This is a genomic window from Nonomuraea sp. NPDC050540, from assembly GCF_044457485.1.
GTDB lineage: Bacteria > Actinomycetota > Actinomycetes > Streptosporangiales > Streptosporangiaceae > Nonomuraea.
The window spans coordinates 1-93,181 of the sequence record NZ_JBITHA010000027.1 but is presented as its reverse complement, the minus strand read 5'-3'; the positions used below and the strand labels follow the sequence as shown (position 1 = coordinate 93,181).

The 93,181-nt window shown below is 69.1% G+C and carries 96 protein-coding genes, 2 tRNA genes and 2 pseudogenes; 72 read left to right on the top strand and 28 right to left on the bottom strand.

Annotation, left to right across the window (positions count from 1 at the left end):
- Positions 1-176: 176 nt before the first annotated feature.
- Positions 177-749, bottom strand: a complete 573-nt coding sequence (locus tag ACIBI5_RS50390; protein WP_397258321.1) for a copper chaperone PCu(A)C — start codon at positions 747-749, stop codon at positions 177-179.
- Between the two features lie 242 nt (positions 750-991).
- Between ACIBI5_RS50390 and ACIBI5_RS50385 the strand changes: the two genes are divergently transcribed.
- The 4 genes from ACIBI5_RS50385 (at position 992) to ACIBI5_RS50370 (ending at position 2,770) form a co-directional block, all read left to right on the top strand.
- Complete coding sequence (locus tag ACIBI5_RS50385; protein ID WP_030451583.1) at positions 992-1,474, top strand: CarD family transcriptional regulator; 483 nt, start codon at positions 992-994, stop codon at positions 1,472-1,474.
- Positions 1,475-1,491: 17 nt separating this feature from the next.
- Complete coding sequence (gene ispF, locus ACIBI5_RS50380; RefSeq protein WP_397258319.1) at positions 1,492-1,953, top strand: 2-C-methyl-D-erythritol 2,4-cyclodiphosphate synthase; 462 nt, start codon at positions 1,492-1,494, stop codon at positions 1,951-1,953.
- 186 nt (positions 1,954-2,139) lie between these two features.
- Entirely contained in the window at positions 2,140-2,427 is a 288-nt protein-coding gene (locus tag ACIBI5_RS50375; RefSeq protein ID WP_379622670.1) for a GlsB/YeaQ/YmgE family stress response membrane protein, read from the top strand.
- A gap of 73 nt (positions 2,428-2,500) precedes the next feature.
- Positions 2,501-2,770, top strand: coding sequence for a GlsB/YeaQ/YmgE family stress response membrane protein (locus ACIBI5_RS50370; protein ID WP_397258317.1), 270 nt, complete (start codon positions 2,501-2,503; stop codon positions 2,768-2,770).
- Here ACIBI5_RS50370 and ACIBI5_RS50365 read toward each other — a convergent pair.
- Together ACIBI5_RS50365 and ACIBI5_RS50360 are read right to left on the bottom strand one after the other, a co-directional pair.
- Positions 2,767-3,945, bottom strand: coding sequence for a fumarylacetoacetate hydrolase family protein (locus tag ACIBI5_RS50365; protein ID WP_397258323.1), 1,179 nt, complete (start codon positions 3,943-3,945; stop codon positions 2,767-2,769). The two genes, ACIBI5_RS50370 and ACIBI5_RS50365, sit on opposite strands and share 4 nt — an antisense overlap.
- A 63-nt stretch (positions 3,946-4,008) precedes the next feature.
- A complete protein-coding gene (locus ACIBI5_RS50360) occupies positions 4,009-4,860 on the bottom strand; it encodes a DUF2637 domain-containing protein (RefSeq protein WP_397258315.1) in 852 nt (283 codons plus the stop codon).
- A 55-nt stretch (positions 4,861-4,915) separates the two neighbouring features.
- On the opposite strand from ACIBI5_RS50360, the gene ACIBI5_RS50355 reads away from it, so the two are divergent.
- From ACIBI5_RS50355 to ACIBI5_RS50340, 4 genes are all read left to right on the top strand, one after another.
- Positions 4,916-5,302, top strand: coding sequence for a PPOX class F420-dependent oxidoreductase (locus ACIBI5_RS50355; RefSeq protein WP_397258313.1), 387 nt, complete (start codon positions 4,916-4,918; stop codon positions 5,300-5,302).
- A 42-nt stretch (positions 5,303-5,344) separates the two neighbouring features.
- Positions 5,345-6,736 carry a cysteine--tRNA ligase gene (gene cysS, locus ACIBI5_RS50350; protein ID WP_397258311.1) on the top strand — a complete coding sequence of 464 codons (1,392 nt, stop codon included), beginning with the start codon at positions 5,345-5,347 and terminating at the stop codon, positions 6,734-6,736.
- 23 nt (positions 6,737-6,759) lie between these two features.
- Complete coding sequence (gene rlmB / locus ACIBI5_RS50345) at positions 6,760-7,719, top strand: 23S rRNA (guanosine(2251)-2'-O)-methyltransferase RlmB (RefSeq protein ID WP_397258309.1); 960 nt, start codon at positions 6,760-6,762, stop codon at positions 7,717-7,719.
- Positions 7,720-7,740: 21 nt separating this feature from the next.
- A tRNA-Thr gene (locus ACIBI5_RS50340) sits at positions 7,741-7,813 on the top strand.
- A 64-nt stretch (positions 7,814-7,877) separates the two neighbouring features.
- Here the strand turns inward: ACIBI5_RS50340 and ACIBI5_RS50335 are convergent.
- Positions 7,878-8,093 (bottom strand): annotated as a pseudogene (locus tag ACIBI5_RS50335) (tyrosine-type recombinase/integrase); the annotation flags it as partial.
- A gap of 211 nt (positions 8,094-8,304) precedes the next feature.
- Between ACIBI5_RS50335 and ACIBI5_RS50330 the strand changes: the two are divergent.
- The 4 genes from ACIBI5_RS50330 to ACIBI5_RS50315 all read left to right on the top strand — a co-directional run bounded on the left by ACIBI5_RS50330 (position 8,305) and on the right by ACIBI5_RS50315 (position 14,287).
- Complete coding sequence (locus ACIBI5_RS50330; RefSeq protein ID WP_397258307.1) at positions 8,305-9,090, top strand: GntR family transcriptional regulator; 786 nt, start codon at positions 8,305-8,307, stop codon at positions 9,088-9,090.
- A gap of 9 nt (positions 9,091-9,099) precedes the next feature.
- The gene (locus tag ACIBI5_RS50325) at positions 9,100-9,756 is read left to right on the top strand and encodes a 2'-5' RNA ligase family protein (RefSeq protein WP_397258306.1); all 657 of its coding nucleotides are present in this window, start codon (positions 9,100-9,102) and stop codon (positions 9,754-9,756) included.
- A gap of 786 nt (positions 9,757-10,542) precedes the next feature.
- The gene (locus ACIBI5_RS50320; protein ID WP_397258305.1) at positions 10,543-11,346 is read left to right on the top strand and encodes an HNH endonuclease; all 804 of its coding nucleotides are present in this window, start codon (positions 10,543-10,545) and stop codon (positions 11,344-11,346) included.
- Positions 11,347-12,616: 1,270 nt separating this feature from the next.
- On the top strand, positions 12,617-14,287 hold the full coding sequence (locus tag ACIBI5_RS50315) for a TROVE domain-containing protein (protein WP_397258303.1): 1,671 nt from the start codon (positions 12,617-12,619) through the stop codon (positions 14,285-14,287).
- A 149-nt stretch (positions 14,288-14,436) separates the two neighbouring features.
- Here the strand turns inward: ACIBI5_RS50315 and ACIBI5_RS50310 are convergent, their stop codons facing one another.
- Positions 14,437-15,387, bottom strand: coding sequence for a zinc-binding dehydrogenase (locus tag ACIBI5_RS50310; protein ID WP_397258301.1), 951 nt, complete (start codon positions 15,385-15,387; stop codon positions 14,437-14,439).
- Between the two features lie 211 nt (positions 15,388-15,598).
- Here ACIBI5_RS50310 and ACIBI5_RS50305 point away from each other — a divergent pair, with 211 nt between their 5' ends.
- Positions 15,599-16,243, top strand: coding sequence for a TetR/AcrR family transcriptional regulator (locus ACIBI5_RS50305; protein ID WP_397258299.1), 645 nt, complete (start codon positions 15,599-15,601; stop codon positions 16,241-16,243).
- A gap of 568 nt (positions 16,244-16,811) precedes the next feature.
- Here ACIBI5_RS50305 and ACIBI5_RS50300 read toward each other — a convergent pair.
- From ACIBI5_RS50300 to ACIBI5_RS50290, 3 genes are all read right to left on the bottom strand, one after another.
- Positions 16,812-18,407: a GMC oxidoreductase gene (locus tag ACIBI5_RS50300; protein ID WP_397258297.1), complete on the bottom strand. Its 1,596-nt coding sequence runs from the start codon at positions 18,405-18,407 to the stop codon at positions 16,812-16,814.
- Positions 18,408-18,645: 238 nt separating this feature from the next.
- The gene (locus ACIBI5_RS50295) at positions 18,646-19,143 is read right to left on the bottom strand and encodes a carboxymuconolactone decarboxylase family protein (RefSeq protein WP_397258295.1); all 498 of its coding nucleotides are present in this window, start codon (positions 19,141-19,143) and stop codon (positions 18,646-18,648) included.
- A gap of 60 nt (positions 19,144-19,203) precedes the next feature.
- Positions 19,204-20,265 (bottom strand): dihydrodipicolinate reductase, encoded by a 1,062-nt coding sequence (locus ACIBI5_RS50290; RefSeq protein ID WP_397258293.1) that lies wholly within the window; start codon positions 20,263-20,265, stop codon positions 19,204-19,206.
- Positions 20,266-20,332: 67 nt separating this feature from the next.
- On the opposite strand from ACIBI5_RS50290, the gene ACIBI5_RS50285 reads away from it, so the two are divergent.
- The gene (locus ACIBI5_RS50285; protein WP_397258291.1) at positions 20,333-20,695 is read left to right on the top strand and encodes a MerR family transcriptional regulator; all 363 of its coding nucleotides are present in this window, start codon (positions 20,333-20,335) and stop codon (positions 20,693-20,695) included.
- A 254-nt stretch (positions 20,696-20,949) separates the two neighbouring features.
- Here the strand turns inward: ACIBI5_RS50285 and ACIBI5_RS50280 are convergent, their stop codons facing one another.
- Positions 20,950-21,270, bottom strand: coding sequence for a hypothetical protein (locus ACIBI5_RS50280; protein WP_397258289.1), 321 nt, complete (start codon positions 21,268-21,270; stop codon positions 20,950-20,952).
- Positions 21,271-21,310: 40 nt separating this feature from the next.
- Here ACIBI5_RS50280 and ACIBI5_RS50275 point away from each other — a divergent pair.
- Positions 21,311-21,664 (top strand): annotated as a pseudogene (locus tag ACIBI5_RS50275) (CHRD domain-containing protein); the annotation flags it as partial.
- 232 nt (positions 21,665-21,896) lie between these two features.
- Here ACIBI5_RS50275 and ACIBI5_RS50270 read toward each other — a convergent pair.
- Positions 21,897-22,265, bottom strand: coding sequence for a ClpX C4-type zinc finger protein (locus tag ACIBI5_RS50270; protein WP_397258287.1), 369 nt, complete (start codon positions 22,263-22,265; stop codon positions 21,897-21,899).
- Between the two features lie 17 nt (positions 22,266-22,282).
- Positions 22,283-22,621 carry a hypothetical protein gene (locus ACIBI5_RS50265; protein ID WP_397258285.1) on the bottom strand — a complete coding sequence of 113 codons (339 nt, stop codon included), beginning with the start codon at positions 22,619-22,621 and terminating at the stop codon, positions 22,283-22,285.
- 311 nt (positions 22,622-22,932) lie between these two features.
- Between ACIBI5_RS50265 and ACIBI5_RS50260 the strand changes: the two genes are divergently transcribed.
- The 4 genes from ACIBI5_RS50260 to ACIBI5_RS50245 all read left to right on the top strand — a co-directional run bounded on the left by ACIBI5_RS50260 (position 22,933) and on the right by ACIBI5_RS50245 (position 27,341).
- Positions 22,933-24,753 (top strand): glycosyltransferase family 2 protein, encoded by a 1,821-nt coding sequence (locus ACIBI5_RS50260; RefSeq protein WP_397258283.1) that lies wholly within the window; start codon positions 22,933-22,935, stop codon positions 24,751-24,753.
- Between the two features lie 75 nt (positions 24,754-24,828).
- A complete protein-coding gene (locus tag ACIBI5_RS50255; protein ID WP_397258281.1) occupies positions 24,829-25,839 on the top strand; it encodes an energy-coupling factor ABC transporter permease in 1,011 nt (336 codons plus the stop codon).
- A gap of 3 nt (positions 25,840-25,842) precedes the next feature.
- The gene (gene cbiQ / locus ACIBI5_RS50250; protein WP_397258279.1) at positions 25,843-26,601 is read left to right on the top strand and encodes a cobalt ECF transporter T component CbiQ; all 759 of its coding nucleotides are present in this window, start codon (positions 25,843-25,845) and stop codon (positions 26,599-26,601) included.
- Positions 26,598-27,341: an energy-coupling factor ABC transporter ATP-binding protein gene (locus ACIBI5_RS50245; protein WP_397258277.1), complete on the top strand. Its 744-nt coding sequence runs from the start codon at positions 26,598-26,600 to the stop codon at positions 27,339-27,341. Before cbiQ ends, ACIBI5_RS50245 begins: the two co-directional genes overlap by 4 nt.
- Here the strand turns inward: ACIBI5_RS50245 and ACIBI5_RS50240 are convergent.
- On the bottom strand, positions 27,319-28,335 hold the full coding sequence (locus tag ACIBI5_RS50240; RefSeq protein ID WP_397258275.1) for a potassium channel family protein: 1,017 nt from the start codon (positions 28,333-28,335) through the stop codon (positions 27,319-27,321). The genes ACIBI5_RS50245 and ACIBI5_RS50240 overlap by 23 nt on opposite strands.
- A 77-nt stretch (positions 28,336-28,412) precedes the next feature.
- Between ACIBI5_RS50240 and ACIBI5_RS50235 the strand changes: the two genes are divergently transcribed.
- The 4 genes from ACIBI5_RS50235 (at position 28,413) to ACIBI5_RS50220 (ending at position 31,066) form a co-directional block, all read left to right on the top strand.
- Entirely contained in the window at positions 28,413-28,751 is a 339-nt protein-coding gene (locus tag ACIBI5_RS50235; protein ID WP_184958158.1) for an STAS domain-containing protein, read from the top strand.
- A gap of 59 nt (positions 28,752-28,810) precedes the next feature.
- Entirely contained in the window at positions 28,811-29,584 is a 774-nt protein-coding gene (locus ACIBI5_RS50230) for an SDR family NAD(P)-dependent oxidoreductase (RefSeq protein ID WP_379614671.1), read from the top strand.
- Positions 29,585-29,590: 6 nt separating this feature from the next.
- Positions 29,591-30,358: a crotonase/enoyl-CoA hydratase family protein gene (locus tag ACIBI5_RS50225; RefSeq protein ID WP_397258273.1), complete on the top strand. Its 768-nt coding sequence runs from the start codon at positions 29,591-29,593 to the stop codon at positions 30,356-30,358.
- Positions 30,359-30,457: 99 nt separating this feature from the next.
- Positions 30,458-31,066, top strand: coding sequence for a rhomboid family intramembrane serine protease (locus tag ACIBI5_RS50220; RefSeq protein ID WP_397258271.1), 609 nt, complete (start codon positions 30,458-30,460; stop codon positions 31,064-31,066).
- On the opposite strand, the gene ACIBI5_RS50215 is transcribed toward ACIBI5_RS50220, so the two are convergent.
- Complete coding sequence (locus tag ACIBI5_RS50215) at positions 31,063-31,623, bottom strand: TIGR00645 family protein (RefSeq protein WP_397258269.1); 561 nt, start codon at positions 31,621-31,623, stop codon at positions 31,063-31,065. The two genes, ACIBI5_RS50220 and ACIBI5_RS50215, sit on opposite strands and share 4 nt — an antisense overlap.
- A gap of 140 nt (positions 31,624-31,763) precedes the next feature.
- Between ACIBI5_RS50215 and ACIBI5_RS50210 the strand changes: the two genes are divergently transcribed.
- On the top strand, positions 31,764-32,138 hold the full coding sequence (locus ACIBI5_RS50210) for a BlaI/MecI/CopY family transcriptional regulator (RefSeq protein WP_379614663.1): 375 nt from the start codon (positions 31,764-31,766) through the stop codon (positions 32,136-32,138).
- Here the strand turns inward: ACIBI5_RS50210 and serC are convergent.
- Positions 32,117-33,232 carry a phosphoserine transaminase gene (serC, locus tag ACIBI5_RS50205; protein WP_397258266.1) on the bottom strand — a complete coding sequence of 372 codons (1,116 nt, stop codon included), beginning with the start codon at positions 33,230-33,232 and terminating at the stop codon, positions 32,117-32,119. The two genes, ACIBI5_RS50210 and serC, sit on opposite strands and share 22 nt — an antisense overlap.
- Before the next feature lie 201 nt (positions 33,233-33,433).
- Here serC and ACIBI5_RS50200 point away from each other — a divergent pair, with 201 nt between their 5' ends.
- Positions 33,434-33,871, top strand: coding sequence for a hypothetical protein (locus ACIBI5_RS50200; protein WP_397258264.1), 438 nt, complete (start codon positions 33,434-33,436; stop codon positions 33,869-33,871).
- A 116-nt stretch (positions 33,872-33,987) separates the two neighbouring features.
- Here the strand turns inward: ACIBI5_RS50200 and ACIBI5_RS50195 are convergent, their stop codons facing one another.
- Positions 33,988-35,094, bottom strand: a complete 1,107-nt coding sequence (locus ACIBI5_RS50195; RefSeq protein ID WP_379614659.1) for a citrate synthase 2 — start codon at positions 35,092-35,094, stop codon at positions 33,988-33,990.
- Positions 35,095-35,248: 154 nt separating this feature from the next.
- On the opposite strand from ACIBI5_RS50195, the gene pdxH reads away from it, so the two are divergent.
- The 7 genes from pdxH (at position 35,249) to ACIBI5_RS50160 (ending at position 44,477) form a co-directional block, all read left to right on the top strand.
- Positions 35,249-35,890, top strand: coding sequence for a pyridoxamine 5'-phosphate oxidase (gene pdxH / locus ACIBI5_RS50190; RefSeq protein ID WP_397258262.1), 642 nt, complete (start codon positions 35,249-35,251; stop codon positions 35,888-35,890).
- Positions 35,891-35,900: 10 nt separating this feature from the next.
- The gene (locus tag ACIBI5_RS50185) at positions 35,901-37,142 is read left to right on the top strand and encodes an MFS transporter (protein WP_397258260.1); all 1,242 of its coding nucleotides are present in this window, start codon (positions 35,901-35,903) and stop codon (positions 37,140-37,142) included.
- Positions 37,143-37,286: 144 nt separating this feature from the next.
- A complete protein-coding gene (locus ACIBI5_RS50180; RefSeq protein WP_184958140.1) occupies positions 37,287-37,991 on the top strand; it encodes a metal-dependent transcriptional regulator in 705 nt (234 codons plus the stop codon).
- A 123-nt stretch (positions 37,992-38,114) separates the two neighbouring features.
- The gene (locus ACIBI5_RS50175; RefSeq protein WP_397258258.1) at positions 38,115-40,334 is read left to right on the top strand and encodes a SpoIIE family protein phosphatase; all 2,220 of its coding nucleotides are present in this window, start codon (positions 38,115-38,117) and stop codon (positions 40,332-40,334) included.
- 17 nt (positions 40,335-40,351) lie between these two features.
- Positions 40,352-41,122: an alpha/beta fold hydrolase gene (locus tag ACIBI5_RS50170; RefSeq protein WP_397258256.1), complete on the top strand. Its 771-nt coding sequence runs from the start codon at positions 40,352-40,354 to the stop codon at positions 41,120-41,122.
- 93 nt (positions 41,123-41,215) lie between these two features.
- Positions 41,216-43,057 carry a hypothetical protein gene (locus tag ACIBI5_RS50165; RefSeq protein WP_397258254.1) on the top strand — a complete coding sequence of 614 codons (1,842 nt, stop codon included), beginning with the start codon at positions 41,216-41,218 and terminating at the stop codon, positions 43,055-43,057.
- Positions 43,044-44,477, top strand: a complete 1,434-nt coding sequence (locus tag ACIBI5_RS50160) for a hypothetical protein (RefSeq protein WP_397258252.1) — start codon at positions 43,044-43,046, stop codon at positions 44,475-44,477. The genes ACIBI5_RS50165 and ACIBI5_RS50160 overlap by 14 nt, the downstream gene beginning before the upstream one ends.
- On the opposite strand, the gene ACIBI5_RS50155 is transcribed toward ACIBI5_RS50160, so the two are convergent.
- Entirely contained in the window at positions 44,443-44,604 is a 162-nt protein-coding gene (locus ACIBI5_RS50155; RefSeq protein WP_379614647.1) for a hypothetical protein, read from the bottom strand. The genes ACIBI5_RS50160 and ACIBI5_RS50155 overlap by 35 nt on opposite strands.
- Positions 44,605-44,630: 26 nt before the next feature.
- Entirely contained in the window at positions 44,631-45,776 is a 1,146-nt protein-coding gene (locus ACIBI5_RS50150; RefSeq protein ID WP_379614645.1) for an acyl-CoA dehydrogenase family protein, read from the bottom strand.
- 114 nt (positions 45,777-45,890) lie between these two features.
- Here ACIBI5_RS50150 and ACIBI5_RS50145 point away from each other — a divergent pair, with 114 nt between their 5' ends.
- Positions 45,891-48,503, top strand: a complete 2,613-nt coding sequence (locus tag ACIBI5_RS50145) for an AAA family ATPase (RefSeq protein WP_397258250.1) — start codon at positions 45,891-45,893, stop codon at positions 48,501-48,503.
- Here the strand turns inward: ACIBI5_RS50145 and ACIBI5_RS50140 are convergent.
- On the bottom strand, positions 48,493-49,467 hold the full coding sequence (locus tag ACIBI5_RS50140; RefSeq protein WP_397258248.1) for a nuclear transport factor 2 family protein: 975 nt from the start codon (positions 49,465-49,467) through the stop codon (positions 48,493-48,495). The genes ACIBI5_RS50145 and ACIBI5_RS50140 overlap by 11 nt on opposite strands.
- A gap of 223 nt (positions 49,468-49,690) precedes the next feature.
- On the opposite strand from ACIBI5_RS50140, the gene ACIBI5_RS50135 reads away from it, so the two are divergent.
- The 9 genes from ACIBI5_RS50135 to ACIBI5_RS50095 all read left to right on the top strand — a co-directional run bounded on the left by ACIBI5_RS50135 (position 49,691) and on the right by ACIBI5_RS50095 (position 57,930).
- Positions 49,691-51,007, top strand: a complete 1,317-nt coding sequence (locus ACIBI5_RS50135) for a hypothetical protein (RefSeq protein ID WP_397258246.1) — start codon at positions 49,691-49,693, stop codon at positions 51,005-51,007.
- Positions 51,007-51,810: a class F sortase gene (locus ACIBI5_RS50130; protein ID WP_397258244.1), complete on the top strand. Its 804-nt coding sequence runs from the start codon at positions 51,007-51,009 to the stop codon at positions 51,808-51,810. The genes ACIBI5_RS50135 and ACIBI5_RS50130 overlap by 1 nt, the downstream gene beginning before the upstream one ends.
- Before the next feature lie 131 nt (positions 51,811-51,941).
- Positions 51,942-53,234 carry a hypothetical protein gene (locus tag ACIBI5_RS50125; RefSeq protein WP_397258242.1) on the top strand — a complete coding sequence of 431 codons (1,293 nt, stop codon included), beginning with the start codon at positions 51,942-51,944 and terminating at the stop codon, positions 53,232-53,234.
- 2 nt (positions 53,235-53,236) lie between these two features.
- On the top strand, positions 53,237-53,962 hold the full coding sequence (locus ACIBI5_RS50120) for a class F sortase (RefSeq protein ID WP_397258240.1): 726 nt from the start codon (positions 53,237-53,239) through the stop codon (positions 53,960-53,962).
- Between the two features lie 10 nt (positions 53,963-53,972).
- Positions 53,973-54,641, top strand: a complete 669-nt coding sequence (locus ACIBI5_RS50115) for a hypothetical protein (protein ID WP_397258238.1) — start codon at positions 53,973-53,975, stop codon at positions 54,639-54,641.
- A gap of 33 nt (positions 54,642-54,674) precedes the next feature.
- Entirely contained in the window at positions 54,675-54,938 is a 264-nt protein-coding gene (locus ACIBI5_RS50110) for a hypothetical protein (RefSeq protein ID WP_397258236.1), read from the top strand.
- A 1-nt stretch (position 54,939) separates the two neighbouring features.
- Positions 54,940-55,389, top strand: coding sequence for a hypothetical protein (locus ACIBI5_RS50105; RefSeq protein ID WP_397258234.1), 450 nt, complete (start codon positions 54,940-54,942; stop codon positions 55,387-55,389).
- A 92-nt stretch (positions 55,390-55,481) separates the two neighbouring features.
- Positions 55,482-56,627: an acetyl-CoA C-acetyltransferase gene (locus tag ACIBI5_RS50100; protein WP_397258232.1), complete on the top strand. Its 1,146-nt coding sequence runs from the start codon at positions 55,482-55,484 to the stop codon at positions 56,625-56,627.
- A 124-nt stretch (positions 56,628-56,751) separates the two neighbouring features.
- The gene (locus ACIBI5_RS50095; protein ID WP_397258230.1) at positions 56,752-57,930 is read left to right on the top strand and encodes a tyrosinase family protein; all 1,179 of its coding nucleotides are present in this window, start codon (positions 56,752-56,754) and stop codon (positions 57,928-57,930) included.
- A 103-nt stretch (positions 57,931-58,033) separates the two neighbouring features.
- Here the strand turns inward: ACIBI5_RS50095 and ACIBI5_RS50090 are convergent, their stop codons facing one another.
- Positions 58,034-58,987 (bottom strand): helix-turn-helix transcriptional regulator, encoded by a 954-nt coding sequence (locus ACIBI5_RS50090; RefSeq protein WP_397258228.1) that lies wholly within the window; start codon positions 58,985-58,987, stop codon positions 58,034-58,036.
- A 45-nt stretch (positions 58,988-59,032) separates the two neighbouring features.
- Between ACIBI5_RS50090 and ACIBI5_RS50085 the strand changes: the two genes are divergently transcribed.
- Entirely contained in the window at positions 59,033-60,100 is a 1,068-nt protein-coding gene (locus ACIBI5_RS50085; RefSeq protein ID WP_397258226.1) for an epoxide hydrolase family protein, read from the top strand.
- Between the two features lie 76 nt (positions 60,101-60,176).
- On the opposite strand, the gene ACIBI5_RS50080 is transcribed toward ACIBI5_RS50085, so the two are convergent.
- The 5 genes from ACIBI5_RS50080 to ACIBI5_RS50060 all read right to left on the bottom strand — a co-directional run bounded on the left by ACIBI5_RS50080 (position 60,177) and on the right by ACIBI5_RS50060 (position 65,832).
- On the bottom strand, positions 60,177-61,064 hold the full coding sequence (locus ACIBI5_RS50080; protein WP_397258225.1) for a carbohydrate ABC transporter permease: 888 nt from the start codon (positions 61,062-61,064) through the stop codon (positions 60,177-60,179).
- Positions 61,065-61,985 (bottom strand): carbohydrate ABC transporter permease, encoded by a 921-nt coding sequence (locus ACIBI5_RS50075; RefSeq protein ID WP_397258223.1) that lies wholly within the window; start codon positions 61,983-61,985, stop codon positions 61,065-61,067. It abuts the gene before it with no gap.
- A gap of 67 nt (positions 61,986-62,052) precedes the next feature.
- Positions 62,053-63,330 (bottom strand): extracellular solute-binding protein, encoded by a 1,278-nt coding sequence (locus ACIBI5_RS50070; protein ID WP_397258221.1) that lies wholly within the window; start codon positions 63,328-63,330, stop codon positions 62,053-62,055.
- A gap of 206 nt (positions 63,331-63,536) precedes the next feature.
- Complete coding sequence (locus tag ACIBI5_RS50065) at positions 63,537-65,399, bottom strand: acyl-CoA dehydrogenase family protein (RefSeq protein WP_397258219.1); 1,863 nt, start codon at positions 65,397-65,399, stop codon at positions 63,537-63,539.
- Between the two features lie 52 nt (positions 65,400-65,451).
- Positions 65,452-65,832, bottom strand: coding sequence for a VOC family protein (locus ACIBI5_RS50060; RefSeq protein ID WP_397258218.1), 381 nt, complete (start codon positions 65,830-65,832; stop codon positions 65,452-65,454).
- A 66-nt stretch (positions 65,833-65,898) separates the two neighbouring features.
- On the opposite strand from ACIBI5_RS50060, the gene ACIBI5_RS50055 reads away from it, so the two are divergent.
- Positions 65,899-66,450, top strand: coding sequence for a cysteine hydrolase family protein (locus ACIBI5_RS50055; RefSeq protein ID WP_397258216.1), 552 nt, complete (start codon positions 65,899-65,901; stop codon positions 66,448-66,450).
- On the opposite strand, the gene ACIBI5_RS50050 is transcribed toward ACIBI5_RS50055, so the two are convergent.
- A complete protein-coding gene (locus ACIBI5_RS50050; protein WP_397258215.1) occupies positions 66,451-67,188 on the bottom strand; it encodes a class I SAM-dependent methyltransferase in 738 nt (245 codons plus the stop codon).
- A gap of 113 nt (positions 67,189-67,301) precedes the next feature.
- Between ACIBI5_RS50050 and ACIBI5_RS50045 the strand changes: the two genes are divergently transcribed.
- Both ACIBI5_RS50045 and ACIBI5_RS50040 read left to right on the top strand, forming a co-directional pair.
- Positions 67,302-67,841, top strand: coding sequence for an RNA polymerase sigma factor (locus ACIBI5_RS50045; RefSeq protein ID WP_379614605.1), 540 nt, complete (start codon positions 67,302-67,304; stop codon positions 67,839-67,841).
- Positions 67,828-68,718, top strand: coding sequence for a hypothetical protein (locus ACIBI5_RS50040; RefSeq protein ID WP_397258213.1), 891 nt, complete (start codon positions 67,828-67,830; stop codon positions 68,716-68,718). Before ACIBI5_RS50045 ends, ACIBI5_RS50040 begins: the two co-directional genes overlap by 14 nt.
- Here the strand turns inward: ACIBI5_RS50040 and ACIBI5_RS50035 are convergent.
- On the bottom strand, positions 68,707-69,732 hold the full coding sequence (locus tag ACIBI5_RS50035; RefSeq protein WP_397258212.1) for an adenosine deaminase: 1,026 nt from the start codon (positions 69,730-69,732) through the stop codon (positions 68,707-68,709). The two genes, ACIBI5_RS50040 and ACIBI5_RS50035, sit on opposite strands and share 12 nt — an antisense overlap.
- Before the next feature lie 68 nt (positions 69,733-69,800).
- On the opposite strand from ACIBI5_RS50035, the gene ACIBI5_RS50030 reads away from it, so the two are divergent.
- Genes ACIBI5_RS50030 through ACIBI5_RS50015 form a run of 4 tightly spaced genes read left to right on the top strand, consistent with a single transcriptional unit; the run spans position 69,801 to position 72,258 of the window.
- Complete coding sequence (locus ACIBI5_RS50030; protein ID WP_397258210.1) at positions 69,801-70,295, top strand: SigE family RNA polymerase sigma factor; 495 nt, start codon at positions 69,801-69,803, stop codon at positions 70,293-70,295.
- Positions 70,292-71,188 carry a PASTA domain-containing protein gene (locus ACIBI5_RS50025; RefSeq protein WP_397258208.1) on the top strand — a complete coding sequence of 299 codons (897 nt, stop codon included), beginning with the start codon at positions 70,292-70,294 and terminating at the stop codon, positions 71,186-71,188. Before ACIBI5_RS50030 ends, ACIBI5_RS50025 begins: the two co-directional genes overlap by 4 nt.
- A 30-nt stretch (positions 71,189-71,218) precedes the next feature.
- A complete protein-coding gene (locus ACIBI5_RS50020) occupies positions 71,219-71,755 on the top strand; it encodes a hypothetical protein (protein ID WP_397258206.1) in 537 nt (178 codons plus the stop codon).
- Between the two features lie 32 nt (positions 71,756-71,787).
- On the top strand, positions 71,788-72,258 hold the full coding sequence (locus ACIBI5_RS50015) for a hypothetical protein (RefSeq protein ID WP_397258205.1): 471 nt from the start codon (positions 71,788-71,790) through the stop codon (positions 72,256-72,258).
- A gap of 30 nt (positions 72,259-72,288) precedes the next feature.
- On the opposite strand, the gene ACIBI5_RS50010 is transcribed toward ACIBI5_RS50015, so the two are convergent.
- On the bottom strand, positions 72,289-73,491 hold the full coding sequence (locus ACIBI5_RS50010; RefSeq protein WP_397258203.1) for a pyridoxal phosphate-dependent aminotransferase: 1,203 nt from the start codon (positions 73,489-73,491) through the stop codon (positions 72,289-72,291).
- A gap of 171 nt (positions 73,492-73,662) precedes the next feature.
- On the opposite strand from ACIBI5_RS50010, the gene ACIBI5_RS50005 reads away from it, so the two are divergent.
- The 6 genes from ACIBI5_RS50005 to ACIBI5_RS49980 all read left to right on the top strand — a co-directional run bounded on the left by ACIBI5_RS50005 (position 73,663) and on the right by ACIBI5_RS49980 (position 77,031).
- A tRNA-Trp gene (locus tag ACIBI5_RS50005) sits at positions 73,663-73,735 on the top strand.
- A 74-nt stretch (positions 73,736-73,809) separates the two neighbouring features.
- Positions 73,810-74,055, top strand: a complete 246-nt coding sequence (secE, locus tag ACIBI5_RS50000) for a preprotein translocase subunit SecE (protein ID WP_397258202.1) — start codon at positions 73,810-73,812, stop codon at positions 74,053-74,055.
- Between the two features lie 39 nt (positions 74,056-74,094).
- Positions 74,095-74,928: a transcription termination/antitermination protein NusG gene (nusG, locus tag ACIBI5_RS49995; RefSeq protein ID WP_397258200.1), complete on the top strand. Its 834-nt coding sequence runs from the start codon at positions 74,095-74,097 to the stop codon at positions 74,926-74,928.
- 109 nt (positions 74,929-75,037) lie between these two features.
- On the top strand, positions 75,038-75,469 hold the full coding sequence (gene rplK, locus ACIBI5_RS49990) for a 50S ribosomal protein L11 (protein WP_184958104.1): 432 nt from the start codon (positions 75,038-75,040) through the stop codon (positions 75,467-75,469).
- 64 nt (positions 75,470-75,533) lie between these two features.
- A complete protein-coding gene (gene rplA, locus ACIBI5_RS49985) occupies positions 75,534-76,253 on the top strand; it encodes a 50S ribosomal protein L1 (RefSeq protein ID WP_184958103.1) in 720 nt (239 codons plus the stop codon).
- Positions 76,254-76,626: 373 nt separating this feature from the next.
- A complete protein-coding gene (locus ACIBI5_RS49980) occupies positions 76,627-77,031 on the top strand; it encodes a DUF2690 domain-containing protein (RefSeq protein WP_397258198.1) in 405 nt (134 codons plus the stop codon).
- Positions 77,032-77,238: 207 nt separating this feature from the next.
- On the opposite strand, the gene ACIBI5_RS49975 is transcribed toward ACIBI5_RS49980, so the two are convergent.
- Complete coding sequence (locus tag ACIBI5_RS49975) at positions 77,239-77,568, bottom strand: cupin domain-containing protein (RefSeq protein WP_379630511.1); 330 nt, start codon at positions 77,566-77,568, stop codon at positions 77,239-77,241.
- A gap of 70 nt (positions 77,569-77,638) precedes the next feature.
- Here ACIBI5_RS49975 and ACIBI5_RS49970 point away from each other — a divergent pair, with 70 nt between their 5' ends.
- The 16 genes from ACIBI5_RS49970 to ACIBI5_RS49895 all read left to right on the top strand — a co-directional run.
- Entirely contained in the window at positions 77,639-78,574 is a 936-nt protein-coding gene (locus ACIBI5_RS49970) for a helix-turn-helix domain-containing protein (RefSeq protein ID WP_397258196.1), read from the top strand.
- Between the two features lie 41 nt (positions 78,575-78,615).
- Positions 78,616-79,389, top strand: a complete 774-nt coding sequence (locus ACIBI5_RS49965; RefSeq protein ID WP_397258194.1) for a maleylpyruvate isomerase family mycothiol-dependent enzyme — start codon at positions 78,616-78,618, stop codon at positions 79,387-79,389.
- 110 nt (positions 79,390-79,499) lie between these two features.
- Positions 79,500-80,345: a DUF1396 domain-containing protein gene (locus ACIBI5_RS49960; protein ID WP_397258193.1), complete on the top strand. Its 846-nt coding sequence runs from the start codon at positions 79,500-79,502 to the stop codon at positions 80,343-80,345.
- Between the two features lie 249 nt (positions 80,346-80,594).
- Positions 80,595-81,119, top strand: a complete 525-nt coding sequence (gene rplJ / locus ACIBI5_RS49955) for a 50S ribosomal protein L10 (RefSeq protein ID WP_379614574.1) — start codon at positions 80,595-80,597, stop codon at positions 81,117-81,119.
- A 67-nt stretch (positions 81,120-81,186) separates the two neighbouring features.
- Positions 81,187-81,579, top strand: coding sequence for a 50S ribosomal protein L7/L12 (gene rplL, locus ACIBI5_RS49950; RefSeq protein WP_379614572.1), 393 nt, complete (start codon positions 81,187-81,189; stop codon positions 81,577-81,579).
- Between the two features lie 370 nt (positions 81,580-81,949).
- Complete coding sequence (locus ACIBI5_RS49945; protein ID WP_397258191.1) at positions 81,950-82,951, top strand: ABC transporter ATP-binding protein; 1,002 nt, start codon at positions 81,950-81,952, stop codon at positions 82,949-82,951.
- 74 nt (positions 82,952-83,025) lie between these two features.
- Complete coding sequence (locus tag ACIBI5_RS49940) at positions 83,026-83,754, top strand: MlaE family ABC transporter permease (RefSeq protein WP_397258189.1); 729 nt, start codon at positions 83,026-83,028, stop codon at positions 83,752-83,754.
- A complete protein-coding gene (locus ACIBI5_RS49935) occupies positions 83,754-84,533 on the top strand; it encodes an ABC transporter permease (protein WP_397258188.1) in 780 nt (259 codons plus the stop codon). The genes ACIBI5_RS49940 and ACIBI5_RS49935 overlap by 1 nt, the downstream gene beginning before the upstream one ends.
- Complete coding sequence (locus ACIBI5_RS49930) at positions 84,530-85,588, top strand: MCE family protein (protein ID WP_397258186.1); 1,059 nt, start codon at positions 84,530-84,532, stop codon at positions 85,586-85,588. The genes ACIBI5_RS49935 and ACIBI5_RS49930 overlap by 4 nt, the downstream gene beginning before the upstream one ends.
- Positions 85,585-86,577 carry an MlaD family protein gene (locus tag ACIBI5_RS49925; RefSeq protein ID WP_397258184.1) on the top strand — a complete coding sequence of 331 codons (993 nt, stop codon included), beginning with the start codon at positions 85,585-85,587 and terminating at the stop codon, positions 86,575-86,577. The genes ACIBI5_RS49930 and ACIBI5_RS49925 overlap by 4 nt, the downstream gene beginning before the upstream one ends.
- Positions 86,568-87,557: an MCE family protein gene (locus ACIBI5_RS49920; protein WP_397258183.1), complete on the top strand. Its 990-nt coding sequence runs from the start codon at positions 86,568-86,570 to the stop codon at positions 87,555-87,557. Before ACIBI5_RS49925 ends, ACIBI5_RS49920 begins: the two co-directional genes overlap by 10 nt.
- The gene (locus ACIBI5_RS49915) at positions 87,554-88,534 is read left to right on the top strand and encodes an MCE family protein (protein WP_397258181.1); all 981 of its coding nucleotides are present in this window, start codon (positions 87,554-87,556) and stop codon (positions 88,532-88,534) included. Before ACIBI5_RS49920 ends, ACIBI5_RS49915 begins: the two co-directional genes overlap by 4 nt.
- Complete coding sequence (locus ACIBI5_RS49910; protein WP_397258179.1) at positions 88,531-89,700, top strand: MCE family protein; 1,170 nt, start codon at positions 88,531-88,533, stop codon at positions 89,698-89,700. The genes ACIBI5_RS49915 and ACIBI5_RS49910 overlap by 4 nt, the downstream gene beginning before the upstream one ends.
- Entirely contained in the window at positions 89,697-90,200 is a 504-nt protein-coding gene (locus tag ACIBI5_RS49905) for a hypothetical protein (protein WP_397258178.1), read from the top strand. The genes ACIBI5_RS49910 and ACIBI5_RS49905 overlap by 4 nt, the downstream gene beginning before the upstream one ends.
- Positions 90,197-90,694: a hypothetical protein gene (locus ACIBI5_RS49900; RefSeq protein ID WP_397258177.1), complete on the top strand. Its 498-nt coding sequence runs from the start codon at positions 90,197-90,199 to the stop codon at positions 90,692-90,694. Before ACIBI5_RS49905 ends, ACIBI5_RS49900 begins: the two co-directional genes overlap by 4 nt.
- Before the next feature lie 436 nt (positions 90,695-91,130).
- Positions 91,131-93,181 (top strand): DNA-directed RNA polymerase subunit beta (locus ACIBI5_RS49895; protein ID WP_397258175.1); only part of this gene is annotated, 2,051 nt, incomplete at its 3' end.

Here is a 93,181-nt window from a genome sequence, read left to right as displayed (position 1 = left end):
CCACCGGGCTTCGACCCCGTCCTCTACCGGCTGCGCCACGCTGTGGAATGTGGCATCAACCAGCTTAAGCACAACCGTGGCATGGCTACCCGCTACGACAAACTCGCCGTCCGCTTCGAGGCCACCGTCACCATCGCCGCCATCAACCAATGGCTCCGCGACTTATGAAACACGCCTTAGTGCCCGCCCGTCGTGGCCGTGTGGCTGGCGGAGGGCGTGGGGGACGGCGCGGGGGTGGCGCCGGGGGCCGCGGGGTAGGCGGCGAACTCGCGGCTGCGGGTGACCACCGGCACGTGCAGGTCGACCTGGCCCGCCTTGGCGAACTGGACGGACAGGCGCACGCTCTCGCCGCCGTGCAGCGGCTTGGACAGGCCCTGGATGATGATCTGGGGCGTCGGCTTGCCGGTGCTGGTGAGCACGCCCGCCGGGATCGTGATGGGCGTCGCCAGCTTGGCCGCGCCGACGTCGGAGCTGACGGCCTGGATGGCGTCGCCCGCGGGGCTGATCACGTTGAGGTAGACGGGGGCCTGGCCGCCCTGGGCGAGCTGTGCGCCCGCGTCGGGGCCGAGGATGAACGCCTGGGGGATCTGGACGCCGCGGGCGCCGTACGCGCCGTTCTGGATGAGTGCACCGGCTTCGACGGGTGCGTACGGCTTGTTGGTGTTGGCGTCGAACCCAGCGGCACAGCCGGCCAGCACGGGGGCCGCGAGGAACGCGGCGGCGGCGACAATCCAGCGACGGCTGGTCACGGGGGTAACTCCTAGGTCTCGCGCGTGCGTGTGAGTGGGCAGCGCCCACCATATCCGGCCTATTCCATGGTCATATCCGCGCCCCTGCAGGTCATTCGGTATGTCAGCATTTGTGATTCACAGAGTTGAAGGGATGTCAACCCCTAATATGCGGCTTTGACCTGCAGTTATGGTGATTTCACTGTTCCGGGAGGCTGTGGATGCGTGGTACCCTGGAGTACAGCGGAAGGGGTACTTGTCACATGACTTTCCAGGTCGGCGACACTGTCGTCTACCCCCACCATGGGGCTGCTCGGATCGAAGCAATCACGACCCGAACCATCAAGGGTGAGGAAAAGACCTACCTGGTGCTCAAGGTCGACAAGGGCGACCTAACCGTCCAGGTGCCAGCAGAAAACGCAGAACTTGTCGGCGTACGTGATGTTGTCGGCCAGGAAGGCCTCGAGCGGGTTTTCGACGTTCTCAGGATGCCGCACACCGAGGAGCCGACCAACTGGTCTCGCCGTTACAAGGCCAATCTCGAGAAGCTCGCTTCCGGCGATGTCAACAAGGTCGCCGAGGTGGTTCGGGACCTGTGGCGGAGGGACCGCGAGCGCGGCCTTTCCGCGGGTGAGAAGCGCATGCTCGCCAAGGCCAGGCAGATTCTCGTGAGCGAGCTCGCACTCGCCGAGAAGACCAATGAGGACAAGGCCGAGGCCCTGCTTGACGAGGTTCTCAACTCCTGAACGCGCAACTTCCCCGGGTGGGCGTCGGTATCGACGTCCACCCGTTCGCATCTGGGCGCGAACTTCATCTCGCCGGCCTGCACTGGCCGGGCGAGACCGGGCTCGACGGCCATTCCGACGCGGACGCGGTCGCCCACGCGGCCTGCAACGCGCTGCTGTCGGCGGCCGGCATGGGCGACCTCGGCGCCGTCTTCGGCACCTCCGACCCCCGCTGGGCGGGCGCGTCCGGCGCGGTGCTGCTGGAGGAGACCGTACGCCTCGTGCGCGAGGCCGGATTCCAGATCGGCAACGTGGCCGTCCAGGTGGTAGGAAACCGGCCCAAGCTGGCTCCGCGGCGCGCTGAGGCCGAGAAGGTCCTGAGCGCGATCGTGGGCGCTCCGGTGAGCGTGTCCGCGGCGACGACCGACGGGCTCGGCTTCACCGGCAGGGGCGAGGGAATCGGCGCCATCGCCACGGCTCTCGTGGTGAACCTCGCGTAGCCGTAAGGCGTCTTATGTCGGGATGCGTTGAGGTATCCCGGCGGGTGGTGCCCTTAGCCCGTCGACTCAGGGGAGCGGCGGTCCGTCACTGGCGCGGTACGGACCGCCGCTCTTCCCATGCGTAGCTCTCCGTAATGTCGGGTAAACCCTTTGTGAAGCGACAAGTGGATCTGGGGGGACCTTGTCATGATCGGAGCCATCGTCTCGGCGATCGTCATCGGTGCCATCGTCGGCGCGCTCGGCCGGCTGCTGGTGCCGGGCAAGCAGAACATGTCCATCGGCCTGACCCTCATCGTCGGCATCGTCGCCGCCCTGCTCGGCACGCTGATCGCCCAGGTGTTCGGCTGGGCGGACACCCGCGGCATCGACTGGCTGGAACACATCCTCCAGCTCGCGCTCGCCGTGGTCGGCGTCTGGCTGGTCGCCCGCATGCAGGCCACGCGAGGCTCGGGGACGTCGGGTCCCGCCGCGTAGGAATATTCACGAACGACGGGGTAGACCTCAGTCTGTGGGTGTGAAGGTCTCACACTTACCGGGAGGTGCCCACATGACCATCCAGTCCATCCTCGGCGCCATCGTGATCGGCGCGGTGATCGGTGCGATCGGCCGGCTGCTGATTCCCGGCAAGCAGGCCATCGGGTGGATCCTCACCATCGTCGTCGGCATCGTCGCGGCTCTGGTCGGCACGTTCATCGCCCAGGCGATCGGCGTGGAGAACACCTCGGGCCCCGACTGGATCGAACTCGTGATGCAGGTCGTCCTGGCCGTCGTCGGCGTCGGCCTCGTCGCGGGGCTGCGCCGGGGCGGCAGGACCTAGACGGCGGGATAGACGGTCCCCGCGACCCCGCCGAACCCCAGGCGCGAACCATCGGCCGCGGGGACGGAGGCGGTGACGCGCACCATGTCGCCGTCGCGCAAGAAGACCCGCTCGGAGCCGTCAGGCATCCCGAGCGGGTCTCTGCCGTTCCAGGTGAGGTCCAGGAGCGTGCCTGAGCCCCCGACGGGACCGGTGGCCAGGAGATCGCCCGTGCGCACCGGAGAGCCCGTCACAGAGGCGTGCGCGAGCATCTGCGCGCCGGTCCAGTACTGCCCCTGGTACTCGGGCTTGGCGACCGTCAGGCCGTTCAGGCGGACGTCCAGCTCGGCCCGGATGGCCACGTCGTCCTTGATCGTCAGGTAGTCCGCCGGTTCGGGGTCCTGGACGGGCTGGGCCGTACGCGCGTGGTTGAGCGCCGACAGCGGCACCACCCACGGCGAGATCGACACCATGAACGCCTGCCCCAGGAACGGCCCCATCGGCCGCGCCTCCCACGCCATCAGGTCCCAGGCCCGCCAGGCGTTCACCAGCACGGCGCCGAAGACGTGGGCGGGGAAGTCGGAGGTGCTCAGCGGGTACGGCGGCGCCGACGGCACCCCGACCACGTATCCGAGCTCGGCCGACAGGTCCAGCTTGGCCGTCGGGCCCACGTGGCCGCGTCTCAGCTGGCCGCTCGGGCGTACGACCGGCGCCCCCGACACGGTGACGGCGGCGGCTCTGCCGTACTGGCCGACGGGCATGTGGCGCCACGTGCGGGGCAGCGGATCGCGCTCGGGCGGCAGGAACATGCGGCCCACGTTCGTGGCGTGCTCCAGCGACGTCTGGAACAGCAGCAGGTCCGCCACGTTGAACGGCAGGTGCAGCCGCACCTCCTTGAGCGGCGTCAGCGCGGGAAGGACGTGCGGCCTGCGGCTCTCGTCGGTGAGCAGCTCCAGCAGGTCGGCGCGGACGTTGTGCCACACCCTCGGACCCGCGGCCAGGAAGGAGTTGAGCGTGCCGCTGGCGAACCAGTACGCGGGCGGCAGCGCGCCCTGCGTCGTGAGCAGGTGCATGTCGAGGACGTATTCGCCGATCGCCACCCCCACCCGCGGCAGCTCCCCGCGGCGCGAGAACACGCCGAAGGGGAGGTTGAGCAGAGGGAAGTCGCTTCCCTCGGGGACCGGCACCCACGACATGATCGCCACGGCTGGCTGATTCCCTCACCCGGGTCAGGGGGCCGTGGGCGTACGGTCAAACTTTCATTCCTCAGGGGGTAACGGGGTGCTGCGCAGGCGTCCCGAGGGCGCGGGGGCTTCGTCCCGCTCGCCGTCGTCGGCCTGCTCGGGGCCGTGGCCGGGGTCGGCGACCTGTTCCCGTTCCTCTTCCGCGAACACCCGTACCGGCTGGGTGTCGGCGTCCCGGTCGGTGACCTCCGGCGTCCTGGGGTGGACGAGCACGTCAGTCGGCTTGACGCGGTCACCCCAGCGCACAGGCTCGGGCTCTTCTTCCGGCTCCGGCTCTTTCTCCGGCTCTGGTTCTGGTTCCGGTGCCGGTTCCGGTTCCGGTTCTGGGGCCGACCAGCGGGTGACCCGCTCCGACAGTGGCGGCTGTTCCTCCGTCTTGGGTGGCTCGGGCCGGTGGAAGGGCACGATGTCCGGTTCGGGCTCCGCCTCCTCCGGTACGGCCGCGCGTCCCGCCTGCACGTGCTTGATCAGGAGCAGCCACAACCACAGCGCCACGGCCAGCATGATCCATGGGGCGAGGGCCACGCCCAGGGCGGCCTGCCGTACATCGAAGGAGAAGCGCAGCGCCGTCGCCACGTTGACCGCCGCGGCCGCGACGATCAGCAGCACGAGCGCCGTCGCGGCCTGGGCGCGCACCAGCGGCCGGGCCGCGCGCAGCAGCAGGACACCGGTCAGGGCGACCACGAGCACCGCGTCGAACGCGGCCGGATAGAGGAACGCGAGGTCGGGCCGGGCCTCACCGAGGATGGCCAGCTCGCGCAGATCGTCGAAGGACAGGGCGCAGGCGGCGCCGGTCAGGGCGGCCACCGCGAGTCCGGCAAGGGCGAGGCCCAGGCGGCGCAACGTGGAGGGGGGAGTCACTTCCATGGCGAATTCGAGACTACAGAAGAATGGGTGACAGCAAGCGATCAAGGGAGATTCCATGGCAGAGCTCTCCGACGAGGTGCGGAGGCTGTTCGACGGCCCCAACTACGCGACGGTGACCAGCATCAATCCGGACGGCGGACCGCAGGCGTCGGTGATCTGGGTGCGCACGGACGGCGACGACATCCTGTTCTCGACCGTCAAGGGCCGGCGCAAGCCGCGCAACTACGAGCGCGACCCGCGCACCAGCATCGTCGTCATCGACCCGGACAACCCGTTCAGGTACGCCGAGGTACGCGGCGTGGTCACCCTGGAAGAGGACCCCGCGGGCGACCTCATCCAGGAGCTGTCGCGCAAGTACACCGGCGGGGCCTGGCAGGAGCATGCGGGCGCGGAAAGGCTGATCGTCCGGGTACGTCCGGAGAAGGTCTTTCTCAAGGGGTGATTGTCGGCATGCGACGCCACCCGAGGCGTTAGCCTTTCTTTCGTGAGCCTGCACCTTTACGACACCAGCACGCGCGCCATCCGTGAATTCGTTCCGGTCGAAGCCGGCCGGGCGTCGATTTACCTGTGTGGGGCCACCGTGCAGGCGCCCCCGCACATCGGGCACATCCGCTCGGGCGTCAACTTCGACGTGCTCAGGCGCTGGCTGACGCGCTCCGGCTACGACGTGACCTTCTGCCGCAACGTCACCGACATCGACGACAAGATCATCAGGGTGTCGGCCGAGGAAGGCGTGCCCTGGTTCGTTGTGGCCGAGCGCAACCAGCGCGCCTTCACCTGGGCCTACGACACGCTGGGCTGCCTTCCGCCCACCGTCGAGCCGCGCGCCACCGGCCACGTGCCCGAGATGATCACGCTGATGGAGCGGCTGATCGAGCGCGGCCACGCCTACGCCTCGGGCGGCGACGTCTACTTCGACGTACGCTCCTACGCCGACCGCTACGGCTCGCTGTCGAACCAGCGGCTGGAGAACATGCGGCCCGCCTTCGACTGCGACGACGACTCCCACAAGCGCGACCCGCGCGACTTCGCCCTGTGGAAGGGCGAGAAGCCGGGCGAGCCGACCTGGCCGACGCCGTTCGGACCCGGACGGCCCGGCTGGCACCTGGAGTGCTCGGCCATGGTCACCAAATACCTGGGCCCCACCTTCGACATCCACGGCGGCGGGCTCGACCTGATCTTCCCGCACCACGAGAACGAGATCGCCCAGTCGCAGGCGGCCGGCGACGGCTTCGCCCGCTACTGGATGCACAACGGCATGCTCAAGATCGGCGCCGAGAAGATGAGCAAGTCGCTGGGCAACTCGCTGCTCATCCCCGACCTGGTGCAGAAGGTGCGGCCGGTCGAGCTGCGCTACTACCTGGCCGTGCCGCACTACCGCTCCTCCATCGACTACTCGGAGGAGGCGCTGCTGGAGGCGGCAGCGGCGTACCAGCGCATCGAGGGCTTCGTGACCAGGGCCGCCGAGGTCATCCACGACGTGGACGCCGACGCGCCCCTTCCCCAGGCCTTCGTCGACGCCCTCGACGACGACCTCGGCACCCCGCAGGCCGTGGCCGTCATCCACGAGGTCGTCAGGGAGGGCAACGTCGCGCTGTCCAAGGGCGACAAGGAGGCGGTGGCCCGCCTGCTGGCCGAGACCCAGAACATGCTTGACGTCCTGGGCCTCGACCCCCGCTCGCCCCAGTGGCGCACCGGCGGCTCCGACCTCAAGCCCGTCGTCGACGCGCTGGTGGCGGTGGCGCTGGAGCAGCGCAAGGCCGCCAGGGAGCGCAAGGACTACGCGGCCGCCGACGCCATCCGCGACCAGATGACCGCCCTCGGCATCGTCGTCGAGGACACCCCGCACGGTCCGCGCTGGGAACTGGCGCGCTGAATTTCGCCGGTACCCTTGGTCCCATGGCAGCAGGTGGTAGGGCGTCCGGTCGACCGGCGAAGAAGAAGGGCCCGGCCAAGGGCACCGGTGGGCAGAAGCGGCGCAGCCTTGAGGGCAAGGGCGCGACGCCGCCCGCCCACATGCGCCACTGGTTCAAGGACAAGTCCCGCGAGGAGCGCATCGCCCGCGAGGCCAAGGGCGGCGCCGGCCGGCAACCGGCCCGCCAGCGGCGTTCCGAGGACGCCCCCGAGTACATCGGCGGCCGCAACCCGGTCCTGGAGGCCATGCTGGCGGGCGTCCCCGCCAGCGCCCTCTACGTCGCCCAGCGCCTGGAGAACGACGACCGCGTCCGCGACTCCATCAAGATCGCGGCAGAGCAGGGCATCGCCCTGCTGGAGGTCAGCCGCGACAAACTCGACCGCCTGACCGAGGGCGCCGTCCACCAGGGCATCGCCCTGCAGATCCCCGCCTACGACTACGCCCACCCCACCGAACTGATCACCCTGGCCGAGGACGCCGCCGAGATCCCGCTGATCGTGGCCCTGGACGGCGTCACCGACCCCCGCAACCTCGGCGCCATCGCCCGCTCCGCCACCGCCTTCGGCGCCCACGGCATGCTCATCCCCTCCCGCCGCTCCGCCGGGGTGACCGGCGGCGCCTGGAAGACCTCCGCCGGCACCCTCGCCAACCTCCGCGTCGCCCGCGCGTCCAACCTCACCGCGGCACTGCGGGAGTACCGGGAGGCCGGCCTGTTCGTCGTCGGCCTCGACGGAGAGGGGACCGTGGAGATCGGCGACGTCTCCCTCTTCACCGAGCCGCTTGTCGTCGTGGTGGGGTCGGAAGGGAAGGGGTTGTCCCGGTTGGTACGGGAGCAGTGTGACGCGCTGGCCAGGATTCCCATGCAGGCCGCGGCCGAGTCGCTGAACGCTGGGGTGGCGGCTGGGGTTACCTTGTATGAGGTGGCTCGTCATCGGCGTGGGTGAGCGTCTACACTGATGGGCTGTGCCGACGTAGCTCAATCGGCAGAGCATCTGTCTTGTAAACAGAAGGTCAGGGGTTCGATTCCCCTCGTCGGCTCGCAGCTAGAAGGCCCCTTCCGCGTCTTGGAAGGGGCCTTTTTGATCTCTATACAGCAATCGCGCTAGCTTGCCTGGTCCTGGCCTTGATCGCCGTTAGCAAGCCGATCGTTGAGCCGGTCGAGTGCCTTACGGGTCTCAGGGCTTGGGATCTGGGTGTAGACGTTCATGGTCACGCTGATCTGTGAGTGGCGGAGGAACCGCATCGCCACGCGCGGGTGCACGTCGAGAGCGGCCAGGAGTGAGGCACAGGTGTGCCGGGTGTCGTGGAAGCGGATGCGTCCCGTCCTTCGGCGTCCCTCTTGACCTCGCCGGTGGCGCGGTCCACGATCTTCGGCTCAGAATCGCCAGCGACGATGAAGTCCAGGGCGGTGATGTCGACGGGGAGGTTACGTATGGTGGTCCTCCAGACCTCAGGTCCTCAACTCCTAATGAGGAGTAGAGTTCGTGGTGAGAGCAGTTTTACTGTTCGGACATCAGCGAGGCGGAACAGTGACATCAGGTCTGGGCGGATTCGCCCCGAAATACCAGCAAATCGCGGAGGCCCTGCGGCACGACATCCAGGAAGGCCGCTACCAACCCGGCGAACGGCTTCCTGCGGAAACGGCTCTGGCAGAACGCTTCAAAGTCAGCCTGCCGACCATCCGCCAGGCCGTAGGAGTCCTGCGATCACAAGGCGTCGTGGAGTCCAAGCACGGCATCGGCACCTTCGTACGGCAAGACCACCGGCTCGAACGCCGCTTCCGATGCCGCTACGGCCGGGCCCGCAGCGACGGCAAGCTCCTCACCTCGCACCTGCGCCACGACATCGTGTTCGCCGGACCGGAGAAAGTGTCGGCACCCATCGCCGAGGCCATGGGAGTGCCCGAAGACACCGTGGTCATCGCCCGCCGCCGCGTCCTGTACGACAAGAACACCGACACCCCGGAAGAGATCGGCGCGAGCTACATCCCGGCGGACATCGCCCGAGGCACCTTCCTGGAGAAGCGGGAGGTCGTCCCCAAGGCGCTGTTCCTCTGCGTGGAAGATCTCAGCGGCAAGCGCTACCACCATGCCCGCGACCAATGGATCGCCCGCAGCGCCACACCGGAGGAAACCGTCACTCTCGGCTTGACGCAGGGTGCGCAGGTCCTGCACGTTATCCACACCGCCCGGGCGGAAGATGACGCGATTCTGGAAGTCTCAGAGTCGATCTGGCCCGCGGACCGGGTAATCATCATCGATGAGTACTTGATCGAGCAGGAGACGAACGTCCCGGACACGCCCTCCCAGATCTGAGGCAGGCCGATGACCATCCGCAACGTGGACGAAGTGCGCTCTCACTGGTGGCCCCGAGAAGGCTGGCGGCCGGGCCGCCGGGTCTACACCTGGCACCTCACCTTCGAAGGCGCGCCACAGCTCCATCAGCTCGTTGAGCGCTACCAGACCGCCCTCGCGACAGTCGGAAGCCACAACCCGATCCCGGCGCAGTGGCTGCACCTCACCCTGCAAGTAGTGGGATGGGCCGATGAAGTGGACAACGAGCTGCTCGACCGCGTCACGGCCACGGTCGACGCACGTCTGGGAAAGCTCACACCGGTTGAGCTGACGTTCCACCGTCCGGCAGTCATGGGGGAGGGGGTAGCTCTTGCTCCCACTCCGGTCGGACCACTGCACGAGATCTGGGACGAGATCAGAAGCGGAATCGCCGAGGTGGCGGGCAAGGCTCCTACGGCGGCAGAGCAGGTCAGAGGATTCCGCCCGCACATAAGTCTGAGCTACATAAACACGTCAGGACCAGCGCGGCCCTACGTGGAGGCGCTGAGCGGTGTCGAAGCGGAGCCGGCCAAGGTGAATGTCGATCGCGTCGCGCTGATCGTCCAGAACCGAGTCCTAGAGCCGGAATGGGTGTACCGCTGGAACACTCACACGGTCGTGTCGCTGGGAGCCGAGAACGACGCCTGAGCGGCAGCAGAACAGGCGAGACGACCTGACAGCAGGCCAGTGGTTACAACCTTCTATACGGGTTCAAGCCGCCGCCCGATCGGCGGCGGGCGGCCGGGCAGTCCGGGCGGGCGTGCGGCCTCTCCGGGCCGGTCCCGCCCGGCCACCCCGCCGCACCATCGAACGCAGACAGAACCACGTGCAGGACATTCACCAGCACTATGCGAGACGTCGGCCACTCGACTGAGCCGATAAGGCCAAAGGATGTCTCCGGCGGGAGTATTCCGGCACCGAGGTGATCACCATACGGCCCTGGACGTTGATGGGTGGCTGAGGGCTGATCACTCGCACACCATCGACTCGGGCAAGCCCAGCAGAACGACTCCTCAGTATCAAGCCCGGCTGTGACCGCAGGACAACACATGATCGAGGAACTGCGACCGGCGAACGTACACGCGAAGCCGAGCTTGACACTCTGTCCCCGGCCCGCTGCCGCTTCGCGGTGGGTCGACGGCGTGCGAGGTGATCAGGAGTCGGGTGTTGGCGGCGGGTACCAATCAGGTCACGTGGCTCTAGCGATTGATCGTTTGTCCTGGTTCAAGATGTCGATTAGGCGGAATATCGCTTCTTCCAAAGTCTGTTGACGGTTGATCGAGCACCTGAATACCATCGTTAGGCATGCGGGCAAAACACGCAGAGTGGTTTCGCGTAGGGGCACAAACCTTACGTGCGGTCGCGCGTGAGACAGGGCGAGAAGGTGGGTTTCCTACCGAGGAGGACTGGTATCTCTGCCCGCTCTGTCTCAACATGGCGCTAACGATCGAAGAATTCGAAACCCGCGAACTTACTGTAGAGCACGTGCCGCCGAAGGCGCTCGGTGGCAAGGAGTTGGTGCTGACTTGCCGGAGATGCAATAACGATCAGGGTAGCAAGTTCGATGGTGCTGCCCATCGTGCGAGCCAAGTCAAGAGCTTTGTGGCAGGCGAGAGTAGCCAAGCTGTAGTTGCCAGATTTGGTATAGATGGTATCGAGTCCAACGTTTTTCTGCGGCGTACCGGCCTGAGCGGCTTTTACGCCTCAGGCGATCCAAGAATCTCCAACCCATCCGAGACGGAGCGTTTGGACAGCCATATGGAGGCGCTGAGTAAATCGGGCAAGACTGACTTCAAGGTCACGATCAGTGCTCGGATTAATTATGATCCTGCGCGGGCTCGCATCTCGTGGATGCGTACCGGCTATCTTGTTGCGTTCGCGCTGCTCGGGTGGAAATACATCCTCAGGTCGACACTGCAACCGATTCGCGACCACTTGGCAGGAGTGTCGACGAGCGAGCTTCCTATTCTGAGCGCCTACGATGCTGAACGCGACCCTCATGGTCGACAGATATGGATTGTTCAACAGGAGCATGGCCGTGAATGTCTATTGGTGGCAGCCGGTCAGCACATGGTTTTTCTACCCGGTCCAGAGGACTTCAGAACGCTTGAGGAGGTATCCGCAAGTATAGGAGCCCGTGCTAATGAAGAGCTTCGGTACTCGCTATCGGGAAAACTACTGCCGTGGCCATCTGGGCCGCTGCACTTGCTGGATCCTTCTCCGGTCTCCGGGGCATGAGATGCGGGTGGCTTAATCGGTGAGTGAGTGACTAACTGGGTGACGATCGAGGCACGCAAACACGGACGTCCAGGATCTCAGTGGATTACTTATGCAGGTCAGGCGGCAGGACGAGCCCTATCGGTTTCACGATCAAGTGGCTTCGCATCGAGGTGGTCGAGGCCGTGACGATCGCTCACTTCGGTACTCATCGTTGTTGCTGGGGCGATCGGCTGCCACGGACCGACTTCGTCGGCCCTTGCCACCGAGTCCGAGGGCTGAGGTCTGCTGTACAGCAACCAGTACAGCAACGCCGACTTGCACAACCGCACAGCGCCTGTCTATGCCAGCTGCTCAGGTCCATGCGAGAGCGATCGGCGTGCGGTCTGCCCTGCCCTTGTAAACAGAAGGTCAGGGGTTCGATTCCCCTCGTCGGCTCTGTGCTTGAACAAGGGAAACGCCGCTCCTGAGATCATCTCAGTAGCGGCGTTTCCGTTTTGCTAGACGGTTGCCAGATCAACTCACGCGGGCGGGCGAGGCGAGCCCTGCTGCGGGCGGGGGAGCGCTTTCGGACGTGTAGGTGTGTGCCCTGGTAGAGAGTTTCGGTGGCGGGATGATGGCCGTGGCCGATCCGTCGGATATTCAGGTGTGACGCGGCACGCTGATCGATACCGTAGGAGACAGTTCACGGGACCTGAAGGGCGCGGGTCGAAGAGCGTCGGTTGTCTTCAACGCATCTGCGCTTCTCCCGGGTCGTGTGGGCTGGTCAGGTCTGGTGCTGGCGCGGGTCGAAGTCTCGTCGGTTATCCACTGTTAATGGAGAGGTTGCGGGTTCGAGTCCCGTCGGAGGCCTGGGTCTCCGTAGCTCAATTGGCAGAGCTCTTAATGCCGGTGGGCGCACCTACATCCGTGTCAGTTCCAGACCTGATCGCTCGTCAGCTCTGCCAGCGGTACGGGTCGAATCTCTATCGGTTATCGCCTCTCATGCGGGTGACGCAGGTTCGAATCCTGCCGGGTCGGCCACGTCGGCCTGTCGTCTAGCGGCCAAGGACGCCTTAACACCGGTGAGTCCCCCACATCCGTTCCGCTGGCAGGGCTGACGAGCAGGGGAGCGGGTCGAAGGTCGTCGGTTATCGGGATCAGAAGGTCGCAGGTTCGATTCCTGCTCACCCGAAGTTTCGGGTGGTGGCGCAGTTTGGTAGCGCGTCTGATTTACTCGGCGGTCATCACCACATCCGCTCCCCTTCGTCATATCCGCCCCTTGGGCGGGTCGAATCGAAGGAGCGCATCCATGGCCGTACGTGATCCCCTCGCGAATGTCTCCGCGATCGTCACCCCGCAGACGCAGCCGATCCCCGGCCGCAACGACCAGGTCAAGAACGCCGCCGGCGGCTACGTCTTCGACAAGGACCTGTGGGCCAAGGTGGAGGACTTCCTCATCCTCGGCACCACGGGCGGCACCTACTACGTGAGCGAGCAGAAGCTCACCCGTGACAACGCCGGCGTGCTGTTCTCCGCCATCGCCGAGGACGGCCCGCGGGTTGTCCGGCTGCTCACCGAGATCTCGACGGCTCGCCCGCCGCGGGCTCCGAAGGCGCGTCCTGCTCTGTTCGCGCTGGCCGCGTGCTACGCCATGGGTGATCCGGACACCCGGCAGGCGGCGAAGGTCGCGCTGGCGAAGGTCGCCCGCACCACCGACCACCTGGCCCAGTTCTTCGGCTACTACAAGAACCTGGGTGGAAAGCGGACCGGCCGAGGCACGGCGCCCACGGTCGGCCGTTCGCTGCGTACGGCGCTCGGTTCCTGGTTCCTGACCGGCGACGCCGACAGCGTGGCGTTCAAGGCGTGCAAGGCTCGCCAGCGGAAGACGCCGCAGGGTGAGACGTTCGACCTGCGGGATGTGTTGCGCATCGCTCACCCGGCAGCCGATAACGGCCAGCGCAAGGTCCTGTTCGGCTGGATCGCCGGCAATGTCGCCGACGATGAGGCCCGCGCCGAGCTGCCCGCGGTGGACCGGTTCCTGACCGCGAAGGCGGCCACCACGCCGGCCGAGGCGGTACGGGTCGTCACGGAGGCGAACGTGCCGTGGGAGTTCCTGCCGGACGCGATGCTGCGCGAGAGCACGGTGTGGGAGGCGTTGATCGAGACGGTCGGCCTGACCGCCCTGATCCGCAACCTGGCCCGCATGACACGCATCGGCGCCCTCAAGCCGATGTCGGAGGCGACTTCGCGGGCGGTGCTGCGGCTTACGGACCGGGAGGCGATCTTGCGCGCCCGGATCCACCCGATGGACGCCTGGCTCGCCATGCGCGTCTACAGCTCCGGCCAGGCGCAGCCCAACCCGCGCGCCGACGTCCAGACCTGGAAGCCCGTACCTGCGATTCTGGACGCGCTGGAGGAGACGTACGAGCTGGCCTTCGGCACCGTCGAGCCGTCCGGCAAGCGGCTGCTGATCGCAGTGGACTCATCTGGATCCATGAGCAGCCAATGGAGCAGCGGCGTCGTCGTGGGCGGCTCCACAATCGGCTCCCCGTACGAGGTCGGCTGTGCCATGGCCGTCATGCTGTCCCGCATCGAGAAGGGCAACGTGCACGTCATCGACGTGGACACCAGCGTCCACGCCTCGAAGGTGACGCCGCGTACCAACCTGCGCGAGATCGCACGGTGGCGGCCCTCGGGCGGCGGCACCGACCTGTCGCTGCCGTTCACCTGGGCGAAGCGGGAGAGGCTCAACGTGGACGGCATCGTCGTGTTCACCGACAACGAGACCTGGGCCGGCCGCTCACACCCGGCGCAGGCTCTGGCCGCCTACCGCCGTTCCGTCAGCCCGGCCGCCCGTGTGGTCGTGGCCGCGATGACCGCGGCGGGCTACTCGATCGGCGATCCCAAGGACGACGGCGTCCTGAACGTCGCGGGGATGGACGCTTCACTGCCGCTCATCGTCAACGGCTTCGTGCGCTGACCTGGGCAACGCCAAATCGGACTTCAGCGTACGCATGCCCTTGGCCAGGAGAGATCCAGGTCAAGGGCTTTGCCGGTCGGGGGGTGAAGTCATACCTCGCGCCGCCAGGTCGAGACGGACGTGGTCGCCAACAAGGCGATGGCGGAGGCTCAGGGCGCTCGCTGGCAGAGGGGCGGCTCCAGGACTACCTTGATCGCTCCTGCGGATCTGTCGCGGGCGACTCGGAACGCTTCGGCGGCGGCGTTCAGCGGGAATCGGTGGGTGATGACGGTTTCTGCGATCTCGGGCCGGGTGGCGAGCATGTCCGCGGCCTGGCCGAACTCGCGCACGCCGCCGGGTCGGCCGTAGGCCATGGCGTTGGTGTAGGTCAGCTCCTTGATGAGGCTGTGTGCCGCCGGGATGCCGATGGTGTCGTTGTAGACGCCCAGCACGATGATCCGTGCGCCGGCCGCGGCCAGTTCGGCGCATCGGGCCAGGCCTGATGAGCTGCCGGCGGCGTCGATGACGACGTCGTACGCGCCCTGCGGGCGTCCTGCGCCGAGGCGCTTCGCGGCTGACGTCTGGTGCTCGTAGCGGGCTTCCAGATCTACGTCGAAGCCCAGGTGGCGCGCGACGGCGGCCGCGAGGAGTGCGATGGATCCTCCGCCGACGACGACCACTCTTTCGCCGGGCCGCAATCCGGACTTTCGCACGCCGTGCCATGCGACGGCGGCGGGTTCCACCAGGCAGGCATCGTGTACGGGCAGGCCGGCGGGCAGCGGCAGCAGCGTGTATTCCGGGACCACCACGGACTCGGCCATTCCGCCATCCCGGAAGATGCCCAGCGTGCCGTGCGCCGGGTCGGCGCAGCGCTGGGTATGGCCGGCCGTGCATTCCGGGCAACGGCCGCAGTAGATGGACGGCTCTACCACGAAGGCGGCACCGTCGACCGTACCGGCGAATTCATGGCCGTATGTGAAGCCTTGGTGGCCGTTCGCGACGAACGCGACATCCGTGCCGCAGATCCCCGTCGACGCGATGTCCAGCCGGACGCCCGGCCCCTCCGGGTCGACCACGTCCTGCACCTGGATCCCGTCGGCGGTGTTCCTGACAACCAGCACTCTGTTTTCCCCGTCTCTTAAGCGAACCTTGTTCGCTTAAGCTAAGCGATCTCGTTTTGCTTCTGCAAGGCATGGGAGGCTGAACTTCGACATGACACGAGAGAAGCCCAGCTCACCGACCCGCGCCCGCCTCTCATCGCCGGATCGGCCAGGCTCCGCGTCCTGGTGGCTCGCGCGCGGCGAGCCATCCACGCGCAGGCGGCGGAACCGGATGCTCTCCCTGGAGGCGATCGCCGACACCGCGCTACGACTGCTGGACGAGCACGGCATCGAGGCGATGACCATGCGGCGGCTCGCCGAGGATCTGGGTTGCAACCAGTCCTCCCTCTATCGGCATGTTCGCAGCCGGGACGAGCTGACGATCATCGTGGCCGACCGGGCCATCCGGCTGGGGCTGCGGCCGCCACCCCCGGGTCTGGACTGGCGGTCGGAGGCGGAGTGGCTGGCGCGCGCCTTCCGCGCTTTCCTCCTCGGTCATCCCTCCGTTGCCCTGCTTCTGCGTGGCACCGAGCGGCTCGGTCCGAATTCGCTTCATGGAGTGGAGTCCGCGGTCGATCGGTTCATCGGCGCGGGCCTGAGTCCGAGACACGCGGCGGCAGCCGCGGGCGCGCTGGCCACGTTGATCATCGGTTCTGTGCAGTTCAACCTCTACCTTGACGCCACCGATCCTGGGGAACGGCAGGCGCGTCAGACCCTGTATGAACGTCTCGATCCGCAGGCCTATCCCCGGATGGTGACGCATGCCACCGACATCGCGGGGGTGGGTAGCGATGAGGAGTTCGAGTTCGGGCTGAGGATGTTTCTGGACGGCGTCGCGGCCGCGATCCGCGGTACGGCCGGTCGGCCCGACCTGTGACGTCGGCCATGATTCCGCTGGTCAGAAGGACGACCAGTTGACCGTTCCCGCTGTCGGGGTGGTCGGCGTTGCGGATGGTGCGCGGGGGAAATGCCAAGGAAGATGTACGGCGGGCAGACCTTGCACCGGCTCTGACGTGCGAAAATGGTCAAATGGGGGATAGGGAAGAAATCTATCTTCGGGTAGACCCAAACGATTCGCTGCGTGACGCGTACGACGACCTTTTCGTCCGGACCCAGCCGGGGGTACTGGAACATCGGGAGTACCTCGCGGGCCGCTATTGGATCATCTTTCGGGATACCGGGCAGACCCGAGACGGGACCGATGGCAACATCGTTCGCATCTTCGAACTCACGACGAAGGTCGTGCGCACAGCGCACTAGCCGAAAAGTGGCCGCGCCACGTCTTTCTGGGCAGATGGCACATGTGGCGCATCTTGCCATTCACCTGCGGACTCGTGAGGCGGGTGGGAAAGATGATGGCATCCGCTGACCCGGTCAAGGCGAAGCGGACACCCCCGGCTCGGGAGATCTTGCAGATTCATACCCTGGGCCGGGGGTGGCGGTGATCAGAGGTCAGCGGCGATGATGGTGTCGATGTTGCGTTCGGCCAGTGCGGTGATGGTGACGAACGGGTTCACGCTGGTGTTGCCTGGAATCAGCGCGCCGTCGATGACGTAGAGGCCGGGGTAGGCGGTCAGGCGGCCGTAGTTGTCGGTGGCTTTGTTGAGTACGGCGCCGCCGAGCGGGTGATACGTGAGATGATCGCCCCAGATCTTGTAGATGCCGAACAGGTCGGTCCGGTAGATCGTGCCCTCTTTCGCGTTGATCTTGTCGAAGATCGTTTTGGCCATGTCGATGGACGGCTGTTTCCAGGATGTCTGCCAGTTCAGGTCCACCGAGTTCGTCGCGGAATTCCAGGTGAAGGCGGCCCTGTTCGGATTCTTGGTGATCGAGAGATAGAACGAGGCGAACGTTTCGATTCCCGTTGGCAGCGGGGCGACCTCGGCGAAGGCGCCACCGGCTGACCAGTTGTCTATGCCGGAGCAGGGGATCGTCGACTGGAGTTTGCCGGTCGGGTCCCAGAGGTGGTTGGCGCGGCCGCACATGACGTTGCCGTTGTCGCCCCAGCCCTTGCCGATCTCGTTGCTCAGGTTGGGTAACGCGCCGGTGGCCTTCAGCTTCACCAGGAGCTTGCTGGTCCCGACGCTGCCCGCCGCGAAGAAGACGCGGTCGGCGGTGACGGTCTTGGTGGCGGTGGTGGCGCCGCTGGTGTTGAGCTGGTCGATGACGACGGTGTAGCCGCCGCCTGGCGCGGGGGTGACAGAGGTGACCTTGTGGAGAGCGGAGATGGTGACCCTGCCGGTCGCCTTGGCGCGGGCCAGGTAGGTCTGTTGCAGGGACTTCTTGCCGTGGTTGTTGCCGTAAAGGATCTCTCCGGCCAGGGCTGACTTGGTGGCGGTTCCGGCGGCCTCCCGCTTCATGTAGTCCCAGTCGTAGACGTCGGGAACGAAGACGAACGGGAAGCCGGAACGCTGCGCGTGCTTACGGCCGACGCGCGAGTACTGGTAGCACGCGGTGCTGTCGAACCATGCGGGATCGATGAGGCCGACGCCCAGACCGGCGTTGGCACGAGGGTAATAGGTGGCGTACATCTCGTCGGCGTTCACCGAGGGAAGCACCGTGGCGAAGTTCTCGCGCTTGGGCGTCACGGCCATGCCGCCGTTCACCAGCGAGCCGCCGCCGACGCCGCGGCCCTGGTAGACGGTGATGCCGCTGAACTCCTCCGCGTCGAGGATGCCCGTGTAGCGAGGGATGTCGCGGTCGATGGGGAAGCCGAGGAAGTAGTTGAGGGGAGCCTTGGTGCGCGTGCGCAGCCAGTAGGAGCGCTGGTCGGGGGAGAGCGTGCTGCAGAAGATCTTGCCATCGGGGCCTGGCGTGTCCCACGCCATCCCCATTTCCACCATGTGTACGGCCACGCCCGCCTCTGCCAGGCGAAGGGCGGCGACGGCTCCGCCGTACCCGGTGCCGATCACCAGGGCGGGCACGCGCTCGCCCGAGGTGATGACGGCGGCGCGTGCCGCGGGGGCGCGACCGGCCAGGACCGCGGCGCCCAGGAGGGAACCGGTTCCAGCGATGAAGCCACGACGGGAGACACCCGACATGTATCACTCCTCACTCTCGACGGATTCGCGCCTTGACATCACTTGGTGCGGGCGGGTCCGCCCCGGGCCGGCTTTGCGGGCTCACGCTGGGCCGACGCGGTGGGCGGGTGCTCGCACGGGATTCACTCGGTGGTGGGCTCAGGTTCGTGCGTGCTCGGCTCGGTGGCGGGTTTGGGCTGCTTGTGTGCCTTCGGCCGTGTCGTGGGCGTCGGGCCGGGTGAGGTCGCGGCTTCGGCGCTCACTTCCCGGCGGGCGAGGCTCCGCTGGGCAGCTTGCACACGGTGTCCAGGCCGAGCACCCGGTTGAGGCGGCCGAACGCCAGCCAGGAGCCGATGCTCATGCTCAGTTCGACGATTTCGAGCTGCGTGTAGTGGGCCGCCATCCGGTCCCAGAACTCCTCGTCGAGCGCGTGGTGGTCGAGGGCGTAGCGCTCGGCGTACTCGGCGGCCAGGCGGGTGCGCTCGTCGAAGGCGTCGGTGGTGGGCCAGTCGGTCACGGCGTCGGCGAAGGTGTCCTCGACCTTCTGCCCGTCGCGCTCGGTCCGCCAGTCGAGGCAGAAGACACAGCCGTTGATCTGCGCGATCCGCAGCCGGGCCGCCTCGAACTCGCGCAGCCCGAGCGTGGTGTGGGCGTACACCGACAGCGAGAAGTGCGAGGCGGCGGGGCCGATTCCGGGCACCATCTCGCCCCAGACGTACTCGATGGCGTCCTTGCCCTCGGGAATGTCGATCCTCATGTCAGCCTCCCCGGGCCCGCGAGCGCGGCGGCGACGCGGCGTCGCCGGGAATGTGGGTGGTCATGTCAGCCTTCCGGGCCTCAGGGGTACGTCGAGGGCGTCGTAGAGGCCGGGTTCCGCCGCCAGGAGCCAGTCGATGGCGCCGATCAGCCTGCCGACGGCGGTGGCGTTGCCGCCCGCGGAGCGGTTGCCGTCCTCGTCGGTGGCCTCGACCGTGACCTCGATCCGCGGGCGGCCCTCGATGACCACCCGGTGCGCGCCGACGCCGTCCGGCGGCGTGGGCCAGTCGGGCGCGCAGGAGGCGTGGATGCGGGTGACGTGCTCGATGACGATGCGGGGCGTGCCGCCGATGACGCCCTGGACCTCGAAGCGGACCGCGCCCTGGGTGCCGGCGTCGAACTTGCCCATCGTCACCGTGCTCACCGTCGCGTCCAGCGCCCGCCGGTCGACGGTCTCGCGGATCTCGTCGAGGTCTACGCCGAGGGCGCGGGCCATGAGCCGTATCTGCCCGCCCCAGACCATGGACGGAATCGTGGGCGCGAGCATGGGCGGCTCGTAGTCCATCGGTTGGCCCATGCCGACCAGGTAGCGGACGGAGTCCTCCTGGTCGTAGGTGGAGTAGTCGAAGATCTCCTGGCAGCGGATGACGTCCACGACGGAGCCGAGGCCGCTGATCAGCAGTGGCAGCACGTCGTTGCCCCAGCCGGGGTCGACGCCGGAGACGAACAGCGAGCCGCCGCCCTCGGCGATGGCCGACAGCACGGGCTCACGGAGTTCGGGCGGGGCGTTGCGCTGGTCGTACAGGGCGTAGAGGGAGGGGGTGACGACGACGGCGCCGGCCCGGATGGCCTTGACGATGTCGGCGAGCGCCTCGTCTGGGCGGATTTCGCCGGAGGCGGCGTACACGACGGCGTCCGGACGGGCCGACAGTGCCGCTTCGGCGTCGGCGCTCGCGGTGACACCGAGGTCGCGGCCGAGGCCGGCGAGTTCTCCTGCGTCGTGGCCGACCTTGTCGGGATTGTGGACGATCACTGCGGTGAGTTCCAGATCCGGGTTGGCCTCGACGGCGCGGATGGCCGCGCGGCCGACATTGCCGGTACCCCAGACCATCGTGGAGACCATGGGCGGAGCGTAGCAAGCGCTTGGTTCGGTGTACAGGGCCTACCATCGAAGTCGGAGGGGGCTGGAGATGAAGATCGGCGAGCTGGCCAGACGGGCCGGTGTGAGCGAGCGGTCGCTGCGCTACTACGAGCAGCAGGGCCTGCTGGTGGCCGGCCGTACGCCCGGCGGGCACCGCGACTACCCCGAGAGCGCGGTCGACCGGGTGATCCGGATTCAGGAGCTGTTCGCCGCGGGGCTGCACAGCAGGAAGATCGCGCGGGTGCTGCCCTGTATGCGCGACTCCGACGGCGGTCCAGCCGCCATCGCCACTCCCGCGCTGGTGGACGAGCTCACGCTGGAACGCGACCGGATCGACCGGATGATCGCCGACCTGGTCCGCTCCCGCGAGGTACTCAACGACGTGATCACCACCGCCGCGGGCAACGACTGACGGCCTCGCCGCGGCACGATCCGGTGGCGCCTCGGTGAGGTGGCTGCTGGGGTGTGCGGCGGGGTGGCGCCCGGTGAGGTGTCCGGCTGGGGGCCGGTCAGGCGTGCGGTGGGGAGGCCGGTCAGGTGTCCGGCTGGGAGGCCGGTCAGACAGGTGGGTGCGGGCGGGGTGCCGGGCCAGGTGGCCGGGTGGGGTGTTCGGGGAGGCGGGTGCTGTCGGTGAGCGGGGGGTGTGGCTCGGTGGGGAAAGGTGGCTTACCGTGTGGCCGCCTTCCTCTTACTGGGCGAACCCCACGGGCGGATGATCCGTGCCGGGATTGTCCCGTAATCGGATGGGAGGAACGTTCCCATCCGCAAGCACCTGGCAGTCGTCGGCCTCACGGCGGCTGCCGCCCTCCTGGGCAGCTCCACCCCGGCGGCCGCCACCACCTCAACGGTGGCCGCCACCTCAACGGCCGTCACCACCTCAACGGTGGCCGCCACTTCGACGGCCGCCGCCTCGACGGCCGCCGCCTCGACGGCCGCCGCCTCGACGGTCGCCACCGCAACGGTCGCCACCGCAACGGCTGCCGCCACCGTCGATCATCGGCCGAGGGTGGTCTAGCTCAGTGGCAAGCAGGAAGTCCCGGGTCCCGGTGACCGAAACGGCTCTGGCGCCTTCTTCTGGCGGGTCAAGGGGTGGCACCTGTGCTACGCCCTTTCCGTGAGGAAGATCCGCCCGGCCACCGCCGCCCACATCCACCGCGGCGCCAGAGGGGTGGCGGGTGCCGTCACCGTCACGCTCAGGACGCCGTCCGACGGGTTCGCGAAGGGCTGCGTCAGGGCGGTGAAGCGGCAGAGCGCCGCCAACGCCGCCACCACGCTCACCTGGAGCGAGCTGCGTGCCATCAAGAGGTGGCCGCACAACTACTACGTGAACGTCCACAACAAGAGGTTCCCGATGGGCGCGGTACGCGGCCAGCTCCGCTGACCCCTGCTCCAGCTCTCCGGGGCGATTGGGGAGTTGCCCCTGCTCCAGCTCCCCGGGGCGGCCGGGGAGCTGGAGCCCGTTCACTCGGCGGCGAGTCGTTCTGCCTCTTCGTGCAGCACCACGATCAGGGCCAACTCCAGTTGCAGGTCGCTGAGCTCCGGTGCCGCGAGGCCGTCAAGCACGCGCATGCGGGCCTCCCTTTGCTGGGAGACGCCTCAGCGGTCACAGGGGTTTACACGGAAGGCTCTTTGAATCTTTCCCAGGCGGACTGCTTGGTCATGCTGAGCGAGGCGCCGATGCGTTCCCAGCTGACGTTGCGGCCTCGCAGGTGCGCTACCCAGTCACGCATGTTGTCGTTGATCTGGGCCTGGACGGCTGCGATCTTCGGCAGGTGGTCGAGGATCTGGTCGTCGCTCATCGTCTCCCACATCGGCAGCCGCGGCTCGGTGCTCTCGGCCAGCTTCTCCTCTTCGAGGATCTGGTCGCACAGGGCCACGCACGAGTCGCAGATGTGGACTCCGGGGCCGGCGATGAGCTTGGCCACCTCGGTGCTTTTCTTGTGACAGAAGGAGCAGTGCAGCTTGTCTTTCCAGTCAGGCATGGCCTGACGCTAACCCGTCAGGCCACTCCTGACAAGTCATCGTCGAGAAGGGCTTTCCGCTCCTCGTGGATGCGGCAGCAAAGGGTGACGTAGGCGTCGAGCACCTTGTCATAGGCGGCGCGCGCCTGGTCGACCTGCGCGCTGAGCGCGACGATCCGCTCGGGGTCGCCCTGACGCTCGGCGTCCGCGAGCATCATGCGCGCCTCCAGCACGATGTCCTCAGCCCTGGTCCTGGTACGGCGGAGCAGTTCCGAACACTCGTAAAGCTCCTTCAGCCGCGCTGAAGTGAGGATGTCCTCGGCCGCGTAAAGCACCTTGGCCTGGGCCACGAGCTGCTTGTAGAGACTGGTTCCCATAACCTGCCACCTCCCGGTCAAGGTTGCCTGAGTGTAGACGCGCGAACCTTGAGCGCGGATCACGGCCGCGGCCAGGGGGTAGGGCACTGTTCCCTTCGGGGTTGTTCTTATCCTCCGGGTGGAAGAAGAGCGTTCCTGAACGGAATTCGATGCTCCACATAGCCGCTCATTAGGCGCTTTAGCCCGAAATTTCGCCAGGTGCGGCGGAGGAAAACGGCGCACCAAGAGGCCCGATCGCCCACGCGAGAGCCGTTCCTCGTCACATACTGAAACGAAGTGCAAGCAGATTGTGACGGCTGAGGGGCGCGGCTGTGGCTGATACGACGACGGGGTGCGACGAGGATGCGGCGGACGTCAGCGTCATCATCCCGGCCCACAACTGCCGGACCTACCTCGACCGATGTCTGACCTCCGCGCTCATCCAGCGCGTGAAGAAGGAGATCGTCGTCATCGACGACGGCTCCGACGACGGCAGCGCCGAACTGCTCGACCTCTACGCGACCTACCACCGCAGCATCGTCAAGGTCGTCCACCAGCCCTGCTCGGGCGGCGCCGGCAAGCCGCGCAACGTCGGCCTGGAGCACGCCACCGGCCGCTACGTCTTCTTCTGCGACGCCGACGACTACCTCGGCGCCGAGGCGCTGGAGCGCATGGTCGCGATGGCCGACCGCAACGGCTCCGACATCGTCCTGGGCCGCATCGTCGGGCATGGCAGGCGGGCGCCGGTGTCGATGTTCCAGCGCAGCGCCGACCGGGTGGAGCTCGGCGAGAGCGCCGTCTACAACAGCCTGAGCTGCTTCAAGCTGTTCCGCAGGGAGATGCTGGAGCGCCACACGATCCGCTTCGCCGAGAACCAGCTCATCGGCGAGGACATCCAGTTCTCCGTGCACGCCTACTGCCACGCCGAGACGATCTCCGTGGTCGCCGACTACGACTGCTACCACCTCACCGCCCGTCCGGACGGCAGCAGCATCATGCAGCAGCCGGGCAGCCGCGACCCCATTTCCTGGCTCACGATGATCCGGGCCCCGATCGAGCTCATGACCCGGCACATCGGGCCGGGTCCGCTGCGCGACCACCTGCTCAGGCGGCACTTCAGGCTCGACGCCTTCGCCCAGCTCGGCGCGCCGTTCCTGGAGGCCGACGACGTCCAGCGCAAGGACATCGCGGCCGAGGTGGCCGCGCTCTGCGACGAGTACCTCACCCCCGGCGTGGCCGAGCGGCTCAACAGCACCGACCGCCAGCGCCTGGCCGCCCTCGGCGACATCGAGCGCCTGCTGCGCCTGGCCGACATCGAGAGCGCGACCGTGCTGCGGCGGCTGACCGGGCTGCGCTGGGAGGCCGAGCGGCTGCTGGTCACCGGTACGGCCCGGCTCGAAGGCATGCGCGACAACGACGGCGTCTCGGTCGTCCTGCGTGCCAGGCACGACCCGGCCGGCGAGCAGGTGGTCCCGGCCGAGTGCGAGGGCGGCGAGTTCACGGTGCGCATCGACCCGGCCCAGCTCGCCTCGGGCGTGTGGGACGCCTACGTCGCGGTCGAGCTGGAGGGCGTGACCCGGCTGGGCAGGCTGGGCGCCAACAGGGAGGGCGGTCTGGCCAGGCCGTCGCCCCGGCTGATCGGCAACGTGGTGGCGCTGCCGTACTTCACGAGGGACAACGGGAACCTCAGCCTCGACGTCGGCGGGCATGTGCTGGCGGTGCCCGGCAGCGTCCGCATCACCAGGACGCGCTGGGGGCTGGGGCACCGGCTGCTGCTCGACGGCGAGATCACGGTCGGCGGGTCGGCGGTGGAGGCGGGAGCCGTACGCGGGCTGGTGTGGAAGGAGCGGCGCACGGGCAGCGAGCGGACCGAGCGCGTGACCGCGCTGCCCGGCGGGGCCTTCGCGGCGCGGCCCGCGGTGGGCCGGTTCGCGCCCGGCACCTGGGACGCCTACCTGGAACTGGAGCTCGGCGGGCCGCCCGCGCGCTTCCGCATCGAGACCGGCGCGGTGGGGGTGCCCGCGGCGCGGCGCTGGTGGCGGGGCGCGGTGCTGCGCAGCGTGCGGCCGTACGCGACCTCGGGGCGTGGACGGCTGAGCACGGTCGTGCGGAAGCTGACGCCGCGGGCGATTCTCCGGAGAATTCTTGGCTAAATGCCATCTATGTGCAGGTGCAAGGCGATGCCTTATCGTAAGGACGTTATCCCCCCTTACTGAGAGGCAGGAGTCGTGCACGTTCCCGATGGCTTCTTCAACGCGGCGGTGTCCGTCTCCGCCGGGGTCGTCGCGGCAGCGGGGGTCGCGGTCTGCCTGCGCGGCGCCCGGCGCGAGCTCGACGACCGGACGGCGCCCATGGCGGGCCTGGTGGCGGCGTTCATCTTCGCCGTCCAGATGCTGAACTTCCCGGTCGCCGCCGGCACCAGCGGCCACCTGCTCGGCGGCGCGCTCGCCGCGATACTCGTCGGGCCGTATACGGGCGTCTTGTGCGTGGCCGTGGTGCTGCTGGTCCAGGGCCTGTTCTTCGCCGACGGCGGCCTGACCGCGCTGGGCGTCAACATCACCATCATGGGCATCGTGACCGTCCTGGTCGGCTGGGGCGTCTTCCGGCTGATCACCCGGTTCGCCGCGGGCAAGGGCGCGATCACGGTCGCCGCGTTCCTGGCCGCGCTCGTCTCCGTGCCCGCCTCGGCGCTGGCGTTCACGGCCCTGTTCGCGATCGGCGGCACCGCGCCGATCGAGGTCGGCGCGGTGGCCGCCGCGATGGGCGGCGTGCACGTCCTGATCGGCATCGGCGAGGGGCTGATCACCGCGGTGACCGTCGGCGCCGTCCTGGCGGTCCGCCCCGATCTCGTGTACGGCGCGGCCGGCCTGGCCAAGCCGCTCGTGCTGCGCGGCGCCGACGGTTCCATCACCGAGGCCGCCGGAAAGCCGGAGACCACCGAAAGGGCCGGGGTGCGGCCGTTCGTGCTGGGCGGGCTCGGCGTGACGCTGATCCTGGCGGGCGTGGTCTCCTTCTTCGCCTCCTCCTCGCCCGACGGCCTGGAGCGGGTGGCCGAGGACAAGGGGTTCATCGACCAGACCACCGACCACCTGTTCGGCACGTGGGCGCTGGCCGACTACGGCGACGTCGGCGGCATTCCGGTGGGTGTCGCGGGCATCATCGGCGTCGGCCTGACGCTGCTGGTGGCGGCCGGCATCGCGTACGCGGTGCGCAGCCGTAAGGTCAAGGCACAGGCGTAGGTCATGGGCGCGGGCCACCACCACCAGCTCTACCGGCCGGGCGGCTCCCTCGTGCACCGGCTGCCGGCGCAGTGCAAGCTGCTCGCGGTCCTGGCCTTCGCCATCGTGGTGGTGGCCACGCCCCGCGAGGCGTTCTGGGCGTTCGGGTGCTACGCGGCGCTGCTCGGGGTGGTGGCGGCGGTGGCGAGGGTGCCGCTGACGTTCGTCGCGCGGCGCATGGTGATCGAGCTGCCGTTCGTCCTGTTCGCCTTCCTCATCCCGGTCATCGGGATGGGGGAGCGGACCACCGTGCTCGGGCTCTCGCTGAGCGTGCCCGGCCTCTGGGCGGCCTGGAACATCCTGGCCAAGGCCTCGCTCGGGGTGGTCGCCTCGATCCTGCTGGCCGCCACGACCGAGCCGCGGGCGGTCCTCATGGGCGCGCAGCGGCTGCGGGTGCCGTCGCTGCTGGTGCAGATCGCCATGTTCATGCTGCGCTACATGGACGTGATCGTGGACGAGATGCGCAGGATGAAGGTCGCCAGGGAGTCGCGCGGGTTCGAGGCGCGCAACATGCGGCACATCCCGGTGATCGCGCGTTCGGCCGGGGCCCTGTTCATCCGCTCCTACGAACGGGGTGAGAGAGTGCATCTGGCGATGCTGAGCCGGGGGTACGACGGCCGGATGCCGGTCGTGCAGGAGATCTCGGCGAGCGTGCGGCAATGGGCGATCGCGCTGGCGCTGCCCGGCGGGGCGCTGGCCGTACTGGGGATGATGGCGTGGTGAACTACTCGCTGGAGGTCAAGGACCTCGCCTACGCCTACCCCGACGGGACGCAGGCGTTGTTCGGGGTGGACCTGGCCGTCGCGCGCGGCGAGCGGGTCGCGCTGCTGGGGCCCAACGGCGCCGGCAAGACGACGCTCGTCATGCATCTCAACGGCATCCTCACCGCCGGGCACGGTACTGTCACCGTCGCGGGCACCCCGGTGCGCAGGGACACGGTCAAGGAGATCCGCCAGCGCGTCGGCCTGGTGTTCCAGGATCCCGACGACCAGTTGTTCATGCCGACGGTCCGCGACGACGTCGCCTTCGGCCCCGCCAACGCGGGACTGCGCGGCGAGGAGCTCGAACGCCGGGTCAAGGACGCGCTCGACCGGGTCGGCATGCTGGAGTTCGCCGACCGGCCGCCGCACCACCTGTCCTTCGGCCAGCGGCGGCGGGTGGCGGTCGCGACCGTGCTGGTCATGGAGCCGGAGATCCTCGTGCTGGACGAGCCGTCGTCCAACCTGGACCCGGCCGCGCGCAGGGAACTGGCCGAGATCCTGCGCTCGCTGGAGGTGACCGTGCTCATGGTGACGCACGACCTGCCGTACGCGCTGGAGCTGTGCGAGCGCTCACTCATCCTGTCGGGCGGCGTGATCGCCGCCGACGGGCCCACGCGCGCGCTGCTCGCCGACCCTGACCTGCTCGCCGCGCACCGCCTTGAGCTGCCGTACGGCTTCGCTATACCCGCGGAACGTGGATGATGATCAGCCGGTCCCCGGCCTGCAGGGTCTGGGCCTGCGGGTCGGCGTAGGTCAGCAGGTCGCCGCCACGGGCCACGGCGACGACCATGCCGTCGCACTCGGCCGGTTCCTTGCCCACCTCGTCGGCGGTGACGGCGCGCTCGTACAGGTCCAGGCCCTTGCCGAAGACCAGGAAGTCCTCGATGAGCGCGCTGATCGCCGGGCTCTGCGTCGCCACGCCCAGCATCCGGCCGGCGGCCTCGGAGGAGGTGATGACCACGTCGGCGCCGCTCTGCCTGACCAGCGGGTCGTTCTCGGCCTCGCGCACCGCCGCGACGATGGTCGCAGACGGGTTGAGGCTGCGTGCGGTGAGCGTGACCAGGGCCGCGGTGTCGTCGCGCTGGACGGCGATGATGACCTGGGCGGCCGTCCTGATGCCGGCGCGGTTGAGCACCTCGCTGCGGGTGGCGTCGCCCTGCACTCCCACGAACCCGTCCGCCGTCGCCTCCTCGACCAGCGCGCGGACCGGGTCGATCACCACGATCGACTCCTTCGTGCGCTCGTTCTCCAGCAGGGTGCGGATCGCCGAGCGGCCCTTGGTGCCGTAGCCGATGATCAGCGTGTGATCGTGCAACCTGGACCTCCAGCGTCTGATCCGGAAAACGTCGCGGGTGCGCTTGGTGAGCACCTCAAGGGTGGTGCCGACCAGGATGATCAGGAAGGCGACGCGCAGCGGGGTCACCGCCACGATGTTGACGATCCGGGCGGTGTCGCTGACCGGGGTGATGTCGCCGTACCCGGTGGTGGAGAGCGAGACGGTCACGTAGTAGAGGGCGTCGAGCGGCGAGACGGCGCCGTCGGCGTTGTCGTGGTAGCCGTCCAGATCGACCGCCACCAGCAGGAACATGGCGGCGAGCACGCCCAGGGCCAGTGCCATGCGCCGCAGGACCGCGCGCAGAGGGCTCATCGGCGCGGAGGGCAGCTGTACGCCCGGCTCCGCCTCATCCTCCCGCATAGGGGCTGATCGTAGTTTGTGCATGCCCGCTTATCGGGGATGTCCAAGTACAGTGGCTCATCGAGGAGGGGCCGAACATGAAGCTGCGGCTTGCGCGACACTCGATGGGCGATGCCGTGGTGGTGGCCGTCGAGGGTGAACTCGATCTGTTCACCGCGCCCTTCCTGCGCGACGAGGTGCGCGACGCCATCAAGCAGGACAGCGCGCGGCTGGTGCTCGACCTGCAGCAGCTGTCGTTCATGGACTCCAGCGGGCTGTCGGTGCTGATCGAGGCGTGGCGGCTGGCAACCGGCGAGGGCGGCGGCGTGTCCCTGGCCGCCCCGCAGGCGCCCGTGGCCCGCATCCTGCGTACCACCGGCCTTGACCGGCGGATCAAGGTCTACTCCGACGTCGACAGCGCCGTCGGCGGCATGTGACCGCGAATTAACCCACCCCGAGTAGAACTTCATTCGGTTGTCGGGTTAGGGTCCGGGATATGGACGTCAACGGATCTGCAGCAATCATCTCCGGCGGTGCCAGCGGCCTCGGTGAGGCCACCGCCCGCGAGCTGGCCGCCCACGGCGCGACCGTGGTCATCGCCGACCTCAACGAGGAGCGCGGCAAGGCCATCGCCGACGAGCTCGGCGGAGTCTTCGTCAAGACCGACGTGTCGGACGAGGAGCAGGTGCAGGCGGCGGTGGACGCCGCCGTGGCGACCGGCAAGCCGGTCCGTGTGATCGTGAACAGCGCCGGAATCGGCTGGGCCGAGCGGACCGTCAACCGCGACGGCGCGCCGCACAGCCTCGGCAGCTACCGCAAGGTCATCGAGGTGAACCTGATCGGCACGTTCAACCTCATGCGCATCGGCGCGGCCGCCATCGCCAAGACCGAGCCCGCCTCCGAGGACGGTCACCGCGGTGTCGTCATCAACACCGCCTCCGTGGCGGCGCTGGAGGGCCAGACGGGTCAGCTCGCCTACTCCGCCTCCAAGGGCGGCATCGTGGGCATGACGGTTCCGGCCGCGCGCGACCTGGCGGCGATCGGCGTACGCGTGAACACGGTCTGCCCCGGCATCATCGACACCCCGATCTACGGCTTCTCGCCGAACTCCGAGGAGTTCAAGGCCAAACTGGTGGCTCCGGTGGTCTTCCCGAAGCGCATGGGCCGTCCCGACGAGTTCGCTCACCTGGTCCGCTCGCTGATCGAGAACGACTACATGAACGCCGAAGTCGTCCGCTTCGACGGCGGCATCCGCTTCCAGCCCAAGTGAGGTCGCGTGTCTGACTCTGAGGTTCTCGTCGAGGAATCCGGCAACGTCGCCGTCATCACGATCAACCGGCCGCGGTCCCGCAACGCCGTCAACGGCGCGGTGGCCCGCGGCATCGCCGCGGCGCTGGACGAGCTCGACGCCCGCTCCGACATCTCGGCCTACGTCCTGACCGGGGCGGGCGGCACCTTCTGCGCAGGAATGGACCTCAAGGGCTTCCTGTCCGGCGACTTCCCGGTGGTCGAGGGCCGCGGCTTCGGCGGCCTGGCCGAGGCGCCGCCGAAGAAGCCGCTGGTCGCCGCCGTCGAGGGGTACGCGCTGGCCGGCGGGTTCGAGCTGGCGCTGTCCTGCGACGTGATCGTCGCCTCCGAGGAGGCCAAGTTCGGCCTGCCCGAGCCCAAGCGCGGCTTGGTGGCCGGCGCCGGCGGCGTCATGCGGCTGCCCCGCCGCATCCCCTACCACGTGGCCATGGAGATCGCCCTGACCGGCGACCACTACCCGGCCGCCCGCCTGTACGAGCTGGGTCTGGTCAACCGGATCACCCCGGCGGGCGGCGCCCTTGAGACGGCGCTGGAACTGGCCGGGAAGATCGCCGCGAACGCCCCGCTGGCACTGGCGGCCACCAAGAAGGTGATCATCGAGTCGCAGGACTGGTCCCTGGAGGAGATGTTCACCAGGCAGGGCGCGATCGTCGGGCCGGTGTTCGGCTCGAAGGACGCGATGGAGGGCGCCGCGGCCTTCGCCGAGAAGCGCGCCCCGAGCTGGAAGGGCGAATAGAACAGAGGGCCCTCTCCGTTGAGAAGAGGGCCCTCTACGCATGTGTGGCGATTCCTGCGTACGGTAAAAGAGAAGTCAGTCGACCCCGCAGGAGCGCGCATGAACGGCCAGCCCGAAGGACGGTCCCGCTTCCGTGGCATGCTCGCCGAAGCCGCGGGCGCCGTGATCTTGCTTGTCGTGGCGGTCGCCGCCATGTGGGCCATCGAAGTCGCGGACTACGTCCTGCCGGCCAACCTCGACGACTACGGCATCGCCGGCTGGCAGCCCTCGGGCCTGGTCGGGATCCTGTTCGCGCCGTTCCTGCACGTCGGCTTCGGCCATCTGATGGCCAACTCGCTGCCGTTGCTCATCCTGGGCTTCCTGGCGGCGGTGCGCGGTCTCGGCCGGTTCGTGGCGGCCAGCCTGCTGATCATCATCATCGGCGGTCTCGGCACCTGGCTGACCACCCCGATCGGGACCGTCGCGGTGGGCGCCAGCGGCCTCATCTTCGGCTACTTCGGCTATGTGGTGGCCCGCGGGATCTTCGACCGCAGTGTTCTCGACATCGTCATCGCGGTGGGCGTGGCGATCGCCTATTACTCGATGCTGCTCGGCGTGCTGCCGAACCAGCCCGGCATTTCCTGGCAGGGCCACCTGTTCGGGCTCATCGCCGGCGTGGTGTCGGCGTGGGTGCTGCGCCGGCGCCGCAACACCCTCACCGCCTACTAGTGCACCAGGTCCCTGGTCCGCTCGGCGGGCGAGTGGGACAGCAGCCGGTCGATCCACGCCAGCCCGATCGCGGAGGCCACGAAGGCCAGGTGGATGAACGTCTGCCACATGATCTTGTTGTCGGGGATCCAGCGCGCCTGGATGAACGTCTGCAGCAGGTGCACCGACGAGATGCCGATGATCGCGGTGCCCAGCTTGACCTTGAGCACGTTGGCGTTGACGTGGGAGAGCCACTCGGGCTCGTCGGGGTGCCCGTTGAGGTTGATCCGTGAGACGAACGTCTCGTAGCCGCCGACGATGACCATGATGAGCAGGTTGGAGATCATCACGACGTCGATCAGCGCGAGCACGGAGAGCATGACGATGACCTCCATGCTCGGCGGCTCGCCCTCGGTCAGCTTGGCGAAGCTCGCCGCGACCGGCGAATGGCCGGAGTCACCGGTGGCGACCGTCTGGATCAGGTGCCACAACTCGACCAGGAACTGCCAGACGTAGACGCCCTGCGCCACGATCAGCCCCAGGTAGAGCGGCAGCTGCAGCCAGCGGCTGGCGAACATCAGGTACCCCAGGCCCAACGGCCGTCTGGGATGGGACGTCACTCCGGTCAACCCCCGTCACGTGCGTGCGTTCTCGCACAACTTTACGGAATCTCGACATCACTGGTCGCCGCGGGGGTTTTCCGGCAAGAATGTTTCCTGTGGCAACCCTGGGATCCCTGGAACGCGCGATCATGGACGTGTTGTGGGACGCCCGTAAACCGCTGCTCGTCAGGGAAGTCCTGGCCAGGTTGAACAAGGACAGGGCGCTGGCCTACACCACGGTTCAGACCGTGGCCGAGCGGTTGCTGAAGAAAGGGCTGCTGGTGCGCACGCCGTACCGTAACGCCTTCAGGTACGCGGCGGTGCACAGCAGGGACGAGCACGTCACCAGGCTGATGCTCGAAGCCCTGTCGGCCAGCACCGACAGGCTGCCGGTGCTGGCGCGCTTCGCGCAGAGCGTCGAGGACGCCGACGCGCTCGCCCTGCTGGAGGAACTGGCCAGGCGGACGGGTCAGAGGCGCTCGACCACGTAGTCGACGCAGGTCGTGAGCGCCTCGATGTCGGCCGGGTCGATGGCGGGGAACATCGCCACGCGCAGCTGGTTGCGGCCGAGCTTGCGGTAGGGCTCGGTGTCGACGATGCCGTTGGCGCGCAGCGTCTTGGCGACCGCGGCGGCGTCGACGTCGTCGCTGAAGTCGATGGTGCCGACGACCTGCGAGCGGAACTCCGGCGCGGCGAACGGCGTCGCGAACGAGGACTTCTCGGCCCACGTGTAGAGGCGCTGGGACGAGTCGGCGGTGCGGGCGGTGGTCCAGGCCAGGCCGCCGTTGGCGTTCATCCACTCGATCTGGTCGGCCAGCAGGAACAGCGTGGCCACCGACGGGGTGTTGTAGGTCTGGTCCTTCGCCGAGTTGTCGACGGCGACCGGCAGGCTGAAGAACTCGGGCACGTAGCGGCCGGAGGCGGCGATCTCCTCGACGCGGGCCAGCGCGCGCGGCGACATGATCGCGATCCACAGGCCGCCGTCGGAGGCGAAGCTCTTCTGCGGGGCGAAGTAGTAGACGTCGGTCTCGGCGATGTCGACGGGCAGCCCGCCGGCGCCGGAAGTGGCGTCGACCAGCACCAGCGAGTCGTCGGAGCCGACCCGCCCGATCGGCATCGCGACGCCGGTCGAGGTCTCGTTGTGCGTCAGGGCGTAGACGTCGACGCCCTCTTCGAGCACGGCCTCCGGGTGGGTGCCGACCTCGGACTTGATGATCGTCGGGTCGCCGAGCCAGGGCGCCTTGCTGACGACGGCGCCGAACTTGGAGGAGAACTCGCCGAACGACAGGTGCTGCGACCTCTCGCGCACCAGCCCGAAGGCGGCGATGTCCCAGAACGCGGTGGTGCCGCCGTTGCCCAGCACGACCTGGTAGCCCTCGGGCAGCGAGAACAGGTCCGCGAGGCCGGAGCGCACGCGGCCGACCAGGCTCTTGACCGGCTTCTGGCGGTGGGAGGTCCCCATGACGCTCGCCCCGGCGGAGGCGAGCGCGGCCAGCTGCTCGGGACGAACCTTCGAGGGCCCGCAGCCGAAACGGCCGTCGGCGGGCTTGATGTCAGCGGGAATCACGATGTCAGCCACCTGCATAAGCGTACTGAGCCGTGACGGATGGCTTGGCCCGGGTCCGGGATTTGAGACACGATGTGGGCCTTGCGATCGATGGGGCAGCGACGCGGCCGATCCGCGGAACGTGATTGCGGGGATCATTCGACGGCCGGCGTTCTGGCGGGCCGACCCACCCCTCCCGGTGGTGCTGGTGTCCGGCGAGGACGCCTTCGAGGCGGCGACGTGGCTCGCGCGGCCGTACGAGCGTGGCGCAAGGCCGTCCGGCTGAGCGTGCCCCGGCTGCGGGTCAACGCGCTGACTCCGGCCCCGGCGGCGGCCACGCCGTACACGGCGAAGAGATGGCCGAGCCAGGCCCGTGCGGTGGGCTACTGGCCCGCGGTCGGGCTGCTGCTGGTGCTTCCCGCGGTCTGGGTCGTCTGGACGCAGCAGGAGCGCGACGCGCGCTGCGGCGGGCCGGCCTGGGTGGAACGGCGGGGCGCGGAATGCGTGGGGATCGTCAACGCCGAGGCGGCCACGCCGGAGACCATGTTCGGCGGCGAGATGGCGAGCCTGATCAAGAAGATCGACGCCAACAACGGGTACGCCGTCAGCTCGGGCAGGTATGTCAGCATCGTGTTGTTCGGCGAGTTCTCGATCAGGATGTCGGCGGACGGCGGTTAGGCGGCCACGAAGGATGCTCTGTGCAGGGGGCTGCCGGACGACGCTCCGGCGGGCGTGAAAGCGCCGTGACCTGACGTACGGCTGCCACACGCCATGGCAGCCGTACGAAGCAGGCTTCAGATGAGGCCGGCGACCTCGGAGGCTCCGGGCACGTCGCTCAGGGGGCGGGTGGCCGGGCCGGTGTAGTTCGCGCTGGGGCGGACGAGCCTGCCCGTGCGCTTCTGCTCCAGGATGTGCGCGGCCCAACCGGCCGTGCGGGCGCAGGTGAACATGGAGGTGAACATGTGCGAGGGCACCTCGGCGAAGTCGAGGACGACGGCGGCCCAGTACTCCACGTTGGTGGCCAGCACCCGGTCGGGCTTGCGGGCGTGCAGTTCTTCGAGCGCCGCCGTCTCCAGCGCCTGCGCGACCTCGTAGCGGGGCGCGTCGAGCTCCTTGGCGGTACGGCGCAGCACACGCGCACGCGGGTCCTCGGCGCGGTAGACGCGGTGACCGAAGCCCATGAGGCGGTTGCCCTTGTCCAGCTCGCTCTGGACGTACTTCTTGGCGTCGCCGAGCTGCTCGACGCCTTCGATCATGTGCAGCACGCGGGCGGGGGCGCCACCGTGCAGGGGACCGGACATGGCGCCCACGGCGCCGGAGAGAGCGGCCGCCACGTCGGCGCCCGTGGAGGCGATGACGCGGGCGGTGAACGTGGAGGCGTTCATGCCGTGCTCGGCGGCGGAGGTCCAGTAGGCGTCGATGGCCTTGACGTGCTTGGGATCAGGTTCGCCGCGCCAGCGGACCATGAACCGTTCGACGATGGTCTTGGCCTCGTCGACGCGGCTCTGCGGCACCATCGGCAGGCCGAGGCCACGCGCCGACTGCGCCACGAAGGAGAGGGCCATGACGGAGGCGCGGGCGAGGTCGTCGCGTGCCTGGTCGTCATCGATGTCGAGCAGCGCCTTGAAGCCATAGGCGGGAGCCAGCATGGCCAGGGCGCTCTGTACGTCTACGCGGATGTCACCGGAGTGAACGGGGATCGGGTACGGCTCCGCCGGGGGCAGACCCGGCTGGAACTTGTTGTCGACCAGCAGGCCCCAAACGTGCCCGAACGGGACACGGCCGACCAGCTCCTCGATGTCGACGCCCCGGTATCGAAGGGCGCCCCCCTCTTTGTCCGGTTCCGCGATCTCGGTCTCGAAAGCTACTACGCCTTCGAGGCCGGGTTTGAAGTCGGACATTCTCGGCCGCCTCCCTTTCTTGATGTCGAGATACCGGCGCGTCAATTTAACCCCCTGCCGTCCAGTGCTTCGTCTTCGGGCACGCCGAAACGCAATCACCGCTGGTGGGGGCGGTTGTGTGGGATCGCCACCAAGCGCGCAAGAATACCGTCTCGTGGATGCCACCTCGCTGTCAGGGCTGCGCCGCTCGTACGAAGGCGAGCCCCTGCTGGAAGCCAACGTCGCCGCCGACCCCATCGCCCAGTTCACCGTCTGGTTCCAGGAGGCGCTCGACGCCGGCCTGCCCGAGCCCAACGCCATGGTCGTCGCCACCGCCTCCGCCGGCGGGCGGCCCAGTGCCCGAACGGTCCTGCTCAAGGGCTACGACGAGGACGGTTTCGTCTTCTTCACCAACTACGAGTCCCGCAAGGGCCGCGACCTGGCCGAGAACCCGCGCGCGTCGCTGCTGTTCCCCTGGCACCCGATCCGCCGCCAGGTGCGCGTCGAGGGCTCCGTCGTACGGCTGTCGCACGAGCGCTCGGCCGAATACTTCAACTCCCGCCCGTACGGCTCCCGCATAGGCGCCTGGGCCTCCAGGCAGTCGGCCGTGGTCCGATCCAGGGAGGACCTGGACCGGCGCTACGAGGAACTGGCCGCCCGCTGGCCGGAGGATCCGCCGGTGCCGGACTTCTGGGGCGGCTACCTGGTGGTGCCCGGCGAGATGGAGTTCTGGCAGGGCCAGCTGGACCGGCTGCACGACCGGCTCCGGTACCGGCGCGCGCACCCCGGCTGGGAGCTGGAGAGACTTGCCCCTTAATGTGCCTTAGGTGGCAATCGGGGATTTGATCAAAAGGTACCTTGTCGACACCCGGCCACTGCAGGTCCCCGCCTACCGGCGGCTTTGGATCGGCCAGACCGTCTCCCACGTCGGTCTGGGCGTGACCGTGGTGGCCGCCAGTCAGCAGGTGTGGGTGCTCACCCACTCCTCCCTGTGGGTCGGCTTCCTCAGCCTGGCCAACCTCATCCCGCTCGTCGTCTTCGGTCTGTGGGGCGGCGCCGTCGCCGACGCCATGGACCGGCGCAAGCTGCTGCTGATCGGCTCGCTCATCGCCTGGGCGAGCACCCTGCTCATCCTCCTGCAGGCTCTGCTGGACCTGCGCAACGTCTACCTGCTCCTGGGTCTGATGGCAGTCAACGCGACGGGGTTCGCCATCACCTCGCCCACCAGGGGCGCCATCATTCCGAGGATCCTGCCACCGGAGCGCGTACCGGCGGCCAACGCCCTGCAGTCGCTCGTCTTCAGCGTGGGCGCGGTCGCCGGCCCGATGCTCGCCGGGGTGGTGATGGCCGCCTCCGGGTTCGCGGCCGCGTACGCGATCGACGCCGTGTTGTTCAGCGCCGGGCTCTACGCCGCGATCAAGTTGCCGCCGCTGCCGCCCGTCGGCGAGGTCACCCGGCCGGGCGCGCGGGCCGTCCTGGACGGGCTGCGCTACATCCTGGTCACGCCGGTGCTGCTCATGTCGTTCGTCGTGGACATCATCGCGATGGTGTTCGCGCTGCCCAGGGCGCTGTTCCCCGAGCTGGCCGCCACCCGGTTCGGCGGCTCGGAACTGGCGCTCGGCTGGCTCAACGCGGCCATGGCGCTCGGGTCGTTCGCGGGCGCGCTGTTCTCCGGCTGGGTCGGCCGGGTCAGCAGGCAGGGGCTCGCGCTCGTCCTCGTCATCGCCCTCTGGGGCCTGTCGGTCGCGGCCGCCGGGCTGGCGCAGTCGCTCTGGCTGGTGGTGGGGTTCCTGGCGCTGGGCGGGGCGGCCGACGTGGTGTCGTCGGTGTGGCGGCAGTCGATCCTGCAGCTCTACGCGCCCGACGAGATGCGCGGCAGGCTGCAGGGCGTCTTCATGGTGGTGGTCGCCGGCGGGCCGCGGCTGGGGGACGTCCGCGCCGGGGCCACCGCGACGGTGTTCGGGCTGGCCGGGGCCTGGGTGGGCGGCGGTCTCGCGTGCGCGGTGGCGGTGTTGCTGGTGGGGCTGGCCGTACCGGGATTCAGGAACTACCGCTCGCAACGGCGGTGATCGGGAAGGAACCGGGCCGCACTATTGTTCCCGTCCTTTGCCATCGTCGGTCGATCTCCCAATAGGGTTCCCTTTGACCTCTGTGCCCGCCGCGGACGGGCTCAGTCCCCGCCGGACCGGCGTAGCATCAAGATGGGAGGAGCCTTGACCGCACACGGCCTGATCGACACCACGGAGATGTATCTCCGCACGATCTACGAACTCGAAGAGGAGGGCATCGTCCCTCTTCGCGCCCGCATCGCCGAGCGGCTCCAGCAGAGCGGCCCGACAGTGAGCCAGACCGTCGCCCGTATGGAACGTGACGGCCTGGTGAAAGTCGAGGGCGATCGCCACCTCGCGATGACCGACCTCGGCCGCACGCTGGCCACGCGCGTCATGCGCAAGCACCGCCTCGCCGAGTGTCTGCTGACCCAGGTCATCGGGCTGCCGTGGGAGGAGGTGCACATCGAGGCCTGCCGCTGGGAACACGTCATGTCGGAATCGGTGGAGAGCCGCCTGGTCACGCTGCTCGACAACCCCACGGTCTGCCCGCACGGCAACCCCATCCCCGGGCTGGCCGAGCTTGGCGCGCACGAAGCGGATGAAGCAGCAGATAAGCCCCTGGAGGCCATGGCCGATCTTGCCGGACCCCGCGATATGGCGGTTGTCGTGCGGCGAATTAGCGAACAAGTGCAAAGCGATCCCGCTGTGATGCTTAAACTCAAGCAAGTTGGGATACAACCCGGACGCGAGGTGACGCTCGCGGCGAGCGACGACGGTGTGCGGGTGACAGGTGACGGAGACGCGAACGGAACTCCCGCGGAACTTCCGCGTGAGGTTGCCGCGCACGTTTTCGTCTCCAGGCGCTGACGCGCGAGCTTCTGCTTGGTTGAATCCCTCAAGGGAGAACCCTCCACTCCCCCCGGCCATGACTGTTGCAGGAGCGCCCGTGGTTCGCTTTTCGCATAAGCCTCCCCGAGGAGTGGTCTCCGGATGAAGCGATGGGGGGATCTGTCACCGGACGCGGCTGATCATTTGGCAGCCGGGTCGGTGCTGGATCACGCGGAGATGGCCGTCGTCGTGACGGACAGGTTCAGCAACCTGCTCTACTGGAACCCCTTCGCGGAGAAGCTGTTCGGCCGCCCCGGCAAGTCGTCGAGCAGGGAGACGTCCGTCCTGTCCCTCGGGATCATGGAGAAGGACCACCCGCTCGCGATCGAGCTGGCCAAGCACGTGCTCAAGGGCGGCGTGTGGGAGGGCACCTTCGACGTACGGCGCGGCGACGGCACCATCATCTACGTCCGGGCGCAGGCGGTGCCGCTGCGCCACCCGTCCGGCTCGGTGACCGGCATCGTCATCACCGCCCGCGAGGCCCTGCGCAGCAACGAGCGCGAGAAGGACCGCTTCGGCCTGCTGGAGCGCATCGGCGAACGGCTGGCCGGCTCCCTCTACGTCGAGGAGACGCTGAAGCGGGTCGCCGAGATGCTGGTCCCGCAGTTCGCCGACCACTGCTTCATCGAGCTGATGGAGGGCGAGCGCCTGGTGCGCCGCGTCTCCCAGCACGTGCAGGGCTGGACGCCGCCGCCGGGCACGTGGAAGCCGGTGGGCGCGGAGATCCGCTACCCCTCCGGCCACTACGCCGACACCGCGATGCGCCGCCAGGAGACGATCCTGGTCGAGGACTTCGCGTCCAGCAGCTTCCCGGCCCCCCACGAGGGCAGCGCCCAGCTGTGCGGCGAGGTCGGCATGACCTCGGCCATCGTCGCCCCGCTGTGCGTGCGCGGGGAGACGCTCGGCCTGATGTACCTCGGGCTGTCCAACCTCACCGACCGCCGCAGCCCCCACTACGACGCCTTCGACCGCGACTTCGTCGGGGCCATCGCCACCCGCGTCGCGCTCGCGATCGACAACGCGCTGCTGTTCGAGGAGGAGCGGCACACCGCCGAGTCCTTCCAGAAGCACCTGCTGCCGCGCGCGCTGCCGCAGCTCGACGGCCTGGAGATCGCCGTCCGCTACTACCCGGCGGCCCCGCTCGCCTCCCACGGCCAGGGCATCCAGACCCAGGTGGGCGGCGACTGGTACGACGTGATCCCGCTGTCGGCGGGCCGGGTCGGCATCGTCATCGGCGACGTCGAGGGCCGTGGCGCCAAGGCCGCGGCCATCATGGGCCAGTTGCGCGCCGCGCTGCGCGCCTTCGCCCAGGACGACAAGTCGCCCGCCGACATCCTGGCCAGGCTCGACGAGTGGACCCGCATCATCGCCACCCCCGAGCAGGACGACAACGGCACCGAGGTGAGCATCCCGCCGATCGTCACCTGCCAGTACCTCGTCTACGACGCGTGGTCGCGCCAGCTGTCCTTCGCCAACGCCGGCCACGCGCCGCCGTTGCTGCTGGTCGACGGCCAGTGCCTGGAGATGGACATCGAGGAGGTCGGCCAGCCACTCGGGGTGCGGGCCAAGAACCTGCACGCCGACCTGGTCTACAAGGAGGAGACCCGCACGCTGCCGCCCGGCGCCGCGCTGCTGCTCTACACCGACGGGCTGGTCGATCGCCGCCCCGCCCGCGACGGCCGCGTCCCCACCGACGAGGAGACGCTGGGGATCCTCTGCGAGAAGCTGGCCAAGGCCACCGGCGACGACGTCGAGCGTGTCGCCGACGCCGCCACGGTCGCGGTGCCGGGCGAGATCGACGACGACATGGCGATCCTGGTGCTGCGCTCCAGCGACATCGACCTGGACGTCGAGGAACGCACGTTCCCCGCCCAGCCGATCATGGTCGGCGAAGCCCGGCGGATGGCCGCCGAGGCCTTCACCGGCTGGAACGTGCCCGAAGAGCGCGCCGAGCTGGCCTGCCTGCTGGTCTCGGAAGTCGTCACGAACGTGGTGCTGCACGCGGCCACGGCGAGCGTGCCGCGCCGGGAGCTGGTGGTCGAGGGGCCGCCGCTGCCGTTCGAGGAGTCCTGGGACGTACCGTTCGAGGACGAGATCATGGGCGACAAGGAGTTCACGCTCCGGCTGCGCAGGGGCGAGGAGTCGGTCTGGGTCGAGGTGTTCGACCAGGACCTGCGCCTGCCGCGCATCCGCAGCGCGGGCGAGAACGACGAGGGCGGGCGCGGCCTCTACCTGGTCGACCAGCTCGCCAAGCGGTGGGGTTCGCGCCCGACCAGGGAAGGCAAAGCGGTCTGGTTCGAGATTCCCACGCGCAGCCGCTGAGTGGTTGACTCGTCGGCATGGAGCTGGCCTTCGAACGCCGTGGCACGGGCGCGCCGCTGATCCTCATCCACGGCATCGGGCACCACTGGCAGGCCTGGTTGCCGGTGCTCGACCGGCTCGCCGCCGCTCGCGACGTGATCGCGGTCGATCTGCCCGGCTTCGGGGTCTCGCCGGGGTTGCCGGACGGCACGCCGTACACCGCGGAATCACTCGCGGACGCCGTGGAGTCCTTCTGCGCGCTGATGGGGGTGCGCGAGCCGCACGTCGCGGGCAACTCGCTCGGGGGCTACATCGCGCTGGAGCTGGCTTCCCGCGGAGTCGTCCGTACGGCTGCCGCCCTCTCGCCGGCCGGCTTCTGGTCGCGCTCGGAGCTGGTGTGGTGCCAGACGGCGCTGCGCGGGCTGCGTTCGACGGCCCGGTCGCTGCCGTATGAGCAGGCGGCCAGGGCGGCGGAGAACCCGCTCGGCCGGGCGATGTCGGCGGGCCTGCTGGTCGCCCACCCGTCGCGACTGACGCCGACCGCGTTGATGGCGGCCACACAGGCGCTGGCCGGGGCGGCCGGGTTCGACGAGACGCTGGAGTCGTTCACCAACCTCATGCCGCCCGCCCCGCCCAAGTCGCCGATCACGATCGCGTGGGGCGAGCACGACCGGCTGCTCCCGCGCAGGCAGGCGGTGCGCGCGGCCAAGTGGTCGGGGCAGCGGGTGAAGCTGCTCAAGGGCTGCGGGCACCTGCCGATGAGCGACGATCCCGGCCTGGTGGCCCGTGTCATCCTCGAGTCCTGCTGAATCGAGCGCGCTTTCCTGACGTGGCTCGTAAACTGTGAGTGATCACTCGGGGACGCACGCCTGACGAGCCGGCAGGACGTGATGGCGCACTTCGTGGACGATTCCTGGCGACACCTGGTCATGGACGACTGCCTGCTGCGCGAAGGCGGGCAGGAGCTGCCGATCGTGGTGCTGCTCGGCCCGCCGGGCACGGGCAAGGGCGCGCTGGCCTCGGACGTCCGCGACAGCGTGGCGGTGGAGCCCGCGTCACCGGGTGTCCGGGTGAGCCTGCGTGATCAGGACGACGAGCTTCTGCCGGTGTCGCGGATCGTCGCGCGCGTGGCCCACGGGCTGATGCGGAGCTCCCGTGTGAAGCTGCCCAGGGTCGTGTTCACCCTGCACGTGCTGGCGTTGCGGCCGGGTGAGCGCCCGGACCACGAGGTGGAGGGGGAGCTCGACCGGCTGGTCGACGGCACGGCGCCCAATCCGCCGGAGTTCCTGGACCCGCTGCGCGAGCTGCTCGGGCTGGTCCCGCGGGTCGGGCCGTTTCTGGCTGTGGGCGTGTCGTTGCTCCGGCTGACGCTGGTACGCGAGCGGATCGCGGTCAGGCAGCTCAACCGCAAGGGCAGGACGTGGCTGACCGCGCAGCTTCCCGAGGGCAACCTGGTGACCCTGGCCAGACAGCATCAGCGCGGGGGCGCCGACCTGACGGGTGCGCCCGCGATGGTCCTGTGCCAGGCGCTCCTCGCCGACCTGCGTGAGGAGTACGCCAAGCCGGGGCGGCATCCGCGCAACTGCCTGCTGGTGCTGGAGGGCGCCGAGACCGTGGGCGGCCGGGCCTTCCTCAAGGCGCTCAGGTCGGCCAAGGGCGACGACCCTCTGGTGGTCGTGGCGACCGCGCGATCCTGGGTGCCGGTGGGCGGGACGTGGGCGCGGCCCGGCCTGGGCGCGGCCGGCAGGCCGCAACCGCCCACGCTGCCCGAGGCCGGCCACTCCGGCTGGCTCGCCCACCGGGCCGAAGGCGAGGACCGGTGGTGGTATCCGGTGCTGATGCCGCCGCTGCCCACAGTGGAGAGCGGGCGGCGCTACGCCGACGCGATCGACCGGCTCACCGGCGGGCACCGGCAGACCGCCCTGGAACTGCTCGACTGGGCCGGATCGGCGCCCGACGACGACGCGTTCCGCTCGATCCTCCACCAGAAGGAGGCGCTGCGCTGGCCGGGGTGGCTGCACCTGCCTGACCGCGAGCAGTTGTCCGGCTGGGCGGCGGCGCGGCACGTGGAGGACGCCGAGAACGCGCTCAGCGCCCGGCCGAACCTGCGCGACCGGCTGGCCGACGCCCTCTGGCTGACGCACGACGGCGAGCTGGGCACGGTCATCCACCCCTGGTTGAGGCGGTTGCTGCTGCACAGGCTCAGCCAGGAGCAGTGGGATCGGACGCACGAGCTGCTGGAGTCCTTCTGCCGCGACCGGGAGGCCGAAGGCCGCGACGGGCAGACCAAGGGCCGCGACGGGCAGGCCGAAGGTCGCGGCAGGGAGGCCGACGGCTTCTACCACGCCCTGGCCCGCGTACGGCCCGGCGACGCCGGCGGGCATCTGGCCCGCGTGACCGCCTGGCTGGACGGCCGGTTCGACGAGCTCGACGCGCGGGGCGCGCTGCCGGAGTGGATCGCCCAGTTCAACCTGGTGACCACGGCTCCGAGCCGGCTGCCGCTTGAGCGGGATCTGGAGGACCTGTACGACGCGCTGGTGACCGGCTCGGCGAAGGGGCCCGACGACTGGAGGGCGAGGATCAGGACGCTGGTCGTGGACCGCTGGTTCTGGAACGACCCTCTCCTCGACCCGTCCGGACGGCGGCGCGCGGACATCGCGTACGGCCTGATGGAGCTGCGCGATCGCTCGAAGGCGAGCAAGTCCGTGCTGAAGCGGGAGGCTGACCGGTATGTCACGTCCTGATCGATCGCGGGTCCTGAAGTCCTTCACCCGTGCGCGGCGCCGGCGGCGGATCGTGCTGGCGGCCTCGATCGCGGCGCTGGCGCTGGTGGCGGGCATGGTGGTGAGCATCGTGGTGCGGACCACGCCGCTGACCGACGATCCCGGCGCCTTCGGCGAGGACCTGACCGAGGTGATGGAGCGCATCCGGCTGGAGAACGCCGAGGTCGAGAAGAAGCATCCTGACGCGCACGTCACGATCGTCGCGCTGCTGCCCATGTCGGGGGAGGTGCCGGAGATCTCGATGTCGCGCCAGACGATCCGGCACGGGTTGCAGGGCATCCATCTGGCCCAGCTCTGGCGTAACCGGCTGGAGCAGTCGCCCCCGTACGTCAAGGTGCTGGTGGGGAGCAACGGGCCGGACGACTGGGAGGCGACCTTCGCCGACCTCGAACGGCGGGCGGCGGGCGAGCGCGTCGTGGCCGTGACCGGGCTGGGCGCGAGCACGGAGAGCACGCGCAAGTCGGTCGCCGACCTGAGCGAGCGGTACTACGGAATGTCCGCGGCGGTGATCACCTCCGACGAGTTCGGGCCGTTCAAGGGCCTGGCCAGGGTCGCGCCGCTCAACGGCGACCAGGCCAAGGCGGTGCTGCGGCTGGCCAGGCACACCAACCCGGTTCTGAAGGCGATCGTGGTCAAGGACAGGAACCGGGGTGACAGCTACACCAAGACGCTCGGCGACCACTTCACCCGGGAACTGGAGGACAAGGAGCTGGAGGAGACGCTCACGTTCGACGCGGGGGCCGGCTCGCCGGGAACGGTGCTGGGGCTCAACGCGGAGCGCGTCTGCACCTCGGAGGCCAACACGGTCCTGTACGCGGGCCGCGCGGACCACCTGCCGGCGCTGATGGCCGGGCTGAGCAGGCACGCGAGGTGCGCCGACCGCGGCATCACGGTGATCAGCGGCGACGACGTGGCGGAGCTGACCGGGCCGGTCAAGCAGCCGATGTGGGGCGATCAGGCGATCCGGCTCTTCTACACCGCGCTGGCGCACTCCCAGGGGGTCACGCAGCCGGGCGGGCCGGTCATCGACGACATGAAGAAGCGCTTCGGTGACGAGAGCCCGACCGCCTACCGCGCCCTGTACCCCAAGGAGTCGCTGGACGACGGCATGGCCATCGTGCACCACGACGCCATGTACCTGGCGATCAGGGCGGTGGAGAAGTTCGCCGGGGAGCTGCCGACCGCGCGGGACATCGCCAGCGTGCTGACCAGCGGCACGCTGACACTGGCCGGCGCCAGCGGGCCGTTCACGATCGGCGACGGCGGCGACCCGGTGGGCAAGAACATCCCCGTGCTGCAGCTCGGGCCGGACGGGAGCGCGACGTTCTACCGCTGGGCCGACCCGGCTAGCGCATCGTCTGTCCCCAGACCAGGAGCATGACGATGATGAAGACCAGCATGACGCCGACGTAGCCGACGGGGCCCAGCCGTAAGGACCGCCGGACACGGTTGAGACCCCAGGCGAACAGCAACGCCAGGAAAACCAGGAGGATCAGGCCGCCGTCCATAGGGCCAGTATGGCCAACTTTTCCGCTTAAAAGCCGAAAGAGCGGCCGATGATCTCCTTCATGATTTCGGTGGTTCCGCCGTAGATCGTCTGCACGCGGCTGTCCAGCCACGCCTTGGCCACCGGGTACTCCATCATGTAGCCGTAACCGCCGTGCAACTGCAGGCAGCGGTCGATGACCTTGTTCTGCAGCTCGGTCGTCCACCACTTGGCCTTGGCCGCGTCGACGACCGAGAGCTCCTTCTTGTTGAGCGCCAGGACGCACTTGTCCACGTAGTGGCGGGCGATCTCGACCTCGGTGGCCAGCTCGGCCAGCACGAACCGGGTGTTCTGGAACTTGCCGATGTTGCGGCCGAACGCCTGGCGGTTCTTGCAGTACTCGATCGTCATCTCCAGTACGGCTTCCGCCGCCCCCACCGCCACCACCGCGATCGACAGGCGCTCCTGCGGCAGGTTGTTCATCAGCTGGAAGAAGCCCTCGCCCTCGTTCGGGCCGAGCCGGTTGGACACCGGCACCCGGACGTTGTCGAAGAACAGCTCGGCGGTGTCCTGCGCCTTGAGCCCGACCTTCTCCAGGTTGCGGCCCCGGCTGAAGCCGTCCATGCCGCGTTCGACGACGAGCAGCGTGGTGCCGCGCGCGCCCTCGTCGGGGTCGGTCTTGGCGACGATCACGACCAGGTCGGAGTTGATGCCGTTGGTGATGAACGTCTTCTGGCCGTTGACGACGTAGTGGTCGCCGTCGCGGATCGCGGTCGTGCGGATGCCCTGAAGGTCGCTGCCCGCGCCCGGCTCGGTCATGGCGATCGCGGTGATCAGCTCGCCGCTGACGAAGCCGGGCAGCCAGCGCTGCTTCTGCTCCTCGTCGGTCAGCTCGACCAGGTAGGGGGCCACGACGTCGTTGTGCAGGCCCCAGCCGAGGCCGGACGCGCCGGTCCTGATGATCTCCTCGGTGATGATCGCGTTGTAGCGGAAGTCGGTGATGCCGGCGCCGCCGTACTCCTCGGGGACGGCGAAGCCGAACATGCCGATCTCGCCGGCCTTCTTCCAGACCTCACGGGGGACGATGCCGTCCTTCTCCCACTGGTCGTGGTGGGGGAGGACCTCGCGGGTCATGAACTCGCGGACGGTCTCCTGGAAGAGCAGGTGCTCGTCGTCGAAGAGGTCTCGCTGCATCTGTTCGCCTCCAACTCTGATGGATGGGCAACAGAATACGATTCTGTTACTCGGAGGTATACCCGCTTTCCCCACCGTACGGGGCGGCAATGGGCCCCCGGTAGATTCATCCCCATGTTGCATGGCCGGGGGGACGAGCAGACGGCCGTCGAGCGGCTGCTGGACTCGGCCCGCGACGGCGACAGCGGGGTCCTGGTGATCCGCGGCGAGCCCGGCGCCGGCAAGTCCGCGCTCCTTCGGCACGCCGCCGAGCGGGCCGGGGACCTGCGGACCCTGCGCGGGGCCGGTGTGGAGTCCGAGGCCGAGCTGCCGTTCGCCGCGCTCCACCTGCTGCTGCGCGGCGAGCTCGGCCGCCTGGACGCGCTGCCGCAGGCCCAGGCCGAGGCCCTGCGGGGCGCGCTGGGGCTGGGCGCGCTCGCTCCCGAGAACCGCTTCCTCATCGGGCTGGCCGTGCTCAGCCTGCTCGCCGAGATCGCCGGGGACGGCTCGCTGCTCTGCGTCGTCGACGACGCGCAGTGGGTCGACCAGGCCTCGCTCGACGCGCTCGTCTTCGCCGCCCGGCGGCTCGACGCCGAGGGCATCGCGCTGATCTTCGCCACCCGGGACGCCGCCGAGCCCGCCGGGCTGCCCGAACTCGTGCTGCGCGGCGTCGACCGCGCCGCCGCCACGGCGCTCCTGCCCGCCGACCTCGCGCCCGCCGTGCGCGAGCGCATCCTCGACGAGGCCGACGGCAACCCGCTGGCCCTGCTCGAACTGCCCGCCGTCCTCACCCCCGAGCAGCGGGCCGGCCGGCTGGCCCCCTACACCAAGATCCCGGTCGCCAGCCGGGTGCGGCAGGCGTTCCTGGGGCAGATCACCGCGCTGCCGGAGGCCGCCCAGCTCATGCTGGCCGTGCTCGCCGCCGACGACACCGGCTCGCTGGGCGTGGTGTTGCGCGCCGGTGAGGAGTTCGGGGCGGGGATCGGGGACCTGGAGAGCGCGCGGCGGGCCCGGCTCGTCGAGGTAGCCGGGCAGGAGGTGAGCTTCCGTCATCCGCTGATCCGGCCCACGGCCTATCAGAATGTGCCTCTGACGACGGCGCTGGCCGTACACCGGGCTCTCGCGGGTGCGCTCGACGGGCGCGAGCACGCCGACCGGCGGGCGTGGCACCTCGCGGCCGCGACGGCCGCGCCCGACGAGGACGTGGCCGCCGAGCTGGTGCGGGTCGCCGAGCGCGCGCAGACGCGCGCGGGCTATGCCGCCGTGGCCGCCGCCTACGAGCGCGCCGCCGAGCTCACTCCCGACCCCGACCTCCGTTCGGTACGGCTGGCCGCCGCGGCCGTGGCCGCCAGCGACGGCGGCCGGTTCGAGCACGCCGACCGGCTGGCCGACCGGGCCGGCGGCATCGGCGACCCGCTCGCGCTCGCCCACCTGCTCCAGGTACGCGCGCACGTGCAGGTGCAGCAGGGGGCCTATGCCGAGGCGGCCCGGGTGATCGTCGCGGGGGCCGGGCGGATCGCGCCGCTCGATCCCGAACGGGCCGCTTACCTGTATCTGGAGGCGATCCGCTGCGCCTGGTTCGGCACTGCGGCCGAGCCGGCGCTCCGGGCGGCGGAGCTGATGCCGCCGGTGGACGTGCCGCTGGTGGGCGGGGCGCTCGGGGTGGCGGCGATGATGGGCGGGCAGGTGCCGAAGGCGGTGGCGTTCATGGAACGCCTGCTTGTCGATCCCGATATTTCCGGACTGGGGATTCCGGGGCGGCTCTTCCTCGCGCAGGTGGCGCTGGCGGCCGGACGGCCCGCGCTGGCCGACGAGGTCGCCGCGCGGGCCGTCGCCGACTGCCGGGCGCGGGGGATGGACGGCTGGCTGATCGTCGGGCTGAACGCGCGGATGCAGGCCCTGGCCTGCCTCGGGCGCTACCGGGACATGATCGAGGCGCAGGAGGACGGCACGCTGCTGGTCGGCGACCCCGCGCTGCTGGACGGGCCGCTCGCGTTCGCCCACGCGGAGCTCGGAGACGAGGAACGCGGGCGGAGCGGGAGCGGAGCCGTGGGGGCGTGGGCTCTGGGGCGGCTGGAGCTGGCGCTCGGCCGGCCGGAGGCGGCGCTGAAGGCGATGGAGCCGGTGGCTGGCGCGGCTTATGCGCCGTTCTCCCTCTTCATGTTGCCGGATCGGGTCGAGGCGGCGCTGCGAGTCCGGGACACGGCGGCGGCCGAGACGCTCGCGGGGCGGTACGCGGAGTGGGCGCAGGCCGTGGGGCTGCCGTCCGCGCTGGCCGTCGCCGCCCGGTGCGCCGCGCTGGTCGCCGACGACGAGGAGCGGTTCGCGCTGGCCGTACAGTTGCATGAGGGTGGTGAGCAGCCGCAGGAGGAGGCGCGCACGCGGCTGCTCTACGGCGAGTGGTTGCGGCGGGCGCGCCGGCGGGCCGAGGCGCGCACGCAGCTGCGGGGGGCTTTGGCGGCCTTCGACCGGCTGGAGATGAGCCTGTGGGCCGAGCGGGCGCGCGCCGAACTGCGGCTCACGGGCGACGTCCCCGCGGCGCCGCGCCGCGCCGACGATCCGCTGAGCGTCCTGACCGCCCAAGAGCGCCAGGTGGTACGGCTGGCCGCCACCGGCGCCTCGAACCGGGACATCGCCGCCCAGCTGTACCTGAGCCCCCGAACGGTCGGATACCACCTGTACAAGGCGTATCCGAAGCTGGGGATCGCCGCCAGGTCGGAGCTGGCGGCGCTGGTGGCTAAGGCCTGAGCAGGCCGTAGAGGGCGTTGATCTTGGCCTGGTCGGCGATGAGCGGGAGCTGGTCGAAGCTGAGCTGCCACTCCGTCGTGACGCCCCACCGGTCGTCGAGCCGCTCGATGATGCCGAAGCTCATCTTCTGGCCGTGCTTGGGAGTGACCGTGCCGTACCACTCCACGTATGTGGAGTTACCCGCTCTGACCGCCTGGCCGGGCTTCAGCTGGAGTTCGCCGATCTGGGCGAAGAAGGCGTTCAGGTAGGCCAGCTTGCCCTGGGCCGTCCTGAGCGCGCGGCCGTCCAGGCCCGTGCCCTTGAGCGGCGCGCCGGTGAGCGGGGCGAGGAGGGCGGCGGCGTCCTTGCGGTTCCATGCCTGGCCGCGGGCCACGAGCGCGTCCGGGCTGATGGCAGGCCTGCGGCCCGTCTCAGCCGGGCCGGAGTCGGTCACGCCGGCGAACAGGTTGCGGACGGCGGGGTCGAGCTTCGTGAACCATGTGTACCGGTCGTAATAGCGGCGGCCCTGGACCACCTTGCCATCGTCGGTCATCAGGACGCGGTAGACGGCCGGGTAGGAGATCGCGTGGCCCTTGATCGTGACCTCGTTGGCCGCCTCGAACATCACCGCGGCGCCGTCGACGCCGATCCGCGTGCCGTGAAAGCGGAAGTCGGGGGCGAGGGTGAGCGACCCGGTGATCGCCCTTTCGATCTCCGCCAGCCCCTTGGTCGGGGGCAGTTCGGCGGCGGCCGGCTCCCAGAGGGTGGCGTCCTTGTCCCAGATGTCCAGATAAAGCGGGACTCGCGTGAGGGCGTCGGGCGCCTCCTTGCCGAACGCGACCTGCCGCTTGATGAAGCTGCAGGCGTTGGGGGAGACCCAGCCGATCGCGCTGTCGCACTCGCTGGGGGCGGTCCGGGCTTGGGCCGGGGCGCTCATCAGTCCCACCGCCAGCATCGCCCCGGCCAGCATCGCCGTCTTCTTCATCGCCGTCTCCTTCTCCTCCGCCCGGCCCAAGCGGCCCTGGCGAGACCGAAATTACGGAGATCGGTGAACACGGGAATCTGTCATCGTGACGGTAGTGACACGGCTTCATCACAAGTCACGGCCACTGCCACATATGGCCGCTTTCGCGGGCGTTCCAGCCCTAAGATCTACCGTTGGTATGCCTGGGTGATCGGAGTGACCCATGAGTCGGTGGCGTAAGGCAGTGGTTGCCTCTTCGGTCGGATTAGCGGCCTCCGCGGCTTTCGTGGTCGCGCTGTCCAGCCCCAGCCAGGCGGCCACGCTCAATGTGACCTACCGCTGCGTCGGCGGCGTCGCCGGCACGCTCCCGGTCGAACTCGAGGCGGGCGTCACCCCGAAGATCAACTCTGCGGGTCAGCTGGAGGTCGGCTGGTCGCTCAAGTACCTGGGCGATCGCCGGTTCGGCTCGCCCGGCTTCTTCGCCGAAGGCTCGCTGCTCAGCCTGGAAGGCGTCGTCGACATCACCGGCGCCTGGAACGGCTCGCTGCACCCCAAGGGTGGCAAGGAACAAGAACTGCTTGTCCCCGGCACCCAGATGACGCTGCCGGAAGGACTGTCGGACGCCGGTTTTGTGCAGCGGCCCGGGAAGATCCGGGTGAAGCCGGGCGCGCTCGTGGTCAGGTTCACGCCCGCGCAGGGCGAGGTGATGGTCAACAACCACCGGCCGGCGATCGAATACACCGGCGGCTGGTCGCGCATCACCACGGAGGAAGAGTTCGGCGACCACCTCAACGACCTGCACACCACCACCGCGGTGAACGAGGTGGCGAAGCTGGCGTTCACCGGCACCCAGGTTGAGTACATCGGCCGCCGCGAGCGTGACCTCAGCCCCATCCGGATCCGCATCGACGGGCAGCCGATCACCGACCCGCTCGTCGAGCCCGGCAAAGACGTCAACGGCACCCCGATGACCGGAACCAAGGCCAAGGAGGTCCTGTGGACCTCGCCCGAGATGGCCTACAAGCCGCACACCATCGAGGTTGAGAACACCGCGGCCGGACGCGCCTACCTCGACGCCTTCAAGGTGATCACCGGCGCGCTCCCCGAGCCGCCCAAGCACCACGAGGCGACCTGCACGATCACCAGCGGTGGCGGCAGCATCGACGTCGACGCGCCGGGCACGCCCAGCAGCCCGCCCCCGACGACACCCACACCGACCGGCACGCCGACCGGTACGAACAGCCCCACCAACACCCCGACGACCACGCCGCCGAACAACAACGGCGACAACAACCAGGACCCGTGGCACGTCGGTGTGGTGCCCGGCGCGGTGAAGACGCCGACGACACGTGCCTCCGCCTCGCCGACCACGACCCGCTTCATCAAGGCCCAGGTGGTCAAGACGCCCAAGGGCGGGGTGGACACGGGTGAAGCGCCCGCGGAGGCGACGGGCGGGCCGTACGGGCTGATCGCGGGTGGTTCGGCCCTGCTGCTGGTCAGCGCGACGGGCGGCTTGCTGGTACGGCGGCGCCGCGCCGCGCACGCCGGAGGAGCGAAGTGATGAGTGAGCGGAAGAAAGCCATGAACCGGGCGCTGCCCGGACTGCTGGTCGCCGGCTCGCTGGCCGGAGTGGTCGCGGTGACCGTAGGCGTGCTGCAGCTGGCCCCGAGAGTGGAAGGCGGCCCCGGCGGTGTCCTGGCCGGAGCCGCCGGCCCCCGCCAGGCCGGGAACGGCGAGCAGCCGACCCCGATCGAGATCCAGAACGCCGGCGCCTTCATGCTGTCGCCGACCGTGGGCCCGGGCGGCAAGGACGTTCCGCTGACCCCGGCCAGGCTGGAGGCCCCGCCGCCGCTGGCCGCCGTCCCGACCGTGGCCCCCATCCCGCCGGCGAAGAAGGCGACGAAGAAGGCCAGGCCGACGCGGATCAAGATCCCCAAGATCAAGGTGAACGCCCCGATCGGCGCCGTGGCCCTCGACTCCAAGGGCGCCCTGGGCGTCCCGTCCCTGGCGAAGCCGAACCTGACCGGCTGGTACCGCGACAGCCCCATTCCCGGCGGAATCGGCCCGTCGATCATCAACGGCCACGTGAACACCCGCAAAGGCCCCGCGGTCTTCAACCGCCTCGCGGAGCTGACCAAGGGCGACCCCATCTACGTGTACCGCTCGGACGGCAAGGTGACCCGCTTCACGGTGAGCGGCATCGAGCAGGTCAGCAAGTCCACGTTCCCGACGAACCGCGTGTACGGCAACACCTCCGACGCTCAGCTCCGCCTGGTGACGTGCGGCGGCGTCTACAACAAGTCGGCCCACAGCTACGCCGACAACGTCATCGTGTATGCGACCCTGTCCAAGAAGAAGGGTTGACCAGTTCTTGGTTCCGGTTTTCAGGTTTACAGGAGATTTACAGGGTCAGTTCGTACGATCTCAACCTAACCGTGACCAATCGCTGGAATCCTGGTACGCCTGTTGAACCTGCGCTGAAACGGAGATAGACAGTGCTGACGTCCAAGGCGCGGCGCCGCCTCGCCCAGAAGACTTCCGCCTTGGGGCTGGCAAGCACCCTCCTCTTCGTCGCCGGTTCCACCTTCCTCCAGGCGCCCGCCACAGCGGCACAGTCGAACATGACCTCGACCTGTACGGCCTCGACGACCACTGACGCCACGCTCAAGGTCCCGATCAGCACGAGCACCGGCGGTGAAAAGGGTCCCAAGACGGCCATCTTCACCTGCACTGCCGGCACGATCACGAACCAGTCGATCGAGGTCAAGCTCAGCACGACGGCGAGCACGGTCGCGCCAGGCGGCAGTTTCGACGTCACCTTGGACATCCCCGCGCTCACCCTGGCGACCACGCCCACGGCGGCTTCCACCTTGAACGTCGGCTGGACGCCCACTGTCTCCCCGAGCACCGCCGAGACCGGAACCAAGCCAGGCGGGGCCATCACCGCGCAGTCCCCGACGGTCCCGGCCAAGAGCGTGGCCTTCAAGATCACGGCAGCGACGACGGGCACGATGGTGGAGATCAAGCCGGGGTCGCTGAGCTTCACCATCGGCACCGGCACCGGGACGGGCACCGATATCATCGAGTACGACTGCGAGGCCACCGGCGACTCCAACTACCTGGGCGCGATCGACATCAAGGTGGTCCTCACGCCGCCTACCACTGCCACCGCCAACGCTGACGCCTCCATCAAGTGGGAGAGCACCGTCCAGACCACTGGCGATCCTTTGACGGTGCCCACCGGCGGCTTCACCACAGGGACCAAGGCGTTCGGAACCATCGCGGCGACCGGCGCAGGCGTGCCAGCCAGCGCCACTGGCGAGGGCACGATCTCCAGCACCACCGCCGGAAGCGCCTTTACCATCCAGACGATCACCGTCAAGGTCAAGCCGACGACGACCGGTGAAGTCACGCTCACGCCCGGCAACCTGGTCTTCGATACCTCCGCGACCGGAACGAAGCTCAAGTGTGTGCCTCCCGCCACCGGCCTGAAGACCTACAAGTTCACCGTCGGGGCGGGTAACGGCACCACGCCGACCCCGACGCCGACGCCGACCCCCACGACCACCACCCCCAAGCCCACCAAGACCACGACGAAGTTCGTCACCGAGACGCCCAAGGACAACAACGGGAAGGTCACCAAGACTCCCAAGGCCGGGGCGGACACCGGTGGCGGTGGGGACATGGGGCCTGACGGGCGGATGTTCATTCTCACCGGTTCACTGCTCATCCTGGCCGCGGGTGCCGGTGGGCTGATGGTCCGGCGGCGCGGGCTCAATCGGGGCTGAAGGTGACCGGGCAGGGTTCTCAGGGTGGCGGCGGGCTGCGGATCACGCTGATTCTCGCGGCCATCGCCGGGGTCGTGACGGTGGTGGCGGGGCTGCTGATCGTCGCGGGGTCGCCGCAGGAGTACGGGCTGGCCCGGGACAGTCTTGATCTTGGGGCGCAGCCGGACGGCAAGAACACCGGGGCGCCGCAGCAGGCGTTGTTCAAGGCGGAGCCCACGGTGCCGCCGCCCCTGCCGCCGATCAATCCGGCGCCCGCCATGCTGCCGTCCACGCCCAAGAGGATCGTGATCAAGCGGCTCGGCATCAACGCGCCCATCTCCTCGATCGGGCTGGACAAGCGGGGCGCCATCCAGGTCCCGTCGATCGACAATCCGAACCTGGTCGGCTGGTACCGGCACGGGCCGACCGCGGGTGAGGCGGGGCCGTCGGTGATGCTGGGGCACAAGGACACGCGGCGGGGCACCGCGGTGTTCAGCCGCCTGTACGAGATCCGCAACGGCGACACCATCGAGGTCAAGCGGCAGGACGGCGTGACGGCGGTGTTCACCGTGGGCGGCGTGGAGCAGGCGGCGAAGACGACCTTCCCCACCCAGCGCGTCTACGGCGATCAGGGCGACAACGCCCAGCTCCACCTGATCACCTGTGGCGGCTACTACAACCGCAACATCGGTCACTACACCGACAACATCATCGTCTACGCGACAATGACGAGCTCCTACAGAAGCTGAGGACACGCGCATGGGCTGGATGGCGAAGCGGCGACTGCGTACTGGCCCCACGGCGGCGGTGTCCGCCAAGCCGGATCCCGCCGAACTGCTGCGGATCGTGCAACTGGCCGACCCGGACGCCCGCGCGGACGGCGGTGACATCCTGGCCGCCGACACCAGGATCCACGCGGCCGTCGAGGCTGAGCCCGAGCTCGTGGGCGGCGAACTGGAAACGGTCTGGGCCCTTCGGGTGGCGGCCGAGGGGCCGCTGCCTTTCGACTACTTCGACCGTTACCTGGCCGAGGGCATCGCGTTCCGGCTGGGCGGGCTGGCGGTGTGCCGCGGTGAGGTGAGCGATCCGTCCGACGAGGACGTGCAGCGCGGCGCCGCGGTGATCCTCCCGGTACGGCCGGCCGACGAGGAACTGGCCGAGTTGCTCGACGCCGAGCCCGGTGAGGACGACGCCTTCGAGGGCGCCGGGTTCCGCGCGGTGGTGGTGCCCCTGAAGACGCGGCCGCCGGCCGTACGGGATCTGCTGCCTTTCGCGACGGAGCTGACGGCGGTGGAGTTGCGCGGCGACGACCTGGAGAAGGTCGGGACGCTGGCGCTGTCGCTGGCGGAGGGGCTGCAGGGCATCGCGGTGGACCGGTGGTGCTTCCGTATCGACGCCCCGGACGACCTTCTAGCTCCCGAACGCTGAACGCTCCGGGAAGTCGTGTGTATAGTTGTGTGTATGGCTCGAAGGAACGTCTACATCGACGATGAACTCGATGCGCAGCTCAAGCGGCATCGGAAGCTGAATGCCTCGGAGATTTTCCAGAACGCCGTCCGGGATGCCATCCTCGCCAGCGAGATGGACGACTATGTGGACGAGGTGGCGGCGGAGCTGGCCGACCAGGGGGTTACGGACGAGGAGTGGGAGGCCGCGAGGACGTATGCCCACGAGCTCATGGCCCGTGTCGACGTAGCGCACGACCCGGGCAGGATGGCCTGTTGACGTGCGACGCCTGATACTCGATTCGGGGGCGGTCACGTTTCTGGCGGACCGTACCCCGTCGGCGGTCGCTTTGCTGCGCCATCTGCGTGAGCGGGAGGTGTGGCCACCGGTGATCCCGTCGGTCGTGTTGGTCGAATGCCTGACCGGTAGCGCGGGCCGAGACGCCAAGGTTCTGCGCTTTCCGCCCGCTCGGAGCCCTCTGACAGATCTTCCGAAAGATCTCGCCAGACGGGCCGCAAGCCTGCGTACCAAGGCTCTCGCGAGCATGGCACGGGCAGACCGAAAGTCGTTGCCTTCGGCGGTGGACGCACTGGTGATCGCGTATGCCGAGGCGGAGGGGGCGGCACTGGTGCTGACCGGGAACGGCAAGGACCTGCGGCCGCTGGCCGAGCAGGCGCGTGGTGTTCGGGTCGCGGTGCTCGCGGAGGTGTTGAAGAAGGCGCGTGTCTGAGGTGGTTGAGGCCGGTTCGGGAGGTCCGTAGAGCATCGTTCTGTTGTAGTCTGCCCAGTAACCGAATATTGCTCGGTTTCATGGAGGGCACTGTGGCAGAGGCGTACATTGTCGGGGCGGTCCGGTCCCCGGTCGGCAAGAAGAAGGGCGGCCTTGCCACCGTCCACCCCACTGACCTGGCCGCGCAGACGCTGAAGGCGCTCATCGACCGCACCGGCGTCGACCCCGTCGCGGTCGAGGACGTCATCATGGGCTGCGTCATGCAGTTCGGACCGCAGAGCATGGACATCGCGCGCAACGCCTGGCTCAGCGCCGGCCTGCCGGAGACCACGGCCGGTGTCACGATCGACCGGCAGTGCGGGTCCTCGCAGCAGTCGATCCACTTCGCCGCGCAGGGTGTCCTGTCCGGCACCCAGGACCTCGTGGTCGCCGCCGGAGTGGAGTCGATGAGCGTCGTGCCGATGGGCTCGTCGATCACGGCGGCCCTGGAGAAGGGCATGCCGTTCCCCTTCGGCGAGATGTGGGTCGAGCGGTACGGCAAGCAGGAGATCTCCCAGTTCCGGGGCGCGGAGCTGATGTGCCAGAAGTGGGGTTTCACCCGCGAGCAGTTGGAGCGGTTCGCCTACGAATCGCACCAGCGCGCGGCCAAAGCCATCGCGAACGGGCACTTCAAGGACCAGATCGTCCCCGTCAACGGCGTGCACGACGACGAGGGCCCCCGCCCGGACTCGACGCTGGAGAAGATGGCGGGCCTGAAGACGCTGAAGGAGGACGGCGTGATCACCGCCGCCACCTCCTCGCAGATCTCCGACGGCTCCGGCGCGCTTCTCATCGCCTCGGAGCAGGCGGTCAAGGACCACGGGCTGACTCCGCGCGCCCGTATCCACCAGCTCGCGCTGACCGGCGACGACCCGGTGTACATGCTGACCGCGCCGATCCCGGCCACCCGGAAGGCATTGAAGAAGGCGGGCATGTCGATCGACCAGATCGACGTCACCGAGATCAACGAGGCGTTCGCGCCGGTCCCGCTGGCCTGGATCAAGGAGCTGGGCGCCGACCCGGCCACGGTCAACCCGAACGGCGGCGCCATCGCCCTGGGCCACCCGCTGGGCGGAACCGGCGCGATCCTGATGACCAAGCTGCTGCACGAGCTGGAGCGCACCGGCGGCCGGTACGGCCTGCAGACGATGTGCGAAGGCGGCGGCCAGGCCAACGTCACGATCATCGAGCGCCTGTAGAGCACGGCAGGACGCCGCCCCGGGGCACCGGCCCCGGGGCGGCGAACTCCTGGAATGATCTTGCGCATACTCAGCCCAGTTCTAGAGGGATCTCCGGGTAGCAAGATCGCGAAGGAGGTGCCTCATGTTCGGTGCCAGCAGGCGGCAGGTATTGATGGCGATGGGGGCGGTGCCGTTCCTGGCCGGTCCGCCGCCCGTCGACGGGTGTGTCGAGCTCACCCACAAGGGCCGCAAGATCAAGATTTGCCCGTCGGGGCACGAGATGCACGGCCTGCTCAACAGGTCGGTGTTCGTCGACGGCGTCGCGCTGGAGATCATGGAGCAGAACGGCAGGTTCATCAGCGAGCTGAATCTGTACTCCGGCCACCGCACGCTCAAGGGCGCGGCGATCGAGGCGGTCGAGCTGCTGCGCGGAGCCAAGCTGGTCGAGCGGCCACCGGCGCCGAAGGTGAAGCTGGAGCAGCCCGACTCCGGCGGCCGGCGCAGGGCGGCCCGCCTGCGCAAGAACGCCGCAGCGCTGAGCGCCGCCGAGAAGTCCGCGCTGGTGGACGCCTTCCTGCGGCTCAAGCGCAGCGGCGCCTACGACTACTTCGTCGACCTGCACCGCAGGGCCTTCGCCGAGCACGGGTGGAACGCCCACATGCACGCCGGTTTCCTGCCCTGGCACCGGGCGATGCTGGTGCACTTCGAGACTCAGCTGGGGGTGGCGCTGCCGTACTGGGACTGGACGGTGCAGCAGAGCGGCGGCGCGACGCCGTTCACCACGGACTTCCTCGGCGGCAACGGGCGTCAGGGGGACCAGCAGGTGATGGAGGGGCCGTTCGCCTTCCGCCACGGGCAGTGGCCGCTCAACGTCCGCGAGGACAACAGGGAGTTCCTGCGCAGGGAGTTCGGCGTAGGGGCGGACCGGCCGTCCGGCGCCGGGCTGGTCAGCCAGGCGATGGCCACCTCGCTCTACGACCAGGCGCCGTACGACTCCTCGGCGAGCGCCGGCTTCCGCAATCTCGTCGAGGGCTGGCCGGGCGGCCCGGTCATGCACAACCGGGCCCACGTGTGGATGGGCGGCAGCATGCTGCCCGCCTCGGCGCCGAACGACCCGGCGTTCTTCCTCAACCACTGCTTCGTGGACAAGCTCTGGGCCGACTGGCAGGCCCGGCACGGCTCGGTATCGCATTTCCTGCCGGGCGAGCTGATCGACGTGCCGGTGGAACCGTTCGGGAGCGAGGTCGGCTGGACGGTCACGCCGCGCCAGCTCCTCGACCACAGCCAGTGGTACACATACGGCGACGCCCCGGCCCTGTGACAAGCAGGGCCGGGGCGCCGGCGGTGTTCGCGCCCATGGCGTGGAGGCGCTTCAACTACCCATCCAGGTAGTGGCTCTTGGTGCTCCGACAGTAGGGGAGCGATCATTGAGGACGCAACGGGTTATCGGCCGACGCCTGGAGTCTCTCTCCCAGCGTGCGGATGTGCTCGACGAGTTCGGGCGGCTCGTGCGTCTCGAAGCGGAAGCCGAGCAGCCCCACCCACAGCGCCAGCTCGTCCAGGGAGTCCGAGCCGGTGCTGACCACGCAGGTGTGCTCGTCGATCGGCTCGATCGCGCCGGAGGTCGCGGTCATGCGCTCGCTCACGGCCGCGGCGGGCCCGTGGACGGTGAAGCGGCCCTGGTAGCGGTACGGGGCGCTGGCGATCCGCCGCGAGGTGTAGCCGGCCAGGTCGTCGGCGGGCAGCGGGCGGGGGGAGAAGCGCGGGCCGTTCGGGGTGCGAAGGGTGAGCCGGTCGACGCGGTAGGTGCGCCAGTCGCGCCGCTCGACGTCCCATCCGACCAGGTACCAGCGCCGTCCTGAATGCACCAGCCGGTACGGCTCCGCCGTACGCCTGCTCGGTGTGCCGTCGTGCGCGCGGTAGTCGAACCGCAGGCATTCGCGCGCCCACGCGGCGGCCGCGATCGCGGACAGCACGCCGGGATCCACCGCGGGACCGCCCAACGGCATCGGCACGGTCACTGTCTTGAGCGCGTCGACCCGATGCCGCAGGCGGGAGGGCAGCACCTGCTCCAGCTTGGCCAGCGCCCGCACGCAGACCTCCTCCAGCCCGGCCACGGTGCCCCCGGCGCCGGTACGCAGCCCGATGGCCACCGCTACCGCCTCGTCGTCGTCCAGCAGCAGGGGCGGCAGCCGCGACCCCGCGCCCAGCCGGTACCCGGGCGCGCCCGCGGTGGCGTTGACCGGGTAACCGAGCTCGCGCAGCCGGTCCACGTCGCGCCGGACGGTACGCATGGACACGCCGAGCCGTTCGGCCAGCTCGGCCCCCGACCAGTCCCGGTGGGTCTGCAGGAGACCCAGCAAAGAAAGCAGCCTCACAACCTAGGACGTTACCTGGCCTAGGCGATTTTTAGAGTCGTCCCCATGAAGCCCTTCTCCATCGACATCCCAGACGCCGACCTCGCCGACCTGCGCGAACGCCTGGCCCGCACCCGCTGGCCCGACGAACTACCCGGGACCGGCTGGTCCTACGGCGTCCCGCTCTCCTACGCCCGCGAGCTCGCCGGCTACTGGGCCGACGGCTTCGACTGGCGGGCCCAGGAAGCCGCGCTGAACGCCCTCCCGCAGTTCACCACCGAGATCGACGGACAGAACATCCACTTCGTCCATGTACGCTCCGCCAAGCCGGACGCCCTGCCGCTGATCATCACCCACGGCTGGCCCGGCTCGTTCGTGGAGTTCATGAAGGTCATCGAACCGCTGGCCCAGGACTTCCACGTCGTCGCGCCGTCGATCCCGGGCTTCGGCTTCTCCGGCCCGACCCGCGAGAAGGGCTGGGACCTCAAGCGGGTGGCCAGGGCGTGGGCGGTGCTCATGGAGCGCCTCGGCTACGAGCGCTACGGCGCGCACGGCACCGACACCGGCTCGGTCATCGCTCCGGAACTGGGCCGCGTGGCGCCGGACAGGGTGGTGGGCGTGCACGTCAACGGCGGCCTCGGCTTCCCGACGGGCGACCCGGCCGAGCTGGAGGGCCTGACGGAGCCCGAAAGCGCACGCATGGCGATTTATCCGGACACGGAGGCCCTCGGCTACGCCATGATCCAGTCGACCCGGCCCCAGACCCTCGCCTACGGCCTGCACGACTCCCCGGCCGGCCAGCTCACCTGGATCGCCGAGAAGTTCCACGAGTGGGCCGGCGTGGAAGTGGACCGCGATCAGCTTCTCACCAACATCAGCGTCTACTGGTTCACGGGTACGGCAGGCTCGGCGGCCCGCATCTACAAGGAGGGCGCCGCGGCCTGGGGCGGGCAGAGCCCGTACTCGGGAGTGCCGCACGGCGTCGCCGTCTTCCCCGGCGACACCGGCGTGCGGCGCATCGCCGAACGCGAGCACAAGGTCGTGCACTGGGCGGAGTACGACCGGGGCGGCCACTTCCCCGCCATGGAGGTGCCGGACGTGCTCGTCGCCGACCTGCGCACATTCTTTCTCTGACCAAGAACGCTTCGGCCGCCGCGGATCGCGCGGCGGCCGAAGGGCGGGCGGGAGGAGGTCGCCCGCTGAGGGTGGCCTACTTGATCGAGCCGGCGGTGAGACCGCCGACCACCTTCCGCTCGATGAGCGCGAACAGGATGATCACCGGGATCGTGGCGATCACCGATCCGGCGAACAGTCCCTGCCAGTCCACGGAGTACTGGCCCATGTAGGAGTGCAGCGCCACGGGCAGCGGCTGGTTCTCCGGGCTCGTGGTCAGGGTCAGCGCGACGACGAACTCGTTCCACGCGGCGATGAACGTGAAGATCAGCGCCGTGATCACGCCGGGCATGGCCAGGGGGAGCGTGATGCGGAACAGCGCGCCCATCCGCCCGTTGCCGTCGATGAAGGCCGCCTCCTCCAGCTCACGGGGGATGCTGGAGAAGTACGCGTTGAGGATCCAGACCGCGAAGGCCAGGTTGAACCCGCCGTTGACCAGGATCAGCGACCACACCGAGTCCACCAGCCCGAACTGGAAGAACTCCCGGTAGATGCCCACGACCATCGAGGTCGGCTGGAACATCTGCGTGACCAGCACCAGGATCAGGAAGAACGTGCGCCCCCTGAAGTTGTGCCGCGCGGTGTAGTACGCGGCCGGCAGCGCCACGATCAGCACCAGCAACGTCGAGCCGATCGCGACCTGCAACGAGACCAGCAGGTTGTCGGCCAGCCCGCCCCGCCAGAACCCGCCGATCGCAGACAGGTCCCAGGTGTCGGGGAACCACTGCGCCGTGCGCAGCTCGTTCTGCGGCCGCAGCGCGATCAGGACCATGACCAGGTACGGGAAGAGGAAGACGAACCCGATCAGGTACGCGAGCCCGGCGATGAGCGTCGTCTTGACCCGCGGCATCGTGTGCGGGCGGCGCGGGCGCTGGTGGTGGTGCCGCCGCCGGCTCAGCGGGGCGGGAGCGGTCTGCGTGCTCACCTACGCCACCTCCTTGTTCCAGCGGGAGACCCGCAAGAAGATGATGGTCAGCACGATGACCATGCCGAAGTTCACCACCGACATCGCCGCGGACGCCCCGATGTCGGAGCCCTTCAGGATGTACATGAAGATCGTGGACGTCGCGGTGTCGTAGCCCGGCTGGCCCTTCGTCATCGCCCAGATGATCGGGAAGCTGTTGAAGACGTTCATGACGTTGATCAGCGCCGCGACGGTCAGCGCGGGCCGCAGCAGCGGCAGCGTGATCGACCAGTAGGTGCGGAACTTCGAGGCGCCGTCCATCCTGGCCGCCTCGTAGATGTCGGCCGGGATCGTGGCCAGGCCGGCCAGCAGCGCGTACGTCGTGAACGGCACCGACACGAACACCGCCACGAAGATCAGCCACGGCATCGCGGTGGAGGCCTGGCCGAGCTGGTCGGCCGAGGTGCCGCCCATCGCGCCGAGCAACCCCAGCGAGCTCGGCTCGATGCCGAAGGTGTCTTTCAGGAAGACGCCCAGGTCACGGCGGATCAGGTTGATGACGCCGACCTCGGGGTCGAGCATCCACTTGAACACGATCGCGGTCATCAGCACCGACGCCGCCCACGGCGCGATCAGCGCCCAGCGGGCCAGCTTGCGGCCCGGAAACTTCTGGTTGAACAACTGCGCCAGCAGCAGGGAGATCAGCACGGTGAGCACGACGACCGCGATCACCCAGATCACGCTGCGGACCATGATGTCCCCGAAGTCCTTCGAGGTGAAGACCTTCGTGTAGTTGTCGGGGAAGTTGCCCTCCCGGACCACGCCGAACCGGCTGATCTGCAGGAACGACGACCGGATCATCTCGATCACCGGCCAGATGACCACCGCGGCGATCAGCAAGACCGCGGGCCCGACCCAGGCGAGCGGCTCCAGCTTCTTCATGCGAACCCTTTCTGGAGGTACGGCAGGCGCCCGGCACCGAGCCGCCTGCCGTACGCACCTCGACCGATCAGCCGGTCTCGGCGACCTTCTGGAGCTCACCGAGCGTCTTGGCCGGGTCCTTCACGGCGCCGCCCATGGTCTGCTTGATCTGGGTGTTCAGCTCAGACCACTTGGGGTCCTGGAACGGGTAGAAGCTGGCGTTGGGCAGGCCGTCGAGGAACGGCTTGAGCTTCTCGTCGCCCGAGAGCTTCTGGATGCCGCCGTTGGTGACGGGCAGCAGCTTGTAGAGGTCCACGATCTTCTCGGCGGCGGGGCCGGTGTAGAAGAAGTCGAAGAACTTCTTGATCTCGTCGGGGTGCTTGTTCTGGTTGAACGCCATGATCCAGTCCATGACGCCCAGGGTCGTGTTGAGCGGGCCGGTCTTGCCGGGGATCGCCACGACGCCGTACTTGTCCTTCACGGCGCCCTTGTCGAAGATCGGGATGGACATGGGGCCGCCGTTGGCCATGCCGACCTTGCCGGCGGCGAAGTCCTCCCAGACCGTCTTGCGGTCCTTGGTGCCGGGGTTCGGGCTGGTCAGACCGGCGTCGACGAGGCCCTTGACGTAGGTGAAGGTCTCGACGTTCGCGGGGGAGTTGATCGCCCACTTGCCGGCGGCGTCCTTGTAGGCGCCGCCGTTGCCCAGCATCCACAGGAACGCCTCGGCCTGCGCCTCCTCCTGGCCCAGGGGCAGGCCGAAGGGCTGGCTGACGCCGGACTTCTTCAGCTTCTCTGCCGCGGCCTTGAGCTCGTCCCAGGTCTTGGGCGGCTCGGCGATGCCGGCCTTCTCGAACAGCTCCTTGTTGTAGAACAGGGCGCGGGCGGAGGAGACGAACGGCAGGCCGTACGAGGCGCCGTCGACCTTGCCGAACTCGGCGAACTTGGCCAGCAGGTCCTGCTGGACGTTCGGGGAGACGATCTCCTCGACCTTGTGCAGCAGGCCGTCCTTGACGAATCCGGAGTAGTCGCCGGTCTGCAGGATGTCGGGCGCCTGGCCGTTCTGGACCATGGTCGCGACCTGCTTGTCGATGTCATTCCAGTTGATGACGGTGACCTGGACCTTGATGTTCGGGTTGGCCTTCTCGAACTCGCCGACGACCTCCTTCCAGAAGTTGTCGCCGGAGTTCGCCGCGCCGGGGCCGTCGCCGTAGTCGGCCGCGACCATCTTCAGCGTGACCGCGCCGCCGGCGGAGGCCGTGTTGCCACCCTCGGCCGGCGTGCCCGAGCCGCCGGTACTGCCACAGCTGGACAGGACCAGCATGGTGGCCAGGCCGAGAGCGGCGCCGCCCACAAGCTTGATGTTCACCGTAGATACCGCCTTCACGTCGGACGGGTCACGCTGGTCCGTACCAGCCCCGGACCCAGCCCACAGGGTTTTGGGGGTGCGTGAGCCACAGCTCACCGCGTTTGCGTCAGAGTAAGCCTCTGTTCAGCAGCCGGTCTATACCGGTGGGTATCGGTTTGAAAACATCCAAACGCACAAACCGGCATAACCGGTCTAGACCGGGTGTGTCAGGGGATCTTTCTCCGCACGTTCTCCCCGCCCTCGGGCGCGCCGATCCACGGGCCCTCGACCGAGGGGTCGAGGATGCCCTCTTCGAGGAAGGTGTACCGGCCTTCCAGGACGTAGCGCGCCAGCCGTACCTCCTGGGCGTCGTTGTTGTCCCAGAGTGTGGAGAAGAGGGTCTGGATGCGGCGGCTGGCCTGCAGGCAGAACGTGTCGGCCAGTTCCTGCGGGCGCCGGCCCAGGTCGGCGGCGTCCTCCCTGGCCTTCACGCAGGCGGCCGTCATCGCGAACAGCTCGGCGCCGATGTCCACGATCCGGCCGAGGAAGGCCTGCTTGTGCTCCAGCCGTCCCTGCCAGCGCGACATGCCGTAGAAGAGCGAGCGCGCCAGCTTCCTGCTGGTCCGCTCCACGTAGCGCAGGTGGCGGGCGAGCGGGCCGAAGCCGGGGTACGACGCGGGCAGCGAGCCGGAGCCCGCCACCAGCGTGGGCAGCCACTTGGCGTAGAAGGCGGTCGCCCGCCGAAGCGCCTGGGCCCGCTCGTGGCGGGAGGCGTCCGGGTTGATCAGCTCGCCGGCGGCGCTCAGATGGGCGTCGACCGCCTCGCGGGTGATCAGCAGCTTCATGATCTCCGAGGAGCCTTCGAAGATCCGGTTGATCCGGGAGTCGCGCAGCATCTGTTCGGCGGGTACGCCCCGCTCGCCCCTGGCCACCAGCGACTCGGCGGTCTCGTAGCCGCGTCCGCCCCTGATCTGGACCAGTTCGTCGAGGGCGGTATAGGACAGCTCGGTGGCGTACAGCTTGGCCAGCGCCGCCTCGATGCGGATGTCGGTGGCGGCCGAGTCGGCCATGCGCGCGGTCAGGTCGCAGACGGCCTCCAGCGCGTACGCGGTGGCCGCGATGAACGCGATCTTCGTGGCCACGGCCTCGTGCTCGCCGACGCTGCGCCCCCACTGCACGCGCGCCGAGCTCCACTCGCGGGCGATCTTCACCGCCCACTTGGCGTTGCCCGCGCAGGTGGCGGGCAGAGAGAGCCGCCCGGTGTTGAGCGTGGTCAGCGCGATCTTCAGCCCCTCGCCCTCGCGCCCGATCAGGTTGGCCGCCGGCACCCGCACGCCGGCGAACGTCGTGACCCCGTTCTCGATCCCGCGCAGTCCCATGAAGGTGTTGCGCCGCTGCACCGTGATCCCCGGCGAGTCGCCCTCGACCACGAAGGCGCTGATCTTCTTTCCGGTACGCGCCATCACGACGAGCAGATCGGCGACCACTCCGTTCGTGGTCCAGAGCTTCGTCCCGTCGAGAACGTAGTCGTCGCCGTCCTTGACGGCGGTGGTGGCCAGCCGCGCGGGGTCCGACCCCACATCCGGCTCAGTCAGCAGAAACGCCGATATTTCACCCTTTGCACAGCGTGGGAGGAATTTCCGCTTCTGCTCCTCGGTGCCGAACAGCTTCAGCGGCTGCGGCACCCCGATCGACTGATGCGCCGACAGCAGCGTCGCCAGCGCCGGGCAGTACGACCCGACCAGCATGAGCGCCCGGCAGTAGTAGAGGTACGGCAGGCCCAGCCCGCCGTACTCCTCGGCGATCGTGATCCCGAAGGCCCCCAGCTCCCTGAACCCGTTGACCACCTCGTCGGGAACGACCCCCGTCCGCTCGATGACCGCCGGATCGACCCGCGTATCCAGGAATCTCCGGACGGCCCGGACGAAGTCCTCCCCCCGCTTGGCCGCGTCGTCGGGGACCGTCTGAACGGGATAGACCAGATCCAGCCGGAAATCCCCGAGGAACAGCTGCTTCGCGAAGCTCGGCCGGTTCCACTCCGTCTCACGGGCCTGCTCGCCGAGCTCTCGTGCCTTGGCATAGTCGCTCATCTGCGCCCTCCCGCCGACGTTACGCCCCTGTCGCGGATGTCGGAAGGCGCGCCTAGTACGTGGAGACCTCGATGAGGTTGCCGTCCGGGTCGCGGAAGTAGACCGACGTCATCTCACCCAGCGCGCCCGTACGCGGCGCCGGCCCCACCTCGATCGCGACCCCCGAGGCGCCCAGATGCGCGATGACCTCCTCGATCGGCACCGCGCTCACCAGGCACAGGTCCGCCGACCCGGGTGTGGGCCTGGCAGCCTTGGGATCGATCTCGTGCCCGGCGGCGTGCAGGTTGATCTTGTGCGGGCCGAAGCGCAGCGCCCTGCGGCCCTCGCCGAACACGACCGGCTCCATGCCCAGGACCTCGTGGTAGAACGCGATGGTCCGGTCGATGTCGGCGACGGTCAGGACCAGGTGATCGAGACGCTCGATGCGGATCATCCGGCCACTCTATTGTCGGGAGCACCGGCTACTGTGTGGGCTTCACCACGGATCCAGGGGGGCTTCATGACCACTCTCGCCGACCGGCCCAACACCGCGCTGCTGGTCATCGACGTACAGAACGGCGTCGTCGCCGGCGCCCACGAGCGCGACACGGTCGTCGCCAACATCGGCGACCTCGTGGACAGGGCCAGGCGCGAGCAGGTGCCCGTCGTGTGGGTGCAGCACTCCGACGAGGAGATGCCCCTGCGCAGCGACGGCTGGCAGATCGTGCCAGAACTGGTTCCCGGCGCCGCCGAGCCGCTCGTGCACAAGGTCTACTTCGACTCCTTCGAGGACACCGACCTGGAGAGCGTGCTGTCGGGCCTCGGCGTCGGCCACCTCGTCGTCGTGGGCGCGCAGACCGACGCGTGCATCCGCTCCACGCTCCACGGCGCCATCGTCCGCGGCTACGACGCGACGCTGGTCAGCGACGCGCACACCACGGAAGACCAGTCCGCGTGGGGCGCGCCCGCGCCGGAGCAGGTCATCGCCCACACCAACCTCTACTGGCGCTTCCAGACCGCGCCGGGGCGCAAGGGCGGCACCCTGGAGACCAAGGACGTGGCCTTCGGCTGATCAGGACTGGGGGACCCGGGCCACGCAGAAGACCGTCTGGCCGAACGGAGGCCGGATGAACCGCTCGATGAAGCGGGTCGTCGGCACCACCGTGCGGTCGTAGATCTTGACCAGCCGGGGGTCCGGGTACCCCACGCCGCCCCGGCGGACCGCGGCCCACCAGGCGATGCCGCCCAGGAAGTTGATCGGCTTGCACACGTCGATGTCCAGCCCGGCGCGCATGACCGTCTGGGTCAGCGTCTTGGGCGTGTAGCGCTGGACGTGGCCGACCTTGCGGTCGAAGTCTCCGTAAAGCTGCATGTAGCCGGGCACCCAGATGATGATCCGGCCGCCGGGCGCCGTCACCTTGGCCAGCGAGCGCAGGGCCTCGGAGTCCTCCTCGATGTGCTCCAGGACGTTCATGAGGACGACCGTGTCGACCTGGCCCTCCATCGGGACCGGGTCGGGGAGCGCGAAGTGCAGGACCTCGATGTCGGAGTTGTCGGCGAAGCGCTTGTTGAGCTGGTCGCAGCAGTAGGGGTCGAAGTCGCTGACCACCAGCCGGTCCAGCCGCGGCAGGAACTGCTCGGCGAAGTGCCCCAGCCCAGAGCCGATCTCGAGCATCGAGCGGCCCACGTGCGGTGCGACCATGTCGAACTCGTACTGCCGGTAGTTCTTGGCCTCGTCGCCACCTAGGTGGTTCTCCAGGGCCTCGTCACCGGCCGCCGGTTGCACTACACGGTCATACCCAGAAGACATGAGTCCTTGTTTCCTTCAAGGGGCTACGGATCTGCCAGAGTCTAGTGCCCGCTTAACGATGAGGCTCACCTCTTCCGCTGCGGGGCCGCCATGCGGTGGAATCTGTCTCGTCCATGGACGACGACGAGGCGATCACCCGCGCGCTGTCCGGCGACCTGTCCGCCTACGAGGCGCTCGTCGCCCGCTACAGCGCGCTCGCGCACCGCACCGCGGCCATGCTGGGCGCCGGCGACGAGGCCGAGGACGTCGTGCAGGAGGCGTTCGTCAAGGCCTACCGGCACCTGGCCTCCTTCCGCCGCGACGCGCCCTTCCGGCCGTGGCTGCTGCGGATCGTCGCCAACGAGACTCACAACCTCACCCGCTCGCGCGGCCGCCGCACCGAGCTGACGTTGCGGGCGAGCATGAGCGCCGACGCCGCCGCTCCCGACGACCCAGAGGGTACGGCCGTCGCCGCCGACCGCAGGGCCAGGCTCCTGGAAGCGGTACGACGGTTGCCTGATCGGGAACGTCAGGCCGTGGTCTGCCGGTACTTCTTACAGCTGTCGGAAGCGGAGACCGCCCAGGTGCTCGACTGGCCGCTGGGCACCGTCAAGTCCAGTACGCACCGCGGGCTGGCCAGGCTGAGGGAGGAGGTGGGCCGTGACCTCGCATGAGCCGTTCGGCGATCTGGAAGCCGAACTTCTCGCGCTCGGCGACGCCGTCGACGTGCCCGCGCCGCCTCCCGCCGACGTGGCGGCAGCCGTACGCGCCCGGTTGGAGGCCGGCGACGGCGCGAACCTCGCCGACGGCGAGAACACCGACGCCCCCGAGGAGAACGCGCCGGGCGGTGACGTCATCGCGCCCGAGGATGACGCCGGAGCGGCTTCACCCGCGCCCGGCGAGCACGGGACCCGGCGGTCCGGTGGGCTCTTCCGGCGGCCGCGTGGGCGGGAGGACGTGTCGCGGCGGCCCGGCAGGCGGCGGCGGTGGGTGATCACGGTGGTCGTGGTGGCGGTCGTGGTGGCGATCACGGCGGGTACACCGCAGGGCAGGGCGGCGGTCGCGCACATCCTGCGGCTGGCCGGCATCGAGCTGCGCATCACCGACGCCCCGCCGGTGGCGGTGTCGCCGACGCCGCTGCCCGGCGAGCGCACGGTCACCCCGGATCAGCTCTCCGATCTGGTGAAATTTCCGGTCAACCGGCCCAGCGTCCTGGGCGAGCCCGACGAGGTCAGGATCAGCGACAAGGGCCGCGTGGTGTCGATGTTCTGGGACGGCGTCAGGCTGGACCAGTTCGACGGCGGCTTCAGCCCGGTCTTTCTCAAGGAGATGGGCGAGCCCTGGCCCGACAACGTCCCGCTCCGCTACGGCGAGGCGTGGTGGATCACCGGCACCCACCGGCTCAGCTACCTCAAGCGCGGCGACAACACCCCGCTCCCGCTGCGGCTGGCCGAGGAGACCCTGTTGTGGGAGCGCGGCGGCGTCGGCTTCCGCCTCGAAGGCGTCAAGGACAAGGACCGGGCCGCGGAGATCGCGAACTCACTCCGCTGACGGCGCCGCCAGCCAGTCGTCCACGCCCTTGAGCATCTCCTTGCCCACCGACTCCGGGGCGGCCGACGACCTGATCGACTGCCTGGCCACCTCGGCGATCTCGGCGTCGCGGAAGCCGTACACCTCGCGAAGAAGCTCGTACTGGCGCAGCAGGCGCGCGCCGAACAGCAGCGGGTCGTCGGCGCCCAGCGCGATCGGCACCCCCGCCTCGAACAACCGCCGCACCGGCACGTCGGCCGCCCGCTCCGCCACCCCGAGGCCGACGTTGGAGGTCGGGCAGACCTCGCAGCAGATCTGGCGGTCGGCCAGCCGCTCCATGAGCCGCTCCGACTCCGCCGCGCGCACGCCGTGGCCGACCCGGTCGGCGTGGAGGTCGTAGACACACTGCTCGATGCTGCGGGGGCCGAGCAGTTCGCCACCGTGGGGCAGGGACAGCAGGCCCGCGCGCTTGGCGATGCGGAAGGCGCGCTCGAACTCCCTGGCCTCGCCGCGCCGCTCGTCGTTGGACAGGCCGAAGCCGACGACGCCGCGGCCGACGTACTGCACGGCGAGCCTGGCCAGCGTGTTCGCGTCGAGCGGATGGCGGGTCCTGTTGGCCGCGACGATCACCGCGACGCCGATCCCGGCATGCGCGGCGGCGCGCGCGGCCGCGTCGAGCATCAGTTCCAGCGTCGCGGTCAGCCCGCCGAAGCGCTGCTGGAAGCCCGACGGGTCGACCTGGATCTCCAGCCAGCGCGAACCCTCGGCGGCCTCGTCCTCCGCGGCCTCGCGCAGCAGCCGGTAGACGTGCTCGGGCGTGGACAGCACGGACCTGGCGATGTCGTAGAGCCGCTGGAAGCGGAACCAGCCCCGCTCGTCGGTCGCGCGCAGCCGCGGCGGCCAGTCCTCCTCCAGCGCGTCCGGCAGGTGCAGGCCCTGTGACCTGGCCAGCTCGATCAGCGTCGAGTGGCGCATCGAGCCGGTGAAGTGCAGGTGCAGATGGGCTTTGGGAAGCGTGTGGAGCGGGCGGTGCATCTCCTTATTCTTCCACTCAACTTCCCGGCGGGTTCGCGTGTTGTGGAAGGCGAAAGGGGACCCCGCTGATGACGGATGAAGACGAGGCGGCCTTCGACGAGTTCGTCGCCGCCAGAAGCACCTCGCTGCTGCGGACCGCGGTACTGGTCTGCGGCGCGTCGGCGCACGACGCCGAAGACCTGGTCCAGGGCGCACTGGAGAAGGTCTACAAGCACTGGTCGAGGATCCGCCGCGACAACCCCGAGGCGTACGCGCGCAAGGTCGTCGTGAACGCGGCCATCAACAAGGCCAGGCGCCGCCGGGTGCTGCAGGAGATCACCTTCGCCCGGCCGCCCGAGACCGCGGCCGGCTCGCCCGACGTGGACCTGCGCGACAGCCTCATCGAGGAACTGCGCAGGCTGCCGCCCAGGATGCGGGCCGTCCTGGTCCTCCGCTACTGGGAGGACCAGTCGGAGAGCGCGACCGCGGCGCTGCTGGGCTGCTCGCTCGGCACCGTGAAGAGCCAGGCGGCCAGAGGACTGGCCAAGATGCGCGAGAGCGTCAAGGAAGGAGTGTTTCGATGAACGTCGAGGAAGAGCTCAGGGAGGCGATGGCCAGGCATGTCGCCGACGTCCACGCACCGCCGACGCTGGGGCGCTCCGTGCGCCGCGCCCGCCGCCGCCACACCATCAGATTTCGTACGGCGGGAGCCGCCCTGGTCACCGCGGCGGTGGCGGTGACGGTGCCCGCGGTCCTCACCTCCAACGAACCCCAGCCGGTCCGGGGCAACGAGACCGCCTCGGTCGTGGTCACGAACAAGGTGACGGTGCCCGACGTGAACGGCCTCAAGCTGGATCAGGCGGTGAAGACGCTGAGAGCCGCCGGGCTCCAGGTCGACGACATCGCCGAGATCCCCCAGTTCGTCAACGGGCAGAAGCCCGCCGCGGGCGAGGAGGTCGAGCCCGGCACCAGGGTGACGCTGACCTCCGCCCTGCAGGACCTCGGCGACCTGGGCGACGGGCGGGAGTTCGGTGGGATCCGGGTGGGATACGTCCCCGAGGGTCTGTCCTGGGGCAACTGGTCGGGCAAGAACGGCTTCGGGGAGACCTCCTACACGACCTCCTTCGACGAGCCCAACAAGGACGGCACCTACTCCATCCAGATCATCGTCTACGAGGGTAAGGCGGCGTCGTCCGTCGACAAGCGGCTGGCGGAGTTCCCCGGCGAGGGCGCGGAAACGGTCGAGATCAAGGGGAAGAAGGGCTACCTGGTGGCGCTGGCGGAAGACATCCGGGTGGTCAAGAAGGAAGACGAGGCCGATCCGAACATGGTCACCCATACCATCGGCTGGAAGCTCCGTGACGGCCTAGCCGTCGAGGTCATGATGAGCCCGTTCCGCGCCATGAAGCTCGACCGGGACCAGATCAAGGACGAGATGCTCAAAGTCGCGGAAGGAATTCATCCGATCTCCGAGTAAAGCCCGCCCGAAACTGGGGATCTACCAGGTATGCATTCGGGGCAATGGTGGCGTGCCGCGTTCTCGGTCCTGGCCCTGGTGTCGTCGGTGGTGGCGCTCTCCCTGGTGTTCTCCGCAGATTTCGGACAACAACCCCGGCCCGCGCCGCCGCCTCCCGCCCCCGCGATGATCAAGCCCACCACAATCGCCGTCGTCTCCGACAACTTCTGGCTCACCTATCTCCCCGCGGGCCTGGAACGGACCGGCGGTGGGGTGATCGCCCAGGAAAAGGGCGCCGACGGCGGCTGGGCCCGCTTCGGAACCGGCGAACGCACGGTCGAGGCGCAGGTCGAACACGGTACTGTCGCTGCTGACTGGGAGACCTACCGCAAGCGGGCCGACCTTGAACGCGCCCGCGAGACCACCGTGCGTGGCAAGCCCGCCGTGGTCGGCGCCCATCCGGAAGGCGGCAAGATGATCGTCTGGCTGGAACGCGTCGGCACCGGCGCGTGGATCCGCGTCAGCGAGCCGCTGGCCAAGGAGCTGCTCGCCATCGCGGCCTCGGTGAAGGCTCCGGTGGGAGACTAGGGACCTTTTCCGGAAGGCGGACGATGCGGCTGTTGGCAGTGTTGGCGCTCGTGTTCGCTCTGGGCGGGTGCGGCACCGCCGTACCGGAGAGCCGGGCCGTTCCCAGCCCCAGCCCGGAGCCCGCGCGGGCGACGGTGCTGGGGTGCGGCGAGCAGCGGATCACCTACACCGTGCCCGCCGGGCTCAAGCGCGGCGACACGACCCCCCGCATCCCCGGCCTGTCCAGCCGGTACGAGGCGCAGAGCGTCGCCTTCGGCAGCGGGGACGACACCCTGTGGATCGGGGTGGTGTGCGGGGTGCACTCGGCCCAGCGGTTCGTCACGCTGATCCGCGACTCGCGGCTGAGCACGCACGAAGGACGGCCGGCGTTGCGCTGGAACACCCGGGGCAGCGTCCGGCACTTCCTGTGGCTCGACCGGCCGGGCCTCGCCGTGTACATCGCGGCGACGCCCGACCTGGCCGACCAGATCGCCACGGTCGCGTCCACGATCGGCGCCGGGTAGCGGCACGACCACTGGTACGGACCGCCCTGGCTAGCGGGCTTCCGACAGCAGCTTGGCGATGCGGCCGACGCCCTCGGCGAGGTCCTGGTCGCCCAGCGCGTAGGACAGGCGGAAGTAGCCGGGGGTGCCGAAGGCCTCGCCCGGGACCACCGCGACCTCGGCCTCCTCCAGGATCAGCTCCGCCAGCTCCGCCGAGGTCTGGGGGCGACGGCCGCGGATCTCCTTGCCGAGCACCTCCTTGACCGACGGGTACACGTAGAAGGCGCCAGTCGGCTCCGGGCAGAACACGCCCGGGATGTCGTTGAGCATGCGCACCATCGTCTGGCGGCGGCGGTCGAACGCCTCGCGCATCTCGGACACGGCCGACAGGTCGCCCTTGACCGCGGCCAGCGCGGCGACCTGGGCCACGTTGGAGACGTTCGAGGTGGCGTGCGACTGGAGGTTGGTGGCGGCCTTGACGACGTCCTTCGGGCCGATCATCCAGCCCACCCGCCAGCCGGTCATCGCGTAGGTCTTGGCCACGCCGTTGAGGATGACGACATGGTCGGCCGGGACGTAGTGGGCGATGCTGGTGAACTCGGCGCCGCCGTACACCAGATGCTCGTAGATCTCGTCGGTGACGACCCACAGGCCGTGCTCGGTCGCCCAGCGGCCGATGGCCTCGACCTCCGCGCGGCTGTAGACCGCGCCGGTCGGGTTGGACGGCGAGACGAACAGCAGCACCTTCGTACGCTCGGTGCGCGCGGCCTCCAGTTGCTCCACCGAGGCCAGGTAGCCCGTGGACTCGTCGGTGACCACGTCGACCTGGACGCCCCCGGCCAGCTTGATCGCCTCGGGGTAGGTGGTCCAGTAGGGGGCGACGACCAGGACCTCGTCACCCGGGTCCAGCAGGGTCGCGAACGCCTCGTAGACGGCCTGCTTGCCGCCGTTGGTGACGAGGACCTGCGCGGCCTCGACCTGGAAGCCCGAGTCGCGAGCCGTCTTCTCTGCGATGGCCTGCTTCAGCTCGGGCAGGCCGCCGGCCGGGGTGTACTTGTGGTTCTTGGGGTCGCGCGCGGCCTCGACGGCCGCCTCGACGATGTAGCCGGGCGTGGAGAAATCCGGCTCGCCGGCACCGAAGCCGATGACCGGGCGGCCCGCGGCCTTCATCGCCTTGGCCTTGGCGTCGACGGCGAGGGTGGCGGACTCGGAGATCGCGGAGATTCGTGTGGAGATGCGGGGTCGGGTGGACATGGCTCCATGCTCCCACGATGCTGTTTCATGGGCGCTGTGACCTGGGCGATCAGATTCGGTTCGACGTGGCGGGGTATTGACCCGTAGACTCTCGCCTGGTCCTGCCGCCGCATGTCGAGCCGCGGTTCGGTCCGGGCAGTGAGCCGACCGGGGTAGTCTGGTTGGCGACATAGGGCACTAGCGCAATTGGTAGCGCACCGGTCTCCAAAACCGGCGGTTGGGGGTTCGAGTCCCTCGTGCCCTGCGAGTGCGGTCCGCGCAGCTTGGCGTGAAAGCGCGCCGCAATCTGCGTTGGATACGACGGATCAGGTGAGGACTGTGGCGATCGACACGCGCGGCGAGACCGCAGGCAAGCCTAGTGGCGAGAAGAAGACCCGCACATCTCCTGCCCTTTTCTACCGGCAGGTGGTCAACGAGCTGCGTAAGGTCATCTGGCCGACACGCAAGGATCTCATCACCTACACCACGGTCGTTCTGGTATTCGTTCTGATCATGGTTGGGATCGTTTACGGCCTCGACGCCGCCCTGGGCTGGGGTGTCATCCGCGTCTTCGGCGGGGAATAACCCTTCGCCACGCGATTCGACGAAAGAGGAAATGTCACCGTGTCCGAGTCTTCATTCCCGGCCGACGAGCCCCGCGAAGAGTGGGACGCCGAGCCGGAAGAGGCCGCTGACGAGGCTGCCGAGCCCGCCGACGACGATGTCGTCGCCGAGGCTCCTGCCGCCGATGAGGTCGATGAGGCCGAGGACGACGACGATGAGGTTCCCGCCGCCGTCGATGAGGTGGAGGCCGGCGAAGACGACGAGGCCGGGGAAGACGACGACGAGGACGAGGACGTCCCGGAGGTCGACCCGGTCGAGGAGTTCAAGCAGTCGCTGCGTGGTCAGCTCGGCGAGTGGTACGTCATCCACTCCTACGCCGGCTACGAGAACCGGGTGAAGTCCAACATCGAGAGCCGCAACGTCTCGCTCAACATGGAGGACTACATCTTCCAGGTCGAGGTGCCCACGCACACCGTCCAGGAGTTCAAGAGCGGCAAGAAGGTCCCGGTCAAGGAGCGCGTGCTGCCCGGCTACGTCCTGGTGCGCATGGAGCTGACCGACGAGTCCTGGGCCGCCGTGCGTAACACGCCCGGTGTGACCGGCTTCGTCGGCCTGTCCAACAAGCCCTCCCCGCTCAGCCTCGACGAGGTCGCCAAGCTGCTGGCCCCGGAGCCGAGCGAAGAGGCCAAGCAGACCAAGACCAAGGCGTCCGCCGGCCCCACGGTCGAGTTCGAGATCGGCGAGTCGGTCACCGTCATGGACGGTCCGTTCGCCACTCTGCCCGCCTCGGTGAGCGAGATCAGCCCCGAGTCGCAGAAGCTCAAGGTGCTGGTCTCCATCTTCGGCCGCGAGACCCCGGTCGAGCTGTCGTTTAACCAGGTCTCCAAGATCTGACATACACTGAGTCGTTCGGCTGGCCGTCTCTCGCGAAGGGCGGCCTTCCGACATGTTCGGCCAGGTACCCGGCCGAACACATCACCTATCAGGACCCGGAGTAGGAAAAATGCCTCCGAAGAAGAAGATCGCGGCCTTGGTCAAGGTCCAGCTCCCCGCTGGTCAGGCCACCCCGGCCCCGCCCGTCGGTACCGCCCTCGGTCCCCACGGCGTCAACATCATGGACTTCGTCAAGCAGTACAACGCTGCGACGGAGGCTCAGCGGGGCAACATCATCCCCGTTGAGATCACCATCTTCGAAGACCGTAGCTTCACCTTCATCACGAAGACGCCCCCGGCGCCTGAGCTGATCAAGAAGGCCCTGGGCCTCGACAAGGGCAGCGCGGTCCCGCACAAGGAGAAGGTCGGCAAGCTCAGCCGCGAGCAGCTCCGCAGCATCGCCGAGACCAAGATGCCGGACCTCAACGCCAACGACGTCGAAGCAGCGGAGAAGATCATCGCCGGCACCGCCCGGTCGATGGGCATCACCGTCGCCGACTAACCTTCCGACCACCGTGGAAGGGCCGCGCTGGCCCGCACCACAGACTCCACCACAGGAGATAGCCATGCAGCGCAGCAAGGCGCACAAGGACGCGGCGGCCAAGGTCGACCGCGACAAGCTCTACTCTCCGGCCGAAGCCGCCAAGCTGGCCAAGGAGACCACCACCACCAAGTTCGACGCGACCGTCGAGGTCGCGCTCCGACTGGGCGTCGACCCTCGCAAGGCCGACCAGATCGTGCGCGGCACGGTCAACCTCCCGCACGGCACCGGTAAGACCGCCCGGGTCCTGGTCTTCGCGACCGGTGACCGTGCCGAGGCAGCCCGCGAGGCCGGAGCCGACATCGTCGGCGCCGACGAGCTCATCGACGAGATCTCCAAGGGCAACCGCCTCAACGAGTTCGACGCCGTCGTGGCCACCCCCGACCTGATGGGCAAGGTCGGCCGCCTGGGCCGCGTGCTCGGTCCCCGTGGCCTCATGCCCAACCCGAAGACCGGCACCGTGACGCCCGACGTCGCCAAGGCCGTGACGGAGATCAAGGGCGGCAAGATCGAGTTCCGCACCGACCGGCAGGCGAACCTGCACTTCATCATCGGCAAGACGTCGTTCCCCGAGCGCCAGCTCATCGAGAACTACGCCGCCGCGCTGGACGAGGTGCTCCGTCTCAAGCCGTCGGCCGCCAAGGGCCGTTACGTGAAGAAGGTCACCTTCTCCACCACCATGGGCCCCGGCGTCCCGGTCGACCCCAACGCCACCCGCGGGCTCACCGCGGAGCTGGACGGCTAGCCGTACTGGCTGCATCCGCTCAAGGCCCTGCCGTTGTACGGCGGGGCCTTCTGCTTTGCCGGCTCGGGCCTTACAGGCTCGGGCCTTCGCGCTTTCGTGCGGGCGCCTCGCGCATGGGCGGTGCTCGCTTGCCCAGCCGAGAGTCGTAGAGCGTGAGTTCGGAGGGGGAGCGCCATGCGGCCTGGTGGCCCCGGAAGAACCCGCGCAGGCCGGTTGTATGCGGGAATCGGGCCTTGACGGCTGTTCGAGGCACTCCGCGGCGGTCGTGAGGAGGTGTCACGGCCCGAGTCCTTCGGACAAGATCACTATTGCTCTATGCTCCTGAGCGGCAACACTGAGTGATCATCTCGTGTCTGGGGGAGTCATGCGCGTCATGAACATCGCTACCGGTCTCGTCGTCGCGGCCCTGCTGTCCGGGTCGCACCCGGCGATGGCGGCCGCCGCGGCGCCCGCGTGCACAGGGGCAGGATGCTTCAACAAGGACCCGCTCACCACCGGGTGCGACAAGGACGCCAGGCCGATCGCGGAGGTGTGGTTCCGCGACCGCCTGCTGCAGGGGTACTACAGCCCTTCCTGCAGGGCGAAGTGGGCCACCGTGATCGGTGCGCCGCTGGACCGCAGGATCTACGTCAGGAACAACAACGGCTCACCGCTGCTGGAGAACATGGTCCACCATGTCGCGTGGACGAAGATGGTCGACGGCACGCGTCCGGCGGAAGCCTGCTTCGAGAACACCTCCGTCTGCGCGAGGCCGACGGTGGGCCAGGCCCTCTTCTAAGAGCCGATCCCCGTCTGCCACAACGCGCTCACGGGTACGGCCGGCATCCTGTCTCCGAAGGAGAAGGTGTCGGCGCCGGTATGCAGGACCAGGCCGGCGACGAAGCCGGGGCCGACGCCGGGCAGGCGCCGTCCTTGACCCTTTGCTCGGCGTGGCGCCGTACCAGGTGCACGAAGACAGTCGCGGGGAGATGGTCGCTTGGGTGGGTCAGTCTGTGGGGGTGGTGTGGGGGAGGCTGAAGACGAGGATGCGGGTGCCGGTTCGGGTGCCGGGCTGGTGTACGGAGCCGGGGTGGTAGTGGAGGAAGGATCCGGCGGGGAAGGTGTGGCCATTGTCGAGGAGTTCGCCCTCGGCCACGTAGATGAGTTCGTCGGTGGCGTGGTGGTCGGGTTCCGGCCAGGTGGTGCCGGGGGCGAAGTCGAAGGCGCGGGCGGCCAGGGCGCCGCCGGGCAGGCCGCGGCGGACGATGCCGGGGGCGATGTCGCTGGTCTCCACGGTGTCGATGGCCACGTGGGTGAGCTTCGGGATTTCTGGCATGGGCCCATCGTGGCGGGTGGCGTACCGAGGAGAAAGTGGCTGGAATGTCATCTCTAGGTATATTGCTGCCATGATCAGAGTGGTCGCGCTGGTACATCCTCCGCAGGCGCCGTTCGAGCTGGCGTGTGTCACGGAGGTGTTCGGGCTGCGGCGGCCGGGGATGGCCGCGCGCTACGACTTCGGCATCTGCGCCCTCGAACCCGGCCAGGTGCCCACGCTCGGCGGCTACACGATCGGGGTGGGCGACGGGCTGGAGGCGCTGGAGAGCGCGGACACCGTGGTGATCCCGGGCTGGCAGGCGGACGACGTTCCCGGGGAGATCGTTGACGCGGTACGGCGGGTGCACCGCCGTGGGGCGCGGATCGTGTCCATTTGTTCGGCGGCGTTCCTGGTGGCGGAGGCCGGGCTGCTGACCGGGCGGCGGGCCACCACGCATTGGCGGCGGACGGAGGAACTGGCGCTGCGGTATCCGGATGTGACGGTGGATCCCGACGTCCTCTATGTCGATCACGGCGATGTGGCGACGTCGGCGGGGACCGCCGCGGGGCTTGACCTTTGCCTGCACATCGTCAGGAACGACCATGGCGCCGCCTACGCCACGGAGATCGCCCAGCACATGGTGATGCCGCCGCGCAGGGAGGGCGGGCAGGCGCAGTTCGTGCGGCCGGCGCCGGTGCGCGAACGTGACGGGTCGCTGGGTGCGGTGCTCGACTGGGCGGCGGGGCGGCTCGACCAGCCCCTCACGGTCGGGGATCTGGCCCGGCGGGCCCGACTGTCGCCGCGGACGTTCGCGCGTCGTTTCGTCGCCGATCTGGGGGTCAGTCCTGGTCAGTGGCTGCTCGCCCAGCGGGTGGACGCCGCCCGCGAACTGCTGGAGCGGACCCCCTTGCCCGTCGAGACGATCGCCGCCCGCGTCGGGCTGTCGTCGGCGGTGAACCTGCGGCGCCACTTCCACGCCCGCCTCGGCACCACCCCGGCCGCGTACCGACGGACCTTCGGCGGATAGGAGTGGCCAGCAGTGTGGACACGCGTGCCAGAGTGGAGGGCATGGACTACGTCGCTCATTTTCATCGCGAGGTCCAGGCGTTCGAGGCCGCGTGCCGGCGGGTGGCGGGGCGGGAGGCGCCGCCGGTTCCGTCCTGTGCGGGGTGGACGATGTCCGACCTGGTGATGCACCTGTCGGGCGTGCACCGGGTGGTGACGGCGGTCATCGAGGAGCGGCTCGCGCAGCCGCCGGATCCCAGCGGGCTGGCGCACCTGCTGCCCGCCGACACCGAGGGGTGGCCGCTGTCGGGGCGGACGCCGAGCCTCGGGGTGTTGCCGGTCGGCTTGGTCGACTGGTTCGCGGAGGGCGCCGCCGTACTGGAGGACGTGTTCGCCGGGACCGGCCCGGACGAGCGGGTGTGGACGTGGTCGGCGGAGCGGACGGCCGGGTTCTGGTCGCGGATGCAGACGATCGAGGCGGCCATCCATCGGTGGGACGCGGAGAACGCCGTCGGCGAGCCGGGGGACATGAACGCCGAGATGGCCGCGGACGCCGTGACGCAGACGTTCGAGGTCATGGTTCCGGCTCGGCGGGCGTTGAAGAAGGCCCCGCCGGGGGCGGGGGAGACCTTCCGGTTCGTGTGCGACGAAGGGGCGTGGACGGTGCGCTTCGAGGGGGATGAGCTGCTTGATGAGGGTTCTCCCGACCTTGAGGTCGCGGGTACGGCTTCGCAGCTGATGCTGTTCCTGTGGCAGCGGATCCCCGCCGACCGGCTGGCCGTCTCCGGTGATCCCAAGCTGCTGGATCGCTACTTCGAGCTGGCACCGCCCATCTGACCGCAGCAGATGTGGAGGTGTTGTGCAGATCTAGGGGATTCCCCCGAGGTTTCCCTGGGTTTGTGCGGGGAAGCCGCCAGATCGGTGATTAGCCACATAGGGTCGGAGGCATGGTGAAGCGTAGGTTTTCTCTCGCTGCCGCCGCGGCTGCTGCCGCGATGGTGGTGGCCGGGGTAGCAGGTTGTGGATCGACGGCGCAGCCCATCCAGGTCAACCTGGCCGCCTCGGAGGTGCTCACGCAGGCTGCGCAGAAGACCGAGCAGGTTTCCAGCTACACCGTTGACGCGGTGGTCAACGCGACGGACCCCAACGGGCAGAACGGGAAGCTCCAGGGCCGGATGCTCTACCAGGGCAAGCCGACGCTGGCGATCGATCTCACCGTGGACACGGCGGGATTCGGCGATCGCGAGCTGCCGGGCGGGGCCAGGGCGGTCCTGCAGGGCGACGTCGTCTACGTCAAGGTCGACGCCCTCAACAAGCTCGTCGGAGCCACCAAGCCGTGGATCAAGGTTTCGCTCAGTGAGGCCGACAGCCGCGGTGAGGTGCAGCAGTATCTGGCGCAGGTCCAGCAGTTCGACCTGGCGGCGGTCACGAAGATGGTCACCGCCTCGAAGGATGTCAAGCAGGTCGGCACCGAGAGTGTGAACGGCGTCGACACGACCCACTTCAGCGGTACGTTCCCGGTCGAGGCGGCGGTGCAGCTGCTGCCGGCCGACGAGCAGCAGCGGGCCAAGGAGAACATGGCCGAGCTGAAGGACGTCAAGTTCGACATCTGGGTCGACGGCCAGGGCCTTCCGGCGAAGCTCCAGCTCAACGGGGAGAAGCAGGGCGGCAAGCTCGACGCCACCCTGTTCTTCAAGGGCTTCAACGAGCCCGTCAACATCCAGACTCCGCCCGCGGACCAGGTCGGCGAGATGCCGTCGAACGTCCCGCAGCCGACCCCGTCGAACTCGTAGCGACAACCCACAAGAGAACATCGATTTGGAAACTCGGCGACCAGCCCGTAGTCTGGTCGTTGCCGAAGACCGCCGGTTGTCACCTTGGCCAGTCCTGGTGACCGAAGGATCCGCTTCTTGCGGACGGCCCGCGCAGGTGTGATACGAGTTTCCCCACACGATGAGTGTGTGTGAAGCCCCGTGCGCCCTGCGCCCGGGGCTGTTCTCATTTCTGGGCCTTCTCCGGCGGAACATCCTGGAAGGAGGCCCATGGCGAGGCCGGATAAGGCGAGCGCGGTCGCCGAGCTCAAGAACGAGTTCGTAGGAAGCAGCGCAGCCGTTCTGACCGAGTACCGCGGTCTCACCGTCGCTCAGCTCAAGGAGCTGCGCGTTGCACTCGGTGGGAATGCGAAGTTCGCCGTGGCGAAGAACACCCTCACCAAGATCGCTGCCAACGAGGCCGGTCTGACGGGCCTCGACGGCCTGCTCAGCGGCCCGACCGCGATCGCCTTCGTCAGCGGCGACGTCGTCGAGGCTGCCAAGGGTCTGCGTGACTTCGCCAAGGCCAATCCCCTCCTGGTGATCAAGGGCGGTGTCCTCGACGGCAAGACGTTGGACGCCACGGAGATCACCAAGCTCGCCGACCTGGAGTCGCGCGAGGTTCTCCTCGCGAAGCTGGCCGGCGCGATGAAGGCGAAGCAGTCCGCTGCTGCCGCCATGTTCGCCGCGCTGCCCACCAACATGGCTCAGCTGGCCGAAGCCCTGCGCGCCAAGCGCGCGGAGGCCGGCGAGTAGCTGGGGGTTGCCGCACTTAACCGCGGTCCCGATCCACCTTTAAAGCACATCCCATACGGAGGAAAACATGGCGAAGCTCAGCACCGACGAGCTGCTCGGCGCGTTCAAGGAGATGACCCTTCTCGAGCTCTCCGAGTTCGTGAAGGTCTTCGAGGAGACGTTCGACGTCAAGGCTGCCGCCCCGGTCGCCGTCGCCGCCGCTGCCGCCCCGGCCGCCGGTGGTGGCGAGGCCGCCGCTGAGGAGCAGGACGAGTTCGACGTCATCCTCGAGGCCGCCGGCGACAAGAAGATCCAGGTCATCAAGGAGATCCGCGCGCTGACCTCCCTCGGCCTCAAGGAGGCCAAGGACCTGGTCGACGGCGCTCCGAAGTCGGTCTTCGAGAGCAAGGTTAACAAGGAGCAGGCGGAGAAGGCCAAGGCTGCCCTCGAGGGCGCCGGCGCCAGCGTCACCGTGAAGTAACGTTCACGCTTCCGAAAGAGGCGGCCACACCCAGGTGCCGGGTGTGCCGCCTCTTTCGCTCTCCCGCCCAACCCACCCTTCCGTTACGGCTCCCGCCACCCCACCCGCCCCGCCGCAGTCAGCGGCCCCCGTCGAGCGATGGCCGTGAGGGCACTCCGCTCTTGGGGCGTTGCCGCTGGTGCCGTGCCTGGCGGCGTACTGCCTGGTGGGGCGCGGCCACGCGGTGGATGGTTCGACCTGACCAGACCCCGATAACCGGCCAGTAACAAGTTATTAGAATCTGTTCCAATTCCACGGAACACGGCTAACGTGATGGGAACTTGAAAGTAAAGTGTGCGTCACGTTACCCCATGCTCGCGGAAGGTGACCGGTGGGCGTCGAAGTCGTGGTCGAGGGGCTGACCAAATCGTTCGGTCGGCAGGTCATCTGGCAGGACGTCTCGCTGACGCTGCCCGCGGGCGAGATCTCGGTGCTGCTCGGCCCGTCCGGCACCGGCAAGTCCGTCTTCCTCAAGACGCTCGTCGGCCTGCTGCGTCCCGACCGCGGCCACATCTGGATCGACGGCTACGACCTGGCCAACTGCAGCGAGGACAAGCTCTACGAGCTGCGCCGGTTGTTCGGGGTGCTCTTCCAGGACGGCGCGTTGTTCGGCTCGCTGAGCCTGTTCGACAACATCGCCTTCCCCTTGCGCGAGCACACCAAGAAGAGCGAGACCCAGATCCGCCAGATCGTCATGGAGAAGATGGAGCTCGTCGGCCTGCTCGGCGCGGAGTCCAAGCTGCCCGGTGAGATCTCCGGCGGCATGCGCAAGCGCGCGGGCCTGGCCAGGGCGCTGGTGCTCGATCCGGAGATCATCCTCGTCGACGAGCCGGACTCCGGGCTCGACCCGGTGCGCACCGCGTACCTCAACCAGCTCTTCGTCGATCTCAACACCGACTTCGAGGCCACGTTCCTCATCGTCACCCACGACATCAACACCGCCCGTACCGTGCCTGACGACATCGGGCTGCTGTTCCGCCGGGAGCTGGTGATGTTCGGCCCGCGCGAGATGCTGCTGTCGAGCGACGAGCCGGTCGTGCGCCAGTTCCTCAACGCGCGCCGCCACGGCCCGATCGGCATGTCGGAGGAGAAGGACGTCTCCGAGCTGGAGGCCGAGGCCCAGATGGGCCACGATCCCGGCGCGCTGCCGCCGATCCCGCCACAGCTCATGCCCACGGGCAACCGGGTGCGCCGCAGCCAGCAGCCGCCCGGTTCCTGGCTGGCCGCCCACGGGGTGATCCCGCCGCAGGGCTCGTTCATCGACGACCGCGGGCGCAACTGGCTGGAGGAGTACCCTCGGCTGGTCAGCGCCCATCTCAACGGCGTCAGGTAGCCCCCGCGCATGGACGGACCACCCTTTTTCGCGGCCCAGAACAACTACTCTCCGCACTCGAAAGGAAGCGACACGTGATCAGGGCGAGCGGTGCGTTCGTGGCGCTCACGCTCGACACCCTGCGTGCCGTGCCCAAGCGGCCCTTCCACTGGCGGGAGTTCCTGCAGCAGGCCTGGTTCATCGTCGGCGTCAGCGCCCTGCCCACGGCACTGGTGTCCATCCCGTTCGGCGCCGTGCTCGCGCTCCAGGCGGGCAACCTGATCCGCCAGTTCGGCGCCCAGTCGTTCACCGGCGCCACCGCCGTGCTCGGCATCGTGCGCGAGGCCGGCCCGGTCGTGACCGCGCTCATGATCTCGGGCGCGGCGGGCAGCGCCATCTGCGCCGACCTGGGCGCGCGCAGGATCCGCGAGGAGATCGACGCGCTGGAGGTGCTCGGCATCGACCCGCTCCACCGCCTCGTGGTGCCCAGGGTGGCCGCGTGCGCGGTCGTCGCGCCCCTGCTCAACGGCCTGGTGACCACCGTCGGCCTGATCGCCAGCTACCTGTTCAACGTGATCGCCCAAGGCGGCTCGCCCGGCTCGTACCTGCAGTCGTTCAACGCCCTGGCGGAGCTGTCGGACCTGTGGATCTCCGCGGTCAAGGCGCTCGTCTTCGGCGCCACGGCCGGGATGATCGCCTGCTTCAAGGGGCTGACCGCGGCCGGCGGGCCCAAGGGCGTCGGCGACGCCGTCAACCAGACGGTGGTCTTCGCGGCCATGGTCCTGTTCGCCGAGAACTTCCTCATCAGCGCGGCGGTGTGGTGATGTCACTCGACAAGCAGGGCGAGTTCTACACCAAGGCCTTCCTCCAGCTGCCGCGCGCGCTCCGCTACCGCGCCGAGATCCTGCGGCTGCTGTCGGAGGTGAGCCTCGGCACCGGTGGCCTGGCCGTCATCGGCGGCACGATGGCGATCGTCGCGTTCATGACCTTCTTCGCCGGCACCGAGGTCGGCCTGCAGGGCTACACCGCACTCGACCAGATCGGCACCTCCGCCTTCGCCGGATTCCTCTCCAGCTACATCAACACCCGCGAGATCGCCCCCATCGTGGCCGCCATCGGCCTGTCGGCCACCGTCGGGGCGGGCTTCACCGCCCAGCTCGGCGCGATGCGGATCAGCGACGAGATCGACGCGCTGGAGGTCATGGCGATCCCCTCGGTGCCGTTCCTGGTGGGCACCCGGCTGATCGCCGGGTTCGCCGCCATGCTGCCCCTGTACGTCCTCGGCCTGCTCGCCTCCTACGTCGCCACCCGCCTGATCACCACCGTCCTCTACGGCCAGTCGACCGGCACCTACGACCACTACTTCGACCTCTTCCTCGTGCCCTACGACGTGCTCTGGTCGCTGGGCAAGGTGGTGCTGTTCGCCATGCTGGTGATCCTCGTGCACTGCTACTACGGCTTCCACGCCTCCGGCGGCCCCGCGGGCGTCGGCGTCGCGGTCGGGCGGGCGGTGCGCGCGGTGCTGGTCGCGGTGAACGTGGCCAACGTCCTGCTCGGCCTGGCCATCTGGGGCACCACGACCACGGTACGGCTGGCCGGATGAAGTACGGCGCCGCCCTGCTGGCCCTGATCGCCGCCTTCACAGCGGTGACCGCCGCCGCGTACTTCAAGGTGTTCTCCGGCGCGACCGTCGTGACCCTGTCGGCCCCCAGAGCCGGTCTCCAGCTCGGCCCGCGCGCCGACGTCAAGGTACGCGGCGTCATCGTCGGCGAGGTCACCGCCCTGAAGGCCACCACCGGAGGCGCGGAGCTCACCCTCGCCCTCGACCACCCCGTCGACCGCGCCGCCACGGCCAGGCTCCTGCCGAAGACCGTCTTCGGCGAGAAGTACGTGGACCTCGTCCCGCCCGCGACCCCGACCTCCGAGCTGCGCGACGGCGACCGCCTGATCGCCCCGGCCGCCGCCGTCGAGGTGGCGCAGGTGCTCGACCGGCTGCTGCCGCTGCTGCGGAGCATCCACCCGGAACGGCTGGCCACCACCCTGACCGCGCTCGCCACCGCCCTGGAGGGCAGGGGCGCCAGGACCGGCGCCACCCTGGACAAGGCCGAGGACTACCTCACCCGGCTCACCCCCCACCTCCCGGCGATCCGCCGCGACCTCTCCGCCCTCGCCGACGTCACCGACCTGTACGGCCAGGCCGCCCCCGACCTCCTGCGCACCCTGGCCGGCTCCGCCGCGCTGAGCAGAACGCTCACCGGCCGAGAGGCCGAGATCGACCGGCTCGCCCGCGCGGTCACCAGGAGCGCGGGCGAGGCCGACACCTTGCTGACGGTCAACGAGACCGGCCTGGTGGGGCTCCAGCATGTGTCCCGGCCCGCCCTCGACCTCGCCGCCCGCTACGCGCCGACCGTGCCGTGCGTGTTCCAGGGGCTTGACCGCCTCCGGCCGCTGCTGGACGAGGCGTTCGGCGACGGGCGGGTGAAGGCGGTGCTGGAGCTGGTCAGGCCGGCGCCGCCGTACAGGGAAGGGGCCGACGCGCCCGCCTACCGCGACACCAGGGGCCCGCGCTGCTACGGCCTGCCCCGGCCGAGGGTGCCCTTCCCGGGGGTGCGGTTCGCCGACGGCACCGAGGACCTGGCGGGGCTGATGTTGCGATGACCACGCTCAAGGCGGCGATCAAGCTCGGGCTGTTCGGACTGGCCACGACCCTGTGCGTGGCCATGCTGGCGATCACGATCTCCGGCACGCAGTTCGCCGCGGCGAGCGTCTACCGCGCGGTGTTCACCGACGCCACCGGGTTGCGGCCGGGCGACGACGTGCGGGCGGCGGGCGTACGCGTGGGCCGCGTGCAGGAGATCGCGCTGACCGGGACGCGCGCCGAGGTCTCCTTCACCGTCCTCGAACGCACCCGGCTGCCCCGCGGCGTCATCGCCGCGATCCGCTGGCGCAACCTGGTGGGCGACCGCTATCTCGCGCTGTCCACCGGCCGCGGCGGACCCGGCGCGCTGCGGCCCGGCGAGCTGATCACCGACACCCGCCCGGCGCTCGACGTCACCGCGCTCTTCAACGGCTTCCGCCCGCTGCTCAAGGCCATCCGCCCGGAAGACGTCAACAAGCTGAGCTGGCAGATCGTCCAGGTGCTCCAGGGGGAGGGCGGCACTGTCGACAGCCTCCTCGGCCATGTCGCCTCGCTCACCGGCACGCTCGCCGACCGCGACGCCGTCATCGGCCGGGTGATCGACAACCTCACCGCGGTGCTCGCCGAGATCGCCGGCCGCGAGGACGCCTACAGCGAGCTCGTCGCCGACCTGCGGTCGCTGGTCAGCGGCCTGGCCGAGGACCGCAAGGCCATCGGCGACTCCCTCACCGCACTCGATCGGCTCGCCGGCGTCACCGCGGGCTTCACCGAGCGCGCCAGGCCCGACCTCAAGGCCGGAATCCGCCACGCCGACGGCTTCCTCGCCGCGCTCAACGAGGAGCGCGCGCTGATCGACAAGACCATCAAGGACGTGCCGATCCGGCTCAACCAGCTCACCCGGGCCGTCTCCTACGGTTCGTGGTTCAACTTCTACCTCTGCTCCCTGGAGGTCCGGGCGGGCGCGACCACCACGCCGAAGATCGTCAACGAGAGCCGCCGATGCCGCTGACCCCCTTCCGCCACCGCGATCCGCTCCCGCTCGGCATCGCCGGCCTGGCCGCCGCCGCGGCGCTGGTGGCCGGTGTGCTGGCCGTACCCCAGCTGAAGACCGGCACCGTGTACACGGCCGCCTTCGCCGAGTCGGCGGGGCTGCGGCCGGGCGAGGACGTCGTCGTGGCCGGGGTGAAGGTCGGCGAGGTGAGCGAGGTCGAACTGGAGGGCGCGCACGTCCGCGTCGGCCTGCGCCTGGAGCGGGAGGTGCCGCTGGGCTCGTGGACCCGCGCGCACATCCGGCTGGCGACGCTGCTCGGCTCCCATCACGTCCAGCTCGAACCCCACGGTCCCGGCCGCCTCGACCGCGCCATCCCGGTCGAGCGGACCAGCGTGCCGTACGAGATCATGCCCGCCCTCGGCGACCTCGCCGGCAGCGCCGCCCGCATCGACGCGGGCGCGCTCAAGAGCGCGCTCGACACGCTCGCCCAGACCCTCGACGGCTCCTCGGAGGAGATCCGCGCCTCCGTGCGCGGCCTCGGCCGCCTCTCGCGGACCGTCGCCTCCCGCGACGACAAACTCCACGATCTGGTACGGCACGCCGAAACGGTCACCGGCCTCGTGGCCGGCCGCAACCAGGAGCTCCGCGCCCTGATCAAGGACGGAGACCTCCTGCTGCGCGAGATCTCCGCCCGCCGCGCCGTCATCCACAGCCTGTTGACGAACACCCTGGAGCTGACCGCGGAGATCGACGGCCTGATCGCCGACAACCGGACCACGCTCAAGCCCGCTCTGCGGCAGTTGCGGGAGTTCGCCGGACTGCTGCGGCGCAACGAGGAGAGCCTCGACCGCTCCCTGCGGCTGCTGGCGCCCTTCACCCGGCAGTTCACCGACGCGGTCGGCAACGGCCGCTGGTTCGACGCGATCGTCCAGAACCTCGTGCCGCTGCCCGCTTCCGTCCAGATGCCCGACCGCACCCTCGGAGGGCTGGCTCCGTGAAGACACCCGTCGCGATCACGGCCCTGCTGCTGGCCGCCGGCTGCGGTTTCGAGGGCGTCCAGTCGCTCCCGCTGCCCGGCGGAGCCGACCTCGGGCAGAACCCGCGCGCGGTGACGATCGAGTTCGCCGACGCCCTCGACCTCGTCCCGCACTCGCTGTGCAAACTCAACGACGTCACCGTCGGCAAGGTCACCGCGATCGAACTGGCCGCCGGCTGGCGGGCCGAGGTCACCTGCACGGTCAGAGCCGACGCCGCGCTGCCCGCCGGGACCGGCGCCGCCATCTCCCAGACGAGCCTGCTCGGCGAGAAGTTCGTCAAGCTGGTCCCCTCCGGCACCGGCCGTCTGGGCGGACGCATCCCGCTGAGCCGCACCACCCGGACCGCCGAGGTCGAGCAGGTGCTCGCCGCCGCCTCGCTGCTGGTCAACGGCGGCGGCCTGGAACAACTGGCCACCATCAACACCGAACTCGGCGCCATGCTCGACGGCCGCACCGGCACCGTCAGGAACCTGCTGCGCCGCCTGGACGCGTTCGCCGCCGCGCTCGACGGCTCCAAGGGCGACATCGTCCGCCTCATCGGCAACCTCGACCGGCTCACCGCCACCCTGGCCGCCCAGCGCCAGACCCTGCGCGCCGTCGCCACCGACATCGGCCCCGCGGTCAAGCAGCTGCGCCGCCAGCGCGCCGACCTCACCCGCATGCTCACCGCCCTGGCCCGCCTCGGCCGCACCGCCACCCGCGTCGTCACCCGCTCCCAGGACGACACCCTCGCCAACCTCGCCCACCTGCGCGCGCTGCTGGCCGAGCTCGACCGCGCCCGCCGCGAGATCGCCGCCAACCTGGGCACCGCGCTCACCTTCCCCTTCCCCGGCTCGGCCACCGGCCTGCTGCGCGGCGACTACGGCAACGTCGACGTCACCGTGGACCTCACCCCTTCCACCACCCTGGACAACCTCATCGGCGGGAGCCCGCGATGAGCCTGCGGATCAAGCTGGCCGCCTTCCTCGCCATCAGCCTCGCCGCCACCGCGTACACGCTGGTCCGCTACGCGCGGGTCGGCGCCGACCTGTTCGAGCCCGCCTACCGGGTCGGCGTCGAGCTGGCCGAGGCCGGCGGCCTGTTCGAACACGCCGAGGTCACCTACCGCGGCGTGCGGGTCGGCCGCGTCGAGTCGCTCTCCCTCACCGCCGACGGGGTGCGCGCCGTGCTCCGCCTGCGGCGCGAGCCGCCGGTGCCCGCCACGGGGCTGCTCGCCGTCGTCGCCAACCGCTCGGGTGTGGGCGAGCAGTATCTCGACCTCCAGCCTTCAGGTACGGCGCGGCCGTACCTGAAGGAAGGCGACACGATCGCCAGAGGGCGCACCGCGCTGCCGATCACCACCGCCCAGTTGCTCGGCGACGCCGAGCGGCTGCTGACGTCGGTGGACCCGCGCGACGCCGAGACCGTCGTGACCGAGATGGAACAGGCCTTCGGCGGCAACGCCGCGCACCTGCGGCGGCTGCTGACAGCGGGCGAGGAGCTGACGGCGGCGGCCGTGGAGGTCCTGCCCGAGACGGTCACGCTGATCGAGCGGGGGGAGACGGTGCTGCGCACGCAGCGGGCCGAGGGCGGCCACCTGAAGGCGTTCGCGCGCGACCTCGCCTCGCTGACCGGTTCGCTGCGCGAGGGTTCCGCGGACCTGGAGCGCACGATCGACGCCACAACGCCCGCGGCGCGCTCGGCGGAGAAGCTCGTGGACGGGCTCGAACCGCACCTGCGGCCGCTGCTGGGCAACCTCATCGTCGGCGGGCGCACCGTCTCGGCCCGGGTGGCGGCGCTGCGCCAGCTGCTCATCGGCTACCCGGCGGGCGTGGCCGGGGCCTTCACCGTGGTCGGCCGCGACGGGCTGCACTTCGGGCTCAACCTCAACCTCAACGTGCCGCCGCCGTGCACGCGCGGCTACGAGGACGTGCGCCGCCGCCATCCCCAGGACACCCGGGTGAAGGCGGTCGACCCGCGCGCGACCTGCACGGAGCCGGAAGGCTCGCCGACCGGTGTGCGCGGGGGCGCGGATGTGCCGCCGCCGGGCGTACCGCCGTCGATCCCCGGTCTGGAAGAGTGGCTCGCGGGTAATGATCCGGCGATCAGGAAGGAGCGGACATGACAGGCACCGCCTCTCGGTCCGCCGCTTGGCTGACGATCATCGTGCTCGGGGTGCTGGCGGTGGTGCTCGGCGGGTTCGCGCTGTGGGTCAGCGGCGAGCTCCGCGGCGAGCAGGCCACGGACGACGACCGGGCCGCCGCGCTCGACGCGGCTGGCACCCACGCGGTCAACCTGCTCTCGCTCAACTACAAGACCGTCGACGCCGACCTCGGGCGCATCCTGGCGACCTCGACCGGGGCCGCGCGGGCCGAGTACACCGCCAACGCCGCCCGGCTCAAGGAGACCACGATCACCAACAAGGTCGTCCAGCACGGCGTGCTGCGCGCCCGCGGGCTGGAGTCCATGACGGGCGGCGTCGCCAAGGTCCTGGTGGTGGCGGACGTCGAGATCCGCTGGGAGGGCTCCAAGAACGCCCCTCAGGAGCGCTTCTACCGCTGGTCGATGGATGTGACCAAGGTCGGCGGGGTCTGGCTGGTGTCGAAGGCGGTGCAGGTGCTGTGAAGGCCGTGGCGATCGGGGTGCTGGCGGCGCTCGTCCTGGGGCTGTCGGTGGCCTTGTGGGTGATGTGGACGGATCTGCGGCACCTGCGCGACGGGCGGTCCGCGGGCGTCGAGGCCATGGCCGCCGCCAAGGCCGTGGCGCCGGACCTGCTGTCGTACAACCACCGCACGATCGAGCAGGACCTGGCGCGGGCCGGCGAGCACACCACGGGCCAGCTGACCGTCCATTACAAGGAGCTGGCCACCACCCTCGTGCCGACCGCCAAGGCCCAGAAGACCGTCCAGACGACCGCGGTCGCCGGGGCGGCCGTCGAGCGCGCGGAACCCGACCGGGTAGAGGTTCTCCTGTTCGTCAACACGGGTACGGTCAAGGAGCTGCCGGGCGAGGCCGAGCCCCAGCAACAGATCACCCAGAACCGCGCCAGGTTCGTCATGATCAGGACAGCGGGCCGGTGGCTGGTCGCCGACCTGTCGACGCTGCTGGGCACCGCCTGAGGCCCCGGGCGCGGCGCGTCCTTCAATTGTTATCAAAATTCAGGTTTAGCGAGTCCTTGCCCAGGGGTATCCCAGTCACTGCTACACCGGTTGTCGGCATGGGTTCGACCCTCGGTGTGACGGAGCGTTAGCCGTCCCCGTTCGCGGGTATCGTCTTGGGCCTGACGGTAGGCGCCCGATCACGCAGGGGAGAAATCCCAGCGTCGCGGCCTCGACCCGGCGGAAAGTCGGGGTTGTGGGCTTGACGTTTGCGTCCGAACGGGCGATGCTGCGACCAACGTGGAGCATGCAGCGAGAGCGAAGTGGACAGGCGTGTGCCGTTCGGCTACACTGCCCCTTTGCGCTGCCCTTTGACGACCCGCGATGCTTGCTCACGTTGCGAGGTTGTCTGGCGTGCGTGTAGTCAGTCCGCCGCGAGCCCTCGGAAGGACATCTGTTGGCAGCCTCGCGCAACGCCTCCGCCGTACCCGCTGGTCCCAATCGCGTTTCGTTTTCGCGTATCCAGGAGCCCCTCGAAGTTCCTGATCTTCTCGCCCTGCAAACCGAGTCCTTTGACTGGCTGCTGGGCAACGAGAAGTGGAAGGCCCGGGTTGAGGCGGCTCGTCAGGCCGGGCGCAAGGACGTCCCGACCCAGTCGGGCCTCGAAGAGATCTTCGAAGAGATCAGTCCCATTGAGGACTTCTCGGGGACCATGTCCTTGTCGTTCCGCGACCACCGGTTCGAGCCGCCCAAGTACTCAGTAGATGAGTGCAAAGACAAGGACATGACCTTCTCCGCCCCGATGTTCGTCACGGCGGAGTTCATCAATAACACCACTGGCGAGATCAAGAGCCAGACGGTGTTCATGGGCGATTTCCCGCTCATGACGCCGAAGGGCACTTTCATCATCAACGGCACCGAGCGTGTCGTCGTCTCCCAGCTGGTCCGGTCCCCGGGTGTCTACTTCGGCCGCAGTGTCGACAAGACCTCGGACAAGGACCTGTTCGACTGCCGTGTCATCCCCTCGCGGGGTGCCTGGCTGGAGTTCGAGATCGACAAGCGCGACAGCGTCGGTGTGCGCATCGACCGCAAGCGCAAGCAGGCCGTCACCGTGCTTCTCAAGGCACTGGGATGGACCACCGAACAGATCCTCGAGCGCTTCGGCCAGTACGAGTCGATGCGGGCCACCCTGGAGAAGGACCACACGGCCGGCCAGGATGACGCCCTGCTCGACATCTACCGCAAGCTCCGTCCGGGCGAGCCGCCGACCAAGGAGTCGGCGCAGACCCTGCTGGAGAACCTGTACTTCAACCCCAAGCGCTACGACCTCGCCAAGGTCGGCCGCTACAAGATCAACAAGAAGCTCGGGGTCGACAGCGACATCACGCAGGGCACCCTCACCGAGGACGACATCGTCTCCACGATCGAGTACATCGTCCGCCTGCACGCGGGCGAGGAGTCGATGCCGAGCGCCCAGGGCGACCGGATCGTCGAGACCGACGACATCGACCACTTCGGCAACCGTCGTCTGCGCAGTGTCGGCGAGCTCATCCAGAACCAGGTCCGCCTGGGCCTGGCCCGCATGGAGCGCGTCGTCCGTGAGCGGATGACCACGCAGGACGTCGAGGCGATCACGCCGCAGACCCTGATCAACATCCGCCCGGTCGTCGCCTCGATCCGGGAGTTCTTCGGCACCTCGCAGCTGTCGCAGTTCATGGACCAGACCAACCCGCTGGCCGGCCTGACGCACAAGCGGCGTCTGTCCGCGCTGGGCCCCGGTGGTCTGTCCCGTGAGCGGGCCGGCTTCGAGGTCCGAGACGTGCACCCGTCCCACTACGGCCGGATGTGCCCGATCGAGACTCCCGAAGGCCCGAACATCGGCCTGATCGGCTCGCTGGCCTCCTACGGCCGGATCAACGCCTTCGGCTTCGTCGAGACGCCCTACCGCAAGGTCGTCGACGGCAAGGTGATCGAGCAGGTCGACTACCTGACCGCCGACGAGGAGGACCGCTTCGTCAAGGCGCAGGCCAACACGGTGCTCAACGCCGACGGCACCTTCGCCGAGTCGCGCGTCCTGGTCCGCACCAAGGGGGGCGAGACCGAACTCGCGCGTGCCGAGGAAGTCGACTACATCGACGTGTCGCCGCGCCAGATGGTGTCGGTCGCCACGGCGATGATCCCCTTCCTGGAGCACGACGACGCCAACCGCGCGCTCATGGGCTCCAACATGCAGAGGCAGTCGGTGCCGCTGCTGAAGAGCGAGGCGCCGCTGGTCGGAACCGGCATGGAGTACCGTGCCGCGACCGACGCCGGCGACGTCATCAGCGCCGAGAAGGCCGGTGTGGTGGAGGAGGTCTCCGCCGACTACGTCACCGTGATGAACGACGACGGCACCCGCACGACTTACCGTGTCGCCAAGTTCAAGCGTTCCAACCAGGGCACCTCGTTCAACCAGAAGCCCATCGTCGTCGAAGGCGACCGGGTCGAGGTCAACCAGGTGATCGCCGA

Excerpts from the sequence above, each read along its gene's own strand:
- rplA (WP_184958103.1), top strand. The coding sequence starts at position 75,534 with ATGCAGCGCAGCAAGGCGCACAAGGACGCGGCGGCCAAGGTCGACCGC.
- ACIBI5_RS50385 (WP_030451583.1), top strand. The coding sequence starts at position 992 with ATGACTTTCCAGGTCGGCGACACTGTCGTCTACCCCCACCATGGGGCT.
- ACIBI5_RS50325 (WP_397258306.1), top strand. The coding sequence starts at position 9,100 with ATGACCATCCGCAACGTGGACGAAGTGCGCTCTCACTGGTGGCCCCGA.
- ACIBI5_RS50085 (WP_397258226.1), top strand. The coding sequence starts at position 59,033 with ATGAAGCCCTTCTCCATCGACATCCCAGACGCCGACCTCGCCGACCTG.
- ACIBI5_RS50060 (WP_397258218.1), bottom strand. The coding sequence starts at position 65,832 with ATGATCCGCATCGAGCGTCTCGATCACCTGGTCCTGACCGTCGCCGAC.
- ACIBI5_RS49910 (WP_397258179.1), top strand. The coding sequence starts at position 88,531 with ATGAGCCTGCGGATCAAGCTGGCCGCCTTCCTCGCCATCAGCCTCGCC.
- ACIBI5_RS50175 (WP_397258258.1), top strand. The coding sequence starts at position 38,115 with ATGAAGCGATGGGGGGATCTGTCACCGGACGCGGCTGATCATTTGGCA.
- ACIBI5_RS49925 (WP_397258184.1), top strand. The coding sequence starts at position 85,585 with ATGACCACGCTCAAGGCGGCGATCAAGCTCGGGCTGTTCGGACTGGCC.
- ACIBI5_RS50360 (WP_397258315.1), bottom strand. The coding sequence starts at position 4,860 with ATGGAAGTGACTCCCCCCTCCACGTTGCGCCGCCTGGGCCTCGCCCTT.
- ACIBI5_RS50145 (WP_397258250.1), top strand. The coding sequence starts at position 45,891 with ATGTTGCATGGCCGGGGGGACGAGCAGACGGCCGTCGAGCGGCTGCTG.
- serC (WP_397258266.1), bottom strand. The coding sequence starts at position 33,232 with ATGCAGGTGGCTGACATCGTGATTCCCGCTGACATCAAGCCCGCCGAC.
- ACIBI5_RS50265 (WP_397258285.1), bottom strand. The coding sequence starts at position 22,621 with ATGGGAACCAGTCTCTACAAGCAGCTCGTGGCCCAGGCCAAGGTGCTT.
- rplK (WP_184958104.1), top strand. The coding sequence starts at position 75,038 with ATGCCTCCGAAGAAGAAGATCGCGGCCTTGGTCAAGGTCCAGCTCCCC.
- rplJ (WP_379614574.1), top strand. The coding sequence starts at position 80,595 with ATGGCGAGGCCGGATAAGGCGAGCGCGGTCGCCGAGCTCAAGAACGAG.
- ACIBI5_RS49980 (WP_397258198.1), top strand. The coding sequence starts at position 76,627 with ATGAACATCGCTACCGGTCTCGTCGTCGCGGCCCTGCTGTCCGGGTCG.
- cbiQ (WP_397258279.1), top strand. The coding sequence starts at position 25,843 with ATGGGCGCGGGCCACCACCACCAGCTCTACCGGCCGGGCGGCTCCCTC.
- ACIBI5_RS50065 (WP_397258219.1), bottom strand. The coding sequence starts at position 65,399 with ATGAGCGACTATGCCAAGGCACGAGAGCTCGGCGAGCAGGCCCGTGAG.
- ACIBI5_RS50155 (WP_379614647.1), bottom strand. The coding sequence starts at position 44,604 with ATGGACGGCGGCCTGATCCTCCTGGTTTTCCTGGCGTTGCTGTTCGCC.
- ACIBI5_RS50230 (WP_379614671.1), top strand. The coding sequence starts at position 28,811 with ATGGACGTCAACGGATCTGCAGCAATCATCTCCGGCGGTGCCAGCGGC.
- ACIBI5_RS49960 (WP_397258193.1), top strand. The coding sequence starts at position 79,500 with ATGGTGAAGCGTAGGTTTTCTCTCGCTGCCGCCGCGGCTGCTGCCGCG.
- ACIBI5_RS50020 (WP_397258206.1), top strand. The coding sequence starts at position 71,219 with ATGCATTCGGGGCAATGGTGGCGTGCCGCGTTCTCGGTCCTGGCCCTG.
- ACIBI5_RS50305 (WP_397258299.1), top strand. The coding sequence starts at position 15,599 with ATGCTCTCCCTGGAGGCGATCGCCGACACCGCGCTACGACTGCTGGAC.
- ACIBI5_RS50045 (WP_379614605.1), top strand. The coding sequence starts at position 67,302 with ATGGACGACGACGAGGCGATCACCCGCGCGCTGTCCGGCGACCTGTCC.
- ACIBI5_RS50240 (WP_397258275.1), bottom strand. The coding sequence starts at position 28,335 with ATGCGGGAGGATGAGGCGGAGCCGGGCGTACAGCTGCCCTCCGCGCCG.
- ACIBI5_RS50150 (WP_379614645.1), bottom strand. The coding sequence starts at position 45,776 with ATGCAGCGAGACCTCTTCGACGACGAGCACCTGCTCTTCCAGGAGACC.
- ACIBI5_RS50055 (WP_397258216.1), top strand. The coding sequence starts at position 65,899 with ATGACCACTCTCGCCGACCGGCCCAACACCGCGCTGCTGGTCATCGAC.
- ACIBI5_RS50030 (WP_397258210.1), top strand. The coding sequence starts at position 69,801 with ATGACGGATGAAGACGAGGCGGCCTTCGACGAGTTCGTCGCCGCCAGA.
- ACIBI5_RS50315 (WP_397258303.1), top strand. The coding sequence starts at position 12,617 with ATGGCCGTACGTGATCCCCTCGCGAATGTCTCCGCGATCGTCACCCCG.
- ACIBI5_RS50220 (WP_397258271.1), top strand. The coding sequence starts at position 30,458 with ATGAACGGCCAGCCCGAAGGACGGTCCCGCTTCCGTGGCATGCTCGCC.
- ACIBI5_RS50010 (WP_397258203.1), bottom strand. The coding sequence starts at position 73,491 with ATGTCCACCCGACCCCGCATCTCCACACGAATCTCCGCGATCTCCGAG.
- ACIBI5_RS50270 (WP_397258287.1), bottom strand. The coding sequence starts at position 22,265 with ATGCCTGACTGGAAAGACAAGCTGCACTGCTCCTTCTGTCACAAGAAA.
- ACIBI5_RS50050 (WP_397258215.1), bottom strand. The coding sequence starts at position 67,188 with ATGTCTTCTGGGTATGACCGTGTAGTGCAACCGGCGGCCGGTGACGAG.
- ACIBI5_RS49905 (WP_397258178.1), top strand. The coding sequence starts at position 89,697 with ATGACAGGCACCGCCTCTCGGTCCGCCGCTTGGCTGACGATCATCGTG.
- ACIBI5_RS50215 (WP_397258269.1), bottom strand. The coding sequence starts at position 31,623 with ATGTTCGCCAGCCGCTGGCTGCAGCTGCCGCTCTACCTGGGGCTGATC.
- rlmB (WP_397258309.1), top strand. The coding sequence starts at position 6,760 with ATGGCAGCAGGTGGTAGGGCGTCCGGTCGACCGGCGAAGAAGAAGGGC.
- ACIBI5_RS50170 (WP_397258256.1), top strand. The coding sequence starts at position 40,352 with ATGGAGCTGGCCTTCGAACGCCGTGGCACGGGCGCGCCGCTGATCCTC.
- ACIBI5_RS50110 (WP_397258236.1), top strand. The coding sequence starts at position 54,675 with ATGGCTCGAAGGAACGTCTACATCGACGATGAACTCGATGCGCAGCTC.
- ACIBI5_RS50130 (WP_397258244.1), top strand. The coding sequence starts at position 51,007 with ATGAGTGAGCGGAAGAAAGCCATGAACCGGGCGCTGCCCGGACTGCTG.
- ACIBI5_RS50025 (WP_397258208.1), top strand. The coding sequence starts at position 70,292 with ATGAACGTCGAGGAAGAGCTCAGGGAGGCGATGGCCAGGCATGTCGCC.
- ACIBI5_RS50140 (WP_397258248.1), bottom strand. The coding sequence starts at position 49,467 with ATGAAGAAGACGGCGATGCTGGCCGGGGCGATGCTGGCGGTGGGACTG.
- ACIBI5_RS49920 (WP_397258183.1), top strand. The coding sequence starts at position 86,568 with ATGCCGCTGACCCCCTTCCGCCACCGCGATCCGCTCCCGCTCGGCATC.
- rplL (WP_379614572.1), top strand. The coding sequence starts at position 81,187 with ATGGCGAAGCTCAGCACCGACGAGCTGCTCGGCGCGTTCAAGGAGATG.
- ACIBI5_RS50075 (WP_397258223.1), bottom strand. The coding sequence starts at position 61,985 with ATGAAGAAGCTGGAGCCGCTCGCCTGGGTCGGGCCCGCGGTCTTGCTG.
- ACIBI5_RS49975 (WP_379630511.1), bottom strand. The coding sequence starts at position 77,568 with ATGCCAGAAATCCCGAAGCTCACCCACGTGGCCATCGACACCGTGGAG.
- ACIBI5_RS50115 (WP_397258238.1), top strand. The coding sequence starts at position 53,973 with ATGGGCTGGATGGCGAAGCGGCGACTGCGTACTGGCCCCACGGCGGCG.
- ACIBI5_RS50375 (WP_379622670.1), top strand. The coding sequence starts at position 2,140 with ATGATCGGAGCCATCGTCTCGGCGATCGTCATCGGTGCCATCGTCGGC.
- ACIBI5_RS50355 (WP_397258313.1), top strand. The coding sequence starts at position 4,916 with ATGGCAGAGCTCTCCGACGAGGTGCGGAGGCTGTTCGACGGCCCCAAC.
- ACIBI5_RS50365 (WP_397258323.1), bottom strand. The coding sequence starts at position 3,945 with ATGTCGTGGGTGCCGGTCCCCGAGGGAAGCGACTTCCCTCTGCTCAAC.
- ACIBI5_RS50095 (WP_397258230.1), top strand. The coding sequence starts at position 56,752 with ATGTTCGGTGCCAGCAGGCGGCAGGTATTGATGGCGATGGGGGCGGTG.
- ACIBI5_RS49930 (WP_397258186.1), top strand. The coding sequence starts at position 84,530 with ATGAAGTACGGCGCCGCCCTGCTGGCCCTGATCGCCGCCTTCACAGCG.
- ACIBI5_RS49965 (WP_397258194.1), top strand. The coding sequence starts at position 78,616 with ATGGACTACGTCGCTCATTTTCATCGCGAGGTCCAGGCGTTCGAGGCC.
- ACIBI5_RS50235 (WP_184958158.1), top strand. The coding sequence starts at position 28,413 with ATGAAGCTGCGGCTTGCGCGACACTCGATGGGCGATGCCGTGGTGGTG.
- ACIBI5_RS50320 (WP_397258305.1), top strand. The coding sequence starts at position 10,543 with ATGGCGCTAACGATCGAAGAATTCGAAACCCGCGAACTTACTGTAGAG.
- ACIBI5_RS50300 (WP_397258297.1), bottom strand. The coding sequence starts at position 18,407 with ATGTCGGGTGTCTCCCGTCGTGGCTTCATCGCTGGAACCGGTTCCCTC.
- ACIBI5_RS50160 (WP_397258252.1), top strand. The coding sequence starts at position 43,044 with ATGTCACGTCCTGATCGATCGCGGGTCCTGAAGTCCTTCACCCGTGCG.
- ACIBI5_RS50195 (WP_379614659.1), bottom strand. The coding sequence starts at position 35,094 with ATGTCCGACTTCAAACCCGGCCTCGAAGGCGTAGTAGCTTTCGAGACC.
- ACIBI5_RS50035 (WP_397258212.1), bottom strand. The coding sequence starts at position 69,732 with ATGCACCGCCCGCTCCACACGCTTCCCAAAGCCCATCTGCACCTGCAC.
- ACIBI5_RS50370 (WP_397258317.1), top strand. The coding sequence starts at position 2,501 with ATGACCATCCAGTCCATCCTCGGCGCCATCGTGATCGGCGCGGTGATC.
- ACIBI5_RS50295 (WP_397258295.1), bottom strand. The coding sequence starts at position 19,143 with ATGAGGATCGACATTCCCGAGGGCAAGGACGCCATCGAGTACGTCTGG.
- ACIBI5_RS50285 (WP_397258291.1), top strand. The coding sequence starts at position 20,333 with ATGAAGATCGGCGAGCTGGCCAGACGGGCCGGTGTGAGCGAGCGGTCG.
- ACIBI5_RS50290 (WP_397258293.1), bottom strand. The coding sequence starts at position 20,265 with ATGGTCTCCACGATGGTCTGGGGTACCGGCAATGTCGGCCGCGCGGCC.
- ACIBI5_RS49935 (WP_397258188.1), top strand. The coding sequence starts at position 83,754 with ATGTCACTCGACAAGCAGGGCGAGTTCTACACCAAGGCCTTCCTCCAG.
- ACIBI5_RS49970 (WP_397258196.1), top strand. The coding sequence starts at position 77,639 with ATGATCAGAGTGGTCGCGCTGGTACATCCTCCGCAGGCGCCGTTCGAG.